The organism is Sphingomonas sp. UYAg733 (assembly GCF_054057355.1).
This window is the reverse complement of the sequence record NZ_JBSRZE010000003.1, coordinates 113,085-226,079: the sequence shown is the minus strand read 5'-3', so window position 1 is coordinate 226,079 and position 112,995 is coordinate 113,085. Positions and strand designations below refer to the sequence as shown.

Sequence of the window (112,995 nt, the reverse complement as noted above, 5' to 3'; positions counted from 1 at the left end):
AGAACCTCAAGGGCGTGATCGAGAATTACTTGGCGGCAGTGTTCAACGAACCGCGCGTCGTCGGCATCTCGTTCAGCGGCAAGCTGCACTAAGGCCCGACCGACCGTCTTTAGACGGTCTTGGAGGCCCGCGATGCCATCTGGCGTCGCGGGCCTTTTCGTGCTTCGGGAAGTTCTGGAAAGTTTCGTTCGCGTCACGATCGATCGATGTTATCGTTACCCGGTGGAAATGTGGTGATCGGAAGTTGCTGATGAGCATCAATCTGAATTTCATCAATCGGTCGAGCGACACGAACAATTCGTCGGTGGTCATCTTCGGCCAGGTCGTGACGACCAATCTCGACGAGCCGGTCGCCGCGCTGAAGGTGATCGACCTTCGCGACGTTGGTGACGGTCACGCCTTCACGATCCCGGCGGAAAGCAATGACAGTCCGCTCGATTTGATCTGGGTCGGCGCCGCTGTCGCTCCGGACGAAACCTGTTCGCCGGCCGGTGATATCACCGTGGAGGAGGCAACGCCCTTGTCTCTCGCCGGTGTGGCCAGCGCGAGCATCGTGATGACCGGCGGAGACGGCGCGCCGCTGGCGTTTGCCCTGACAGATGTGGTGACGGCCGGAATCTAACTCCCGGGCTCGCTTTATGCGGAATCACCCATGGAAGGGGGCATTCCACTCAAATCGCAACAGCCTAGCTCCCGGCGGCATCCAGACGATCGCGCTGGTCCTTGGTCAACGCCAACGCCATTGAGCCGAGCAATTCCTCGACCTGCGCAACGCTCGTCGCGCTCGCGATCGGGGCGGTGACACCGGGCTGTGCGGCGAGCCAGGCGAGCGCGATCTGCGCAAGTGAGGCACCGGTCTCGGCGGCGACCGCATCCATTGCGGTAAGTACGGCGAGGCCCTTGCCCTTGAGCATATCCGTCATCCGGCCGCCGCGCACGCTTTTGCCGAGATCGGCCTCGCTGCGATATTTGCCGGTCAGGAAACCCGAGGCGAGGCCGTAATAGGGCACCGCGCCGATATTGTGGGTGACGCAATAGTCCTGCAACTCGCCCTCGAAAGCGTGGCGGCTGGCCAGATTATATTCGGGCTGCAGCACCTGATAATGCGGTACGCCCGCCGCGAGTGCCGCCTCATTGGCCGATTTCAGCCGCGCGGCATGGAAGTTCGACGCACCCAGAGCGTTGATCTTGCCCGCTTCGGCCAGCTTGGCGAACGCCGCCATTACCTCGTCCTGGGCAACGGCGTCATCGTCCTGATGCGCGAAATAAAGGTCGATGCGCTCGACGCCGAGACGCCGGAGCGACGCGTCGCACGCCGCGGCAATGCGCGCGGGCGCGAGCTTCACGCCGCCCTCGCCCGGCAACATGCCGACCTTGGTCGCGATCTGTACGTTGTCGCGCTTGCCGCTCGCCTTGAGCCACTCGCCGATCATTGTTTCGGATTCACCGCCCTGGTGGCCGGGCACCCAGGCCGAATAGACATCGGCGGTGTCGATCATCGTGCCGCCGCCGGCGACAAAGGCGTCCAGCACCGCAAAGCTCGCGGTCTTGTCGGCGGTCCAGCCGAAGACATTGCCGCCCAGCACCAGTGGAGCGATGTGGATATCGGTTGCGCCCAGCCGGCGAAGAATGGGCTGGCGAAGATCGGTCATTGTGGTTGAGCCTCGTTTTCGCCGTCGATTTCGACGTTTATGGCATTGGCGTCGACGCTGTTCGCGTCGAGCATCGCGGCGGCATCGTTCAATGCCTGGGCCTCACCCGAAGTGACGGCGCCGGGCGTGTCGGGCGCGCCACCACACGCGGAAAGCAGGAGAAGGGCACCTAGACCCAGTGGTTTGAGCCCGGACATCTGCACCTTCTCCTGTTCGTTTCCAGCGTGTTGGAGGCCTGCGCGCGCAGGCGCCAACGACCCTTATTTCGACTTAGTCTTCGATCGCGTTGCCGGCATCCTTGAGTGCGGCACCCGTCGCATCGGCTGCGCCATCGGCGGCGTTGCCGATCGCGGCACCGCTATTGTCCATGGTCGCTTCGGCCGAACCGAACGCACGGTCGGCGGCGGCATCGGTGTCATTGACGGCTTCGCCCATCGTCGCATTGGCATCGGCGGCGATCTGGTCGGCGGCCTGAGCGGTTTCGTTCTGCGCCGCGGGCGTGCAGGCGGCAAGCGCGGCGGCGGAAAGGGCGGCAGTGATGGCAACGATCTTCTTCATGTGGCGATTCCCGTCTTGTTGATAGGCTAGTCGATAGGATGGGGAAGCTAGCGGAGGGCAAGGGCCGCTTCAATACGTACGGCGAAGCGTATGTTTCCACCAGTGCGGCACATGCTGCGTTGACCTGATATAAAGATATCTTTATATGTTGTATCGACATGACGATCGCACTCGACATCTTCCGCGCCCTTGCCGACACCACGCGGCTGCGCATCCTCGCGTTGCTGCGCTCGATGGAGCTGTCGGTCGGTGAACTGGCGCAGGTGCTCGGCCAGAGTCAGCCCCGCGTCAGCCGCCATGTGAAGATCTTGTGCGACGCGGGGCTGGCGGAGCGGCGCAAGGAGGGCAGCTGGGTATTTGTCGGGGTCGGCGCGGAGGCGCGGGTCACGCCAGTGCTCGCCGCGCTCGACGGCTGGGCCGCGATCGAGCCCGATCATTGGGCGGTGGCCGACGTCGCGCGGCTCGCGGCGGTACGCGCTGATCGCGCCGCCTCGGCGGCGGCCTGGTTCGAGAATAATGCCGGACAATGGGACGCGATCCGCTCGCTCCATATCGCCGAGAGTGAGGTCGAGGCGGCGATGTCGGCGGTGCTCGGGGACGCGCCGATCGGTCAGTTGATCGATATCGGCACCGGCACCGGGCGCATGCTCGAACTGTTCGCGGGGCGTGCCAGGGCTGCGCTTGGGATCGATCGCAGTTCGGAAATGCTGCGGTTGGCGCGGGCGAAGCTGTCCGAGCGTGGGCTGGCCAATGCCGAGCTGCGCCAGGCGGATCTCTATGCGCTGCCGCTCGGTGACGGCGCGGCCGATGCGGCGATCATCCATCATGTCTTGCATTTCGCGCAGCAGCCGGGGGCGGCGATCGCTGAGGCGGCGCGTGTGCTGGCGCCGGGCGGTCGATTGCTGATCGCTGATTTCGCGGCGCATGATCGCGAGGAATTGCGCGCCAAGGATGCGCATACAAGGCTCGGCTTTTCAGACGAGCAGATCGCCGCCTGGTTCGATGCGAGCGGCCTTGCGATGGCGCGGACCGAGACGCTCGAGGGCGGTGAGTTGACGGTGAAATTATGGCTCGGCCGCAAAGTGGCTAAGTCCAAACAGGTTCCGGTACACGAGGTGAAGGCGGCATGACGATTTCCATCAATCAGCTGGAAGAGGCGCGCCGCGCGCTGGAAGCGCCACTGTTCGCCGATGTCGCGGGCGATGCCGAAATATCATTCGAATTCTTCCCGCCCAAGACCGAGAAGATGGAAGAAACGCTGTGGGACGCGATCAAGACGCTTGAGCCGCTTGGGGCGCGGTTCGTCTCGGTCACCTATGGCGCCGGCGGTTCGACGCGTGAGCGCACCCATGCGACGGTTGCGAGGATCCAGCGCGAAACTTCGTTGGCCGCGGCGGCGCACCTGACCTGCGTCGAAGCGACCAAGGAAGAGATCAACGAGGTCGCCGAGCAATATTGGGCGGCAGGTGTTCGCCATATCGTCGCGCTGCGCGGCGATCCGCCGGTCGCAGGTACGAAGTTCGCATCGCCGCCGGGTGGTTATGAGAATGCTGCCGCGCTGGTTGCCGGGTTGAAAAAACTTCACCCGTTCGAGGTGTCGGTCGCGGCCTATCCGGAGTGCCATCCGGATTCGGGGAGCATCGATGTCGATCTGGAGAATCTGAAGCGCAAGCTCGACGCTGGCGCGAACCGCGCGATCACGCAATTCTTCTTCTCGCCCGAGGCTTATTTCCGTTTCCGCGACCGCGTCGCGGCGGCCGGCATCACGGCCGAGATCGTGCCCGGCATCCTGCCGGTGTCGAACGTCGCGCAGACGCGCAAGTTCGCCGCGATGTGCAATGCGGAAATCCCCGACTGGATGGGACGGCTGTTCGAGGGGCTCGACGACCATCCCGCCGCACGCCAGCTCGTCGCGGCGACGATCGCCGCCGAGATGTGCCGCAAACTCTATGCCGGCGACGTGCGCGGCTTTCATTTCTACACGCTCAACCGCGCCGAATTGAGCTTCGCGATCTGCCATTTGCTGGGGATCAGGGCGAAATCCGTTCCATCGACCATCGCCACATCTGCGGCGGCCTGAGGAATTCGATATGAGTGCACGAGAAAAACTGCTGGCCGAGGCCGCCAAGCGCATCCTGATAACCGACGGGGCGTTCGGTACCGAGATCCAGAACTGGAAGCTGAAGGAGGCCGATTATGCCGGCGATCTGGGCCTGTCCAAGGATCAGAAAGGCAATAACGACATCCTCGCGCTGACCAAGTCCGAAGTGCCGGAGAAGATTACGCGCGAATATCTCGATGCCGGGTCGGACATCGTATCGACCAACACCTTCAGCGCGAACCTGATCAGCCAGGCGGATTATGGCGCAGAGCATCTGGTACGCGAAATCAACCTGGCCTCGGCGCAGATCGCGCGGCGGCTGGCCGACGAATACACGGCGAAGGACGGGCGTCCGCGCTTCGTTGCCGGGGCGATCGGGCCGACCAACAAGACGCTGTCGCTGTCGCCCGACGTCAACGATCCGGGGTTCCGCGAGATCGATTTTGATTATCTGAAGGACGTATATCGCCAACAGACCGACGCGCTGATCGAGGGCGGCGCCGACTTCATCCTGATCGAAACGGTGTTCGACACCTTGAATGCCAAAGCGGGAATCATGGCGGTGCTCGAGGCGGCCGAGGCGTTCGGTCGCGACGTCCCGATCATGATGTCGATGACCTTGACCGATCTGTCCGGGCGTAATCTGTCCGGGCATACGGTCGAGGCATTCTGGCACGCGGTACGGCATGCCAAACCAATCACCATCGGGCTCAATTGTTCCTTCGGTGCTGAGCAGTTGCGGCCGCATGTTAAGACACTGTCGCAAATCGCCGATACGTTGATCATGGTTTATCCCAATGCCGGTTTGCCCAACGAGCTTGGCGAATATGATGAGCAGCCGGCGACCACCGCGGGTCTGGTCCGCGAATGGGCGGCGCAGGGGCAAGTCAACATTCTCGGCGGCTGCTGCGGCTCGACTCCTGAGCATATCGCAGCGATCGCCAAGGCAGTCGGCGAACTGCCGCCGCGTGAGTTGCCGGTGCCGCCGGTGGTAACGCGGCTGGCGGGCCTGGAGCCGATGACGATGGCGGCTTGACGTCACAAAACCCTCTCCCCATCGGGGAAAGGGTTGGTAGAGGGGCAGTCACAAGCACCTCTTCGTACGCCCCTCTCCCCGACCCTCTCCCCGATGGGGAGCAGGAGAAAGTATGGAATGACCACCACGTCCACCGCCCAATTCGTCAATATCGGCGAGCGCACCAACATCACCGGTTCGGCGCGTTTCAAGAAGCTGATCATGGCGGACGATTATGCCGCTGCCGTCGAAGTCGCGCGGCAGCAGGTGGAATCGGGTGCGCAGGTGCTCGACGTCAACATGGACGAGGGGTTGCTCGATTCCGAAAAGGCGATGACCACTTTCCTCAAGCTGATCGCTGCCGAACCGGACATTGCGCGTATCCCGTTCATGATCGACAGTTCGAAATGGTCGGTGATCGAGGCCGGGCTGAAATGCGTCTCGGGCAAACCAATCGTCAATTCGATCAGTATGAAAGAGGGCGAAGCTCAGTTTTTATCTCAAGCACGTAAAGTCATGTCTTACGGTGCCGCCGTGGTCGTGATGGCGTTCGACGAGGTCGGTCAGGCCGACACCAAGGAGCGCAAGGTAGAGATTTGCGGCCGCGCCTATGACCTGTTGGTCGGAATCGGTTTCCCGCCCGAGGACATTATCTTCGACCCCAATATCTTTGCCGTCGCAACCGGGATCGACGAACATCGCCGCTACGCGATCGACTTCATCGAGGCATGCCGGGAGATCAAGATCCGCTGCCCGCACTGCCATATCTCGGGCGGCCTTTCGAATCTCTCGTTCAGCTTCCGCGGCAATGAACCGGTGCGCCGCGCGATGCACAGCGTGTTCCTTTATCACGCGATCCCCGCCGGGCTCGACATGGCGATCGTCAATGCCGGGCAACTCGATATTTACGACGATATCGACGCGGAACTGCGCGAGGCGTGCGAAGACGTGGTCTATGACCGCCGTGACGACGCGACCGACCGGTTGATCGCGCTCGCCGAACGCTATCGCGGCACCGATGCGGTGGCGGAAAAGGCGGCGGCGGAATGGCGCAGCCTCGATGTCAACAAGCGGCTCGAATATGCTCTGGTCAAGGGCATCGACCTGCACGTCGTCGAAGACACCGAAGAAGCGCGGCTCGGTTTCGCCCGCCCGATCGAGGTGATCGAGGGACCGCTGATGGACGGCATGAACGTCGTCGGCGACCTGTTCGGATCGGGCAAGATGTTCCTGCCGCAAGTGGTGAAATCCGCCCGCGTGATGAAGAAGGCGGTCGCGCATCTGCTGCCCTTTATCGAAGCGGCGAAAGAGCCCGGCGCACGCGGCAAGGGCAAGATCATCATGGCCACCGTCAAGGGCGACGTGCATGATATCGGCAAGAACATCGTCGGCGTGGTCCTGCAGTGCAACGGCTTCGACGTGGTCGATATGGGCGTGATGGTGGCCTGGTCGGATATCCTGAAAGCCGCAAACGAGAACGACGCCGACATGATCGGCCTGTCGGGGCTGATCACGCCGTCATTGGACGAGATGGTCACCGTCGCCGAGGAGATGAAGCGCGCCGGCATGAAGATGCCGCTGCTGATCGGCGGCGCGACGACGTCCAAGGTCCATACCGCGCTGCGCATCGCCCCGGCCTATGACGGCCCGGTGGTGCATGTGCTCGACGCCAGCCGCGCGGTCGGCGTCGCCTCGACCCTGGTCAGCGATACGCAGAAGGATGGCTTCGTCCAGCGCACGGCGGACGAATATGAAGCGGTTCGCGTCGCGCGCGCCAATAAGGGGCAGAGCGCGCTGATCCCCATCGCGGCGGCGCGCGCCAACGCCTTCCCGACTGACATGGCGCTAAAACCGGGTGCGCCGGCTCAGCCGGGCTTGCACGTGTTTCCCGACTGGGATCTCGATGATCTGCGCGAGGTGATCGATTGGACGCCGTTCTTCCGCGCCTGGGAATTGGCGGGAAATTACCCCGCGATCCTGCAGGATTCGGTGGTTGGCGAAAGCGCACGGTCGTTGTTCGAGGACGCGAATGCGATGCTCGACAAGATTATCGCGGAGAAATGGTTGACCGCCAAGGGCGTCGCCGGACTATGGCCGTGTCGCAAGGAGGTCGACGATGTAATCATCGAGGCTGACGAGGAGGTGCGCATGCCCTTCCTCCGCCAGCAGATCGCCAAGCGCGAAGGCCGGCCCAATATGTGCCTGGCCGATTTCATCGATCCGGCGGGTGACTGGATCGGCGGCTTCGCGGTGACCACCGGGCACGGCATCGAACCGCATCTCGCGCGCTTCAAGGCGGACAATGACGATTATTCCGACATCCTGTTGAAGGCGCTCGCCGACCGCCTCGCGGAGGCCTTTGCCGAGCGGTTGCATCAGCATGTCCGCAAGACCTTATGGGGTTACGCCGAGGGTGAGCAGCTGACCAACGAGGCACTGATCCGTGAACAATATCGCGGTATCCGCCCCGCGCCGGGTTATCCCGCATGTCCCGACCATAGCGAAAAGCCGATGCTGTTCGACCTGCTCGGCGCGACCGATGCGACCGGGATCGTACTGACGGAGAGTTTCGCGATGATGCCGACCGCGGCGGTCTCCGGCTTCTATTTCGGGCATCCGCAGGCAGAGTATTTCGGCGTCGCCCGCATCGGCTCGGACCAGGTTGCCGACTATGCGGTACGGCGTGGTGCGAATTTGTCGACGGTGCAACGCTGGCTTCGGCCCAATCTGGATTGATCGTCGTCAGATCGAACCAGGCCGTTCGTTCGCAGGCAGTTGACAAGGTGCTTGCGAAGGGCAGGAAAGAGCATAATCTCCAAAGAAAATTGGAGAGTATGCGATGGGAACGCTGAATGTACCCGAAGGCTCGGGTGACGAGAGCCTGATCATCCTGCAAAGCCTGCTTTGCCTGTTGCGTGAGAAGAACCTGCTGACCCGCGCGGACATAGAGGAATTGTGCGACCGGGTCTCGACCCGCGCCAAACAGGCTGAATGCGCGCCTTTCCCGTGCAGCGAGCAAACCGCTAACGTGGCGGCGATCGAGATGGCCCGGATCGGCGGTTATATCGGCACGCGTTACGGCGGCAAGCATCGCCGGGGTGTGTGAGCGAGACGTGTATTGATGCTGGGCTCGCATAACGCTTCCGGCCGTTACGGTTAACCCTCAATTCGCCTTCCTTTCCCCGACTCTGCAGGGCATTCCTCCGCCAAAGGAGCCGCTCCATGCGTCGCATACTCCCGCTGATCGCCCTCGCGCTGACCGTGCCCGCCGCCGCGCAGCAAGCGCGTGCGCCGTTCGTCATCCAGGAAACCGGGCAAGGCTTCGCCAATATCGATGATGCGGTGCAGTCGGTGCGGATGGGCACGGCGACGATCCTGATCGCGCCCGGTACCTATCGTCAGTGCACCGTGCAGGCTGGCGGCCGGATCACCTTCAAGGCGGTGCGGCCCGGCACGGCGATCTTCGAAGGCACGTCGTGCGAGGGCAAGGCGGCGTTCGTGTTGCGCGGCCAGGAATCGATCGTCGACGGACTGGTGTTCCGCGGCATCCGTGTCGACGACGGCAACGGCTCGGGCATCCGCACCGAGATAGGCAACCTCACCGTGCGCAACTCGATGTTTCTCGATAGTCAGGAGGGCATCCTTGGCGGTGAGCCAACCAACCAGAAGATACTTATCGACCGTTCGACCTTTTCCGGGCTCGGCCAGTGCGACGAGACGGCCGATTGCAGCCACGCGATCTACCTCGCCAATCAGGGGTCGGTGACGATCACTAATTCGCGCTTCGAACGCGGCACTGGCGGGCATTACGTCAAGCTGCGCGTGCCCAACGTGTCGATCACCGACAACAGCTTCGACGACACCGCCGGCAAGAAGACCAATTACATGATCGACCTGCCGGAGGGCGGCACCGGCCTGATTTCGCGCAACACCTTCGTTCAGGGGCGCAACAAGGAGAATTGGACCGGCTTCATCGTCGTCGCGGCGGAGGCGCGGAAATACCGGTCAGCCGGTCTCAGGGTCGAGGGCAACGATGCTTCGCTCGCACCAGGCGAGACGCGCTCACCGGCGTTCGTGGCGGACTACAGCCATGAGCGCCTCGCGATCGGTGCCAATCGCCTCGGCGCGGGGGTCAGAGCGTTCGAGACACGCTGAGCTTTACAACCATGGCCGCTCGGGGCCGGGCACCGGCGAATACATGTTCAGATACTGGGCGAGGCGCGGGCGGCTCGAGCGATTGGGACTGGCGCCGTGCGGCAGGTCTTCGCGCCAGATGACCAGGTCGCCCGCACTGGCCGGCACCGTCACCGCTTCGGCTGACAGGTCGACCTGGCGCGGATTGAGACCGCCCAGCCCATCGATCCAGGCGCCAATGCGGCGATGGAAACCCGGCACGAGCTGCAGCGCGCCCTGATCGGCGGCGGTGTCGGTCAGATAGAGAATGCCCTGCGTGCCGAACGGCATCGGCTGGGCCAGGCTGGCGTCCCAGTGCAGATGAGGGCCGGGAAAGCGATAATCCGGCCGCTCGGGCGGATTGAAGCTCATCCGGTCGGTCGTCATCCACAGGTCGGTCGTGCCCCAGAGTTGCGCAAAAGCCTTCAGGATGCGCGGCGACCGGCGGATCGCGGCCTGGGCCGGGTGCTGGAAATGCTGGATCATGATGCCGTTCTCGCGCGGCCCACTATACCAGCTGTCCGGATCGCCGGCTTGCCCGCCAACCTGCTGCCACAGCACATCCGCGGCCGCCGCTGCCTCGGCGGCGGTGATCGCGTTGCGCAAGACGATCACACCGTTGTCTTCCCAAACGGTCAGATCGGCTTCATCGAACACTGGCGGCGCGGCATCGATCGCGGCAAGCCGCTCACTCGCCGCAGGCGGCGGCGCAATGCCGTCCACCTCAGCGTTGTAACGCGCCACCGTGATCGGATCGGGCAGCCCCCCGATCTCGACGACCCAGTCAACGAAGCCGTTATAATCGGGCCGCTGGCTGCCGACATGCGTCATCACCTGCTCGATCCCAAGACCAAGCGTATCGAGCAGCATCCGCCACTGCTTGTAGGGCAGGGATTCGGCCGACCGCCCGGTCAGCGATGCCCAATAGGTTGGGAGGCCGCGAACATGGTCGAGCGAGGTGGTCGTGGCGGGTGCGGTGCTCAACGGCAGGGGCCGCCCTGGGTGCCGAGGTCCAGGCATTTGCCATCGACACCGGGCATGGGCAGCCCGATCGTCTTGGCCAGCGTCGGGGCGATATCGACCGTCTCGATACTGCCCGGATGTTCGAACCCGGTCATGCCCTTGCGCCAGAACAGGACCGGCACGCGACGGTCATAATCATAGGGGCTGCCATGTGTCGCGACATAACCGGTGCCGGGCACGGGAATCGCGGTGACGCGCGACTTCAGGAATACCACCAAATCGCCCGACCGTGCCGGATCATAGGACGCGCGCGCTTTCTGGATCAACGTCCATTGTTCGGGCGGGCCCTTGGGCATCGGCGTCGCCGCGATCTGCTTGCCGGTCAGCACGGCGGCGACCTGGGGCATCGCCTTGTAGCGTGCGATCGTCTCTGCCAGCACGGTCTTGCGCTGGTCGGCGGTCAGGGCGGTCGAGATCCAGATATCGCCATTGGGAATGTCGCCGAACAGCAATGGGGTGGTGATGCCCAGCTTCTCGCCGATCGACTTGCCCATCACCGCGGGGGCAAGCGCGACGTCGACGCGCTGCGCTTCGGGGATGCCCTGGGTGATCTCGCGTTCGGGCAGGTCGTTGCCGCCATGGTCGGCGGTCAGCACGACCTCATAATCGACGCCGGTCCGGTCGAGTATGTCGAACAACCCGCCAAGCGTCGCGTCGAGATTGGCAAGCTGAATGCACATCTCCGCGCCATCGGTGCCGAAGCTGTGTCCGACATAATCGGTCGCCGACGCGCCGATCGAGATGATGTCGACGGCCGGCCCTTGGCCGAGCTTCATGTCCTGGATCAGACCGGCGGCAAGCGCGATGACCGCGGCATCATAGGCGGGCGAGGCGCGAAAGGCGCGGGTGTCGCCGGCCGCGCGGTCGAAATGCCAGGTGCCGACCGTCTTGTCGCCGCCGATCGAGACGGCCTTGTCGCGTATCGCGCACCATGCTGGCATCTCCAGCGCCGGCTGCGCCGTGGCGACCAGCGCTGTCGTCGCCGCATTCGCCCGAGTCACCACGGCGGGCTCAGTGCGGCCGGCATAGGATACGAAGGACTTGCCGTCCCACCACCAGAGTTCGTCGACATTATGCCCGCCCATCATCACCGCGGCGCGGTCCTTGCCCGAGACGGAGACGACGCGGGTGCGCGGATCGGCCGCCTTCATGCGCTCGCCCAGGGTCGGGACCTTCAGATGTTTGGCGGAAACGGTGTAATTGGACGCGCTGCTGCCGGGCACGCTCTCGTCCTCGGCGCAATAGACCGACTTGCCCGCGCGCGGCGTCGCCTGATCGGTCCAGTTATTGGCGATGATCCCGGTATTGGCGGGGCGATAACCGGTCAGGATGGTCGAATGGCCGGGGCATGTCTCGGTCGCGGCATGGCTCTGATAGCCGGCGGGGAAGACCGCACCCTTGAGCAGTCGGGCGAAACCATCCGTAAAATAGGCGCGATTCTTGGCAAGCAGGTCGGCCGAGAATTGATCGACCGAGATCGCGACGATCAGCTTCGGCGCATCCTTTGGCGGCACCATTTTTACCGGCGCGACCACTGGCGCATCGGCTGGAGCGGCAACCGCCGGCGCCTGTTGCGCACAGACCGGTGTAGCGACGATAAGGGCTGCGGCGAGAGCGAAGATCGACGCCGTGGTCTGCATAGAGATTCCTTTTTCGGTCCGGTGCATATTACTGCGCCGCGCTGTATGGGCGAGCTCTGGATTTGCGGCAAGGACGCTCAATGCGCGGTATATATTGCTTGATCGTGACGTTATTGATGGAGTTGGGACTCGCGCTGCTGGCGACCCCCGCTTTGGCGCAGCTGCCGGATCCCAACGCGGCGGGACCGCATCTCGCGATCAGGCTGGTTGCGGAAAGCGAACGTCCGGCGGCGGGACGCGAGGTGACGCTCGCGCTCGATACGCGTCCGCAACCCGGGTGGCATGGCTATTGGCTCAATCCAGGCGATGCCGGCTTTCCGGCAAAGCTCGACTGGACCTTGCCCGCCGGGGTGACGGCGAGCGCGCCGGCCTATCCGGTTCCGGGCACGCTGCTGATCGCCGGCCTGATGAATTATGTGTTCGAAAAACCCTATGCGCCGCTGGTGACGCTGAAATTGCCGGCCGGTCTGGCGGCGGGGACCAAGCTCCCGGTTCGGCTGAAGACGGCCTATCTCGTCTGCACCGCCGAAATCTGCGTGCCGGAGACGGCTGAGCTTGCGGTCGATCTGACGATCGGTGACGGCCTCGTCACGCCCGGCGCGCGCGCGACCTTCGACGCCTGGCGGCGCGCCATCCCCAAGCCGCTCGATGCCAGGGCGACATGGCAGGTGTCCAGCGGCGTCGCGACCATCGCAATACCATATCCGGCGAATGCACCGCTGGCCGACGCCTATTTCTTCCCGGTGACCACTCAGTTGATCGATTATGCCGCGCCGCAGGCGGTGACGCGCGACGGCGACCGGATCCTGATCGCGACCAAGGGCAAGGCGGGTGGGCAACTGGCCGGCGTGTTACGCATCGGCGATGGTCGCGGCCTGGCGGTCACGGCTGAACCGGGCATTGTGACAGTCGCGGCGAAGGGCGACGACGGGATATTGGCGGCGACGTTGCTCGCGTTCGGCGGCGCGTTGCTCGGCGGCCTGCTGCTCAACGTCATGCCATGTGTCTTCCCGATACTCAGCCTCAAGGCGCTCAGCCTGGCGCGCGGGCATCTGGACGAGCGCGCGGCGCGGCGCGAGGCGCTCGCCTACACGGCGGGCGTCGTCGCGGTCTGCGTCGCGCTGGGCGGTGCGATCCTCGCGCTCCGCGCCGGGGGCAGCGCGGTCGGCTGGGCCTTCCAGTTGCAGGACCCGCGCATGATCCTGCTGCTCCTGCTGCTGACCGTGGCAATCGCGCTCAACCTTGCCGGGCTGTTCGAGATTCCGACACCGACCTTTATTGGCAATGCCGGCGGAGTCGGCGGCGCCTTTGCGACCGGAGCGCTGGCGGCATTCATCGCCACGCCGTGCACCGGACCGTTCATGGGCGTCGCACTGGGCGCGGCGCTGATCCTGCCCTGGCCCGCCGCACTGGCGGTGTTCGCCGGACTTGGGCTGGGGCTGGCATTGCCGTTTCTCTTGCTCGGCTTCGTGCCCGCCCTGCGCAAGCTGTTGCCCAAACCCGGCGCATGGATGGAGACATTCCGGCATGTCCTCAGTGTGCCGATGTGGCTTACCGCGATCGCGCTTGCCTGGGTGCTTGGGCGACAAGCCGGAGTTAACGGCATGACGCTCGGCCTTGTCGCGGCGCTCGGCATCGCCGTCGTTTTGTGGATCGCCGGGCGACGGCAGGTGCGCGGGCTGGCGTTTGGCATCGCCTGGGTGGGTGCGTTGCTGGCAATTGCCGGCGCGTCGATCGCCTTTGTCGAACGTTCGACCGCAGCGCCGGTCCAGGCGGCGGGAACTGAGCCGTTCAGCGAAGCGCGACTGGCCGCGCTCCGCACGGAAGGTCGCCCGGTTTTCGCCTATTTCACCGCCGACTGGTGCCTGACGTGCAAGGTCAACGAGGCGGCGGCGATCGATGTGGCGTCGACCAAGGCGGCCTTCGCCAAGGGCAAAGTCGCGGTGCTGGTCGGCGACTGGACCGATGGCGATCCGGTGCTTGGCCGGTTTATCGAACAGCATAATCGCGCCGGCGTGCCGCTCTATCTCTATTACGCCCCCGGCGCGACCGAGCCGCAAATACTCCCACAGGTGCTGACGCCAGGTTTGCTTAGCGGGCTGATCGAGTAGCGGAAAGCCGCTTTTCCACGCTCGGTTAAAATCCCTTGTGCGCCGCAGCAATTCGTCGCAGCATGGAACTTGTCAGTGCTGGGGGGGCTTTACTAATTCGATGGGGAAACGACACGCGTTCGACGAGGTCATGGGGCAGGGGGGCGGCACGACGCCCCGCGCCGAACTCGCCGCGCTCGGTCGCTGGATCGAAGAAACCCCCGCTGGCGAATTACGCCGTCGCCAGCAAAGCGCGGAAGCAACTTTCCGTCAGCTTGGCATTACCTTCGCGGTTTACGGCGATAGTGATGCGAGCGAACGCATCATCCCGTTCGACATCGTGCCGCGCATCTTCCTCGCCAACGAATGGGCGCGGCTGTCCGAAGGGCTGATCCAGCGGGTCGAAGCGATCAATGCGTTTCTAGAAGACATTTATGGCGCACGGAAAATCCTCGATGCCGGCGTACTCCCGTCAGACCTGATCTTCGGAAATCCGCAATTCCGCCCCGAGATCGCCGGCATCCGGCCACCGCATGGCATCTGGGCGCATATCTGTGGCATCGACCTGGTGCGCACCGGGCCGGAGGAGTTCTTCGTGCTCGAGGACAATGCGCGGACCCCGTCGGGCGTGAGCTATATGCTGGAGAATCGCGAAGCGATGCTGCGGCTTTGCCCCGAACTGTTCCGCGAATTCCGCGTCGCGGCGGTTGACAGCTATCCCGACCGCTTGCTGGAAACGATGAAATCGGTCGCCCCCAACGGCATCGCCGCGCCGGTATGCGTGGTGCTGACGCCGGGTCACTACAACTCCGCATATTACGAACACAGCTTTCTTGCGGATACGATGGGCGTCGAACTGGTCGAATCGGCCGATCTGGTGGTCGACGACGATATCGTATGGATGCGCACCATCGCCGGACGGGTGAAGGTCGATGTGATCTATCGTCGGATCGACGACGACTATCTCGATCCGCTGGTGTTCAATCCGGATTCGATGCTCGGCGTACCCGGCCTGATCTCGGCCTATTCGGCAGGCAATGTCGCGCTGATCAACGCACCGGGCAACGGCATCGCCGATGACAAGGCGATTTACAGCTATATGCCTGAGATCGTGAAATTTTACTCTGGCGGAGAGCCCAAGCTGCCCAATGTCGAGACCTGGCGCTGCCGCGAGCCGCAGGCGCTGAAATATGTCCTCGACAATCTCAAGGACGTGGTGGTGAAGCTGGTCGACGGCTCGGGCGGTTATGGCATGCTGGTCGGGCCGACCGCGACCAGGCAGGAGATCGAGGATTTTCGCGCCGCGCTGATCGCCGAGCCGCATCGCTACATCGCGCAACCCACATTGGCGTTGTCGACTGTTCCAACCTTGTGCGACGCTGGCCTCGCGCCGCGCCATGTCGATTTCCGGCCGTTCGTGTTGAAGGGATCGAAGACCGTTCAAGTGGTCCCCGGCGGGCTGACTCGTGTGGCGCTGAAGGAAGGGTCGCTGGTCGTGAACTCCTCGCAGGGCGGCGGGACCAAGGACAGCTTCGTGCTGATGGACGGCGGCAATACGCAGATTCAGTCGCAGATCCAGACCGTGGACGGAATGACTCAGGCGCAGAGCCAATGAGTGCGGTCGCCACTTCACTATTCCCCGGTATGGGGAGGATCTAGTCATGCTCTCACGTACCGCCTCCTCGCTTTACTGGCTTGGGCGCTATATCGAACGCGCGGATTTCATCGCCCGGCTGGTCGAGGCCACGGTGCGGCTCGATGTGCTGTCGCCGCGTCCCGCGGGCGAAGCGGCGTGGGCCAGTGCGCTGGCCGTGACCGAGACCGACACCGCGTTCAAGGCGACGGGCGAGACCGTCACTCAACTGCATGTTGCGCGTTTCCTGACGCTCGATGAAGCTCATTCCGGATCGATCGTCCGCTGTCTCGATAGGGCGCGCAACAATGCCAAGGCGGTGCGCACCGCATTGACCCGCGAAGCCTGGACCGCGATCAACCGCGCCTGGCTGATGTTCCATGGCCGGTCGAGTCCGGGCGGGGCAATGGCGACGCTCAACCTTGTCGAAGCGGTCAAAACCGAGGCGCGTGGGTTCGAGGGCGCGATTCACCGCATGCTGCGCAACCAGACGACGTGGTTCATCCGGCTCGGCCAGGCGGTCGAACGTGCCGATAACACCGCGCGGTTGCTCGACGTGAAATATCATCTGCTGCTGCCCGAGGGCGAGCAGGTTGGCGGCGTCGTGGACCGCGATCAATGGACCACCATTTTGCAAACCGTCTCGGCGGTCACGGCTTATCGCTGGCTTTATTCCGAGGGGTTGAAACCCGCGAATGTGATCGACCTGCTGATATCGCGCGCCGAATTGCCGCGTTCGCTTGCCGCGTCGGCGGAAGAGACGCTGGAGATACTCAATCTGCTTGCCAAGCGCACCGGCTTGCACGGTGAGGCTGACCGGATGGCGCGAATGCGTCAGGCGCGGCTGGCGAAGACGCGATCGGGCGAGGTGATCGCCAATGGCCTTCACCAATATCTCCAGGCGTTCAACGCGGAGAACGACCTGCTCCATGAGGCCATCGGCCGGCAGTTCAAATTCGGATGAGGCTGACCGTCGATCATCGCACGACGTATCGCTTCTCGGTGGCGCAGGGGCGCCTCACCCAACTCCTTCGCCTGACGCCGGCCGGGACCGACGGTCAGGCTGTTGCAAATTGGGGTATCCATGTCGATTGCGACGCGCGGATGCGCCACGGTCGCGACGGTTTCGGTAACCGCACGACGATGCTTTACGTCGATGGGCCGATCGAGAGCATCGAGATCGAGGTATCGGGCGAGGTGCTGACCAACGGCAGCGGCGGCATATTGCATGGGACGCTCGAACCGCTGCCACCGGCGGTGTTCTTGCGCGCAACGCCGTTGACCGAGGGCGGTGAGGCATTGGCGGCATTCGCTCGCGGCGCGATGGGTGAGAAGACCGATCCGGTCGAGCGTCTGCACTTGTTGAATGGGGCGCTCCACCGCCGTTTCCAACTCGATCGCGAGCGGCCGGTTTCGGGGCGGAGTGCGGCGGAAGCATTCGACCTGCAGACCGCGACATCGCGCGACCTGGCGCAGATGTACATCGCGGCCGCGCGCGCGCTGGAAATGCCGGCGCGGTATGTCTCGGGCTATAGCGCGGCTGGTTTCGGTGGCGACAGGCTCCCCGCGCCGCATGGGTGGGCCGAAGCCTATGTCGACAGGCTGGGCTGGGTTGCGTTCGACCCCTGTACCGGGCTGTCGGCTGATGAGGCTTATGTGCGGGTCGCCGTTGCGCTCGATTCAGCTGGCGCCGCGCCGATCGCTGGTTCGCGATTGGGCGAGGGCTGTGAGGAACTGGACGTCGACGTAACGGTGGGTAGCGCGCAATAGCGTCATCGCCAGACTATTCCGCGCAGTTTACCTTCCGTTCGCCCCGAGCCTGTCGAAGGGCAGGCTTCCACGATTGGAACTTCGCTTATGGCGTGGAGGCTTCGACAGGCTCAGCCTGAACGGTTTTCGTAACGCCACTGCGCGCTAGGCCAATTCGCCTTCGAGCGCCGCCTGGGTCATCGCCGATACGGCGACCGGTTCGTCGACCAGCAGCGTCCAGCCCGATGGGCCAAGCACTTCGAGCGGGCGATAGCGCGTCTTGTACTCCATCCGCGCCGACCCTTTTACCCAATAACCAAGATAGACGTTGGGCAGGGCGGCCGACCGCGCGCGCAGGATATGGTCGATGATGATGAAATTGCCGAGGCCGGGGCGCTCGGTGAGGTCGGCATCGAAAAAGCTGTAGATCATCGACAGGCCATCGGCCTGCTGGTCGGTCAGGCATGCGCCGATCAGCTTGCCCTGCTGACCATTTTTCGCGGGCTCGCGATATTCGACGATGAAGCTGTCGACCGGCGAATGTTCGACCATGTCGGCATAGTCGCCCTCGTCCATGCCCGCCATGCCGCCGCCGGGGTGGCGTGACGCGAGGTAGCGGCGGAGCAACTGGAATTGTTCGTCGGTCGCCCAGGGGCGGCAGGCAGTGACCTCGATATCGCCGTGCCGCCGGATCAGCTTGCGCTGCGTGGCATTGGGTTCGAACTCAGGCGCGACGACGCGGACCGAGACGCAGGCGGTGCAACTGGCGCAACTCGGTCGATAGGCGACCGACTGGCTGCGGCGGAAACCGATCCGGCCGAGCGCGTCGTTGAGTTCGCCGGCATGCGGGCCATTGAGCTCGGTAAACACCTTCCGTTCCTGGCGCCCGGGCAAATAGGGGCAAGGTGACGGGCTGGTCACAAAGAAACGTGGGAAACGAAATGGCGCAGTCACCGCCTGTATGCCCTTTTTCCTGCCGCGCAGATGCCCGGTTCGGGGGCGTTATGAATCGTGCGCGTCGTGATGAAAAGCGGCTTTACCATGAATGAAGGTTAACGCTTTGCGCGTGACATAGAAAGTGTCACATTCATGCGAGCGCGTAACGGGCCGCGCTCGGCTTAGCGCATTCACCGAACAGGAGAAAGCGGTGCGCCCGCGACTGGTCGCATGCCAGATTCGCTTGGGCGAATATCCTCCCACGATCGAGGGACGCAGGCCCCGCCAGGCGGCTTTACCAAGGCAGTGAACAATCACGGAGCCGAGCAATGATCTATCTTATTGCCATCCTCGCAATAGCTGCCCCAACGAGCCACGTTCCGCGCAGCCTCCCGCCGTCATCGGTCGGCTTCATCCAGGTCGGGTGCAGCGGCGGTGTGGCCGGACGAATGGAAAGCATGCGTATCGGCACCGACGGGACGATCGAACGCATGGGTTGGAACCGCAAGGCGTCGGGCAAGACCGACCCGGACGAGGTCAAGGCGTTGTGGCGGCGGCTCGATGCGATCAAGTTCGACACACTCGCTTCGCTAACGAGAGGGCGGCCGATCCCCGACGGGATCAATTGCGGCATCAGCCGCTTTGGTGGCGGCGCGCCCAATCATCACGTCGATTTTCCGCAGCAAGGCATGCGCGATCCATCGACGTCGGCCCAGCGCGAAGCCCGCTCGGTGCTCAGCGCAGCGATGAAGATCGGCAACAGGGTGAGTCTCAACCCGCAACCGATCCCACCCAAGGAATCGATCAAGCGGCAATAATATTCAGCGAGACGCCTTGATCGCCCGCAGTTTGAAGCCGGTGATCTTTGTCCCGTAGCGGCACTCGAACGAACGCCGCTGCTTGCCGTCGTCGGCCGTCCCCCAAACGACGATCTTGCTCGGGCTGGATTGCTGAACGTCGATGATATGCACTGTGCCATATTGTGACGCCTGTGCGCCGCAGGCCTGTCTTGCCGTCGGCGCCAATTGTTCGTTGTTCTGCGGCTCGCCCTGCGCGCCGCGGACCGCCATGCCGACCGCGCTCGTCGCCACGGCGGCGACGCAGCCACCGAGCGGTAGCGCGCTCCCGATCAGCAGCGTCCAGACCAATATACGCGTCATCTTGGCATTGTCCCTGCTGCCGGCACGATGGGCGCCGCATCCGGCACCCTATGATGAGCGGTCGGAGCGCACAATGGTGCGGCAACGGGCGCGCTGGAGTCCCATCGACTTCTGACATGCTCGATGTCCCATATCTCTTGATGTCCCGGTACAGCCCAACTGCGTCTATTGGCGTCAAGTATATGAAATATAACGACTATATTGATTTGGTCGTGAAGCGAAGCCTGAGATACGGGACATTACCGGTGTCCCATATCTCCCGCCGCTCCACCGCCGGCAATGATTCAACCATCGCGCAGGATATGGTCTGGCATTTCTTGCCGGACCTGGACCGGCACGCTCTTTCTCACCGTCGGACAGGATCGCCACGCGCGCAAGGGCCCCGCGCATGCGTCCGATATAATGCTTAAGCGAGTTCGACCGGGCTTGCCTCGTATCCGGCCTCGCGCAGCGCGACCATCAGCCGATCGAGATGCGCGCGGTCGCGCGTCTCGCATTCGATATCGGTAATCAAGCCCTTGGCCGGCAGGGTGGTGAAGACGCGCTGGTGATAGATCTCGATGATGTTGACGCGCTGCTGGTCGAAGATCCGCGCGACGTTGAACAACGCGCCGGGCTGATCCTGCAACCGGATACGCAGGCGCGCGAGCCGGCCCGATCGCGCCAGGTCGCGCAACAGCACATTGGCGAGCAGCCGCGTATCGATATTGCCGCCGCACAGCACGACGCCGACGGTCTTGCCCTTGAAACGCTCGGGATGTTGCAACAGCGCGGCGAGGCCCGCGGCGCCGGCGCCTTCTACCACCGTCTTTTCGATCTGCAGCAACAGGCTGACCGCCTGTTCCAGGCTGCGTTCGCTGACCAGCAGGATGTCGTCGACCAGCATTTTGACCATGCCGCTGGTGATCGCGCCAGGTTCCTTGACCGCGATGCCCTCGGCCAGCGTATCGCCGGCGCAGGGCATGTCGGTGCCGTTGATGCGGTTGTACATCGACGGGAAAAGCTCGGCCTCGACACCGATCACTTCGATCGGCTTTCCCCTGGCCTCGTTGCTGGCTCTCTCGCTCGCGTCGCGCGCAACCACCGCCATGCCGGAGATCAGCCCGCCGCCGCCGATAGGCGTGATGAAGGTGTCGATCGTCGGCACATCCTCGAGCATCTCAAGCGCCACCGTGCCTTGCCCGGCAATGACCCGGACATCGTCGAACGGATGGACGAAGGTGAAACCCTCGCCGGCCTCGAGCTCGCGCGCATGGGCATAGGCGGCGTCGAACGTTTCGCCGAACAACACGACATTGGCGTGATGCCCCTCGGTCTGCGTCACCTTCACCGTCGGGGTGTTGGTCGGCATCACGATCGTCGCGGGAATGCCGAGCCGGTGCGCGTGATAGGCCAGGCCCTGCGCATGGTTGCCGGCGGACGCGGCGATCACGCCCTTGGTCTGCGGGTCGAGCTGCAGCAGCGTGTTGAGAGCTCCGCGTTCCTTGTACGCTGCGGTAAACTGCAGATTCTCGAACTTGAGATAGACCGTCGCGCCGGTCAGGTCGGACAGCGTCTTGCTGATGAAGGTCGGTGTGCGCACGATCGACTCGGCGATCCGCGCATGGGCGGCGCGGACATCGTCGATGGTGACGGGGAGCTGTTCAGCGGCGGACAGAGGATCGGTAGCCATAGGCGAAGGCGCCTAGACCATCTGGCGTGATGAAGGAACACGCCTTATGCGCTGGCGCATGGCTGAAATCGCATTCATCGGAACCGGCGTGATGGGCGCGCCGATGGCGGGGCACCTTGTCACCGCCGGGCACACTGTCACCGTCCATAATCGCTCGCCTGAAAAGGCTGCCGCCTGGGTCGCGCAATATGGCGGCAAATCGGCCGCGACCGCACTCGATGCGATCGATGGCGTCGAGATACTGATCACCTGCGTCGGTAACGATGCCGATCTAGATGCGCTGCTGCTGCACAGCCCCGATGCGATCGCCAGGCTGCGCGGCGGGCTGATCATCGATCACACCACCGTCTCTGCAAATATCTCGCGCCGCATTTGCGATGCCGCCGCCGCGGCCGACGTCGAATTCGTTGATGCTCCCGTTTCGGGCGGGCAGGCAGGGGCTGAGAAGGGCGCTCTGTCGATCATGTGCGGCGCGCGTTCGCCCCAAGCCTTTGCGCGCGCCGAGGCGATCGTTGCCGCCTATGCCGCACGGACGATCCATGTCGGCGGCCCCGGCGCTGGGCAGCAGACCAAGATGGTCAACCAGATCGCCATTGCCGGCGTGCTTCAGGGGCTTTCGGAAGCGCTGCGTTTTGCCCAGGCGAGCGAGCTCGACACCGCCAAGGTGTTCGACGCGATCTCGGGCGGTGCGGCGCAGAGCTGGCAGATGGTCAATCGCTGGCAATCGATGAGCGAGGACCGCTTCGATTTCGGCTTCGCGGTCGACTGGATGCGCAAGGATCTCGGCCTCGCGCTCGACGAGGCGAAGCAGAATGGCGCGGTGCTGCCGGTCGCGGCTTTGGTCGACCAATTCTATGCCGAGGTGCAGAAACTGGGCGGCGCGCGTCAGGACACGAGCTCGCTGGTGAGGAGATTGCCGAAGTGATTGCCCGTGTGACCTATTTCCTGGCGGCGGCGACGATATCGCTGGCGCTTTCCGGCACCCCCGTCCTCGCCGATGCGCTGGTCGATAACGTCAACGGCATCACGATGGACAAGGATGGCAAGGTCATTCAGTTCACCGGCCTGTTGATGACCCCCGACGGCAAGGTCGCCAGGCTGCTAAAACAGGGCGAGAAACGGCCCGAAAAGCTCGACTGGCGTGCCGATATGAAGGGCAAGGTGATGCTGCCCGGCTTCATCGACGCGCACGGTCATGTTATGGATCTCGGCTTCCGCGCGCTCGAACTCGATCTGTCCGAAACAAAGAGTCTCGATGAGGCCAAGGCGAAGATCGCGGCCTATGCGGCGGCGAATACCGATCGCAAATGGATCCTCGGCGGCGGTTGGAACCAGGAAGTCTGGAACCTCGGCCGTTTCCCGACCGCAGCCGAACTCGATGCGGTGGTCAGCGACCGCCCGGTCTGGCTGTCGCGCGCCGATGGCCATGCCAGCTGGGGCAACAGCATGGCGATGAAGCTGGCAGGCGTCACCGCAAAGAGCGTTTCGCCGGCGGGCGGCCGGATCGAAAAGACCGGCCTGCAACCGAACGGCGTGTTCATCGATGCGGCGCAGGCGCTGATCGCGAAGCTTGTGCCGCCGCCTTTGCCGCGCGACCGCAACGGCGCACTGCTCAAGGCACAGGACATCCTGCTCGGCTTCGGCATCACGGCCACCGCCGATATGGGCACCACGCTCGACGATTGGCTGGCCTTGCGCCGGATGGGTGACAAGGGCTCGCTGCGGATCCGCATCATGAGCTATTCTTCGGGGGTCGAGCCCGCAATCCAGATCGCCGGCAACGGTCCGACACCCTGGCTCTATGGCGACCGGCTGCGCATGGTCGGCGTGAAACTCTACGCCGATGGCGCACTCGGCTCGCGTGGCGCGTGGCTGAAGGCGCCCTATGCCGACTCGCCCAGGGAGACCGGGCTGCAATTCATGTCGGAGGACGTGATCCGCAACCTGATGAGCCGCGCGGCGATGGATGGTTTCCAGGTCGCGATCCATGCGATCGGCGACAAGGCCAATGCCCAGGTGCTCGACGCGATCGACGCCATGTCGGACACGTATAAGGGCGATCGACGCTGGCGCGTCGAACATGCGCAGATCGTCGATCCGGTCGATCTGCCGCGCTTCGGCAAGCATGGCATCATCGCCTCGATGCAGCCGGTCCATCAAACCAGCGATCGCGGCATGGTCGAGGCACGGCTGGGCGAAACGCGCCTCGCCGGCGCCTATGCCTGGGCGTCGATGCTGAAGAACGGCGCAGCGCTCACCTTCGGCTCCGACTATCCGGTCGAAAGTCCCGATCCCTTCGCCGGCTGGGCCGCCGCCTTCACGCGCATGGACGCCAGCGGTCAGCCGTTCGGTGGCTGGCGGCCGGAAGAGCGCGTGAGCCGCGAACAGGCGTGGTGGGCATTTACCGGCGGCGCGGCCTATGCCGGCTTTGCCGAGGACAAGTTCGGACGGTTGGGCGTCGGACAGCGCGCGGACTTCATCATCGTCGACCGCGACCCTTTGCTGGCGTCACCGACCGAGCTGCGCGCGACCAAGGTGCAGGAGACGTGGGTAGGCGGCGAGAAGGTGTGGGAGAAAAAGTGAGCGGCGCCCAGGCCAGTGCCTTGCCGGACACAAAAAGGCCGCGGCTCCCCCCGGAGGCCGCGGCCTTTCTCCCCGATACGCGGGAGGTTCCTTACGCGACTTCGGAAACGGGCTCGGCGACCTCATCGGGCTCGCGCAGCACATATCCGCGGCCCCAGACGGTCTCGATATAATTCTCGCCGTCGCAGGCCAGGCTGAGCTTCTTGCGCAGCTTGCAGATGAACACGTCGATAATCTTGAGTTCAGGCTCGTCCATTCCGCCATAAAGGTGGTTGAGGAACATTTCCTTGGTCAGCGTGGTGCCCTTACGCAGCGAAAGCAGCTCGAGCATCGCATATTCCTTGCCGGTCAGATGGACGCGGCTGCCATCGACTTCGACCGTCTTGGCATCGAGATTGACGGCGAGCTTGCCGGTGCGGATGACCGACTGGCTATGACCCTTGGAGCGGCGCACCACAGCGTGGATGCGTGCAGTCAGCTCTTCGCGATGGAAGGGCTTGGTGACGTAATCGTCGGCACCGAAGCCGAAGCTGCGCACCTTGGAATCCATTTCGTTGATACCCGACAGGATCAGCACCGGCGTCTGCACACGGGCGACGCGCAGCTTTTTCAGCACGTCGTAACCATGCATATCGGGCAGATTCAGGTCGAGCAGGATGATATCGTAATCATACAGCTTGCCCAGATCGAGGCCTTCCTCGCCCAGGTCCGTTGTATAGACGTTAAACCCTTCGGTCGTAAGCATGAGCTCGATCGCCTTCGCGGTCGTCGGCTCGTCTTCGATCAGCAACACGCGCATCGGCCGTTCCCCTGTCACTCGCGGTGTTCGATGCCCCCTTCGGCTCGACCCAACCTGCGAACAAACCATTAACCTGATCAGTGATGAAGGTAAAAGGTTAATTTCGCATTAATCGGCTTGAATCCACGAGTCGCGGGGAATCCCTGACCCGTGAATCCACGTACCGCAGGCTTTGCAGGGTTAACCCGCCTGTACGCACAGGTTGCGCAGCCGATCCGAAAGGAATGCGATCAGCGCCTCGACCCGGGCCGGGCGCAGGTTGCTGGGTGGGGTCATCAGGTGCAGCGCGATCGGCGGTCCATGCCAGTCGGTCAGGATCGCCTCCAATGTGCCATCCAACAGGTCAGGTCCGACGATGAAGTCGGGCAGCGTACCAATGCCGAGCCCGGCGCGGAGAGCGGGGAGCAGTGCGTCGCCATTGTTGGAACGCAGCGGTCCGGTCGGCCGGACCGCCGCCTCGCCGGCGTCGGGTCCGGAGAACCGCCAGGGCCCGGTAACATTCGTATAAGCGAAGCAGGGATGTTCGCCGAGCTGCGCCGGGTGGGTCGGGCGACCATGTCTGGCGAGATAGGCCGGCGCCGCGACGATATGCGTCCTGATCGCGCCGAGGCGACGCGCACGTAGCGAACTATCCGGCAGGTCGGCGATGCGTAATGCGATATCGAAACCCTCAGCCACGATATCGATCTTTGCGTCGGACAAATGAAGGTCGATCTCGATCCCGGGATGCGCAATCAGGAATTCCGCGATTGCCGGTGCGACCTTGGCCAGCCCGAGCGTCATCGGCGCGGTCATGCGCACCAGTCCGGTCGGTGCGGTTGCGGCATCGCGTGCGGCTTCTTCCGCCGCATTGGCTTCGGCGAGGATCCGCGCGGCGTGTTCGGACAGGCTTTTGCCGTTCTCGGTCAGCGTCAACCGGCGCGAATTGCGATGGAACAGCGACTGGCCGAGATGCGCCTCCAGTCGGGTGATCGCCTTCGATACCGTCGCCTTGGACAGGCCGATCGCGTCGGCCGCGCCGCTGAACGAGCGGTGATCGACGACACTGGCGAAGATCGCCCAGGCTTCGAGATCTGGTAATCGCATGACTTATCCTCCCCGTGCCGGAGAGGGTGTAAATGATGAAACGATCAGTTTCCAGCGTTTCCATTTACCGCATGATCGAAATCCCTATCTTGGCGGCAACAGAACGAACCAACTGGAGTTTCGACAATGATCGCTACTCACGAAAGAATCGAGCGCCGCAGTTTCGACACCCTCGGCCATGCCGATCACGGCTGGCTCAACGCGCGCCACCATTTCTCCTTCGCCGATTACCACGACCCCAAACGCATGGGCTGGGGCGCGATCCGCGTGTGGAACGATGACGAGATCGCGGCAAACAGCGGTTTCCCGCCGCATCCGCATCGCGATATGGAGATTATCACCTATGTCCGCAGCGGCGCGATCACCCATCAGGATTCGATGGGCAACAAGGGCCGCACTGGCGCGGGCGATGTACAGGTGATGAGCGCCGGCACCGGCGTGCGTCATGCCGAGTTCAATCTGGAAGCCGAAACTACCACTTTGTTCCAGATCTGGATCGAACCGAGCCGCACCGGTGGTGCCCCGAGCTGGGGAGCCAAGCCTTTCCCCAAGGACGGTCGGGACGGCAAATTCGCGGTCCTCGCCAGCGGTTTCGCCGAGGATAAGGACGCGCTGCCCATTCGTGCCGATGCACGGGTGCTCGGCACGACGGTGAAGGCCGGCGAGAGCCTGAGCCATAGCGTGGGTGAGGGGCGTCACGCCTATCTCGTCCCCGCGACCGGGGCGATCGAGATCGATGGCGTACGGTTCAACGCCCGCGATGGTGCCGCGCTCAGCGGCGGCCAGACGGTCGAGATCAAGGCGATCGAGGATGCCGAGATCGTGCTGGTGGACACAGCATAATCCCATCCTTCCCCCGCTTGCGGGGAAGTCGGGGGAGGGCCGGATCATTCCCCCGGATCGGACCCTCCCTCAGCCCCTCCCGATCGCGGGAGGGGGAACCCATCAACCAAAGGCAATTCTCATGACCAAAGTCCTCGTGCTCTATTACTCGTCCTACGGCCATCTCGAGCAGATGGCGGATGCCGTCGCCGATGGCGCGCGTTCGGCCGGCGCCGAAGTCGATATCCGCCGCGTTCCCGAAACCGCGCCGCCCGAGGTCGCTGCCGCGGCAGGTTTCAAGGCGGACATCGCGCATCCGGTGATCGAAGGGATCAGCACGCTGGCCAATTACGATGCGATCGTGATCGGCGCACCGACGCGTTTCGGGCGGATGCCCAGCCAGATGGCCTCGTTCCTCGACCAGGCCGGCGGCCTGTGGATGAGCGGCGCACTGCACGGCAAGGTCGGCGGCGCCTTCACCTCGACCGCGACCCAGCATGGCGGGCAGGAAACCACCCTGTTTTCGATCATCACCAACCTGCTGCACTTCGGCCTGACCATTGTCGGCCTGGACTATGGATTCCAGGGTCAGATGGGCGTCGATAAGGTCAAGGGTGGGTCGCCTTACGGCGCGACGACGATTGCTGACGGCAATGGCAGCCGCCAGCCGAGCGCGACTGAGCTCGATGGCGCGCGTTATCAGGGCAAGCGTATCGCGGAGACAGCGACCAAGCTGGCAGCCTGACGCACCGCCGATATTCGAATACGGTCGGTCAGCTGGGTATCCAGCTGGCCGGCCGCTTCGATTCGGGGCGGTTCAGGATCAGGGTTTTGGTGGCGGTCCCCGGAAAACGCCCGGTGGCGTTTGCGGAGTGGCCGGATTGGGCAGCTGCTGCGGCCATGGTGTCGGCACATCGACAACCGCGGGGTTTGCCGCAAAGGTAGTGCGAGCGCGCGCAAAGATTGCGCGCGCCTGAGCTGCACCGGCCGCGCTGGCAGAGGTACCGACCCAACGCCAGTGCCATGGCTCCCACGTCACGCCTTGTTTGTTGCGCCAGGAAAATGACAGTTCGAAGCCATATTCGCGAGCATGAGCGGTCAGCCAGCGACCGGCTGCGGTCGAGGCGATGCAGGGATCGACATCGAAACAGTTGAGCGCCGGACGGATGCCGAAGTCGATCGTGTAGCCGGTGGAATGCTCGCTAAACCCTGGCGGCGCGACGAATTGCGCCCGCTGGCCCGGCGTCGCAAAGCGTCGGGCCGGTCCGACCTGTCCGCAGAAAACCGCGCGTTGGCGGGAGATGGAGCGGTGACAGGATACGCCGCGCAACTGGTTTGCGACCTCCGGCACCGCGTTAGCGGCGTTAAGCAGGCGGGTGAGATCGACCGCGGCGGCTCGCTGGACCAGGCAGTTCTCGCCGATCCCAAATCCAGGTGGTGCCGCAACCAGATCGAACGGAGACGCGTCGCCATAGGGCAAATGCCCGAGCAAGCGGCCGTCCATGAACGGATAGACGATGTGCCCGGTGCAGATCTCGATCGGCGCGGTGGCGGCGATGGCCGGCAGAACCCAGAGGGCGCAGCCGGCGATACCGGCCGCAGTTTTTTGGAGAAGCCCCATAAGGTGTTTCTCTGGCATGAGCGCGCTTGGAGTGGCAAGGGCCGTGCATGCTCGCAAATCATGTTCTTTTCTTCGACGGCGAAGCGATGGTCATCGACAAGCCCGCCGGCTTGCCGGTCGATCGACCGCGCGACGGCTCGATCAGCCTCGAAAACCATCTCGACAGCCTGAAATTCGGCTTCAAGCGCTGGCCCGTCCCCGTACATCGGCTCGACCGCGATACGTCGGGCTGTCTGCTGCTGTCGCGCAATCCCAAGGCGCATGCGCGGTTCCAACAGGCGTTCGAACAGGGGCTGGTCAAGAAACGCTATCTCGCCGTGCTGGAAGGCGTGCCGGAAGGCGAAAGTGGCTTGATCGATCTCGCGCTGGGCAAGACCAGCACCGCCGAGGATGGCTGGCGTATGCGCGGCGACCCAAACGGCAAAGCGGCGCGCACTGGCTGGCGCTTGCTGGAGGTGAAGGACGGTCGCTCCTTCGTCGAGTTCATGCCCGAAACAGGCCGCACCCATCAGATCCGCGTCCATGCCGCGGAAGTACTCGGCGCGCCGGTGGTCGGCGATCCGATCTACGGCAGCGGTGGTAAGCACAGCTTGCTCCATGCTGCGTCATTGATGGTTCCGCGCGAGGGCAAGGATCCGATCATCGCCGAGGCGCCGTTGCCGGAGCGGTTCGCGGAAGCAGGATTTAGTTTGACGCTGCCTGATCGCTAAAGCGGTCGAGTTCACTCTCGTCGGTAAGCCGCCTGCCGCGCAAACTTCTGTTGCGCTTCCACTGGACCTCTGTCCGTGGGGCCGGACAAGCGAGCGATTGCTTCATTATGTGAAAGAGCGGGTGGCGGTTGGTAACCTGTGTCTGAGGACAGTGCTAACGGCTGGACAATCGGGTTTGAATCAGTGAAAATTTACCGCCCTGAAATCTCCGCTGCCAACATGGAATTTTCCCGCAGTTACGGGAATTGCTGCCAAAAATGCTTTTTTGGGCGTTTTACGGGAATCTGCGGGAAATCCTGCGGGAATTTGGCTGGAACGCTACGGGAATTTTCGGGTGCTTTTAGGCGCAACTGGAATTGACGGGCGGAGGTCATGATCGGCCCGATTGCGGGGCCGCTCGATTCAAATGATTTCTAGAATGGGCGTGCAATCTTGAAGCGCAACATGCTCGGCGGAGAGCAGGTATGGCGACGCCAGAAGAGGAGGTGAATCGCGCCGACTGGTTTGGCGCAAAAGAATATCGCCCTCGCGCTAATCGATTGGTTTGCCCCGCAAGCTCTTCACCGTTGACCGTTTGGTCTTGCCGTCCATTCTCCGCGCCTTGGCTGCCTTGGACGGTTTGGTCGGACGGCGTCTCTTCGGCACGATCGTCGCTTCGCGGATCAGGTCGAACAGCCGCTCGCGCACTTCCTGGCGATTGAGCAATTGTGACCGCGCACCTTCGCTTTTTAGTACAAGCACGCCGTCGCGGGTGAGGCGGCTCCCAGCGAGAATCTCCAGCCGCGCCTTCACCGCCTCGGGCAGGTTGGGCGAATTGCGCACGTCGAAGCGCAGCATGACGGCGGAATCGGTAGTGTTGACCGATTGGCCGCCTGGCCCGGACGACCGGGCGAAGCTTTCTTCCAATTCGTCGCTGTCTATGGCGATCGATCGGGTAACGGGGAGCAGGGGCATCGAACCATCTTTGCGGCAGCGTGAGGCGTTTCCATAGCCGAATTCGGCGGTGTATGTCGCCTCCATGGTCAATCCCGTTCCGACTCCGAAGCCGCTGCGCCGCTACACCAGCCTGCCAGTGCTGCTCGATACCCTGCTCCGGCAGCGCCTCACGCTGGTCAGCTACTCGGCCTGGAAGGATGCCAATGATCGCCGGTCGATGGAGGTGTATCAGGAAACGATGCACTATAGCTTCGTTGGCGCGATCTGCCTGACCGAAGCGCCCGAAACCTTTCATCACTGGCAGGTGTTCGCCGGCGACACCGCCGGGGTGTGCATCCAGTTCGACCGCACGCAGTTTGAACAGATGATCGCCGCGACGCCGCGCTGCCTGTTCGCGCCAATGCGATATGTGAAGATCGACGAGATCGCCAAGATCGACGCGTCGGACATTCACAGCCTGCCGTTTTTGAAACGGCGCGGTTTTATCGACGAGGCTGAGCTCCGCGTGGTCGGGCATTCGATCGAACCAGTGCCCGCGCTGCATATCGATCTGGTTCAGGGCGCCTTGCGGCAGATCACGTTCAGCCCTTTCATGCACCCCGAACTGGTGGCCTCGGCGCGCGCCGTGATCCATGGGATAGCGGGGTGGGAAAAGCTCAAGATCATCCAGTCGCGACTGACCGACAGCGACCGCTGGCAGCGCGCGCTGTCGACATTCCCGAGGCGGCACGGAATCGTTTACGACGATCCCACCTAACCGGATCAGCGGCAGAGATAGCATCTGCCTGACTTGCGGCTTCAACCGGCCGATCTCATCTTTACGAGAAGCGGGTCCGACATGAACCCGCAACAAGGAAATCCGATGTTCGACTTCGCGATCAAGGCCGGTTCAAAGGCGGAACTCTATCACGACCTCCATGCCGCAATCGATGCGCTGACCGCGGACGAAGCGGATGCCGTCGCCAATATGGCCAATGTCGCGGCGGTGATCTGGGAATATCTGCCCGATCTCAACTGGGCCGGCTTTTATCGCGCGATCGACGGCGAACTGGTGCTCGGGCCGTTCCAGGGCAAGGCGGCATGCATCCGCATCGCCATGGGCAAGGGCGTTTGCGGCACGGCGGCGCAGACCCGCGAAACGCAGCTGGTCGAGGATGTGTTCGCGTTTCCCGGCCATATCGCCTGCGATGCGGCGAGCCGGTCCGAGCTGGTCGTCCCGATCATGCACAATGGGCAGCTGTTCGGTGTGCTCGACCTCGACAGCCCGAGCGGGGCGCGTTTCGATGCGGAGGATGCCGCCGGCTGCGAGGCCCTGGTCGGGCTGATTGCATCACGCATCGCGCGATGACCCGTTCCGGGACATTCTGAATTCTGGCGGGAAATCGCCAGAAATGGTAACGCTTTCGTTAAGAATAACCGAAGTCGCGCGGGGGTGCGGCGTCTTGATTGGAGTGTTTACCATGCGAACCCGCACGATTGCCGCATTTGCGTTGATGCTCGGCTCCACCACTGCGTCCGCAGACGCACAGCGACTCGGGTCACAGGGGGGCACGACAACCGGCCCGATGCGGCCATTGCCGGGTCCGAAGGTCGGTGGGCCAGGCACCTATCGTCCGCAGCCGGGCGGCACGACCATGCCACGCCCGGCGCGCTGGAACGGCAATCAGCATGGCGGCGGTCAGCGCTGGGGCGGCCAGAATAATGGTGGGCAGCGTTGGGCTGGACAGCATCGCGGTGGCCAGCGCTGGGGCGCTCAGGTCGGCGGTCGCTGGTATGGCGGCTCGCACGCGCCCGGCGGCTGGAACGCTTATCGCCGTCCGGTGCGTGGCTGGATGTTGCCGCGCTACTGGATCGCACCGACCTTCTTCATCAGCGACTGGTCGTCCTATGGCCTGTCGAGCCCGCCGCGCGGTTACAACTGGACCCGCTATTATGACGACGCGGTGCTGAGGGACGGTCGCGGTCAAGTCTGGGATTCGGTCAGCGGCCTTGATTGGGACCGCTATGACGATCGCGACGACTATGACGATGGTTATGCCGATGGGCCGGACGGCCAGGATGGCGAATATCCTTATCGAGGCGCCGGGGGGAGCGCTGGCGGGGGTTATGTGCAGCAGGACTATCAGTCCGCGCCGCCCCCGCCCTATGGCGCCCGCTATGGCGAGCCGGGCTATGACGAACCGCAGGTCGCCTATGCGCCACCACGCGAAGTCGTGCAGCAGCGCGGCTATTCGAGCGGTTATTCCACGTCGGGCTATTCCGGCAATTATGCCTCGAGCGGTTATGTCAGCGGTGGTTACTGGTATCCGCCGGCCACCACGACGACGGTGACGGTGCAGTCCGCGCCGGTGATCGAGACGACCACGACCTATATCGACGAAGTTACCTATTCGCCGCGCAAGGTCTATCGCGCCAAGAAGAAAGTGTGGCGGCCCAAGGTGCGCCAGTGCCGCTGCCGCTGATCGGTTAGCGCCCGGTTCTGGAAATTGCGAAGACGGGCGAAACGCCGTGCAAGGCTCGGAACTTTGCACGGCGTTTCGCTGTCGGACGTCAGCGCTTGTCGCGCTCGCCAAAGGTGACGAGGCTTTCGTCGCCATTGGCGGATAGCGCCGAGACGCCGATGAAATTATCGTCGACCGGTATTTCCGTAAGTACCATACCCGGTGTCGCGACATCGCGGCTGTTGGCCCAGTCCTGTGTGTCGCTGCGGCGCCAGTGCACGCGATAGCTGGTCGCGCCGGGAACTGCGTCCCATTTCACGCTGGTGTCGCGCGAAAGCGCACCCGACAGGGTGACGCTCGAAGGCGCGGCCGGCGCCGATGCGAGACGGCGGATCGTCGCGACATTGATCGCAGTGACTTTGGCCAGATAGGCGAAATCCATCCGGTCGGGCGTGTCACCGAACCGAACACCCTTTTCAGTGCGCAGGTCCTGATGCTGCGCATCCCAATTCTCGACCGCCGAGGTGAAGCGGATCGCGGGAAAGCCGAGCTTGAGAAACGGCTCATGATCGCCGCCCCGTCCGAAGCGATCCGGGCGCCGCGCGACGAACACGTCGAGACCGGCGGGCAATTTCGCCGCGATACCGTCCACTGCCTTGGCCAGCGCACGCGACGGGCCGTCATCTTCGCCGCCCGATGCGCGGCGCGCAATCTGTGCGGCCAGGTCCTCCGACGCGCGCACGCCTTCGGAGAAGACCCGCACCCGGTCGGCGACGTGCAGTCCGCCTTGGCCCATGCTGTTGCCGACGATGTCGTTGTTGAGCATCGCGGTGACGGTCCATTTTTTCTGCTGTGCTGTCTCAGCGAGCAACTGGCCGCCCCATAGTCCCTGCTCTTCGCCCGAAAGCAGGGCGTAGACGATCGTCGCTTTGAATTTCTGCTTCGACAGGATCCGCGCCGCCTCCAGCACCAATGCGCTGCCCGAGCCATTGTCGTTCGCGCCGGGCGCATCGGCGCTCGCATTCATCGCGTCGGTCACCCGGCTGTCGATATGCGCCGCGACGATCACCATGCGACGCGGCTCCTCGCCCTGCTGGAAACCGAGCACATCGACGACATTGACGCCGGCGGGGGCGCGTGGCCCGACAAAGGTGCGGGCAATATTGGCGACGGTGATGCAGCCACCGCACGCATCGGCGATGCGGCTCAGCTCGCTGCCCGCCCAGCCACGCGCCGCATCGATCCCGCGTCCGGGCTTTTCGGGGTCGGCGGTGGAGAGGGTGTGACGTGTGCCGAAGCCGACCAGTCTGTCGACCGTCGCCTTGAGTCGCGCCGGGTCGGGCGCGTCCTGCGCGGCGGCTGGCATGGCGACGCTGAGAGCGGTCAGGATCAGGGCGGCGGCGGGAATATAATGCATCGCGCCATGGTGGCGGCGCAGGTGATGTGAGGCAAGCGTCAGCTCAATCGGTCGATCGCGTCGCGGTCGAGTGATCCCGGGATGATCATCAACGGAATCGGCAATGCGCCCGCGTCGGTGCCGGCGAAGTGGCTGACCAACGGTCCCGGCGCACCGGTCGCGGCGGCGCCGAGCACCAGTGCAGCGATGTTGGGGTTCTCCGCGATCATCTCGCGGATGATTTTCGGCCCATCGCCCTGTTTGAGCGTGATCGAGGGCTTCAGCCCCGATTCTTCCATCAGCGTGCCGGCTGCGCCCGCGACGAGTGCTTCGGCATGGACGCGTGCTTCTTCTTCGATCGTCGCCTGCACGCCACCCCATTGGACGAACTCGACCGGCGGCAGCAGCGTCAATATCTCGACTCCGCCGCCGGTCTTCACCGCGCGCCGCGCGGCGAAGCGAAGTGCGATCTCCGCCTCCGGGCTTTCGTCGATCACCACCAGATAGACACGCATTTCATCGCTCCCCTGACCATATAGGTGGCGCGATGTTGGGCACTAAGCAAGTGTGCGGTCTTGACCCGGTCGGCATCGGGCGCGAAGGAAACACCCCGCGAAGTTTCGGCCTGAGGACTCCCCAGCTTATGCCTATCGAGATCAAGATGCCTGCCCTGTCGCCGACGATGGAGGAAGGCACGCTCGCCAAATGGCTCGTCAAGGAAGGCGACACGGTCAAGTCGGGCGACCTGATGGCCGAGATCGAGACCGACAAGGCGACGATGGAGTTCGAGGCGGTCGATGAAGGCGTGATCTCGAAGATCCTGATCGCCGAGGGCACCGACAATGTGAAGGTCGGCACGGTTATCGCGACGTTGACCCCTGACGGCGAAGAGGCCGGTGCGCCTGCCGAATCGGCTGCGCCGAAAGCAGAGGCGTCCGCGCCGAAGGGGGATATCAAGGCCGAGCCGGAACCCAAGGCGCCAGAACCCAAGACGACTCCGGAAGCTGCTCCTGCGCCCGCCAAGGCCGATGGCGAACGCGTCAAGGCGAGCCCACTCGCCCGGCGTATCGCGGCAGAGAAGGGTATCGAGCTGTCGGCGCTGAACGGTTCGGGGCCGAACGGCCGGATCGTGAAGGCCGATCTGGAAGGCGCCAAGGCCGGTGCCGCACCTGTTGCCAAGGCTGAGACAGCTGCCGCCTCGACCGCCGAAGCCGCACCCGCGCCAGCCGCCGCCAAACCCGCTGCAATCCCTGACATCCCGCACGAGGCGGCCAAGCTGTCGAACGTGCGCAAGGTCATCGCGCGCCGCCTGACCGAATCGAAGCAGACCGTTCCGCACATCTATCTGACGGTCGATATCCGGCTCGATGCGATGCTCAAGCTGCGCGCCGATCTCAACGCCGCGCTCGAACCGCGGGGCGTCAAGCTGTCGGTCAACGACTTGCTGATCAAGGCGCTCGCCGTGTCGTTGATGCGCGTGCCCAAGTGCAACGTGATGTTCACCGGCGATCAGCTGATCACCTTTGCCCGTGCCGATATATCGGTCGCGGTCAGCGCACCGTCGGGGCTGATCACGCCGATCATCACCCATGCCGATACCAAGGCGGTCTCCGCCATCTCGACCGAGATGAAGGATCTGGCCGGCCGCGCGCGCGAACAGAAGCTCAAGCCCGAGGAATATCAGGGCGGCACCGCCAGCCTGAGCAATATGGGTATGTTCGGCATCAAGCAGTTCGAGGCTGTGATCAATCCACCCCAGGGCATGATCATGGCGATCGGCGCGGGTGAGAAGCGCCCCTATATCATCGACGATGCGCTCGGCATCGCGACGGTGATGTCGGCGACCGGCAGCTTCGATCACCGCGCGATCGACGGCGCGGATGGTGCGGAGTTGATGCAGGCGTTCAAGGCGCTGGTGGAGGCACCGCTTGCCATGGTGGCTTAAATCAATGGCGAGGACGCTGATCGAGCTGTTGCATATCGCGGCGGGTCTTGCCGCGACGGCGCTGATCGCGACGCTCGCGGTATGGGCGGTGCCTGGAGCGGGGCGGACGATCTGGTGGGTTGCCTATGCATCTATGGTGGTGGTGGCATTCATGGGTGTCCGACCATTACGCCTCGCCTGGGCCAGGGACCGGGCCGACGTGCGCAAGCATAACGCACCGCCGGCCGCCGATGAGTGATGGCCCGCCGGCCGGCGCGCCCGCGATCCGCGCGACCGCGATGGCGGCGGACGCGAACCCCTATGGCAAGGTCTTCGTCGGCTGGCTGATGGGCCAAATGGCGCTCGCCGCCGGGTCGGTCGCGTCACGTCATTGTCGGGGTCGCGCACCGGTCGTCGCGGCGGACGGTTTCAGCTTCACAGCCCCGGTGTCGATCGGTGACGAGGTATCGTTTTACGCGACGATCGCGGCGACCGGGCGCACCTCGATGACCGTGGCGGTCGAAGTGTGGCGACGCGGCCGGCATGGCGAAGAGTTCGCCAAAGCCGCCGCCGGCAATTTTACCCTGGTTTCGATGGGGGAGGACGATCGACCTTCCCCGCTAAGTTCAGAAGGAAATACACGTGGCTGACACCTACGACCTGATCATTCTCGGTTCCGGCCCCGGCGGCTATGTCGCGGCGATCCGCGCCGCGCAGCTTGGCCTGAAGACCGCGATCGTCGAGCGCGAGCGGTTGGGCGGTATCTGCCTCAACTGGGGCTGCATCCCGACCAAGGCACTGCTGCGCACGTCGGAAATCTATCACTACATCACACACGCGGCCGATTACGGCCTGAGCGTCGAGAAGCCCGGATTCGACCTGAGCAAGATCGTCGAGCGCAGCCGCAAGGTTGCCGGACAGCTCAACATGGGCGTCAAGGGCCTGATGAAGAAGAACAAGGTGACCGTGATCGAGGGCAGCGGTACGCTCACCGGAAAGGGCAAGTTGTCGGTCAGGCAGGGCGACAAGGTCACCGAGCTCGAAGCGAAGAACATCATCGTCGCGACCGGTGCTCGCGCCCGTGATCTGCCCTTTGCCAAGGCTGATGGTAAGCGTATCTGGACCTATCGCCACGCGATGGTGCCGGAAGAAATGCCGACCAAGTTGCTGGTCATCGGATCGGGCGCGATCGGCGTCGAATTCGCCAGCTTCTACAATGATATGGGCGCCGATGTGACGATCGTGGAAATGCTCCCGCGGGTCGTGCCGGTCGAGGATGAGGAAGTCAGCGCCTTCATGGAAAAGGCGCTGGCCAAGCAGGGTATCAAGATCCTGACCAGCGCCGGGATCGAGAAGCTGGAGAGTGGCGCAAAGGGCGTCGCCGCATCGATCAAGGGTAAGGATGGTAAGGTCGAGACGGCCGAGTTCAGCCATGCGATCGTCGCGATCGGCATCGTGCCCAACACCGAGGAGATCGGGCTTGAGGCACTCGGCGTCGAAACCGACCGCGGCCATATCAAGACCGACGGTTACGGCCGCACCAATGTCGAGGGACTGTTCGCGATCGGCGACGTCACCGGCCCGCCCTGGCTGGCGCACAAGGCGAGCCATGAGGGCGTGGTGTGCGTCGAGGCGATCGCTGGACAGAAGCCGCATCCGTTCGAGACCTGGAATATCCCGGGCTGCACCTATTCGCGCCCGCAAGTCGCGTCGGTCGGCTATACCGAGGCCAAGGCCAAAGAAGCAGGATATGAGGTGAAGGTCGGTAAATTCCCTTTCATCGGCAATGGCAAGGCGATTGCGCTGGGCGAGGCAGAGGGTTTTGTGAAGACCGTGTTCGATGCGAAGACCGGCGAACTGCTCGGCGCGCACATGGTCGGCGCGGAAGTCACCGAATTGATCCAGGGTTATGTCATCGCGCGTCAGCTCGAGACGACCGAGGCCGAATTGATGGAAACGGTGTTCGCGCATCCGACCATTTCGGAAACGATGCACGAAAGCGTGCTTGGCGCTTATGGGCGCATGCTACACATGTAACAGAGGTGGCGGCGCATAGATCGACGCGGTTAAGGGGCAGAACGAGATGTTGAAATATTTGGGTGCGGCAATGCTGGCGCTGGTCTCCGTGCCCGCCACGGCCGAGACGGTGGTCGTCACGGCCGATCGGATGCTCGACGTGATCACCGGCAAGGTGATCGAGCATCCCGCGGTGTTCATCGAGGACGGGCGCATCACCAACATCGCCGATGCGCGGGTCATTCGCTGGGGCGACAAGGTCAGGCATATCGACCTGAGCGGCAAGACGATCCTGCCCGGGCTGATCGACATGCACGTCCATCTGACCTCGCTGGCCGAGATCGGCGGTTATCGCACGCTGCAATATACCGACAGCTTCTGGGGCGCGGTCGGCGTCGCCAATGCGCGCAAGACGCTCGATGCCGGCTTCACCTCGGTGCGCAATGTCGGCTCTTCGGACTTCCAGGATGTCGGCCTTCGCGAAGCGATCGATGGCGGCTGGGTCCAGGGGCCGCGCATCACCACGGCCGCTTATGCGATCGGTGCGACCGGCGGACATTGCGACGACAACAGCCTGCCGCCATCGCTCGACCGCAAGAATGTCTCAGTGGTCAATTCACCGGAGGACGCGCGCGCGAAAGTGCGCTGGCTGCATAAATATGGCGCGCAGGTGATCAAGATCTGCGCCACCGGCGGAGTCTTCTCGCTCGGCGACAGCGTGGGCGGACAGCAGCTCAGCCTGGAAGAGATGAAGGCGATCGCCGACGAGGCGCATATGCTGCACCTGCGCGTCGCGGCGCACGCGCATGGCGACGAAGGGATCAGGGCCGCGATCCTCGCCGGAATCGACACGATCGAGCATTGCAGCCTGGCTTCCGATGAGACGATCAAGCTTGCCGCGCAGCACCACACCTGGTTCGACATGGATATCTATAACGACGATTATATCCTCGCGACCGGCACCAGCAACGGCACCGAGCAGGAAAGCCTCGACAAGGAAAAGGCGATTGGCCTGAAGCAGCGCCAGACCTTCCAGCGCGCGGTCAAGGCCGGCGTGCCGATGTTGTTCGGTACCGATGCCGGCGTCTATCCGCACGGCGATAACGGCAAGCAATTCGCCAAGATGGTCGAATGGGGCATGACGCCGATCCAGGCGATCCGGGCCGCCACGTCCGACGCCGCCGAGGCGCTGGGCAAGACGGCCGATGTCGGCGCGATCGCGGTCGGGCGTTACGGCGATATCGTCGCGGTCGATGGCGATCCGCTGACCGATATACGGCTGCTCGAAAAGCCCAGCGCAGTGATCAAGGGCGGTGAACGGGTCAAATAGCCCGGGCGGCAAATTCCGCGATGAGCGGCTGAAACGCGGCCATCTCCGGCTGGGTTTCGAAACTGTGCACGGCCGGCGTCGTTGCCCAGGAAAGCTTCTCGTTGGTCCAGAATTCGATGAACGGTTCGAACGACGAACGATCGTCAAGCATGGTCGCGCGGATGTTGATGAAGCCCAGGCTCGGTTCCAGCGACGTATACAGCCAGCTTTTGCACCGGTCGCAATGATGATGGTGCACCTGCGGTCCGTGGATGCCGCCGATCACCGCCTCACCCTGCGTCACCGCGAACCCGTCGGCGGGCACCGTGACGGTCAGCGAAAAGGCGCTGCCGGTCATGCGCTGGCATCCCGTGCAATGGCATGCGGACGTCAACAGCGGTGCTTTGGTCACCTGGAATCGTATGTTTCCACAGCGGCAGCCGCCTTCGATCGGCAAAGTCTGGTCGGTCATGTCCGCTCCATTGTTACTGGACTATCATGGTCCGGCATTCGACTATGCTGCCGATCCGGGGAGATAATGACATGACCATCATCGCGATTCTATGGCCAAGCTTTGCGCTGGTCGCGCTGATCTGCATTGTCTGGTTCACCATGTTCCTGCAGCGCCTTGGTCATATCAAGCGCAATCCACCGACCGCGCGCGACTTTGCCGATGGCGAGGCGGCACTGCGCTATTTCCGCCCGGTCGAGGCGCCCGCGAACAATCTCGCCAATCTGTTCGAGATGCCGGTGATGTATTTCGCGCTCGTCCCGCTGCTGATGATCACGCACCAGGCCGGCCATATTCAGGTGATCCTCGCCTGGATCTATGTCGTGCTGCGTGCCGTCCACAGCTTCATTCATATCGGCCCGAAAAAGATTCAGCCGCGTTTCATGGTCTATGTGGCGTCGTGCGCGGTGCTGATGGCGATGTGGATCGGTTTCTTCGTCGATATGCTGGGGGCGGCAAGTACGCTTTCGCGCATCGCCTGACGGCGCGTCAGGCCGCTGCCACGTCGTTGGAACCGACAAGGCGCTGGTCCTCGTTCGGCGCGCTGACCAGGGTCGGCATTGTCGGCGCGGCCCGGTCTAACACACGCGCGCCGGCGTCGGCCGCAACATGCTTCAGGCGACCGTCGATCGACGCGCCATTCTCGATCGAGACCGTTTCATATTCGACATCGCCGATGATCCGCGCGGCGCGCTCGATGGTCAGCTGACGCACCGAAACGGAGCCCTCGATCGTTCCGGCCAGTCGCGCGGTGTCGGCCTTTACCGAACCGACGATATTGCTGTCGGTCCCTTGCACCAGGCTGTTGCAATCGACATCGCCTTCTACCCGGCCGTCGATATGGAGGTCGGCGCTCGCCGTGATATTGCCGGTGACGACGACATCGGGACCTAGGACCGAGAACATGCCGCGCTTGGCGCCCGATGCCTGGAGCTGCGCCGCCGTCGGAAGAGCCGCGCTGGTGTCGCGCGTGCCCTTGTTGCTGTTGAACATCGAATTGAACCCCCGCTTTCGAATCCACGAACCGGGCGTGGACGTAACATGAATTGAGCCCCTTGCCGCAACGAAGATCGTCAGGCCGTACGCGCGATAAGGGGATTGTCGTTCGCCGCCGGTTTTAGCAGTGGACGAGCGAGCTGGACGGTTGCCGCGATCATTGCGAACGCGCCGATCATCGCCGGAGCATCGATACCGCTGAAATGGCCGACGATGCCGAGCGCCGATCCGGTCTGAATCAGCAACGCGATACGCACACTGGCCCGGTCGCGGATGACGAGAGCCATGACCAGGGCGAGAATGTCGGCGAGGAAGAAATAGCGCTCATGCATGCGCGGGAGCATGCCTGCGGTCAGCAATGTGGCCAGCAAGGCTGCGGAGACGATTGTCCTATCGGTCAGCGGCTGGGCCGAAAAGCGGGCGATATAGACGGCGCTTGCGCCGATCGCGCCGGCCAAGGCGAGGCCTTGCAGGGGCAGGCCGTCAAGTGGCAGCGCCTGCAGGATCGCCCAGATATTAGGCGCCTTGAGCGACAGGGCATTATAGGTATCGGCCTGGCGCAGATAGATCGTCGCGAGGTCGGCGACAGGCCAGCCGGCCGCCCAGGCGGGGAGCATCATTGCCGCGGTCGCAAGTGGCGCGATTGGCCAAAGGCGGATCGGCACACGGCGGTTGATCAAAAGGGCGAGGAAGAAGGGCGCGACCAGGAGCGCCTGCACCTTGAAGGCGAGCGCGATACCGCACCAGGCAAGCATCGCGATGTGCCGGCGCTGCAGTGCGGTGGCCAGCGCCATGACGCATGGGGCGGCCCAGAACGCATCGCACTGGCCCATCAGCCCGGCGTTGAGCGCGACGCTGGGTAGGGCGAAGACCAGCGCGGCGGCGCGGTTGGCGTCCGCTACGCCGAGCAGGCGCAGCAGATGGCGCACGGCAAGCGCGAGCGCGGCGGTGCCGAGCAGCGACAGCAGCTTGATGAGCGTTATCGCTGGCAGGACGGCGGCAAACGGCGTGGTCGCTGCCAGCAGATAAAGATAGGGCGGGCTGTAGTTCGAAAAGGGAGTGGAGAAGGAGGCTACGGGTCCGGTTGCGACGATATGGTCGAACCAGGGCAGCAGAAAGCTGGCCATGTCGTTGCCGGTGAGCGGCCAGAGTCCGATCAGAATCAGCGCCGACACGCCCAATGTCGCGGCGACATGGGGCAATTGTGCTGGCTGAGATGCAGGCCGGGACCGGCCGCCGATTGACATAAAAAGCCCTGATTCCAAAGCTGTTTCTGAAGCTGCTGCGCCATCTGGCACGGGCCGTGTTGAAAGCGCGTTAATGGCTTCGCTTAAATCTTACCGCCGACGTTTTTCGGCTTCGCTTCGGCTCGTCGGCACGTTAGGCTCGGCTCGTCTCGAAAACGGGCAAGCCGGTTGAGCGCCGGAACGACTGAGGGGTTGCGGTGACAGAAGCAAAAAGGATGGCCCCGAGAATCGGGGTGTTTCAGAAAATCGCCTGCAGATTTGGGCACCATCATCGCGATGGCAATAATGTGCGGCGTGTTCAAAAGATGTGGCGCAGCGTGTGCATCGGATGCGGCGCGAGCATGGTAAAGACGGAGGATGGCTGGGTGCGGCGGATCGACCTGCCGGGGGCGGATATTTCGGCCAAGGCGGGCGAACACGGGCTCTGACCGGATCGGGTCGCTTTCCCGGACTTGTTCGGCCGCTTCGGTTGCGCGGGGCCTTGCACTGTGTTGATGTGCTGCAAGCAAAATACCGGAGGTGATGGATGGCGACAGCTCCCGCGGTTGATCGGCCGACGATACCGTCGCCGCCAGGGCTGCCGGTCGTCGGACATCTTCATCAGATCGCCCGGTCGGGCCTGATCGGTTATCTGCTGCGCGTCAGCCGCGAATTTCCGGGCGGTATCTTCAAGCTGAAATTCGGCAGTCGCGTCGGCCTGTTCGTCACCAGCCCCGATCTGGTCGCGGAACTGTGCGACGAAACCCGCTTCCGCAAGATGCCCGGGCCGGGCCTGCGCGTGGTGCGCAAATTCGCCGGCGACGGACTGTTCACCGCATTCAGCGAAGAACCCAATTGGGGCAAGGCGCACCGCATTCTGCTCCCGGCGTTCAGCCAGCGAGCGATGCGTGGTTATTACGACATGATGATCGAGGTCGCCGATCAGATGGTCGCGAAATGGAGCCGGTTGTCGGGCACCGATGTGCTGGTTGCCGACGACATGACGCGCTTCACGCTGGATTCGATCGCGATCGCCGGATTCGGGCATCGTTTCGACAGTTTCGAGAAGGAGGAACTCGACAGCTTCCTCGAAGCGCTGGCGCGGGTGCTCGGCGAATCGCTCAACATGATCACGCGGATGCCGATCCAGCAGCGCTTCGCCAAAAAGGCCGAACGGCAGTATGAATCCGACATTGCCGAGATGAACGCGCTGGTCGACGGTATCATCGCCGAACGACGCAGGAACCCGAACGACGGTAAGGATCTGCTCAACCTGATGGTCAGCGCGATCGACCCGGAAACGGGTGAGGGGCTGGACGATATCAACATCCGTTATCAGGTGCTGACCTTCCTGATCGCCGGGCATGAGACGACATCGGGCCTGCTGACCTTTTCGCAGCATCTGTTGCTGCGTCATCCACATGTGCTGGCGCAGGCCTATGCCGAGGTCGACCGCGTTCTGCCGGGCGACAAGCGTCCCGATTACAGCGATATCGCCAGGCTGGATGTGATCGAGCGTATCCTTAAGGAAGCGATGCGGCTCTGGCCGACTGCGCCCGCCTTCACGCTCGCGCCGTATGAGGATGAGGTGATCGGCGGCCATTATCCGGTGCGCAAGGATCGCCCGATCAACGTCTTCTCGCCCGGACTGCACCGCGACCCCCGCGTATGGGAGGATCCGGACGAGTTCGACATCGACCGCTGGCTGCCGGAGGCCGAAGCGACGCGGCACCCGCACGCCTACAAACCGTTCGGCAATGGTGAGCGCGCGTGCATCGGGCGGCAGTTCGCAATGGTCGAGGCGAAGATGGCACTTGCCATGATCCTGCAGAAATTCGCGATCAGTGATCCGCACAATTATCGCCTGCGCATCAAGGAGACGCTGTCGATCAAGCCCGACGAATTCTACATGCGGGTGCGTCTGCGCCAGCCGCATGAGCGGATCGCGGCGGCGCCTGAGCCGGTGGTGGCGAATGAAGATGCGCCGGTCGCGGCGGTATCGGGCTCGGGTCAGCGTTTCGCGGTGATCTATGGATCGAGCCTGGGCACCGCACGCGATATCGCCGACGAAATAGCCGAGCGTGCCAATCTGGACGGGTTCGAGACGGTCGTCCGGTCGATGGACGAGAGCTTCAAGGGCGGATCGGAACCCGAGGACAAGGTGATCGTCGTGGTCACCGCGACCTATAATGGCCGCGCCCCGGACAGCGCGGTCGAGGTCGAGCGCGGGCTCGATGCCGGCGCGTTCGATGGGGCCGATTGGTCAGGCGCGCGCTTTGCCGTGCTCGGCATCGGCAATTCGCAATGGCCCAATTACCAGAATTTTCCCAAGCGTGTTGACGCCGCGATCGAGGCGGCCGGTGCGACGCGGTTGCTGCCACGCGCGGAAGCCGATGGGCAGGGCGATTTCGATGGGGCGGTCGCCGGCTTCGTGCGCGACTTGTGGAAGGCATTGGGCAGCGAGACTGCGCCGAGCGAGGTGACATCGACCCTGTCGCTGCAGGTCGTCGATACGTCCGAGGTGCGTGCCCAGGCATTGCCCGAACACGCCCAGCGGCTGGAGATCGTCGCCAATGACGAGATGATCCTGCCCGCCGATGGCCTGTGGGATTTCGCCAAGGAGCCGCCCCGGCCCTCGACTCGCTTCATCCGCATTCGCCTGCCCGAGGGGCAGCATTATCATAGCGGCGATCATATCGCGGTCTATGCGCGCAACCATCCCGAACTGGTCACGCGCGCGATCGAGCGGCTCGGGCTGGCCGGTGCAGCGCAGCTGCGGGTTGACGGGCAGGGTGGGCGGTTCAAGCACCTCCCGCTCGGCCAGACCGTGACGGTACGGCAGCTGTTGACCGATTTCGTCGAACTGTCCGATCCGTTGCCCAGGCGCGCGCTTGGCGTGATCGCGACGCAAACGCGCTGCCCCAATACCAAGCGCGAGCTGGCGCAGGTCGAGGAAAATTACGAGGCGGAAGTCGCGGGCAAAAGGCTGACCCTGCTCGACCTGCTCGATCAACATCCGGCCGCCGAACTGTCGCTCGACAGCCTGGTCGAGCTATCGGCGGCAATCGCCCCGCGCTTCTATTCGATCGCGTCAAGCCCGCTGGTCGATCCGCACGTCGCCGACCTGATCGTCGGCACGATGGCGGCCCCGGCCTGGTCGGGGCTTGGCGAGCATCGCGGTTTCGCCAGTGGCTATATGCAAAACGTCGGGGCGGGCGATCATGTGTTCGGTTATGTCCGGCGTCCCAATCCGCCTTTCGCGCCGCCCGTCGATCCGACCGTTCCGATGATCCTGATCGGTCCCGGCACCGGCTTCGCGCCGCTGCGCGGCTTCATCCAGGAACGCAGCAGCCAGAAAGCGGCCGGCGAAGAGGTCGCGCAAAGCCTGTTGTTCTTCGGCTGCCGCCATCCCGACCATGACTGGTTCTGCCGCGATGAGGTCGAGGCCTGGGCAAAGGAAGGCGTGATCGATCCCTATCTCGCTTTCTCCGCGGTTGAGAGCCATCCGTGGAAGTTCGTACAGGACGCATTGTGGGCGGAACAGGAGCGCGTCTGGGCGGCGATCCAGGCCGGCGCGCATATCTATCTGTGCGGTGACGGGCGCTTCATGGCGCCGGCGGTGCGCGACACGTTGATCCACATCCAGATGCAGCAGGTCGGCGACGAACATGCGCAAGGATCGGAATGGCTTGAGACTTTGATTGAGGACGGGCGTTTCCACCAGGACGTGTTCGGGTTCGGCAAGTAAAATAATCCTCCCCGGCACGGGGAGGGGGGCCATTCGCTTCTTCGGCGAATGGTGGAGGGGGTGAGCCAGACAGAGTGACGCCTGCGGCCCGCCTCCTCCACCATGCTTCGCATGGTCCCCCTTCCCGTGCCGGGGAGGAACCAGGGGAGAGAGTGATGCTGCAACTGTCGGGCCAGGACGCCTCGTTCGTCTATCTGGAAACGCCGCATACGCCGATGCATATCGGCTCGGTCGGCATCTACGACCCGTCGACCGCACCGGGCGGGTTCGTCCGGTTCAAGGATGTACTGAGCTTCATCGAGAGCCGGCTGGGCGGCGCGCGCAGTTTCCGCCAGCGGCTGGTGCGGGTGCCGTTCGACCTCGATCATCCTTACTGGATCGAGGACCCGGAATTCGACATCGAATTCCATGTCCGCCACATCGCACTGCCAAAGCCGGGCGATTGGCGGCAGTTATGCATCCAGGTCGCGCGGCTGCATTCGCGGCCGATGGACCTCAACAAGCCGCTTTGGGAATTCACCATCGTCGAGGGCCTCGACAATGTCGAAGGCTTGCCGCCGGGCTGTTTCGCACTCGTTTCCAAGGTCCATCACGCCGCGATCGACGGCATGTCGGGGGTCGAGATGTCGGCCGCGGTGCATGACCTCGACGCCAGCATGAAGCCACCGGAAAAGGCCGATGATTGGCGGCCCGAGAATATGCCCAATGTCGCCGACCTGCTGACGCGCAGTTATTTCAATTCGCTGCGCCAGCCGATGCGCGTGATGGAGACGATCGGCCGGTCGCTGCCCGGCATGGCCAAGCTTGCTGCGACGGTGAGCAAAGGCGATGTCAGCATCGCCAACACGAAGATGGCGCCGAAGACTCGCTTCAACGGCAAGGTGTCGGCGCACCGGGTGTGGGATGCGGTGCCGTTCAAGCTTGCCGATATCCGTGCGATGAAGGAGGCAGTCGCCGATGCGACGGTCAATGACGTGATCCTGGCGATCGTCGGCGGCGGCCTGCGGCACTATCTCGACGACAAGGGCGAGCTGCCCAAGGAGTCGCTGACCGCGATGGCGCCGATTTCGGTCCGTGGTGAGGGCGAGAAGGCGGCGCTCGGCAACCTCGTCTCGGCGATGGTCATCCCGCTCGGCACGCATATCGCCGACCCGTTGGAGCGGCTGCAATATGTCCATGACCAGGCGGTCAATTCCAAGGCGATGACCAATGCGGTCGGCGCACGCACGCTGGCCGATTACAGCCAGCTGATTCCGTCCGGTCTCGCCGGGCTGGCAGCGCGGCTCTACACGCGGGTCGGGGCAGCCAACACGCATGCGCCGGTGTTCAACACGGTCGTCACCAATGTCCCGGGCAGCCGCGTGCCAATGTATTTCTGCGGCGCGCGCATGGTCGGAATGTACGGCACGGCGCCGGTGTTCGATTCGATGGGATTGATCAACCCGGTCTATTCATATGGCGATACGATCGCGATCTCGTTCACATGCGACCGCGAAATGATGCCCGATCCGCAGAATTACGCGGCGGCGCTCAGGTCTTCGTTCGAGGCGTTGAAGGCGGCGACAACGGGTGCCCCTGCGGCAAACCCAAGGCCGTAAAATCGGCCCCAGCGGCGAAGCCCAAATACGCGGCGAAGCCCAAATACGCGGCGAAGCCCAAGACTGCAGCCAAGTCCAAAGTTGCGCCAGCGAAATCCGCTACCCCCAGGGAACCCGCGGTCAAGCAGGCCGCTACAAGCCGGAAACCGGCAGTCCGCAAGCAAGGAGCAAAATGATGGCCGACAAGAAAAGCACCACCGACAAGGGTGTTGGTGAAAAGGTTCGGGATACGATCAACGAACGCGTGATCGATCCGGCGAAAAAGGCCGGCGAGGCAATGCAGTCATCAGGCAAGAAATTTGCCGAGGGCAGCTCGGCGGTCGGCATGAAGATGCTCGACCAGGCCGAGGCGAACACGCGTGAGGCATTTGCCGCGATGCGCGCCGCGGCGAGCGCCAAGGATCTGTCTGAGGTGATGAAGATCCAGGGCGATTTCCTGCGCGATCAGGGCAGCCGCAGCATGGGCCAGGCGCGCGAGATCGGCGACCTGATCATGCAGTTCGGCAAGGATGCGGTCGGGCCGCTGCGCGGCAAGGATTGAGCATTTCGTTCCAGGACGGTCGATCGGCCGCGCATTCCGTGCGAGCGCCGGATCACGAAGACTGGCAAGGTGGTGCACTATGACTGTTTAAAGGCCGGGACTGCCTGAAGGCCGGCAATTTGAACAAGCAGGCGGGCAAATAGGCCCGCCGGGTTGAACTCGATCGAGCGGGGAGGCGTACGTGGCCTTCCCGCATGCCGCGTCATTTGCTCTGGCGGCTGCCCATGCCTTGGACAAGCTCGGGGCGAGCGGAACCCCGGTCTGATTTTACGCATAGTTTAATAAGTCAAGTATTTGATATATAATGATATTATGTAATGCGCCTCGTCGATCCAGCGGCGGTAAGACATGACACATACCGGTGTGACATATCTCCTGCCGCCAACCCATGAGCCTGCCGCCAGCGACGATTCAACCACCGCCCGGGACCCTGTATGTCATCACTTGCCGGGTCTATATCGGCACGCTCTTTCTCAGTGTCGAAACAGCATTGCCACTGAGCGACGAGCGCAAAACGCTGAACACCACCAGAGCCGCTATCACCGCGTCTGATATAACACTCGGGGCGCGAGGTGCAGGTCGGCCCTAAGCGTGCCCGGCGAACGGATAGACCAGAGCACGAAGTCCGCTCCGCTCGAACGGACGCCAGTCGCCATCCGCTTGCGCTAGCCGGTCGGCGATGGCGTAGAGCACCGCCGGGTTGACGCCCAGGCCGCAATGGCTGCCATGGACCTGGATATTGTCGGTCTGCGCATCGCGCGGTTCGATGCAATTCTGCCACGCGACCACGCCGTCCTCGCGCGTGAAGATTGAGGTCGAGGGTACCGGCGGCGGTGCCTCGCTTTCGCGCATCTGCGACTGCGCATCTTCGCTATCGACATGATGTCCGGTCAGTATTTGATAGGCACGCCAGGCGTTGGTCGCGCGTGGTGAGCCGGTAAAGGGCGAACCGAGCGTGATGACCTGTCGCACGGTTTCAGGCGCTCGTCGTGAGAGCTGGCGCGCCATCACGCCGCCCAGGCTCCAGCCGACGATGCTGACCTTTTGCCCGGTCAGTTGGTGAACCGCCTTCAGCCGGGCCACGAGCTTCTCGCCTTCGCGGCCGATCGCCTTGGGGCCAAGGTTACGCCCGAGCTCCCAGGCATGCGCTTCATAACCCAGACCAGTCAGAAAATTGCGCAACACCGCAGTCGACATATCGGAGGTCACGAAGCCCGGCAGAACCAGCACCGGGTGCCCGTCGCCGCGCGGCGCGGTGGCAAGGATCGGCGCGGCAAGGCCGAGCGAACCGAATTCGGCCAACGCCCGGGGCAGCTCGGTCAATGCAAGCAGCGCGGACGGCGCGCGGATCGCTTCGCCATTATGTGCCTGACTTGCCATCAAATTCCTTTCCGAAACTCCGGTCTAAATGCGCCAGACGCCAATATTGTTCATTCCTCCAGGCCGAAGGCCCGGTGCTGTGCCGCGACGCGCGCGATGTCGTGGCTGAGAATGGCGAGATCGTGCGGGTTGCCGGCGCGGTCTCGGACATGGTCGCGCAGCAGCGCCTCGGCACGAAAACCGAGGCTTTCGAACAGCATCACCGACCCGATCTGGTCGGGGGTCATCTGCGCCGTAAGCTTCTCGACACCGCGCTCCAGTGCGACGCTATAGATCGCCTCGAGCAAGTCGCGGCCGAGCCCGACGCCACGTTTGCCCGGTGAGACGAGCAAGCGGATTTCGCCGACATGCGCGCTCCAGCCGAGCGGATCGCGCACCAATGCGGCGGTGCCGACAAACTTGCCGCCATCCTCCGCGACCAGGCTGTCGATCCAGCCTTCCTCGATTGCCGCGATCCAGGCTTCGACCACGCGCGGATGCTTCAGATCGCGACCGAGGAACAGCAAGTCGTGCTCCGGCAGGGTTTCGGCAAAGGCGAGCATGGCGTCGCGATCGGCCGCCGCGAACCGGCGGATATGATGGCTCATGTCGATCGCTCCCCCAGCCAGTCGATCAGTTTTGGCCATAGCCGCTTGATCGCATTGCCCCCGGCGACAAGGCTGACATGCCCGCCCTTCATTGTCACCTGTTCCTTGTCGGTGGATCCGACCTTTTCGATCAGCGGCGCTGACGCGGCGGAGGGGACGATGTGATCATGCTCCGCCGTCACGTGCAGGAACGGCGCGGTGATCGCGGACAGGTCGATCGGGCGCCCGGCGACCTCCATCGTGCCGTGGTGGAGCTGATTGTCCCACATCAGTTTCTTGGTCGTCTCGCGGAAATATTCGCCCGCCAGCGGTAACGTGTCGCTCGCCCAGCGATCGAACATACGGAATGATTTGACGAATTCGTCGTTCCACAGATTGTCGAGCAGCCGGATATTGCCGGCGATGCGTGCACCCGGGCGCAGCATGTCGAACGCGGTGTAGAGATAGTCCGCCGGGCAATTGCCGAACGTGTCGACCAGCTTGTCGACATCGAAGAAGCGCTTGTCGGCCCAGGCCTGGAACATCTCCATCTTGGAGAAATCGACGGGTGTGGTGAAGCACACCAGATTCTTCATCGGCGCCGGATTCCTGGAAGAAATTGGCGGATTGAGCGCTGCCCACAGGATCGAGAGCACACCACCGAAGCAATAACCGACCAGGCTGAAATCCTCCTCGCCCGTCTCCTGTTGGACGCGAGCGATCGCGGTGGGGATGAAGTCGAGCACATAATCGGCCAGCGTCAGCGTCTTCTCGTCCCGGCGCGGCGGCGTCCAGTCGAGCATGAACACGTCGTATCCGGCCTTGAGCAGATATTCGACCAGACTCTGCCCCGGCACCATGTCGAAGATATAACCGCGATTGGTCGTCGCCATGACCAGCAGCAGCGGCACACGATAGACCTCGTCCGACATCGGACGATAATGATACAGGTTCATCGTGCCGCGCTGGATCAGCAGGTCCTTGGGACTGGCGCCGAGCGTCGGCCCCGAGGAGGAGAAATATTCCAGGCCTTTGAAATTGCGCTGCAAGGCGCGGTCGAACGCGGTACGGGCCTGGTCGAACAGGTCGGGGGCTGCGGCGTCGCTCAAATCAGCCGGCAGCCATCGGGCTCGTCACCCCCGCGAACGCGGGGGTCTCGCTGCCGTGCCCCGCAGCCAGCAGAAGAAGCGGGATCCCCGCTTTCGCAGGGGCAACGGGAAGGGAGCGAAACCTCACCCTTTGGCCGGAGGCTTGCGAGTCCGTTTGGGCTTGGGGCGCCCCGGTGGCGATATTCCCGCCTGCGCCATCAGCAGCGCTTCGATTCGTCCCACCGTTTCCTCGACGCCGCGAAGGCGTGCGGAGAGATCCTCGACCTCGCTACGGCTCGGCATATTCGCCGCAGCGAGTGCCTTGTCCATCATCTGATGGGCAGCGGACTGCGCCTTCATCGATGCCGTGCTGGCACCTTGCATGACGCGCGAGAACTCGCCCGACTTCATCATCTCGCCGCCGAATTGATTGGCCATCGTTTCCCACTGGCCGAGCATTTCGCGCATGAAGGCGGACGGATCGGGCGTGGAAGGCAGTGCCATGGCCGTATCCTTCACCCGCCGCGCGCCGCCGTCAAGCGAGCTTGCTGCGCCTCATCCGCGCAGCATCAGCCCGCGGGGTGCAGCATTTGCCGGAACCGGCCCGCTCGCCGTAGCGTCAAGCTGCGCATCGCCGCCGAGCGTGCGATAGAGATCGACCAGATTGGTCGCGCCGACCAGCTGCGTCGCGACCAATGAACGCCGCGCGGAATAGAGCGAACGCTGCGCATCGAGGCTTTGCAGGAAGGTGTCGATTCCGCCGCGATAGCGCGCGTCGGACAGACGGTAATTGTCGGACGCCGCCGCCGAAAGCGATTGCGCCGCGCGGGTTTGCGCGGCGATCGTGCCGCGCCGCGCGAGCGCATCGGCGACTTCACGGAACGCGGTCTGGATCGATTTCTCGTAGGTCGCAAGCGCGGCGTCGCGCCGCGCCTTGGACTGTTCGACACCGGCACGCCCGGCACCGGCGCGGAAGATCGGATAGCTGACGCTCGGCGCGGCCGAATAGTTGAACGCACCGCCGGTGAAGAGACCGCCCAGCGCGTTGCTGGCGAACCCGAACAGCGCGGTCAGGGCGATGCGTGGGAACAGCTCAGCCCGCGCCGCGCCGATCTCGGCATTGGTCGCGCGCAGCTCATATTCGGCCTGGAGCACATCGGGGCGGCGCAGCAATATGCCGGAATCGAGCCCCGCCGGCAGCTCGGCCAAGGTCTTCGAAGCATCCTCGATCGACGTCGGCAAGAGCGACGAGTCGATCGGCGCACCGACCAGCAATTGCAGCGCATTGATATCCTGCGCGAGCGCAGTGGTTTGCTGGGCCAGATCGGACTGGGCCTGGGCCAGGACGAGTTGTGCCTGGCTGAGATCGGTACGCGGCGCGACGCCGCCGTCGAGCCGCGCCTTGGTGAGCTTGACGCTGCGTTCGGCGCTGACCGCTGTGTCACGTGCGACCTTGAGCAGGCTCTGGTCGGCCGCATATGTCAGCCATGCGGTCGCGATGTCGCCGACCAGCGTCAGTCGCGTCGCACGCGCCGCCGCCTCGGTCGCGAAATAGCGGTTCTGCGCCGCCGTGGTGAGCGATCGGATGCGACCGAACAAATCGATCTCGAACGATGTGATCCCGATATCGGCGCTGTAATTGGTCCGCGCGCCGCCGGTGACCGCGCTGCCGCCATTGCTGGTCCGGCCGGTACCGCTATCGGCACGCGTGACGCTGGCGCCAGCATCGACCTGGGGCAGCAGGTCGGCGCGCTGGATGCGATATTGCGCGCGCCCCGCGACGATGTTGGCGGCGGCGACGCGCAGGTCGCGATTGTTGGTCAGTGCCTCCTCGATAATGCGCTGCAGCCGGGTATCGCGGAAGATCTCGTGGTACGACACGCTCGGCAGCGTCGCCTCGCTTTGCTTCAGATACGCGTCGCCGACTGGCCAGGACGGGGGCACGGGAAGGGTGGGGCGCGCATAGTCGGGGGCCATGCTCGCGCAACCGCTCAACGCGGCCGAAGCGAGCAGCAGAATGACCGTGCGTTTCATGCCGTCGCCTCCGGCTTTGGGCTTTCGGGCGGCGAATCATGCGGCTCATGGTGAAGTTTCTTCAGCACGTCGCGGGTGCCGCGGCGCACCAGCACGAAGAACAGCGGGATATAGAAAATCGCCAGGATCGTCGCGGTCAGCATGCCGCCGACCACTGCTGTGCCGATCGCAACGCGGCTGTTCGCGCCGGCACCAGTCGAAATCGCCAGCGGCAGGACGCCGAAGATGAAGGCGAGGCTGGTCATCAGGATTGGGCGCAGGCGCAAGCGCGCGGCCTCGATCGCGGCATCGATGATGCGTTTGCCCTTCTTCTCCGCCTGTTCGGCGAACTCGACGATCAGGATCGCGTTCTTCGCGGCAAGGCCCATCGTGGTCAGCAGGCCGATCTGCAGATATACGTCATTCTCCAACCCACGCAGCGTGACCGCGAACACTGCACCGACCAGACCAAGCGGAATGACGAGCAGCACTGCAACCGGGATCGACCAGCTCTCGTACAGCGCGGCCAGGCACAGGAACACGACGAGCAACGAAATGGCGTAGAGGAAAGGCGCCTGGCCCGATGACAGCCGCTCCTGGAAGGACAAGCCCGACCAGGCGACAGAGGTGCCGGGCAGCTGTGCCGCAAACTGCGCCATCTTGTTCATCGCGTCACCCGAGCTCTTGCCCGGTGCGGCCTGGCCCTGAATCTCGAACGCGGGCACGCCCTGGAAACGCAGCAGCGACGACGGTGCGGTCGACCAGGAAATGGTCGAAAAGGCCGAGAAGGGCGCCATCTGGCCATCGGCCGAGCGCACATACCATTGCGCGATATCGTCCGGGCTGTGGCGATATGGCGCATCGCCCTGGACATAGACGCGCTTGACCCGGCCACGATCGTTGAAATCATTGACGTAGCGGCCGCCCCAGGCGGTCGCCAGCGTCGCATTGACGTCGGCCTGGCTCAGGCCGAGCGCGCTTAGCTTCTGCTGATCGATCTCGATCTTGAGCGTCGGCTGGTCTTCAAGGTCGCTTGGGCGGACCGCTGCGAGGTCTGGGTCAGCGCGCGCGGCGGCGAGCAGCTTGTCGCGCGCCGCCTTGAAATCGGCGCGGGTCAGGCCGCCGCTATTCTGCAATTCCATGGTGAAGCCGGCCGATTGGCCGAGGCCGCGCACCGCCGCCGGCACCGTCACGAAGATATCGGCGTCGCGCAGCCCGCCCAGAGCCTTGGACGCGCGCTGCGTGATCGCCTGCGCGCTGTTCTGACTTCCCTTGCGGTCGGCCCAGTCGCTGAGTGCAAGGTAGCCGCGCCCGGTATTCTGCCCGCTCGCGCCGCCGCCGCCGCCGCCGGCATTGGTGAACAGCACGCTGACATTGGCCTTTTCCTGGGTGAGTAAATATTGCTCGACCTGCTTTTGAACCGCGACCGTCCGGCCTTGGGTCGCGCCCGGCGGTAGGTTGAACTGGACTTGGGCGGCGCCCTGATCTTCGCTCGGCAGGAAGCCAGTCGGCAAGCGCACGAACAGCAATGCGAGCAGCGTAACCACTCCAGCATAGATCAGCAGGAAGATCAGCTTGCGATCGACCACTTTCGCCACGCTGTTGGTGTAGCGATCGGTCATCTTCTCGAAATTTCGGTTGAACCAGTCGCGCGCGTCCTGGGTCTGTTGCGCGAACCAGCTGTCGCCCTGCTTCTCTTCACTGCGCCGTTTCAGCAATGTCGCGGTCAGCGCGGGGGTCAGGACGAGCGCGACGACCACCGACAGGATCATCGCCGATACGATGGTGACCGAGAACTGGCGATAGATCACGCCGGTCGACCCGCCGAAGAACGCCATCGGCAGGAACACCGCCGACAGCACCAACGCGATTGCGATCAGCGCGACGGTGATCTCGTTCATCGACTCGATCGTTGCGTCGCGCGGCGACATGTCGGGATTCTCGTCCATCAGTCGCTCGACATTTTCGACCACAACGATCGCGTCATCGACCAGCAGGCCGATCGCCAGGACCAGGCCGAACAATGTCAGCGTGTTGATCGAAAAACCCGCGAGCGAGAAGACGGCGAATGTGCCGAGCAGCACGACCGGCACGGCGATCGTCGGGATCAGCGTCGCGCGCCAATTCTGCAGGAACACGAACATGACGATAACGACAAGGATGATCGCCTCAACCAGCGTCTTGACCACTTCCTCGACCGACAATTTGATGAACGCGGTCGAATCCTGAGGAAAGGCATAGACATAGCCATCGGGCATCGACTTTGCCGCATGCTCGATCTCGGCCTTGACCAGTTCGGCGGTCGACAGTGCATCGGCACCGGGGGCAAGCGACACCGCAATGCCCGCACCGGGATGGCCGTTGACCCGACTGACTGCCGCATAGCTCTCGGCGCCCAGCTCGACTCGAGCGATGTCGGACAGACGCACGATCGACCCGTCGCGCGCCGTCTTGACGATGATGTTGGCGAACTGCTCTGGCGTCTGCAGGCGCGACTGGGCGGTGACGGTCGCGTTGAGCATTTGCGTCGCGGGCATCGGCTGGCCGCCGACTTCACCCGCCGCGATTTCGGTATTCTGCGCGGTGATCGCGTTGATCGCGTCGCTCGGCATCAGCGAATAGGCGGCGAGGCGGTCGGGCCGCAGCCACACCCGCATCGCATATTGAGCGCCGAACACGTTGGTGTCGCCGACCCCAGGAATGCGGCCAAGCCGGTCCTGGAAATTGGCGATCAGATAATCCGACACGTCCTGATTGGTGACTCGGTCGGTCTGGTCGTAGATCGCCACCAGCAGCAGGAAATCGGGATTGGATTTGGTAACCGTCAGACCCTGTTGCTGGACCTGTTGCGGCAACCGGCTGATCGCCTGCTGCACCTTGTTCTGCACCTGGACCTGGGCGATGTCGGGGTCGATCCCCTTTTTAAAGGTCGCAGTGATCGTCACCTGGCCGCGCGAACTGCTGTTCGAACTGAAATAGAGCAGGCCGTCGATTCCGGTAAGCTGTTGTTCGATCACCTGCGTGACGCTGTTCTCCAGCGTTTCCGCCGATGCGCCGGGATAGCTCGCGCGGATGTTGACATTGGGTGGCGCCACGTCGGGGAATTGCTCGATCGGCAGCGTGTAGATGGCACCCAAGCCGCCGAGCATGATGATGATCGCGATGACCCAGGCGAAAATCGGCCGGTCGATGAAAATACGTGAGATCACCGGTGGGTCAGCCCTTGGTCTGCGCGGCGGAAGCGCCAGATTTTGTCGGCGCCTGCAGTTTCTGCGGTGATCCGGCGGGCACCGGTTTGACCGGCTGTCCGGCCTTGGCCTTGGCGGTGCCCTCGACAATCACCTTGTCGCCGGTGCTCAGCCCGGCGGTCACGACCCAATTCGCTCCGATAACACGTTCGGCTTTCACCTTGCGCTCGACCGCCTTGTTGTCGGGGCCGATCACCAACACCGTCGTATTGCCCTTGGGATCACGCTTCACGCCGGCCTGAGGAATGAGGAATGCGTTGGTATCGACCGACTGAGCGAAGGTCGCGCGCGTGAACATGCCCGGCAGCAGCAGCCCTTGTGGATTGGGAAAGCGTGCGCGGAGCGTGACGGTGCCAGTGCTTTCGTTGACCACCACTTCGGAGAATTCGACCGTGCCGGTCTGTCCATAGTCGCTGCCGTCTTCCAGCTTCAACCGGACTATGGCCTGCGCCGGGACGGCGCCGCCGCTAGCAAGCGCGCGCCGCAGGGTTAGCAGGTCGGCGCTGGATTGCTGAATATCGACGAAGATCGGGTCGAGCCGCTGGATCGTGGCGAGCGGATCGGCCTGGCTCGCCGTGACCAATGCGCCCTCGGTGAACAATGAACGGCCGATGCGCCCGGTGATCGGCGCGGGCACGTTGGTGAAGCGCAGGTTGATCCGTGCGGTGTCGAGCTGAGCCCGGTTTTGCGCGACCATGGCGGCAGCCTGACGCGCCTGAGCGGCTGCGTCGGTATAGTCCTGCTTGGCGACGGCCTCGATCTCTGCGAGCGGGCGGAACCGGTCGGCCTTGACCTTGGTGGCTTCGGCATTGGCCTGGGCACTGACCAGATTGGCGCGCGCCTCGTTGGTCGCCGCGACATAAAGGCTCGGATCGATCTGATAGAGCGTCTGGCCCTGACGCACGATCGAGCCCTCGGTAAATAGACGGCGGCGTACGATGCCGGAAACCTGCGGGCGAACCTCCGCGCTTTGATAGGCGGTGACACGACCGCCCAGTTCGGTGGAGAGTGGTACGCTTGACGGCTGTGCGACGACATAGCCGACCTCCGGTGTTCCCTGAGCGCCGCGGCGCCCGCCCTTTTCCTGCGCGCCGCCACCGCCGCACGCGGTGAGCGTGAGGGCGAGAGTCGCTGCTATCGATATTCGAGCCGGCGTAAAGTGACGCAATCTATGTCCTACCCATCGCTGAAAACGACCGACGACGCGCGATCGCATCCTGCGTTATCGCGGTCAAACCCACCAAAGCACTGCCGGTTGTTGATATCGATCGTTAATCGCGGAATGCGACAATTTGCGACAATTTTTTAGCGCAGCAACTTCATCAATGCCGCGTCGAGCGCGGACAGAAAACGCGACCGATCGGTCTTGGCGAACGGCGCGGGGCCGCCGATCGCATCGCCGACGGCACCGGCGCGAAGGTCGGCCATGATTGCGCGAGTCGCGACCGCCGCGCCGATCGAATTGGCGGTGAATGGCTTGCCGGTCGGGCCGAGCACAGTGGCACCGGCTTTTACGCAGCGATCGGCGAGCAAGATATCGGCGGTAATCACCACCGATTTCATACCGGCGCGCTCAGCGATCCAATCGTCCGCCGCGTCGAACCCGTCACTGACTACGACGCGCTCGATCAGCGGATGGTCCGGTACCCGGAAATGGCTGTTGGCGACGATCGTGACCGGCACCTCGAGCCGCCAGGCGACCTTGTAGATCTCATCCTTGACCGGACACGCATCGCCATCGACCAGGATGCGGACGGGATGGGTCATATTTCAAACGTCCTTCCGCCGAAAAGTGAGCACTTCCCCGATGGTCGCCGGGGCCTGGTCGGGATGTCAGATATAAGCGCGGCAGCCGTTTCCAACTGTGCCTCAGCTGAGCCTGTTCTTTGCCGAGCAAGCAGCCAGATGGTCAGGATTAGCGGCGAACCTCAGCGCTTACCGCTGCCGGTCATTCGTACGGCGAAAGGGCTTGGGCTTGTGCCGCGCGGTCGGTGGGCCGCTGGGTCGCGCGCTTGGCGTCAGGCGCGGACGGCGCTCTGCCTCACGCGGCTCACCCTGGACGCTCTCGATATTGATGCCGCCTTCGTCCCCCGCCTCGGCGCCAGCTGTGCGCAGGACCGAGGCATTGAACCGTGCCGCGACCGCGCGCGGAATCTGAAACAGCGTTTCGTTGGCAGAGATGCGGATTGCGCCGATCTCGGTCTTGGTGATGTGGCCGCGGCGGCAGATCAGCGGTAGCAACCAGCGCGGATCGGCATTCTGGCGGCGGCCGATGTCCATGCGGAACCAGACGATATCCTCGAAGCCGGGGCGATGACCGTCCTGGCGCGGCGCGGGGTCGTTGCCGCCCTGGCCGAGCAATTCCTCGGCCGCCGGCATACGCGCGCGGTGCAGTCGCACCAGCGCCGCGGCGATATCTTCCGCACTACGCGTTTCGAGCAGCTTGGCGCCCAGCGCGCGATCGTCGTCGTCGACCTCGACCGGCTCGAGCAGCGTGACGAGCAACCGCTCATGGTCCTTGGCGCTGATATCCTCGAGCGTTGGCGGGTTGATCCACTCGGCGTTGATCCGCGCACCTTTAAGCATCGATTCGACGCGGCGACGGCGCGGATAGGGCACGATCAGCACCGCGGTGCCCTTCTTGCCCGCACGGCCGGTGCGGCCCGAGCGATGCTGCAAGGTTTCGGCATCGCGCGGCAGTTCGACATGAATGACCAGGCTGAGCGTCGGCAGATCGATACCACGTGCGGCGACGTCGGTCGCGACGCAGACCCGCGCGCGCTGGTCGCGCAGCGCCTGTAGCGCGGCATTGCGCTCATTCTGGCTATGTTCGCCCGACAATGCGACCGCACTGAAGCCGCGCTCGATCAACCCGGCGTGGAGATGGCGGACATTGTCGCGCGTCGCGCAGAACAGCATCGCGGTTTCGGCTTCATGGAAGCGCAGCAGATTGACCACGACATTCTCGATATCGGCGGGCGCACAGCTCACCGCCTGATAAGTGATGTCGCCATGACCGCGATCTTCGCCCACGGTTGAGATACGCACCGCATCACGTTGATAACGCTTGGCAAGTGCCGCGATCGGCTTGGGGATGGTGGCCGAAAACATCATCGTGCGGCGCTCGTTCGGCGTGCCATCGAGAATCTGTTCGAGATCTTCGCGGAAACCCATGTCGAGCATCTCGTCGGCCTCGTCGAGGATCGCGACGCGCAGCTTGCTCAGGTCGAGTGCGCCGCGTTCGAGATGGTCGCGCAAACGGCCCGGCGTACCGACCACGATGTGCGCGCCGTGATTGAGCGCGCGGCGTTCTTTCGATGCGTCCATGCCGCCGACACAGGTGACGATGCGACCGCCGGTATTGGCGTAGAGCCACATCAGCTCGCGGCTGACCTGCAACGCCAGTTCGCGCGTCGGCGCGATGACCAGGGCTAGCGGCCCCTCTTGCGGCAGGCGGCCATCCTCTTCGAGCAGCTGCGCCGCCATGGCGAGGCCGAAAGCGACGGTCTTGCCGGAGCCGGTCTGCGCGGACACGAGCAAGTCGCGGCCAAGCGCTTCGGGTTCGAGCACGCCGGCCTGAACCGGCGTAGGGGCGGCGTAGCCGCGTGCGGTGAGCGCTTCGGACAGAAGCGGAGGAAGATTGGAAAAGGGCATGAGTCTCTCAAAATAGAATGGCTGCGCCGCCACCACGGCAAGGCGTAACCTGTTGGTCTGCGGTCAAATAGACTGTGCCGCGGCCCATCCGCTCGCCCATGCCCATTGGAAGTTATAGCCGCCCAGCCACCCGGTGACGTCGACCGCTTCGCCGATCGCATACAGGTTTTGTAGGCGTTTGGCTTGCATTGTTTGCGATGACAGCTCCGCGGTGCTGATTCCGCCTGCCGTGACCTCGGCCTTGGCATAGCCTTCGGTGCCGTTCGGGGCGAAGCGCCAGTCGGCCAGCCGCTGCTCCGCTTCGGTCAGTTTGCGGTCGGTCATCGCGGATAATTCGCCGCTCAGCGTGAGCCGGTCGGCGAGCGTTTCGGCCAGCCGGGCGGGCAGGGCACTCGCCAATGTGCTCGCAAACGCCGCACGCGGACGGGCGCGCTTTGCGTCGATCAGCCAGCCGGCCTTGTGCCCGGGCAGGAAATCGATGCCGACTTGCTCGCCCGAGCGCCAATAGCTGGAGATCTGCAGGATGGCGGGGCCGGACAGGCCCTTGTGCGTGAACAGTGCCGCCTCGTGAAAGGCGGTCTTGCCGCATTTGGCAATCACATCCGTGGCGACGCCGGACAGTGAACGGAACAGGGTCTCGTCACCGCCGAGAGTCAGTGGAACAAGAGCGGGGCGCGGCTCGACGATTTTGAGCCCGAAACGCCGTGCCACATCATACGCGAAGCTGGTCGCGCCCATTTTCGGGATCGACGGCCCGCCGGTTGCGAGCACGAGCGAAGAAGCGAAAAGCTCGCAGCCGCCGATCGTCACGCGGAACATGCCGCCGGCATGGTCGATCGCGGTGACGGCATGACCGAGCGACAGCTCGACATGGCCGATCTCGCATTCGTCGAGCAGCATCGCCACGATCTGTTTCGCGGAGCCATCGCAGAATAATTGGCCAAGCGTCTTTTCGTGCCAGGCGATGCCATAGCGGTCGACCAATGCGATGAAATCGGCTGCGGTGTAGCGGCTCAGCGCCGACTTGGCGAAATGCGGGTTGGCAGAGAGGTAGCGGTCCGGGGCGGTGTGCACATTGGTGAAATTGCACCGGCCGCCGCCGGAGATGAGGATTTTCTTGCCTACCTCATCGGCGTGATCGACCAGCAGCACGCGCCGTCCACGTTGCCCGGCGGTCGCGGCGCACATCAGGCCGGCAGCGCCGGCGCCAAGGATGATTGCGTCGTAAGGGGCCGTCACGCTCGCCGCCCGTCATTCCCGCGAAAGCGGGAATCCCGCTTCTCCTTCTTTAGCGCCAAGGGCGAAGGCAGCGGGATCCCCGTTTTCGCGGGGATAACAGCAAACAATGAAGTCATTCTCAGCGCAGCTTCGCGATATTCAGCGCGTCTTCCTTTGCGCGCTCCTTCACCGATTCCTCGGTTCGGGTCAGCGCCTTGGCGATCGCCTTCAGGCCCATGCCCTTCTTGGCGAGCGTGTGTAGCTTCTGGATCTCGTCCTGTTTCCAGGGCTGGCGGTGGCGTTCGAACTTTTCGGCCATCAATCGTCTCCGCCCACTTCCTCGATCGCCGCGCTATCGAGAATTTCGATCGCCTCGGCAACGCCGTTGAAATCGACGCGCTCGCCGATCTCGCCGCCGACCAGCGCCTGGGCAAGAGGCGCCGCGAAGCCGATGCGTCCCTCGGCCGGGTTGGCCTCGTCGCCACCGACGATCTCGACGACGCGCTGCTTGCCGGCCATTCGAATCGTCACGCGCGATCCGATGCCGATTTCTCCATCGGCGGGCGGCGGTGCGACCTCGGCGGTGGTTTGACGAGTATGCCAATAGCGCAACTCGCGCTTCAATACCGCCAGTTCCGGTTCCATCGCGGCGTCGACCGCGGTCTCCAGCTCGACCACTTTCGCGTCGATCAGCTTAAGGCCGCGCGGCGTAACGATGTTCGCTCCCGGTGCGATCGGGATTTCGAATTTGGGTTCCAGATGTTCCTCGTCGCTCTCGCGACGAAATGCGACGCTCATGTCACTCTCCTCAATCTTCTCCCATGAAACATTCGCAGCCTGTCCGCCACCACTTGGGGCACGGCGTTTGTCATGCTAGGGGCGCGCCCATGCTGAATATCAACGGTATCACGGTGCGCCTGGGCGGGCGGACGATTCTCGACCGCGCGACTGCCGCGCTGCCGCCGAAGAGCCGTGTCGGGCTCATCGGCCGCAATGGCGCGGGCAAATCCACGCTGATGAAAGTCATGATCGGCCAGCTCGAGCCCGATGACGGCGAGATCGAGATGCCGCGCAAGACGCGTATCGGTTATATCGCGCAGGAAGCGCCGTCGGGCGTCACGACGCCGATCGAGGCGGTGCTCGCCGCCGATACCGAACGCGCGGCGTTGCTTGCCGAAAGCGAGACGTGCGAGGATGCCGACCGGCTTGGCGAAGTCTATGAACGGCTGATGGCGATCGACGCCTATACCGCCGATGCGCGCGCCGCGACGATCCTGGTCGGCCTCGGCTTCGATGAGGAAATGCAGAATCGCCCGCTCGACAGTTATTCGGGCGGCTGGAAGATGCGCGTTGCGCTTGCCTCGCTGCTGTTCTCCGAACCCGACCTGCTGCTGCTCGACGAGCCCTCGAACCATCTCGATCTCGAAGCGACCTTGTGGCTGGAGAGCTTCTTGAAAAGCTATCCGGCGATGATGGTCGTGATCAGCCACGAACGCGACCTGCTCAACAATGTCGTCGACACCATCCTCCATCTCGAGGGCGGCAAGGTGACGATGTACACCGGCGGTTATGATTCGTTCGAGCGCCAGCGTGCCGAACGGATCGCACAGCTTGCTGCGGCCAAGGCCAGCCAGGATGCGCAGCGCGCCAAGCTGCAGGATTATGTCGCGCGCAATTCGGCGCGCGCCTCGACCGCCAAACAGGCTCAGTCGCGCGCGAAAATGCTCGCCAAGATGCAGCCGATCGCCTCGCTCGCCGAGGATCCGACGCTGACCTTCGATTTCCCCAGTCCCGACGAACTCAAACCGCCGCTGGTGACGCTCGACATGGCGTCTGTCGGTTATACCGAGGACAAGCCGATCCTGCGCCGGCTCAACCTGCGGCTCGATCCGGACGATCGGATCGCGCTGCTTGGCCGCAACGGCAACGGCAAGACCACGCTCGCCCGCCTGCTCGCCGCGCAGCTCGCGCCGATGGAGGGCGGCATGACCGCCTCGGGCAAGATGCGCGTCGGTTATTTCACCCAGTATCAGGTCGAGGAACTCGACGGCGACGATACGCCGCTCGAACATATGACCCGCATGATGGGGGGCAAGACACCCGCCGCGGTGCGCGCGCAGCTCGGCCGCTTCGGTTTTTCGGGACAGAAAGCGACGACCAAGGTCGGCAAGCTGTCGGGTGGCGAACGCGCCCGGCTGGCACTCGCGCTGATCACCCGCGAAGCGCCGCACATGCTGATCCTCGACGAGCCGACCAACCATCTCGACGTCGATGCGCGTGAGGCCTTGGTCCAGGCGCTCAACGCCTATGAAGGCGCGGTGGTGGTGGTCAGCCATGATCGCCACATGATCGAACTGACCGCGGACCGGCTGGTGCTGGTCGATAACGGCACCGCGACCGAATTCGCCGGCAGCCTCGACGATTATACCGACCTGATCCTGGGCAAGAACCAGCCCAGGCAGGACGGCGGTGCCAAAACGACCAAGAAGGACAAGAAGGGCGCGGCGCAGGACCGCGAAAAGGCCCAGGCGTTGCGCAAGGCCGCGCAGGACGCCGAAGCCGTGACGGTGAAGTTGACGGCCGAGCAGAGCGCGCTCGACAAGGCGATGTTCGATCCGTCGACCGCCGAGCCTGCGCTGTCCAGGCTGCCGATGAGCGAATTGATGAAACGCCGCGCCGAAATTGCCGAGAAACTGGAGGCGGCTGAGGTAAAGTGGCTCGAGGCGAGCGAAGCGCTGGAACAGGCTGCCGCCTGATCTTCAGCGGAACGGGCGCGCGTACGGAGGCGATTGCGCCACGGCGTCAAATTGGCCACATATGTCATGGCTGATCGGGGCCGGGGGCCAGCGTGTCATCGGGGGGAGTACGCGTGTTCTTTTATACCGTTTCCGGACTGTCGGTTGCGAGCTCGCTGGTGCTGCCCGGGCTGATCGCGGCGCCTGAGCTCCCCGGCATCACCCCCGATGTGGTCATTCGCCAAGGCGATGTTCCCGCCACGCTGGAGGACGCGGAATCGCTCGGCCCCACCTGGCAAGTCGCGCCGGGGCGTTTCCTGCTCGAAGTCCCCGGTATCATCCGCATGTTGTTGATCGAGGGGCGTGAGATCGTCTTCGCCACCGCCGATGATATCGCGCCGGAAGAAGCGGCGGTGTTCGTCAGCGGTACCGGCTTCGGTATCCTGCTGCATCAGCGCGAGCGCATCGTGCTCCACGCCAGCGCGGTCCGGGTGCGCGACAGCGCGGTGTTGTTCTGCGGACAATCCGGCGCCGGCAAATCGACCCTTGCCGCAGCTTTGTCCGATGCCGGTTATGATCTGGTCACCGATGATTTCTGCGGTATTTCGATGGACGCAAGCGGATTGCCCTGGGTCCAGCCCGACGGGCGCCAGCTCAAACTGTGGCAGAATTCGATCGACAAGCTCGACATGGCCGAACGCCGTGCCGCGCCGGTGCGCAAGGTGCTCGAGAAATTCTATGTCGAACCGCGTGCCGCGTCGATCGTCGCGCTGCCGCTCGCCGCGATCTATGTGCTGCGTGAGGCGCGGCCGCCGGCGATGCCGGGGATTCTGCGTCCCAATATCGTCGACGGCGCGCTGATGGTCCGCGGCAATGCCTATCGCCCGGCGATGGTGCGGCGGATGAAGCAGCAAGCGCTCTATTTCCAGGCTGCTGCATCGATCAGCCAGCGGGCGGGGGTGTTCACGCTGACCCGCGAGCTCAACTTCGCCAAATTCCCCGCCGTGATCGGCTGGCTCGAGGCGCATTGGCGCGAACTGGGCCTGCTGGAGCGCGCGGCTTGAGGAAGACCTACTGGCTCGCCTCCTATCCGAAATCGGGCAACACCTGGTTCCGGATGCTGGTCGCCAATCTACGCCGCGACACGCCGGTCGATATAAACGACATCCCGGAACGCAGCGGCATCGCCAGCGCGCGGGCCTGGTTCGATTCGATTCTGATGTTCCCGTCGTCGCTGCTCACACATGAGGAGTGCGACGGGCTCCGCCCGATGGTGTACGAAGCGCTGGCACAGGAAATCCACGAAGACGACCCGGAGGAGGTCGAGACGATGATCGGTCACACCCGCTTCGTTAAGACGCACGATTCCTACACTTACAATCCCGACGGCAGTGCCTTGATGGCGGGTCTCAAAGGTGCGGACGGCGCGATCCTGATCGTGCGCGACCCGCGTGACGTCGCGCCCTCGCTCGCCAATCACAATCGCACCAGCATCGACGATGCGATCGACTTCATGGCCGATGCCGGTTCGGCATTTTGCGGTCATCGCGACCGCCAGCCCAATCAGCTGCGCCAGCAACTGGCGGGATGGAGCGGTTTCATCCAGGCATGGCTGACACAGGCCGACATTCCGGTGCATCTGGTGCGTTACGAGGATATGCATGCCGACACCGGCGGCATGTTGCGAACCGCGCTCGCTTTTGCCGGCATCGACGCGACCGCTGACGAGGCCGCCCGCGCGGCCGGCTTTGCCGAGTTCGGCGAATTGAAGAAACAGGAAGAGGCACGCGGCTTTCGCGAAGCACCGCGACCCAAACCAGGTGCCGGTCCCGGCAGCTTCTTCCGTCGCGGGGTTTCGGGCGGGTGGCGTGATGAGCTAAGTACCGAACAGGTCGCGCGGATCGAACGCGACCACGGCCCGATGATGGCGCGGCTCGGTTATGCGTCGGCAAAGGACGGGGCGTCGGCAAAGGACGGGGCGCCGGCACAGGATATGACCGAAAGGATGGCGGGTTGATCGAACGACGGGGTGACTGGCTCAGCGCGCGCGTGGGCGATGAGATCATGATGATGAGCGCTGAGAAGGGCAATTATCTCGGCGTCAACGAGGTCGGCGCACGCATCTGGGAATTGATCGAGATGCCCATCGATATCGATGCGGTCTGCGCGGCGTTGCAGCGCGAGTTCGTGATTGAGCCCGGTACCTGCCGTACCGAGGTCGAGGCGTTCCTCGAACAGATGGAAAAACATGGCGCGGTTGCGGTCACTCACTCGTAAGATCCGCACGCTCGGCGGCGTCGGCCATCATCGGCGTGCGCTGGTGATCGAGGCTGCGGCGAGCATGTTGTCCGCGCGCGTGCGGCTGTTGCTGTTCCCCTTCGGCAAGATCGCCAAGACGCTTGGTGCGTTCGTGCCGCCGACCGATCCGCGCGTCGCGGCTCATGGCGAGGGTGCGACGCCCGGTCAGATGAAACTCGCCCGCGATATCGGTTGGGCGGTGCGTGCTTCGGCGCCATTCATGCCGTTCCGCTCGGTGTGCCTGCAACAGGCGATGGCCGCGCAGACGATGCTGCGGCGGCGCGGGATCGTCACTGTCATGCATTTCGGCGCCGGCCGCGGTGACGAGAAGCCAATCGATGCGCATGCCTGGCTCGATGCGGCGGGGGTCAAGGTGACTGGTTATCCGGTCGCGCCCAACCTCGCCGAAATCGGCTGTTTCGTCTGACATCCACCCGCTTCGGCTGCTCGGCGGAATGGGAGAAACTCGCCGCGCGGCACCGTCATGTCGAATTTTGGGCCTTCCTTTATTCGGATCGCGCGGTCCTCATGACGCTCGATATCTGCGCACTGCCCGGAGCCCAAGGCGGTGTCTGGCATGTCGGAAGGAATCTTCTCTATTGCAAACTCGCCGCCGCCCTATCGGCCCCGACGCCCGGGTGGCAGGGCATCCTGATCCGGCTGGTCGGCAAGCGCAGCCGCAGCGGCCCATGGCCGCCGCCCGCACTGGGCCAAACGACACACGCCGACTGCCAGCGACCTGTCCGCGCTCTATTCGATGGCTTACCGTTCGCGCCGTCCGGCGGCAGGTCGACCCCGCCGGCAAATTCGCCAATACGCATCTGACCGCGCTGTTCGGCACCAACCTGCCCGCGCACCGGCTTTGAGGATCACAGCATTGACCGACCTTAGGCTCCACCAGCATCTGATCAATCGGCCCGGTTCGCGCGCTGAGTTGAACACGCCGGTCCTGATCGTCGATCGCGACGCGCTCGACCGCAATATCGCGCTGATGGCCGATTTCGCCAGGGGCAAGGGACTGGGCCTGCGGCCGCATGCCAAGACGCATAAGAGCCTCGACATCGCCCGCCGCCAGGTCGCGGCGGGCGCGTCGGGTGTTTGCTGCGCCAAACTCGGCGAGGCCGAGGCGCTGACCGAGAGCGGCGAAATCCAGGATGTGCTGATCACCTCGCCGGTGGTGTCGGCGCCGGCGATCGCCCGCCTCGCCGCCTTGCACGCGCGGATAAGCGGCCTGATGGTCGTCGTCGATCATCCTGACAATGTCCGCGCACTGGCCGCTTCGGTTTCCGCCGATCACCCGCTCGGCGTGATGATCGACGTCGACCCCGGCATCCATCGCACCGGCGTCGCCTCGCTCGAAGCCGCGCTGTCGCTCGCCCGCGACATTGACGCGCAACCGTCGCTCAGCTTTCACGGCCTGCAATATTATTGCGGCGTGCAGCAGCATATCGAATCCTATGCCGATCGACGGACCGCGATCGCGGACCGCACCGCCTATCTGTCGGGTATCATCGCCGCACTGGAAGCTGCGGGCATGCCGCCCGCGATCGTCAGTGGCGGCGGCACGGGCACGCACCGCATCGACGCCGAACTCGGCGTGTTCACCGAACTTCAGGTCGGCTCCTATGTCTTCATGGATCGCCAATATGCCGAATGCGATCTCGCCGGTGATGGGGGGCAGCCGTTCGAAACCTCCCTGTTCGTCGATGCACGCATTGTCTGTGCCAACACGCCCGGCATGATCACGATCGACGCGGGCTTCAAGGCGTTCGCCACCGATGGCGGTGTGCCGGTGGTCAAGAACGGCGCACCGGCGGGGGCTACCTATCACTTCATGGGCGACGAACATGGCGCCATCTTTCCCTCGGGCGAGGGGCGCGTCATCGCCGAGATGATCAGCCTGCAGGTTCCCCACTGCGATCCGACGGTCAATCTTTACGACGCCTATCATGTCGTGCGCGGCGATATGCTGATCGATATCTGGCCGGTCACGGCGCGCGGGCGCTCGCGCTAGCCTCGTCGGCGTCAGCCTTTCCATTCACGCCAATAGAGTTGCGGTAAGGAACAGCGCCCTATTGATCCTTGGCTTTTTCGTAACTGTCGAGCGCGGCCTGATCCTCCTTCATGACCAATTCGCAGGCGAGCAGCGTCTTGCCGGGCAGCGAGGGGCTCTCGCGCGCGACGATCGACACGATTCCGGCATCGGGCAATGGCTGTTCCGCCGCCGGCAAGGCCCGGGTATAGCCCTTGCTCGATGAGCCAAGCAGCGAAGAACGCTCCGGCTCGAGCTGATAGCGCTTGGACAGCGCGTCGGCTTGCAGCCCCTCGACCAGCACGCCGACTGCCGTGCCAGCGAACACCACTTCCTTGCTGCTGAACCCATCCTGCCCGATCTCGTCGGGCATTTTGTAAACATAGGCGGTCAGCAGCGACGTGTCGGGTTTGGTGATCTTCTCGGCGGCTTCGTACAGCGTAGTGGCGGAGCCGGTCGTGTAAGGAGGTTTGCACAGCGCGGCGTCGTAGAACGGCCCCGCCGACGCGGCCGTGCCATGGAATAATCCCGCCAGGGCAATGGCGACGAGGGAGCTGCGAGCCATCGATATTCCTTCTAGCTGGAGCGTCATTTTCGAATCGCGATCAGGATGTCATGGCCCGGGGCGGGTCGAGATGACCGACGTGACTTCGCCGATCAGGGTCAACCGTCGGAAGCCATATGTTGTCGCCGCTGACATTTGCATCGACATGTATGATGTGTCAATATTGCGTGTGGCAAAACCGAGCTATCATCATGGTGATCTGGCCAATGCGCTCGTTGTCGCGGCAACCGCGATCGTCGAGCAGGATGGCCCGGAGGCGATCTCGCTGCGCGCGCTGGCGGAGCGGCTCGGCGTCTCGCGTGCCGCGCCCTATCGCCACTTCGCCGATCGCGACGCGCTGCTCGCGACAGTAGCGGCATGCGGGTTCGAGGACCTTGTGACGGCCTATGAGAATGCCTTGGCGGGGGCCGAAACCGGCGACGCAGCGCTACGACAGGGGTGGCGCATCTATCTCGACTTTGCCGAACAGCGCCCGGGCCTGTTCCAGCTGATGTTCGGCAGCGACCTGCTCGGTCGCGCGTCACCGCCGCCGGTGATGATCCCGCCGGCCAACCGCGCCTATGAACTGATCTGGGAGGCGATGCGCCGGGCCTATCCGGACCTTGGCGAGGAAGCGATAAAGGCGCGCACCATCACCGCCTGGTCGACGATCTACGGCTTCACAGCGCTCGATCGCGCGCGCCGCTGGAAACCGTTCATGACCAGATCGCTCGACCGCAGAGAGATTATCGATGCACTGATCGACGCCGCGACGATCGTGACGGCAACCGACGGCATAAAAAAACTTTAGCCTTTACGGCCTGAGCAACGGGACCTGCGCCAGCCGGCAAGTCCGAATTGGCCTCATCTCCGGTGTTCGCCCTCAGCCAATCGGCTTATATCGATCCGGCAACGACTCTCGGATGGTTGCGCGGATGGGGAGGCTGGCAATGTCCAATGTCTATGCCGGGCTCGGCGATGCCGGGCGCAAGCTTTATCTCTACAAGGCCGATCGCAAGACCAAGGTTCGGCAGATTCTCTGGGGTGACTGGCTGACTGTCGAGGGGGAGGAGCCCGACGGCTGGCTCAGGATCCAATGGTCCCCCAAATCCAATCCGCAGACGCTCTACATTCCCAAAGCCGATACCGTCGAACAGCGTCCGCTCGAGATCGTTTTTCTCGATGTCGGCCAGGGCGACGGCGCCGTTCTGATCACGCCGGAAACCGGTACGAAGGAAGGTGTGATCGTCATCGATGCCGGGGAGGGCGACAATATGGAGCGCTTCCTCAACGGTCGTTTCAAAGCCTATCGCGGTTTCAACTTCGATTCCGCCGTTATCACGCATCCCGACAGCGATCATTATCGCGGTTTCGGCGCGATCTTCGCCAATCCCAGGATCGGCTTCAAGACGATCTGGCAGAATGGACTTTTGGAACGGCCGATGGCGGGGACCTGGGCCAAGCTCGGATCCTTTGCCAAGGATCCGGTGAGCAAGATCGTCTATCAGACCGAGCTTGCCGAAACGGATGCCGACGTCCGTGCGCTGCTTCCCGATCGCGGGCTCAACGCAAAATATGGCTACCCCACGGTGATGCAGGCCGCGATCGATAATTCCAAGGTCGGGCAGATCGCGATGCTGTCCACCGAACATGGCCAGATCGAAGACGAACGCAGCTATATGCCGGGTTATGCGCCGTCGGACGGACGGGGTTATGCGATCGAGGTGCTTGGACCCGCGGTGGAGCGCGACGCCGCGGGCAAGGCGCGTTTGCGGCGGATCGGCAGCTCTTACGGCGAGACCAAGAATGGCCATTCCGTGTTGTTGCGGCTGACCTATGACCGGTTCAGCATTTTTTTCGGGGGGGATCTCAACGAACCCGCCGAGCGCTATTTGCTGACCCATTATGCCGGGCTTGCCGCGTTTCCGCCGGCCGGCGGGGCGGACTATCGCATGATGGTGGGCAAGGTCGCCCAGCGCTTCCGGTCGGACGTGATGAAGGTCTGCCACCACGGCTCGGAAAAAGTGACGGATGCCTTTCTTGAGGCGGTCAATCCGGCGTGCTTCATCATCTCATCGGGCGATGCGGAGGGGCATGTCCATCCTCGCCCCGACCTGCTCGGTCGCCTCGGGCGTGCCGGGCGCGGCGCGTCACCCGTGCTCCTGTCCACCGAGTTGCAACGTTCGACCCGTGAAAAGGCGGATAAGGCGCTAATCGACAAGATCGGACGCGCGGTGGCGCAGCTTGCCGCCGCTCCGTCTCCGGCGATTGTCGATGCGATCAACGCAGATCTTGCGACGCTGTCGAAGAGCAATGTCGATGTTTATGGCGCGATCTATCTCAAGACCGACGGCAAACGGCTTATCACCGCGTTCAAGATCGAGGCGCAGAGCGAAACCGACAAATGGTTCTATTATGAATATGCTTTCACTCCGGGCGGTGAACTGGTGCTGATCGACTGAGCCTCACCAGCATACAGACTATCAACCGACCGGGTGAAAAAGCGGGTAGGCGCGCCCGAACGGACGACGCCTACCCGCGAAAAACCCCCTAGCGCGGGTTCTTCTTCTTGTGCTTCTTCTCGGTCGTCGGATCGGTGGCGGCCGAAGAATCGTTTGCTGGCGCCATCGCATCGGCGGGCTGGCCAGCCTGTGGGTCGGCCGGCGCGGTCTGCGTCGTTGCCGGATCGGCCGATGGTGCCGGCGTCATGGCGGGATCCGCAGGGGCTGGGGCTGGGGCGGTTGGGGTGGTCTGCTCGGGCGTCGTTGGCGCCGGCGTCGTCTGAGCATAGGCCGCGACCGGCAAGGCTGCAGCCGCGATCAGAATAAATGCTGGAATCTTCATAGGTAAACTGTCCGCTCGCAAGCCGGCAGAACGCGCCGGCAAGCAACCATTAGAGGATTGCGAACCGCGCTTATAGTCGGACGGGATCGGCCCAACGTGCTTTACGGTCCGATTGATGATGAACCGTGTCATGTCTCCGTTGGAACGTGCGAGTCATGATCACTTCTTCCAGAGTATCCCCGCGATCTTCACACTATTCCGGGCTTATTGCCCAGGATCATCGGCCGATTCCATCGTTGATGGCGACATCCATTGACGCCAGACGAGCAGCAGCGCCGCCATTATCACGGGGCCGACGAACAGCCCGACCAGGCCGAGCTGCGCCAAACCGCCAAATGCACCGATCATCGCCAGCAGAAACGGCAGCTTGACCGCGCTGCCGATCACCGATGGCTGGACGACATTGTCGCCGACCGTCATCACCACCACGCCGAACGCAAAGAGCAAACCGCCGGCAAGGAAATCGCCATTGCCGATCAGGATCAGGCTGGCCAGGCCGAACGCTGCCCAGGCGCCGAACGGCACCAGCGCCAGAACTATTGTGAAGGTCGCGAAGAGCAGCGGCTGGGGCACGCCGGCCACGCCATAGCCGATGCCGATGATCGTTCCTTCCAGAACCGAAACGAGAACCGTGCCGTTCACGGTCGCTCGTACTGCGCCGATCATGCGCTCGAGAAACGCGCCGCCGAAACCGCCGAACATCCTGACCGAAACCTCGCGCGCGTGGGCGGCGATCTCCCGCCCGCGCGCCAATAGCGTCGCCAGCGCCAGCAACGTGACCAGGAACAGCGCCGATTCCTTGGCAACCTCGCCGCCGATCGATCGCGTCCAGCCGAGTACCGATGACGCGGTGAGCGTGCCTAACAGCGCGTTCGACCCTTGCGGATTGGCGACATGCTGCTGCCACCAGCCATTCAGCCGATCACCGACCAGCGGGATGCCGGCCAGCCAGGCGGGTGCGGCGATCCCGCTTTGTTGCGCATGCTTCAGCCATTCGAGCGCGCCCTGGCTTTCCTGCGCCAGCGTGACCGCGGCCAGCGAAAGCGGCAGAATGACCAGCAACGCGGTCGCGAGCGTGAAGAGTGCTGCGACCAGTCCCGGGCGGCCAGGCATGCGCCGCAGCGCCTTCTCGAAAAGCGGCCATTCGGCAATCGCCAGCACCGCTGCCCAGGCAATCGGCGTCAGGAATTCCGACGCGATCCAGCAAGAGAGCAGGACGATGGCGAGCGTCAGATAGAGCTGGCGCGTTCGCACCCGATCGGGCTCGGCAACGTATTGGACGCCGGCCTGCTGACCGGGCTTGGCCATCGCGTCGCTTTCGGGCTCAATCGGCATTGGTGCTCGATGCGAATATTTCAAACCACATGTCGACGCTCCGGCGGACGATCCGCCCGATACCCGTCTCTTCCTTCTGGAAAAATTGGGCAAGTCTTGGGCTATGCAAGGCCTTTGCCATTGACAGAAAGAATTGCCTCAGCCGGGCATTCTTCCGAAGGGCAGCAGTTTTCGCGCCAGCGCGGCGGCGGTCTTGCCGTCATTGGCGCGCAGGGCGGGCAGGATCGCGATGGCGCTGCGTTTCATAACGATATCGAGCGAGGTGAGCGTGGTGGCGCGGGCGGCGGCTTCGGCCAATTTGCGCGCTTCGACGACATTGCCGCTGTTGGATCGTATCCGCATCATCGCCGCCAGCCCCAGGAAGAACGCTCCCTGGTTGCTTAGCGCAACGGCGCGGGCGAGTGCCGCTTCACCTGTCTGCGCCTTGGCGCCCAGCATCGTCCGGGCCATGAAGCCGCCCAACTGGTCGATGGCATCGAGATGCCAGCCGGCGATGACCATCTGTGCTTCGGCATCTCGCGGATAACGCGCCGCCAGCGCTTCGAATATAGCCAGCGACGTGCGGGCGTCGGACCGGCTGCGCGTGAGCTTGGCGCGGTAACCGATGGCAACGCCGCGCTGAAGCGTCGCTTCATGGTCGCCGGGACGCTCGGCCAAAAGCCGGTCCGACATGGCGATCGCGCGACCGATCAGAACCAGCGCCTTGGCTTTGTCGGTGGTTTGAAAGGCCGCGGTGGTCAGCAGCTCGCGCGGGGTGTTGGCCATGGCGGGGACGGCTGCCACGGCGAATGTCACCGCCGCGCCAGTAATCATTGGGCGCCATATGGCCATGGTGATCGGCATGCGGGTTCCTCGATAGTCCGTTGGTTGTGATCGCCCGATGACGGGAGGCGTCGGCGCAACGATGACCGACAGCTTGAACCTGACTAGCCGCTATCGTCGCCAAAGGCGATGCTCGGACGTCTCAGCTGCCCGGTCCCTGATATATGGGGTAGCGGCGCCGCGAGCGCCCTCGCCAAACAGGGCTTATCTGGGCGAGATATGCTCTCATTGGCCTTGAACGTAGCTTTGGCTCGATTCAGTTGCTTGTCTGCCATCATTATGTCTGCGCTCCGGTGCGGAAGTTTGCACGTCACCGCAAAAGCCAATCCGCCGAAAAATTTGCATCGAGCAGACCCGGAATCGAGCAGGCCATGACCTCCACCATCTATTCCCGATATTCCCGCAGCACTTCCGTAAAATACCCGTGCGGGCTCGCCGCTTTTCCCGCAGTTTTTCCCGCAGCTTCCCGCAGGAACCCCAAAAAAGCATTTTCCCGCAGCAATACCCGCAACTGCGGGAATTCGGATGGCAGCGGGGCACCAAGGCGCTGTGGCGCGGAACGGAACAATTCCACCGATTCAATCCCGTCTGACCAACCGTTACTTCATTCAAACGGCACTATAAAAACGCCGCTCGCTCTTTCACATAATGAAAATCAGACCGACCATTTGCCTATGCCGGATGGGGTGGCGACGGGAACGGCGTTACGACACCAGCCGCCTCTCCCGCGACCGACACCAACATGATCCGCATCGAGCGCAGCGCGATCCGCATGGTCATGGCGAGGTCATGTTGAAATTGTCCGGCCAGCGGTTCAACACCGTCATCTTCCAGCATGTCGAGTAGATGAATTTCGTCGGGCGTGAAGGCGGCATCCGATGGGCCGCCCGCCTGAAAACGTCGCCCGAACCGCGCCTCGAACAGGGTCATGACGCTGTCGAGTACCGGCGCCAGCAGGCCGGCGCCCAATGTTTCGAGGCGCTCGTACAGGCTGAACTGGACCGGGTCACCGGTATCGCGCGCGATGCGCCAGCTCCTTGCGCCTTCGATGATGGTCCAGACGGCGGAGGGGGCGGGCGCGAAACGCATGGGGGTGCCTTCTTGACTTTCCCCTTAGGCTGGCTCGCTTTTGCGACTTATTCGCAGACGATAGGCCGGCTCTGTTACACCCGCAAGACAGAAATGGCGCGTTCGATCGTCTCGTGCACGACGCAGCATCCTCATAATTCTGCCAAAAAAGCGGATCGCGAGAAAAATATATCGCGACCGGCTTTTGTCGAAAGTCGCCATTGTTCGGTCGCCCCCGAAGTGAAAGAAGTGTGATAATTGGGGGAGGTAAGGCGGCAGTTTATGGAAAATGACACTTCGCAAGGAGCCGCGCGCGCCCGACGGCATGTGGTGGTCGTAGGCGGCGGGTTCGGAGGCCTCCAGGTCGTTGAGCACCTCAAAGGCGTCGGGGTCGCCATCACCTTGGTCGACCAGCGGAATTATCATCTTTTCCAGCCGCTTTTGTATCAGGTCGCTACCGCCTCACTGACCGCATCGGAAATAGCGTGGCCGATCCGCGCGATGGTTCATAACCGCCCCGATGTATCGACCGTGCTCGGAACGGCAGTCGGCGTGGACATGAATGGCCGGCGGCTCCTGTTGGGCGACGGCAGCGCCATTTCGTACGATATTCTCGTTCTGGCTACCGGGGCACGCCACGGCTATTTCGGACATGATGATTGGGAGCCTTTCGCCCCAGGTCTAAAGACAATCGAGGATGCTACGCGGATGCGCAGCCAAATCCTCCTGGCGTTCGAACAGGCAGAGCGCGAGAGCGATTTGGACCGTCGCGCGGCGCTGTTGACCTTCGTCGTCATCGGTGCCGGGCCGACTGGTGTCGAACTCGCAGGGACGATTGCGGACCTCGCACGCGACACGCTGCCACCGGATTTCCGCGCGATCGACACGCATATGGCTCGCGTCGTTCTGATTGAAGCCGGACCCCAGGTCCTGCCGGGCTATGCAGAGGATCTCTCGAGCTATGCTCGCCGCGCCTTAGAGCAACTCGGCGTCGAGGTGGTCCTCGGCCACGCTGTGACGGAGGTCACTGCCGGAGGTGTCAAATTCGGTGACCAGCACATTACCGCTTCAACGATTATATGGGCGGCGGGAGTTCGCGCTTCGCCGGCGGCCTTGTGGCTCGGCGTTCCCGCTGATGGCAATGGCCGTATTCTGGTCGAGCCCGATTTGTCTATTCCCGGACACCCGGAAATCTTTGCGGTCGGCGACACAATTTCAGTCGCAGCCTTAGACGGAAAACCCGTTCCCGGCATCGCCCCGGCCGCCAAGCAAGGAGGACGCTATGTGGCGAGCGTTATTCGCAGCCGGCTCGACGATAAATCTGCGCCAGCCCCGTTCCGGTACCATCACGACGGTAGCCTGGCGCAGATCGGCAAGCGCAGAGCGGTTGCCGATTTCGGCTGGATCAAGCTTCGCGGCCCGACCGCCTGGTGGCTGTGGGGTATAGCGCACATCTATTTCCTCGTCGGCGTTCGGGCACGTCTGGGCGTGGCCTTGAACTGGCTCTGGATCCATTTTCGCAATCAGCGCAGCGCGCGGCTGATCACGCATTCCCCGCTACAGCTTGATAAGATGGGGTCAGATCATGCCAACGAATGATAGTCCGTCCCGCGAGCCGGGAATGTCGACAACACGCGTCGGCGTAATCGTCGGCAGCCTCAGGCAGGCCTCTTATTCACGTCGCCTCGCCCGGGCTCTCATCGACCGAGCGCCGGCCGACTGGGCATGTACGATCATCGAGATAGCGGACCTCCCGCTGTATAATCAGGACCTCGAAATTGAAGCTCCGCGACAATGGACCCGGTTTCGCGAGGAGATCGGTGGCTGCGATGCCATGCTATTTGTCACGCCAGAATATAACCGCTCAATTCCTGGAGCACTCAAGAACGCGACCGACATAGGTTCGCGTCCCACGAGCGAGAATAAGTTTGAAGGCTTGCCCGCCGCAATCGTCACGGTCACTCCTTTTTCCGGCGGCGGGGCAGCAGCCAATCACGCGCTACGCCAGTCATTTGTCTTCCTCAACCTGGCTGTGATGCAGCAGCCCGAAGCTTATATAAGTCATGTCGACGATCTGGTTGACGACCAGGGGAGGGTGTCGAACGAAGAGGGAGACAAGTTGCTCCGTCGATTTATGGCTGGGTTCTCCCGGTGGGTCGAAAGGGTCGGGTTCGGCAGAGCCCAACCGCTCGACCAGTTTTTGAGCCTGAGAAAAGCCGCCTTTGAAGCCTATATCAAAGGCGACGCGGCACCCCTCGTTCGGATGGAGACGGCCGCCCCGGCGACTTTTTTTCCAGCAAACGGGGGACTCGTGGAAGGTGCAGAAGCGATAACTCAGGTACTTCGGAATGGTGCAGAGGTGTTCTGGCCGGGTTGCGAAGGGAATATAGAGGTGGCTGGATCTGGATCGAGCGGTGGCCTCGCCTGGTGGAGCTGCATTCACCGGATGACGGGGAACCCAACAGGAGAAACCCCACCTTCGTTGAAAGCCTTGCGCATCACCGAGGTTTTCCGGGAGGAGCATGATGGATGGAAAGTCGTTCATCGGCATGAAGATTTAGCCGGGCCAATGACCTGAAGGCAAAATGACGACGATCCATCACAAATTTCTGGTGGGTTCGACAAATTTCGACCGCGAGAGTTGGAAAACAGGCCATTCGGCCGGCTTATGTGAGAACGTCGACGATATGCGGGCAAGGCAGTTCAGAACATACCGTTTCGGATCGCGCCGCCGTCGGGGACGGCCTGGATGACGTCCCAGTGCTCCACGACCTTGCCTTCTTCGAGTCGAAAAAAATCGGCGAGTGCCAAGCCCGGCTCGCCCGGCTTCAGGACCAGGTTTGCGTGGGTAATCACGAAATCGCCTTCCGCAAAGATGCGCTTGATGTCCAGACTGACTTGCGGGTTTGCGGTGCGAAGGTCGTGCACGAAGGCGATGAAGGCGTCAGGACCGTCATTGGCTTTCGGGTTATGCTGGATGTACCAAGGGCCCATATAGCGTTCGACCGCCAGTTCAGGCTGGCCGCCAAACGCTGTCTCATAGTAAGCGCGCACCGTCGCCTTGTTGGTTTCGAGGTCTGACATATCGTCACTCCGATCATCGATGGGCTGTCGTCACACGTCTTTGTCATGCGGGCTCGAGACGGAGCCGTTGGCGCTGATCGCCCCGATCTGCCGGATGAAAGGCGTCAGCTTATCCATACTATGTCGGCGGACGATCTCCAATCAGATGCCAAAAGTGTCGCGCCTGCCCCGATTAAATATGGGGCGAAATGTGGGAGCGATTCCTACCACCAGATCAATAAGCGTAGAATTCCAGCGATTCTGGCTTGACGATGGTGACCCCTACGAGAGTAGAACTTTATTCTCAAGCAACATCAGGGCGTCCCTAAGCCCTCTGTAAAATCAGCGATTTGTCTTGTAGCGTGTTCGCGGTCGGTCGCCCTGATTTGCCTGAATTCCCATCAAAATGTGGGAACGATTGTGGGATCATTTCAGGCAGGGAACAGAACCGATGACCCTTTCGGCATTGAAAGTGAAAAACGCCAAGCCCGGCCGTCATGTCGATGGCCGGGGCCTGTGTCTGCTGGTCAAGGACAGCGGTGCGAGAACGTGGGTGCTGCGGATGCAGCGCCAAGGCAGGCGCCGCGACTATGGCTTGGGTTCCGCTCTGGACGTGTCGCTGGCGGAGGCGCGCGACGCGGCAGCGGCACTGCGCCGCCAGGTGCGCGAGGGCGTCGATCCTGTCGCCGAGCGGCGTAAGTCGCGCAAGGTCGTGCCGAGCTTCGAGATGGCGGCGCGGGCCTGCTACGACGCGATGAAGGAGGGATGGAAGAACCAGCGTCATGCGAGTTGGATATCCAGCCTTGAGAACCATGTCTTTCCGCTGATCGGCACCAAGCCTGTGGACGAGGTGGACAGCGCGTGCGTGGTGGAAGTGCTGTCGCCCGTCTGGCTCGATATTGCCGATACCGCGCGGCGCATATTGCAGCGCATCGGCGCGGTGCTGGACTTCGCGCACATCAAGGGTTGGCGTGCCGAGGAAACCTCGCTTCGCTCCGTCCGCAAGGGTTTGCCGCGTCAGGTGGACAAAGGCGGGCATCTCGAAGCCATGCCCTATGCCGATGTGCCTGCACTGATGGCGAAGCTTGCAGCAGCGTCGCCGACCACCGGGCGGGACGCGCTGCGCTTCACGATCTACAACGCGGTGCGCTCCAACGAGACGCGCTTTGCAGTCTGGACGGAGTTCGACCTGGATAAGGGTATCTGGACCATTCCGGGCGAGCGGATGAAGGCGGGCGAAACCCATGTCGTTCCCCTGTCGCCGCCCGCCGTGGCGCTGCTGCGCAAACGGTGGAAGGAGCGCGCCAGCGACACCGGCCTCGTCTTCTCCGCCGATGGCGAAAAGCCGATCAGCGACATGACCATGACCAAGTTGCTGCGGGATGACGGGATCAAGGGCGTGACCGTCCACGGCTTCCGTTCCGCTTTCACCGACTGGTCATCGGAGAGAACGCGTTTCCCTAAGGAGGTCGCCGACAAGGCGCTGGCGCACAAGCTGCCCAACAAGGTCGAGGCGGCCTATCGTCGGACGGACTTCTTCGAGAAGCGGCGCAGCCTCATGGCGCGCTGGGCAGAGTATCTGGATCGGGTGCCCATGAAGGCAAGCAAGGACGCCGGCCCCACGGCGTCCGAGCCTATGCCGCTCCGCGTTGCCGCCTGACGAGATCGTGCAGGCTGGCGGTGGTGATGCGGGTCGACTTGCCGAGCTTCACCGTGTCGACTTCGCCGGCCGCGATCAGCTCATAGAGCTTGGTGCGGCCGACACCGATCATGCGGGCAGCGTCATTGACGCGCACGCAGATCGGATCGGGAGAGGGCGGGGCCGTCATTGCCCCGGGTTCCCGGCGCGATCTTCGCGGTAGGCTACCGGATTGGATATCCAGCGATTGACGGCGGACTCGTGCCAGCCAGCGCCGTGGACGCTGATCCGCACCTTATCGGGAAAGGTGCCGTCGGCCATCTTGCGATAGAGCGTCGAGCGGGAAAGGCCGGTGCGGTCGAGAACGGTTTTCAAACGAATGATACGATCGGGGTTGTTCATGGGGCAGTCTCCCAAACGATGGTGTTGCACGCTCCCCAGCGACGATCATTGGATGCCTGTTCGCCCCAGACAAGAGCCGTTCCGGGGCACCTCGGACCGAGCGCATGATTTTTGGCGGGGGCTGGCGGCGTCTGGCGGCGCGCGGCGGCGAATAGCGGACACTGGCGTAGGGAAATCGCGAGAACGATTGCCGCAGTTTTTTTCTCACTGTGTCCCAGCCTCAGGCGATCAGTGCCTTTCGGGTCGCATTTGCTTGCGACTGGGAGTCCGGCTCAGGTCGAATCGTTCGCGGCGTTCGCTCCAATCAGTGGAGGTCCGCCCGCCAGACATCAGGCTGCGTCAAACCTTTCCACGCGGCAAGAGGGGAGGCAATGAAGTGCCGGTTTGCGCATCTTATGGAGCCACGCGCCACGAACGCGGCCTCTCGGGACAAGCGAACCGAACGATCCGCACACGATTCGCCCATCATGCCGGGACGGAACACAGGCGAGATCAGCCTGGGCTACCAGCCTTAGCTTGACCGGATGGATTGCTCGTCCAGCTTTTCCAGCCGCTCGACTTCACGTTCAAGTACCTCGCGGATGAATGCGGCCCTGCGCTGCCGCCCGACTAGCTTGTCGATGCGCGTGCCGAGACCCTCCGGCAGGCGAATGTTGGTCGATTTTACGTTGAGCGGCGGTCGTCCCATGCCCGCGTCGTAACCAAGCATGAGGTGCGTTCAATCGGAAGCCGAATAAGCGGTGCCGGTTATTGATTATTTCCTGCCATTAAAGCTATAAGCGGTGCCGCTTATTGTTCTTGGGGCGTTATGCACCGCCTTCGAGAAAGCAGACGAGGAAGGCCGGCCCATGACCGCACGCAATCTCTCACCCGATGATTCGTCGATTGCTTCTCGAACATCACGCCGCGCCTTGTTGCGGGCGCTGACCGCGACACCGGTTGCGGTTTCCGTTGTGACCTCGCCCTGGGGTGAGGCATTGGCGACGCTTCATCGGGAGCATGACGACGAACCGGCGGCGCCTTGCCGAAGCAGGGCAGGGCGCAGGCTCAGCCGCGTGCGCTACCACAGGGCGGAGAGCTTTTTCGAGACGCTGGAAGCGGGCATCCTGACGCGCAAGAGAGAAGTTCTCTATCATTCCGGCATCGTCGCCCAACTGGCCTTGAGCGCGCATCTTCTGGACATCGGCTTTGAGGATCGGTGGTGTGCACGGCACATCGGCCTGCGCGTGGCCAAGTCGTTGGCATACGCCAACGCGACGGGGTTGGGCCATGATTGCCCCGACATGGCGCGGCTGGCGGGGGCCCTCACGCCCTACTGGAAATGGAATCAGCCGCGCTTTCCCGAAGAGCCTGAACAGGATGATGGCGGATTCACGGCCAACCAGATACGCCCGCTGCTACGCGCGTTGCTGGACCATGTGCATCGCGTCACCGGGCATCCTCGTCCGCGCGGGTGGCGGCGATGATCGACACCCATGCCCTTCGGCGCGCTTTTGATGCGCTTCCGGAGCGCACGCGCAAGGTATTCTGGCTTCATCGTGTGGATGACCTTTCTTATGCGCAGATCGCGGCGCTGCTCGGCATCACCATTGAGGAAGTGCAGACGGAAGTCGCAAATGCGCTGTGCGGCATGGACCGCCTGCTCAGGGACGCCACGCTAATAGACCGCGAGCCAACGGCGGCAGACCATGGGAACCGATCACGAGGCTTTCGCCGCTGCTGGAGGAGGTGGTGGTGGCCGCGCCATTGGTCAGCGCTATGCCCTTGCGTCCGGTAGTCCGATGTGAAGACGTCTGTTAACAGCGGCTCGCGCCGCCCGGAGGATACCGGGCGGCTTAGGCAGGATCAGGCTGACTTGGCAGTACGCGGCGTGCGCTTTGGCTTTGTCGCAGGGGCAGGGGCTGCCGCCGCTTTTGCCTGCCGGCCTTTCTGGCCGAGTCCGATACGGTGAGCCATCGCCCGGCGTACTTCCGAATAGCTTTCAGCGACCATCGGATAATCGGCCTTCAGATTGTAGCGCTGGCGGTATTGTTCCGGCGTCAGACCGTTGGTCGACAAATGTCGGCGCAAGGTCTTGTAGGGTTTGCCGTCGATCAGCGAGATAATATGATCCTTTGAGGCGAGCGATTTGCGTACCGTGACGGCCGGCGTAAATTCTTCCGGCGCTGCATCTTCTTCGCCCGCTGCCGGTGCTGACGATCCAGCCGAAAGCTCGGTTACGGTTGCATGCATTGTACGCAGGAACGCAGGCACGTCTTCGGCGGCAACCCGGTTGTTCTGATTGCCGAGCCAGGCGATCGTGAGTTCGGTGGCAAGCTCGACCGCGTTCAAGGTGGTTTCTTCCGACATGAGTATTTCCTGCTTCGTTGGCATACGGGCGAGCATCTGCTCCGCTCTCGGACGTGCACCTTTAATGGATGTTTCGCGTGTGTCGATGTTCAGGCTTGTAGCCTACCCTGATAGTCATGCGATGACGTGGACGAGATCGAAAGGCATGAACGGACCAATGGATATTGAGGAACGCCCGCGCGGCACATCGAATCGCAGGATCGCACTTCTGATCGACGCCGATAATGTGTCGCACAGCAAGATCGCGGCAATTTTGGCAGAGCTCTCCAAATACGGCACGGCCAACATTCGCCGCGCCTATGGCGATTGGGCGAGCTCGGGCCTCAAGAACTGGAAGGACAAACTACACGATTTCGCGATCCGGCCCATTCAGCAATTCAGCTATTCGACGGGCAAGAATGCGACCGACATTGCGCTGGTGATCGACGCGATGGAATTGCTCTACACGCAGAAGCCCGATGCCTTCTGCCTCGCATCGAGCGACGCGGATTTCACTCCGTTGGTGATGCAACTGAAAGCCAATGGGCATGAAGTTTACGGCTTCGGGGAACGCAAGACGCCCGCGCCATTCGTCAATGCCTGCACGACCTTCCTCTTTCTCGATAGCCTGGACGATCCGGCGCAGGCCATGACCTCAGTTGAACCAGCGGAAAAGCCCGAGGCCAAGCCGAAGTCCGCTGCCAAGGCAAAAGCGTCCGGTGATACGAAAACGGCCAAACCCTTGGCACAGGATGCCGCGCTTGTGACTGTCTTGCGCGGCGCTGTGGAAGCCTCCGCGCATGAGGACGGATGGGCTGCCATGTCGGCAGCGGGCGGCGCCGCCAAACGCCAAGCCCCGATCGATCCGCGTAACTACGGCGTGAAGAACTTTCCAGCCCTCTTTGCCGCCACCGGCCTGTTCGAGATCGTGAAGACGGAAAATGGCCAGAGTTATGTTGCCGACAAGCACAACATCGACCGGACGCCGCAACCGAACCGATAAGCCGGGGATCAGTCGTCCGCCGTTTCTTTTTCGGCTTCGAATGCGCGTTTGCCTTTGCGCTGCCAGAGGGCGAGGGCGTTAGCGCGTTCATCACCGCGCAGCTTGTCCGCCACCGTGAGGAACGCGCCGTAGAGCGTGGCGCGATCATCATCGGTCAGATCTTCCAGCCCCGCCTTCACGACCAGGCCGCCCAGTTCGATCAGATGCCGCGTTCGCTCGCGCCGTTTCACGACCCATTCGCGCATGTCGGTTCGCGCCTTTCGTGCCTCAAGCCGATGCCGCGCCGCCGTCGAGCGGTAGAGTGCCGCTCGGCTGGTGTTTAGTTCCTGGCGCAGGCTTTCGTGCCTTGCCTTGAAAGAACGCCGCGCCCCGCTTGCGCCAGCCCTCCTTTGTCGCGGCATCCTTCATGACGATGGCATCAAGCAGTACTCCGGCGAGAAGATCGGCGTCGAGCGTATCGGCACCCGTCGCTGCTACCAGTTCGCCAAGCTGACGCACCCGGCGCTCCTTGAGTTGCCGCGCTTTGTCGGCAAGGGCTTTGAGTTCTGAATCGAAGTCACGGGGTTTGCGCATCGAAAGTCTCCATTGAGAGATGATGCGACCATGATAATAGAGGGCAGGGCGTAATGCTGTAGAGTCGCCGGGACAGTCTGGTATTGCCCGGTCCCTCACAGGAATTTTTCGTGTGAGGGCGCGCTTATACGTCGTGCCGACGTGCGCTCAGAAGTGTAGTTGGTATGTCGCTATGGCGATCTACCGTTTCAGCGTGAAGGTCATCAGCCGCGCCAGCGGGCGCAGTGCCGTGGCGGCTGCTGCGTATCGTTCGGCCGACCGGCTGCATGATGAGCGCCTCAATCGCGACCATGACTTCACCAACAAATCGGGCGTCGTGCACAGCGAAGTGCTGCTGCCCGAAAATGCGCCCGATGAATGGCACGACCGCGAACGCCTGTGGAATGATGTCGAGGCGTTCGAGAAGCGCAAGGACGCGCAGCTATCTCGCGAGGTGGAGTTCGCCATTCCCCGCGAGATGACGCAGCCGCAGGGCATCGAGCTTGCCCGCGATTTCGCGCAGGCGGAGTTTGTCGATCGCGGCATGGTCGCCGACCTCAATGTGCATTGGGACATCGGTGCGGACGGTCTCGCCAAACCCCATGCCCATGTCATGCTCACCATGCGCGAGGTGGGCGAAGACGGGTTCGGCGCGAAGGTGCGCGACTGGAACCGCACCGAACTTGTCGAGCATTGGCGTGAGCGATGGGCAGATCACGTCAATGAGCGCCTTGCCGAACTCGATATCGACGCGCGCATCGATCACCGCAGCCTTGAGCGCCAAGGTATCGACCTTGAGCCGCAGGACAAGATTGGTCCCGCCGCGCAGCGCATGGGCGAGCGCGGACTCGTATCCGAGCGAATAGAAGACCATCAGGATATCGCGCGGCGTAACGGCGAACGGATCATCGCGGAACCACGCGTCGCGCTGGACGCGATCACGCACCAACAGGCGACGTTCACCAATCGCGACCTTGCGATGTTCGTCCACCGTCACAGCGACGGCAAGGAGCAGTTCGACGCGTCGATGAGCGCGGTGCGCAGCTCGCCCGACACGATCGCATTGGGACAGGACGGGCGTGGGGAAGATCGGTTTACCAGCCGCGAAATGATCGAGACGGAACGTCGGCTTGAGCAGGCGGCCGATCGGTTGGCGTTGCAATCGGGACATGGTCTCCCGGCGGCGGTCCGGGAGGGAAGAATGGCCGCCGCCGGGAGTGACGGGCTGGTGCTCGGGAAAGAGCAGCAGGCCGTGCTGGAGCGCATAACAGGACGAAGCGGGCTTGCAATCGTCATAGGCTATGCCGGCACCGGCAAATCCGCCATGCTGAGCATCGCGCGCGGTGAGTGGGAAGCGGCGGGCCTCAATGTGCGCGGCGCCGCCCTGTCGGGCATCGCCGCCGAGGGGCTGGAAAACGGCTCCGGTATCGGGTCGCGGACCATCGCCAGCATGGAGCATGGTTGGGCGCTGGGACGCGATTTGCTCACCGCCCGCGATGTGCTGGTGATCGACGAAGCGGGCATGGTCGGTACGCGCCAGATGGAGCGTGTGTTGTCCCACGCCGCCGAGGCCGGGGCCAAGGTCATTCTTGTAGGTGACCCGCAACAATTGCAATCGATCGAAGCGGGCGCGGCGTTCCGGTCGATCCATGAGCGTCATGGCGGTGCCGAGATCACCGAGGTTCGTCGCCAGCGCGAGGACTGGCAGCGCGACGCCACACGCCATCTGGCCATCGGCAGGACCGGCGAGGCGGTCCGCGACTATGGCGAGCACGGTATGGTCCATCCGGCCGCGACACGCGATGACGCGCGCGGCGAACTTGTCGATCGCTGGGACCGTCAGCGGCAGGCCAACCCGAACGACACGCGCATCATCCTCACCCACACCAATGCCGAGGTGCGCGACCTCAACGACGCGGCGCGGGGCCGCATGCGTGACGCAGGCGCGCTGGGCGACGATGTGCGGGTGAAGGTCGAGCGCGGCGAGCGGCATTTCGCGTGCGGAGACCGCGTGATGTTCCTGCGCAACGAGCGCGGCCTTGGCGTGAAGAACGGCACACTAGGCACCATCGAACAAATCAGCCCGCAGAGCATGGCCGTCCGCATCGATGACGGACGATCGGTCGCGTTCGATACGAAGGATTATGCCCACGTGGATCATGGCTACGCCGCCACGATCCACAAGGCTCAAGGCATGACCGTGGACCGGGCGCATGTCCTCGCGACGCCGGGCATGGACGCCCATGGAAGCTATGTCGCTCTTTCCCGGCACCGGGATGGCGTCGAGCTTCATTATGGCCGCGACGACTTCGCCGATCAGTCCCGGCTCGTCCGCACCCTATCGCGCGAACGCTCCAAGGACATGGCGAGCGATTACGAACGAGTCGATCCGGCGCAGGCGTTCGCGGAGCGGCGCGGGATCACATTCCGCGAACGCGTTGCCGAGATCGTCCGCGTGGGGGCAGAGAAGGCGCGGGGGATCTTCGACAGTTTCAAGCCGAAGATCCCTGCGCCGCGCGAACAGGACATGTTCGCAGATTTCCGACCCGAGCGGCAGGAAGCGGCAAAGCACGAGCCGACGCGCGCTGGTGGACAGCGTGGCGCGGTCGAGCGCTATGCAAGGGCGCTCGATGAGATCACGCTGACGCGCGAGTCGGGCTTGGCCGCCATGCCGCACCAGCGCGACGCGCTGGAGCGCGCCAGAGAGGCGTTGGACGCCATCCGGCCCCATGCCTCAACCGACCTTCGCGCGGCCTTCCAGCACAGCCCTGAGCTTGTCCGCGAGGCGGCAGAGGGTCGCGGCCAGGCAGCAATGCGCGCGATGCAGCTTGAGGCTGAAATCCGCACCGATCCCTTTCAACGTGCCGACAAGTTCGTGGAAGGGTGGCAGCAGTTGCAGCGCCACCGCGAGGATTTGCAGCGCGACGGGGATTTCCGGGGCGCGCGCAAGGTCGGCGATCAGATGGCGGGCATGGCGAAGAGCCTCGAGCGCGACGCGCAGATGGAATCGCTGCTGCGCCCCCGACGCCATGAATTCGGGATCGATGCCGACATGGGCCGCAACCTGTCCCGCGACCTCGTGGACCATGTGTCCTTCGAACAGACCCGCAGCCTTGGAATGAGCCGATAGGAGGAAGAAATGCCCGATGAGCAATCCTTGTTGAACGCGCCGGAACCCGAAAGCGAAACTGCCGCGCAGGCGTTCGCGCGCCTAGACGGCCGGATCGCCCTGATGTCCCGCGCGGTCGAGCACCTGGCCGCCGAACGGGCGAGCATCGACATTCCGGACTACAGCGCCACGCTGGGCCAGATGAACATTCGGCTAGCCGCTATCGCGCAAGGGCTGGCCGGCATCGCCGAGAAACCCGCGATGCTGTTGACCCCGGAAGGCCTGGCGATGCGAATGGACGCGGCGGCGGAGAAATCCCGGCGCACCGACAGCGCGACGCTTCGCGAAGCACGGGAAGACCATCAGGAAGCCGCGAGGATCATCCGTGACCTTGTCGGTGTGCTTCGCGATAAGCATGAGCAGCTCAAGCACCTTCTATGGGCCGCAGGTGGCGGCGTCCTGGCCGGGTGCCTGTTGTGGTCGTTCCTTCCCGGTGTGGTGGCACGTACGCTGCCCCAGCGCTGGCATATGCCCGAGCGTTTGGCGCGGCATATGGTTGGCGAGCCGACCTTATGGGAGGCGGGAACCCGGATCATGCGCGCGGACAGCCCGACCGCTTGGCAGGCCATCGCAGATGCTGCCGAAATGCGTCGCGACAATCGCGAGACCATCGACACCTGCGAACAGGCCGCGAGCAAGGCGAAGCGCCCCGTGCGATGCACGATTACGTTAGGGCGATAAGACGATGCGATCGCTTGGCACAGGCCTGCCGGGATCGACGGCTGTTATTTGCCGCCATGCTGAAATAGCGTTCTATGCGGAATGCTCGGCGTCAGGGGGCACAGATTGCAATGCACCGTACGCACGGGTGCTGCTCAAAAATTTCACAATATCAACGATTTGCAAGTGTTCTTAAAAACCGTCAGGGCACATTTTGAATCGCTTTTGTCCGCAGATCAACCCCTAACTTCATGAACGGGTTCGATAATTGAACTCTATCATCGGCGGGAGAAAGCATAAATCCCAGCCTCAAATATGGAAGGCTCCCGCGTCGCAGCAAAGCTCCTCGGAGCAGCGAGCATGTCAGCCAGCGGCTCGATCAGGGCATCCGCAATCGTCCTCAATCGCGAGGACATGTCGCTCACTGCCATGCTCGCCCAGCCATCGTCCTGCACCAAGAACGATCCATCTTGGCTCTTTTTCAGGGCGTTAATGGACCTAAGTTGTCTAGTTTGTTCGCGCGGCGGCCCGTAAGACGCGCGTCAGCCTCTCCGTTCGCTCAGCCAGTCCGAGCAAGCAGGTGCGACCAGAATACTCGACGCCTACCGGTGACAGTGCCGGAAATTATACTATGTACCTGGAGTTCCGATGCGACCCGCGTTTGCCTCTCTGACGATCCTTGCTGCAGCGTTGCCGGCCACCGTTGCCGCGCAACCGCAAATCCCGCAGGTTGTACCGCTGACGGCCACGGCCCCGGACGGCACGGTGCTGAGTGGAGAGATCGATCTTCCCTCGGGCAGGGCGCCGCGATCGGTCGTACTGCTCGTCCCAGGTACTGGTGGGTTCGACCGCAACGTCAAATTCGGCATGTCCGGTACGCCGGACGATCTAATCTTTCAGCGACTGGCGCAGGCCCTTACAGACGCTGGCCTTGCCGTGATCCGCTTCGACGAGCGCGGCCGCAGTTGCGGGGAGGGGGCAGGGCCACCGGGACCGACGGGTTGTTCCAATCCCGGTCTGATGGGGGGCATCACGCCGGAAACCAAGGCCGGAGACCTTGTCGCGATCGCAACAGCGGCAATGCGCGCGAGGGAGCTCAAGAACGTCTGCCTGACGGTATTCGCTCATTCAGAAGGAATGCTCACGGTCGCGCGCGCTGTGGAAAGCGGTTCGCTGCAGCCTGCTGGCATCGTCGGAATGGGCGCGCTCTTGGACAGCCCGGCGTCTTCGATTTGGTGGCAGATGGTACATCGCTACGCCGATACGATGAAGTCCATGGATGCCGATAAGGATGGCGTCGTCACGAACGACGAAATCGCCGCCGGTTGGCGGAAGTCGCCGCTGGGAATATACCCTGCACAACCCGGCTCCCTCAACCCGACTGGACGCCGCACCATTGCCGAGCTGGATGCAGCCGCGCAAAAGGCCGCCGGCGACTATGCGAAAGTTCGCGCCGATGCGTTAGCACACAAGGACGGCGACCCTTATGGGCCGCCAGGTCAGCCGGTCGCTTCCTATCGCTGGTGGAAGCAATGGTTCACCGACTGGCAGCCAGTCGCTGCGCGACTGGCTGCGTTCGACGGGCCAATGACCCTGTTGTACGGCTCGATCGATTCTCAGGCGCCGGCTGTGCCGCAAATCGCTGCTGCCCAAGATTATCTCATCCACGCGCGTCTCAACACCTTGGTGTTGCCCGACCTTGGACATACCCTTGGGACTCATCCGCTGCTTGGTCCGGTTGACGCGTCCGCCCTTGAGCAGATCGTGCAGGCCACCTTGAATACTGCCGGTGCATGCGAAAAGTCTGGTAGCACGAAGGAGAAGCCAAGCTCGTGACCGCGCTGTTGCTTGAGCACGTAACCAAATCGTTCGGCACCAATGTCGCGGTATCAGATCTTTCCTTTTCGGTGAACGAAGGGGAGGTGTTCGGGTTTCTAGGCGGTAACGGGGCGGGCAAGACCACCTCGCTTCGAATGGTCCTGGACATCATCCGACCGTCTTCCGGACGACTGACTGTCCTAGGAAAACCACCCGGCCGCGAGAACCGCGCGGACCTCGGTTTCCTGCCTGAGGAGAGGGGCCTCTATCGGTCCATGTCCGCTCTCGACACGGTGACGTATTTCGGCAGGCTCAAGAGCATGAGCGCCAGCGCCGCCCGCAGCGAGGCGCGCGCCATTCTCGACCGTTTCGGGCTCGATTCATCTTCGAAAATAGGTGTCGACAAACTCTCCAAGGGCATGGCCCAAAAGGTCCAGATCGCGACGGCAATCGTGAACCGTCCGCGCCTGCTCATGCTGGACGAGCCTTTCTCCGGGCTCGATCCCATCAATCAGGAACTGTTGGAGCAGGTCATTCTCGACATGTCGCGGGCCGGCGCCACGGTGATCTTCTCCACGCATATCATGCAGCATGCCGAGCGCCTGTGCGATCGCCTCGTGCTTCTGGATCGTGGCCACAAGGTCTTCGAAGGCACGCAGGCAGAGGCTCGCGGGCGGATGCCGGTGCGGCTAACCTTGACGTCGCGCGATACGCCTGCGGTTTTGGCGGACGTGGCAGGCGCGGAACCTGAGGGGCCTGCCCTGGACGGGTGGACAGACTGGGTCGTCGTTCTGGCACCCGGCGTCGAGCCGGGAGCCGTGCTCGAGGAATGTACTGCGCGCGGTTTTGCGCTCAGGCGGTTTGAGCACCATCGGCCTAGTCTCCACGACGTGTTCATCCAGCTCGTTCGCCCCGGCGACGCGCGGCAATGATCGCACGGATTCTCCTCGTCGCATTGCGTGAGTTCCGCCAGATCGCGGCTGCGCGCAGTTTCTGGATCACCCTGTTGATTCTGCCAGCTGCCCTGGCTGTCGGCCCCTATGTCTCCCGCCTGTTCGACAAGCCCGGCGCAAACAGAATCATGCTGATCGGCTCGGACCAAGTGACGGAAGCTCTTCGACAGCGGTTCGCGCTGGAGGAGCAGCGCCGGCAGCTGCTCGCGCTTTCGCGGTATTCGGAACGATTCGATCTTGATCATACCGTGCCGGGCGCCGTCTGGGGTCGACACCGGCAGTGGTACAGTGACGCCGAGGTTCAGCATTTTGTGCGAGACGGCGGCGCCAACGGGGCCATTGCTGCGATGAAGCGGACAGCGCCGGCCGGGGTGCCCGATTTCGATATGCCCCTGCCGCGCATCGAAGTTGTCGCGACGCCCGCGACGGTGACGGCAACAGGGTCGGCGCAGCTCGACGTGGCGTTGCGACCCTATTTCGAACCCGCTTCCGGCGACCGTGACAAGGCTCTGGATTACGCCGTCTACGTCCCGGCTGATTTCGGGCGCCCCGGGGCGGTCGTCGGATTGTGGTCCGACGGGCAGCCCGACGCGGATCTCATGGCCACGGTCCAATCAGTCCTGTCGCGCGAGTTGCGGCTTCGGTTCCTGCAGGCGGCGGGGGTCGATGCCAAAACGGTGTCGATTGCGACTGACCAGTCGCCAGCCATCCGCGTGACGATGTCCCGCGCCTTGCACGGGCGCGAACGGATGGCGATCAGTTCGATATTGCCGCTTGCGGCAGCCTATCTGCTGCTCACCTCTCTCATGTTGTCCGGCTCCTGGATGCTCCAGGGGCTGGTGGAGGAACGGTCCAACAAGCTGCTGGAAACCGTGTTGGCGTGTATCAGCCCCCAAGAGCTCCTGTTCGGGAAGTTGCTCGGCACGGTCGCCCTCGGGTTGACGATGGTGGCGACCTGGGTAGCGTGCGCGGTGGCGGCCGCGTTCCTTACCCACGGCGTTGCCGCTGACACCATCCGTGCCGCACTTGCTCCGCTGGCATCGATCCAGGCCGCCCTCGCGATGGGCTATTTCTTTATCGCCGGCTATCTCATGGTCTCGATCATCTTCCTGACGATTGGCGCGATGAGCGATTCCATCCGGGACGCGCAGAGCTATCTTGCCCCGATCATCCTGGTCATCGTCCTGCCATTCAGCCTGCTGGTCCGCGCCATCATCGCCAATACCGGAGGACCCGCGATCAGCCTGATGACATGGATTCCGATATATGCGCCGTTCACCATGCTTGCGCGGATCGGGGTGGGGGTGCCGGTGTGGGAATTGTGGGGCTCGGCTTTGCTCCTCGCTGGCTTCATCGCGATCGAGTTCTGGCTTCTGGGCAAGGTATTTCGCGCGAGCCTGCTGCGTACTGGCCAGAGACCAGGGCTGAAGGCGATCGGTGAAATGATCATGTCCAGAAGCGGCGACTGACGCGGCGGGCAGCGCGCGCGCCAGAACGGCTACGAGGCAGCAGGCTAGGTTTGGGGAGCGTCGCGATTCAGCGGCGCAAAGGGGGATTTGGTTGAAATATCTGATGACCAACGGCTGCCAACGTCAGTCGGCGCGACGGGCCTAGGATCGGGCTGTGTCACTATTCCGGCCGGAAGCCCTGAAAGCACGCGAAGACCATTTGCACGGCGCGATCAATATTGCCGTGCCGATGTCGTGGCAGGCGATCGGGTACCTGATCCTGATTATCGTGGTCTGCGCTGCGGTCTTCCTGTCGCTTGCGACCTATTCACGAACCGAAACCGTGCCCGGCGAGGTCGTAACGGACAAGGGTGTGGCGTCGATAACGCCCACGCGGAGCGGCGTCATCGCCGGCATAACGGTGGCGGAGGGGCAATCCGTGAACCGGGGCGATGCTCTGGTGGCGGTTCGAGCCGAAGAGGATTTATCTTCGGGCAGCACGGCACCAGCGGATGTGCTCAACGCCCTTCGCGACGAGGATCGGAGCCTGTCGGCTCAGAGTATGGCGACTGGGTCTGCGGCAGCGGCCCAGCTCGACCAGATCAAGGTTCAGCAGCGCGGCCTCGCTGATGAAATCGGCACGCTTCGACATCAAATCAGCTTGCAACACAGTCTCATTGCATCGGCTCAGAGCGAACTGGAAAGGGTGCGGCCGATAGCCAGCCGCGGCTTTATCAGTGGACACGATGTGCGCCAGCGAGAGGAAGCCGTCATGCTGCGCCAGCAGCAACTTTCCCAACTCCAGCAAACTCTCTCTACCAAACTCTCGGCCCTTTCCGAGACATCCCGCCAGTTTCAGCAGGTGAGCGCGCAGGCGACTGCGCAAGCGTCGTCCATTGCTTCTTCGCGAGCCGCCGTGGCGCAACAGACTGCGACCACTGGTGCGACCCGTGGCTATGTCCTGCGGTCGCCGATCAAGGGCACCGTGACCTCGTTGACCGCCCGGATCGGTCAGTTGGCGACCGTCCAGGCACCGCTTCTTGCCATCATTCCCAGCGACGCCAAGCTGAGGGTTGATCTCTACGTGCCCACCAGCGCGATCGGATTCCTGACGGCGGGTCAGGACGTGCGTCTTGCCATCGATGCTTTTCCGTATCAGCGCTTCGGCACCGTCGTCGGACGCGTCACGAGTGTGGCGCGATTTACCGTCAACCGTCCCGGGCCGTCCGGAACCGTGATCCCGGTCTATCTGGTGACTGCCGAACTCGCCCAGGACAGCGTGACGGCCTATGGCAGGCAGGAGATGTTGAGGCCCGGCATGACCCTCACGGCTCGCGTCGTCACCGCGAAACAGTCACTTCTCGAAACCCTCTTCGATCCCCTTTTTGCCGTGAGCCGTCGATGAGCAAGATGCTTGATCTCGCGATGTTCTCCCGCTCGCACATGCGGCTGGTACGGCAGACGGAAGCAGCGGAATGTGGTCTGGCGAGCCTGGCCATGATCGCCGCCTTTCACGGGCTCGACATCGACCTGCAAACGCTGCGTCAGCGTTTCGCGACGTCATTGCGCGGGGTAACGCTCAAGACGCTGATGGGGGTTGCCGATCGCATCAATCTGACCCCGCGAGCCGTGCAACTCCCGCTTGAGAAGCTGGCAGATCTGCATCTGCCGGCGATCCTCCACTGGGATCTGAATCACTTCGTGGTCGTGGAGCGCGTCAAATCCGGCAAGGCGCTGATCCATAACCCTGACGGTCGCAGCGGATGGTACACGCTGGACCAGTTGTCGCCCCACTTCACCGGCATCGCGCTCGAGTTGAGGCCCAGCGCCACTTTTACCGGCGGAACCGAGCGCCGGACACTGCGCCTCTCCCAGCTTTGGCATCGCATGACCGGGCTCAAACGAGCGATGGTCCAGACCGCGCTGCTGAGTCTGGTGATGCAGGCCTATATCATCGCGCTGCCCTATTACATGCAGGTGGCGATCGACACGGCTTTGCCAGCTCTTGATCGCGACCTGCTCACCGTGCTTGCTCTCGGCTTCGGTCTGTTCGCCGCCATCAATGCCGGTGCGTCGTTGCTGCGCTCATTCGTGCTCCTGTCGGCGGGTTCGTCTCTCGGCTTCGGGGTCGCGTCGAACATTGCCCGAAGGCTTTTCCGGCTGCCGGTAGACTGGTTCGAAAAGCGGAGTGTGGGGGATGTCCTCTCCCGCTTCCAGTCGATCATACCGATCCAGAAGCTTCTCACGGAAGGCGCGGTGGGGGCACTGCTGGACGGTTCTCTCGCGATCGTGACTCTCGTGATGATGTTCTTCTACAGCCCGTTGCTGGCGTGCATCAGTCTGGTGGCGCTTGGCGTCTACGCGATCGTCCGGCTGGTCTCATTCCCCTATCAGCGCGAAGCGCAGGAGGAGAGCATTGTCACCCGAGGCAAGGAACAGTCGATCCTTATCGAGACCCTGCGGGGCATGACAACGCTTCGCCTGTTCGGCCGCGAAACCATGAGACATGTGCAGTGGCAATCGCGGCTCACAGACTCGGTGAACGCCGACATCCGCGTGAACCGTGTCGGAATCTGGCAGGATGTCGCCAAGACCTTGCTGTTCGGTGTGGAGAACGTTGTCTCGATATGGCTGGCCATCCGCTTCGTGATCGACGGCGGTTTCAGTGTGGGGATGGTGTTTGCCTACATGTCGTTCAAGACCCAGTTCATGGACAAGGCGACAGCACTGATCAATCAGTCCATCGCCTTCCGCATGATCGGCCTTCACCTCGAACGCCTTTCGGATATCGCCCTATCGACGGAGGACAGCAGCTTTGGCGCCAGCGCCAATGTGGAGACGAAGCTCAAGGGCCATGTCGACCTCAAGAATGTCACCTACCGCTACAGCCCGTCCGATCCACTCGTACTGGATGGCGTCAGTCTCAGCGTACAGCCAGGGGAGCACATCGCAATTACCGGTCCGTCCGGTGGCGGGAAATCGACCCTGGTGAAGCTCTTGCTCGGCCTCCTGGAGCCCTATTCCGGAGAGATACTGTTCGATGGCCTTCCGCTCGACCGATTCGGTCACCGAAGCTATCGCGAACAGGTCTCGGCCGTCCTGCAGGACGACAGCCTCTTCAGCGGGTCGCTCGCGGACAACATCGCGTTGTTTGATGAAGCCAGCGACCGGGCGCAAATTGTCCAGGCGGCCACAGATGCCTCGATCCATGAGGACATCATGCAGATGCCGATGGGCTATGAGACTCTGGTAGGGGACATGGGCTCGACGCTCTCGGGTGGGCAGAAACAGCGCATTCTTCTCGCGCGAGCGCTGTACCGGCGGCCGAGCCTCCTGATCATGGACGAAGGAACCGCCCATCTGGACAAGGTTCACGAGGCGGCGGTCAACCGCGCCATCGCGGCAGCGGGCATTACCCGGATTATCATCGCCCACCGCGCCGAGACGCTCGCAAATGCGGAAAAGATCTACGCGCTGATTGGGGGCAGGTTGATCCTCATACCGCCCCGTTCGCACCCTGAAGTGGCACCCGGCGCCGAAGAGTGAGGCCATCCCCGGATTCTAACGCGGACTTAACTTGCTGATCAGCCGGATAGCCGGAGCCAGCCACGGGGATGACATCTGGTTGCAGCCGATGCCCGGTCAGCGCTGAGCCGACTATCCTCTCAATATGCGGTCGAGTCCGAGACCGGGATTGATGCAAGGGCCGGCGCCTTCGCGGAGCGACTCTTGCGGGCAGCCGTCGCCCGCAATCCCTTTGCGAGCAGATGAAACAAGACACATTCATGCGCCCGCCCATTGTCCGGAAATATTCGATTTGCGGCCATATGTAGCAGGCTTTCGGCAAGCCTCGGATCGGCTCTCAACCTTGGCGGAAGTTGCTGCGCCACGATTGCCGCGACCTGCTCGTTGCGTTTCGTCAGCACCTCCCGATAGTCGCCGGGCACCTCGTGAGGCGTCAGGAACATACCGTCGATGCTGTCCTTGTAGCGACGGTACGTGTCGTTCAACCACTGCTTCTTGGTGCGATCGATTTGGAATTCGGCAGCATATCCCTCCGCAAGGCGATCGAAGAGCTGGTGCTTGGTCTCGACGTCGAAGCCCAGAGCGTCGGCCAGGCCGTTCAGACTGTGCAATGCGAAGCGCCAGCGGCTGCCCTCCCGGTCGTGCCCGGTGCGTATCGTGCGCAATGCCTCGGCGACCGCGAGGCTGTCCGCCGTGAATATCGCCTCGCACGCGGGCATCCCGTCCGCGCCGCCGTAACGGTCATATTCAGGGAAGTAGGTGGCGTATTCGAGATTATGGACGACCCCGTCGCGGATATAAGGCTCGAGCGCGTTTTCCAGTGCGTTCCGCATTTCCCCCGACCGTGCCGGAGTTTCTCCGCCGAGACGCAGCCGCAGATGCGATCCATTCTCCGCGTAGCGGATGAAGAAGCAGGTGTTCCAGCCGAGCTCCTTTGCTTCGAGTGCGATCATGGGCACCAGCTCGGCCGCCAGCCGGTCAATCAGTTCAAGCCCGCCGTACAGCTTCGCGTACACATAGGATTGCCCAGGAAAATGGGCTTGCGTCGAACCTGATGCGGCGAACCGGCCCGCGGCCTGCTTGCGTGCGGGAATGTCGGCTGGATGTCGCCGGAAATAGGGGATCAGGACTTCGTGCTTGAAGGACGCGCCCTTCGGGTCGCGCACGCACTGCTCGTCGTCAAACGACTCCTCCAGATTCATCCCCCGGCTGCGAGCGCGACGACACTCTTCGGCGAAGATTTGCTGGTCGCGATCCGCCGTGAGATCGAGATCGATGAAATTGTCCGCACGCTTGCTTCGTACGTGACGTGGCAGGCGATGATGCGCGCATAGCGCGCTGAGAGCTTTGGACAGGTCGGTCTGCTTTATATCCTTGAGGAAAGCCTCAAGATCCTTCGGCGCCAGAAGCCAGCGCGCGCGCGCCAGCAGCAACCGACCGCTGCACACCCGAGGCAGATAGGGAAGGCCCTGCAGGAGACTCGGCCAGGCAAACCCCGCAACGGGTTCGAACTGCCGTTCGAGTGCACCCATGAACTGATAAAGCGGCAGGCTGGTTGGGTGTGCATAATTATGCGCCGTGGTCAGCCGCGGAATAATCTCCTTTCCGAGCGATTCGCTGTGCAGAAACACCTTATCGTTGCGCACCGATACAAGCAGATCGGACACCGGTATCTGGCGATGCGGCGCTGCTCCCGAACGCCCCATGTACGGAATCTCGTATTGACGAAGCACGGGCCGCAGCACGACGTTCCCGACACGACCTTCAGGCAGATGCGCAAATTCGGCCACGATCGCATGGTCGTGCTCGCCCTCGAAAGCATCGATCTGCTGCCGGGTCGCGGTCGTCATCTCGGGCGACCCTACGCAGAAGCGCGAAAGTAATCGGGCACCCGACGGGCCATGGATCGCGCCGACTTCAAAGCGATAGTCACCGCGGGTGATAGCCCCGGCATCATTCGCATGAAACAATCCGAGCAGCCCGAAGCTGGATGGGAAATCCAGTGTTTCGTCGTTCACTGATTCGAGGTCGGCATCCGTAATCTCGATCGCATCGTGGTTCGCGCGCAGGGCTTCCTGAAATTTTGACGTGAGCAGGCGATCGACCGGGCGGGGCGTAGCGGCGCCGGCAGTCGCCGACGCGTAGGGAAATCCGCCAAGAAGGGGTTGAGGAAACTTCGATCTGCCGCCGAAGCTCACCCCATAATCATCGTCAAGCGCCAGCAGCAATGGCACCGCCCGGTCGCCGAACCGGGCTGTAAAACTCCGCGCAAAATCGCTCAGATTACGCGGCGGCGATATCAGCAGTCCCCGGCGTTTCCACAGTTCGGCGCCGATCTCATCGACGCAGGCACGTGATAACATGGGTGTTTCGCCGGTCTTGTGCAGATCGACATGGACCAAGCGCGCGCGGTCGGCTGTCTGGCCGTTTTCGGCCAGCAGCCCGGCCACGTCCTGATAGGCTTCGATGTTGGCCACGCTGTTCGGGGATATGGTTTCGAGCCGGTCCGCCGCCGACTGAAGCGCGGCGAGGCCTACGCTTTCGAGGGGGCTGGCCACCAGCTCTTCGAGAACTTCTTCTCCGCGCTCGTCGCCGGTGACGTACACATCCGGCAACATTCGGAGCAGCTGACTGCGCGCTAAAGTGCGAAGAAATTCGAGGCTTTGTTGTGGCCGCGCGCCAAGTGCCAATGCCAGTTCGGCCGCAAGGTCATCAAGGCTCCGCTTCTTGCCCGCGAGCAGGGCAAAGAGGGCGTCGACCGCAACAGTGCGCCTGATGCGGTCAAGTCGATAGGCAAGGGTGCCTCCGTCGAGGCTGCCCGACACGAATCGAACGCCGTCCGGCGCGATCCATGCGGAGCTGTTGAGCACAACCGTGCATGTGCCGTTCAAGGCTTGTGCGGCGAGAATTGCCTTCTTCGCCTCGTCTACCCGCTGCTGAACAATCCCCTGGTCGAGCCTGCAGAAGCGCTGGGCTTGCGCCATTTCACCAACCACCAGCTCGGTGGACTCGCCGACCACACCCATGGTGACTCCGGCCATCACCCCGAAGGGCGTTGCCCGGGTGCCCATCCTCAGCAGATAGCGCGTCGCGGCCAACTGAGCTTCGCGGCCAGGCACGCCCGCGTCGGCACCGAAGCACTGATCGTAGAGGCTCGCGGAACTGAGATATATTCCTTCGCGGACCAGCGGGTCTTCCAGATGTGCGGCAAGGCTTTCCTCGTCCTCTGAGCGAGTCTCTCGCAGCGCGAGTACGGTGTCGAAAGAACGCGCCGGAGTTCGCAAGAGGAAGAATTCGCCCGACCGTAGGGGTGTTGGACTTGCCATGTCGACCACAAATTGTCCTCGGTATATGGGCGCCGAAAGGTGTGCGCCGAAGAAGTCAGTCCACTAATCCATAGTGATCGGGTCCAATCCGGATCGAATATATCTGCGAGGACCTAACGACAGGACAGTCGAGGCGTAAGTTCTCATCCGCGCCCGTGCGTAAAAATTGGTGAGCATTGCGCGGCTGCTTCAACGTCAAAAATACACCGTGACTTGCAAAAGGCCCCGCCGATCACGGCGAGGCCCCCCGCTTAGCCGAACGTAACCGTCGTTACGGTCACGATCGTCCACTCGGTCCCCGGGACGGCAGTCATGGTCATCGTTACAGACCAAGTGTTGGGATCGGCCGCCAGGCCACCGGAAACGAGATTCGTCTGATCCGGAGTGAGTTCGCGGATGGTGTCGACTTCAACATTGAAAATATCCGACTCGTTCATTTCTATTCCCTTTCTTGCGTGAACTATTAACACGCGAGGATAGCAATGCGTCTGAATGACGTTTGGAATCAAGGAGAACTAGGTCTAAAATAGTTCTATTTCAATAGGACATGCCGAGCCCTATAAATCCACTGGTACTTAAATCGCGGCGCGCGTTACCAACGCTAGACTCAAGTAAGTCAACCTATTTTCGATTATTAATAAGGGGGAGATCTTTAAGGTGGCGTCGGTGTGGGCATCATCTTCATGAAAAACACGGAGACTGGGTCGTTAGAAAAATACGGCAAACTCAAGTCGAAAATCTCAAACGCCTAGTCGCGCCTAAAACAATCATTCTCAGGAATAGAACTAGTCCGCGAATTTTCGCTGTCGCAGATACGGCCCACACTACCGTGATAATCTCGATGTAAACCGAAATATCCCAGGCAATAACCAAGTCCAGCGGTGCGGCGAGTAACAGCGCTTGCAGGAATATTACAAGGACCACGATGTAAATCAGATGGCGAAAACCGAGCTTCTCGGGAAGATGCTTTGATAGCTCGGCGGCAGCGCTGTCGATGATGATTGCAAGGCCCGAGTCTGGAAAAATCCTGGATGCGACAATCAGCGCGATAGACACGCTCGCCAGTACACACACCTCCACTCCGGAACTCCGATCATGCCCTCGATCAAGGAGTTAGCCGAATACGCGGTCGAGTATCAACGGGTTAATATGCGTTCCATCCGAAGTGGAGACATCTCTTGTGGCGACCTTGAGAGATCGGGCCGCGCCCACGAAAATTCGAGCATCTCCTGTCGCTGCGTTGCGTGCTTGATGACCGGACTCCCACAATGTGGCAGTCTCGCGCCCTATGACTGCCGGCACCTCTCTCAGGTCGGCGGCGCCCCTCCCGCAATGTCGGCCGCCCGCTGATCTTTCAGCCGATAGAGGATCATGAAAAGGCCGCGCCAGCCGACTTCAACGAGCTGGCCAACGACTTGAGTCGCCGGACCTAGCGTCGCGCGATCCGCGTCCTGCATCTGCTTCTCAAGTGCTTCCAAGGCGCTGAGAGTGGCGAATTCGTCGCCCTTCGGCGTGTCCTGGACAGCTTTCAAAGCACGGGTCAAGTCGTCGTCGAACTGCACATCGCATCGGCCGAGCGCCTTGGCGGCGGCTCGGAGCGCCTTGATTACCTCTTCGATCGATGTCGGACTGGAGACGAACTGGAAACGGTTGAGTTCCTCGACCAGAGGTTCGATCGCAGCGATTGCTTCCTCAGGTGATCCGGATGCCCTGCCGAGCCTCTCCGAAATTTCGGCGTAGCGCTCACTATTGGCGATAAAACGCTCCGCCAAGCCGGATTGCTCAGCCAGCTTGCCGCCGGTCAAGATGGTCGCCAGACAGAGTTGGAATATCTCCAGGCCATAAGTCATGACGGACCCGGAGCGGTGGGTTGGCTGGCCCTTTTGCGTCGGCTTGGCGGAATAAAACCACCAGTCTCGCACACGACCTTCGTGCGCCACCTGGGACCGCGCAGCGTAGAACTGGACTGCCCAATCCTTGACCCGCGCCGTTCGGCCCAACAGGAGGGAAATGCTATCCGAAAGGCGGTCAGTCTTGTCGCTGGAGGGGAGTTCAAGGAGCACCTCAAATGCGACGGCGAGGGACAGCAGACTCTTGTCAGGATCGGCGTAGCGATCGTTAGCGTCGTTGTACCAGCCGAGCGCTATGAAGATTCGCTCGCCGAAGGGCGTGATTGGGCGGTGAAGCAGTTCCAGGAGGAGGGCGCGAGATCGGCCCTCGCCGCGGTGTCCTCCAATATCACTATAGAGATCCTGCGCGATATTCAGGGGAGTGTAGGTGTGCCCCCCATAGAGGCGCGACCCTTTTGCCAACCAGACCGGTCGCCGATTGTAAGTACCCTCGTATCCCGGCGTATGCCAGAATTCGTCCGCCACAAAGCCTTCCGGCGCGGGCGGCAGGATCGTTCCGTGATCGGGGCGGACCAGAAAGGTGCTGACATTAGCCGGTTGTATTACTGCCATGCTGGCGAACTCGAAGGGCATGAAGGCATCCCCAAAAGTTGGATGCGCCCCTGAATATAGATAGCCGACCACCGCCCGTACTCGGTCGAGACGTTCGATAACTGGCCCTGGCCGAAACACGCCCAACGGCTCGGTGATGGCGTATGAGGCCTGAGCGATGCGCACGTCGTCTCGGGCGTAGAGCATCGCCGCCAACTCGCTGACCGCTGCCGCTTGGTCGTCGGGCAGACCAGAGAGATCGGTGGTTGAGCTGAAAGTGTACTCGCCTATGCGGATTGGGTTGGAGGTCTTGAGGCAGGGAAAAATGGCGATCCCGAATTCGGCGACGATGGCTGGCAACCTGAACTTGGTCATGGATAGGCAATCCCTTTTTCAACTCGGAACCGGTGCCGGTGGAGTTTTTCAAGACCTCGTGATTGAGCGGTTCCAGCCCAGCCGCCGGAGTGAGCATGAGCGTGTTATCTCTCCGCGCTGCTAAGGTATTTGATCACGGAGAAGTTGTGGAAAGGTGGTCTCAATTCTGGCGGACGCAGCCAATATGACAGATCGCGCAATATCACCCTTTTCGCTTCTTAGCAGAGACATCCATTTTGACGGAAAGTAGCGACTCAGCATTCCGAGGATGAAAGACTCAATATATATCCGATGGATGTCGACGATATTATCTCCATTCGCGAATGGTCGAATGATCCAGCCAACATTCTTTTCTTGGTCGACCGCCAGCGGAGCAAGCTTTTTCAAATCCTCGCCGATACCTGCGATTTCAATGCACAGCGATGGCAGCTGCGGGACGCGCGGATTTGGCATGACACCAGATTTTGCTGTTTCTGGAAAGTCATAGTGCTCGATCGCGCGCGCTATATCGCTCCCGGCGATTGGCGTGAAATGAATTCGGAGACAGTTGGCTAGGGCAACGACCGTACCAAAATCCGTATTTCCCCAGCCGCTATTCGCGATCTCGAATTCGTGAGCGAGATCTTTCTCTCTTGAGAGCAAATCCGAGAGTGAAATTTGTGAGCCGTCGTGAAGAAATTTAATGTCCCCAAAATCGTTCTTGAATCCGCCGGCACAATTATTCTGGTCAAGCCACGTATAGGACTGGCCATTTCCCAAGGCCGCGACAAACTCGGGAAACGTGCCCTTGGAACACTGCACTCGCAGATCAAGCACTTCAGAGATTCCGGCGTGGAGCGTTTTTGCCCAATCTATTGTCATGAGCCCGTGGGCAGGTGTAAGGCTTTCTTCGCGTTTCCTGCTGTCTTTAAGGAGCGTGACGCCTCTCGCAAGCGAAGCGACGCCATAGTAAAGTAGCAGAGGTTTTACGGCATCTGACGCGGTTGAGGCGGACGTAAAATATTCTCTACCTTGCGTGAAGCATGACCCGATTTCATGCGCTCGTTGTGCGTTAAGCGCGCGGCCGTGTTGTTTGAGGTAGTATCTAGCAAGATAGTCCCGGCTTTCGAACCTCTGGAGAGGCTCCCACAGTTTGCGGTCCAAATGGCCTCCCCAACAAATGTTCCTATGCCCTCGTGGCGACCCCGCCGCTGGTTGCCCGCTCAGTCTATCCACTTGGGTTACGCATGTCGCGCGGCGGTAATCTGCATCGTAGTAACTGAAGAGTCGTGCGTCCACCCTGGCGGGTGGCCGAGCTCTGTTCCGCTTCGCTCCACCGAGCCACCTTCGGTGTCTCGTCCCAGTGGGTTCGGCCTGTGCCGTTTTCGCTTGAGACATTTCGGTCTAGGGACTGCGAGGCCTCTATTCCGAGCGCCGATCCGGAACAACGATGACGCTCGACGGCTTCCTTACATTTCTCGCTCTCTTGATCGGCGCCCTGACGATCGTGCCCCCCGTACGGCGCCTTCAGCTTCAGGTTGCGATGGGCAGCTTTCTGCTTTCGTCAATCGTTGGCACGCTAGCCGTTCTGTATTTCGAGTTTTTCGATTTGGTTGCACCATATTGCCCGGCAGTCCTGGGACCGGTGTGCTCCATTATTGAGGTTTCGTCGGTCACGTCTTCTGGACCACAAAGGGCGGCGTTCGCTGTCGTCTTTGTCTGGCTGGTCATTGGCCTAGTTGGCGCGGCGTGGCCACGCGTCCATGTGCGTGCCATGCCCACGATTGAGCGTCTCGTGACGAAGCTCGCCGAGACTCACCGGTTCTCTGAACTCGTGGATTTCATAGAGCCGGGTCTCGCCAAGATTGACGAGACAGCCCGTCGGCAGCGCCCGTTCCAGCGGCGCTACGATCGCATCGCGCCGGCGGCAGCCAATGCCCAATTGGACAAGTGGATCAACTCTCTGCTCGCCAGAGAAGCGTCTCTGTTCGAAAACGCAGAGGCGCCGCGCGAGAGTTGGCCGGACCGGGCAAAGGCAAAGTTTAAGAACGGCATTGTTTGGTTCGTCAAAGGGAACCTACCGTCAGGTGCGCGCGAGCAGGCGGCGGCCGAAGGGATTTTGCGCACGTTGCTCTCAAAGCGCGAGATCATTGAGTATATCGCTGAATTTCGGCCGGCGTTCGGAGCGCGGCTGCTTCATTTCGAGTCTTATGAAGTCGACGGTTTCTCCGAGAGGTTCCTCGAACAGCTGATCGCCCGTCCAGGCAGCGCACTATACGAAGAAATTCGGGGAAACGGGAACCTCGCGAACTGTGGGTATGACATCCCGTCACACAACGCCGTGCTGCATTCGGTTTTGGACGATGCTACCGTTGCGCAGCGTCTTGAGGTTTACCGGCCGCTTGGTGAATATGTCCTGGCGCAGCTCAATCCGGTGAATAGCCCGGAATATTGCCGCTCGCTCAACGCAGCCTACGATCATCATTGGAATGAACGCGGGCGCTGGCGCGACCCTACTTATGTGACGATTCGATTCTTCGACATCATGGTACAGGCCGCCGCTTGCCAGAACGTGGATTGGCACATGTGGCTTTATTACATGCCTCACTTCATCGACAACCTTGAAGCGCTCTACGACGACAGCGGCGAACGCGTCGATAAAACGGATGAATGGCCGACCCGCGCGGCTCAACTCATCTATTGGGTTTTCGACGCGATGCGTGATTGGGTTCGCGTGGCCACGAAAGTGCCGACCGATAGCCGCCATCGTCTCCCTGACAATGATCGTGTCGACCATGAGAATGGCAATATTCCAAAGTCAGCGGCACTCGCGATGGGCATGTGCCTCAAGACTGTTATGCTGTCCGCGCGCATCGGCGACCGGTTCAAACAATCCATTCTTGAACTGGCCTTGGGCACAGTGCGCGACATGTCGCCGGACGGTGACATGGCCCGCTTGCGGAGGGTGACACTCAAGTCGATAGCGCAGGGCGGTATTTCGGGTGGCGGCGAACGCTATGAAGCGATTTTGCGAGATTTCTATCGAGGTATCGACAAGCCCTGGCATCACGACTTCGACGATTTCGAGATCTTGATTGGTTATCCGGAACCGGAGCAGGAAGCGCCGGCATTTCAGGATGACGGGCTATCGGCGGCGACACGGCCGCCACGACGTGGATGGGTTCAACAAATACTTGGCATTTTTGGATTTAGCTAAAGAGTTGATTGGCGCCTCGTCGCATGGGGCGCTTGGCGTGCGGCGGTGACATCGAGCTTTGCGCCTGACTCTAGCAGCATCTGCGGACACATACGTACAAGCAGAGCTAGGTTCACAGCGTCCCTCCCTTACGGGCGGTCGCGCTCTATTCCGCTTCGCTCCACCGAGCCACCTTCGGTGTCTCGTCCCTTCGGGCGACGATCGCTGACGCGGGGCCGGCGGCTCGCCGGCCATGCGGGACGCGAGGGCAAATGAGCGCGCACTGGCGGACTTCCGCGAAGCCGCCAGGGGTCGCAGGTCCTTTTGTTTTCCGCGTGGCACACTCGATCCGGCTGGAGGGCGCGGCGACGGCTGGCCCCAGGCCCGCGTGCACGTCGCCGCGACGGCCAGCCGGATTCGAGGGTGCTTCTCTGTGGGCTCCGCCGGAGCCGGGCAGCGCTTGAGCTGCGAAGGGCTGTGGACATCGCGCAGGCGCGATGGCGTTGGCCTCCGGCGTCTGAATAGCGGGGTGGGCGTCGCTGCCCTCTAGTCCCGCCGCGGCAAGCCGCAAACCGGGCAGAGCCCGGCTCCTCCTCTTCGTTCCGGTCCTTCGGATGCAGCTCGCCGCTCAAGCGTGACTGCCGGTCCGCTCCTGCCGCCCATCCCGCCATTCCGGCGCCGGTTGCGGTGGTTTTGAAAGGAGCGAGAAGATGAGCAATTCCGATCATGCGCAGCGCCCGGCCAACAGCCTCTATGCCGAGGTGACGGACCGGATCATCGCGGAGCTTGAGGCGGGGCGGCTTCCTTGGGTGCGGCCATGGGATACAGGCTTTGGCGGGGCGGGGCTGCCTTGCAACGCCGGGACGGGCCGCCGCTATTCCGGCATCAATGTCCTGATCCTTTGGCATGCGCTTGCCGAACGGGGCTTCGGCTCGCAGCGCTGGATTACCTACAGGCAGGCGCAGGACCTTGGCGGCTATGTCCGCAAGGGCGAGCGAGGCACTACCGTTTTCTATGCCGATCGCTTCACGCCACGGAACAGCGACAGCGCGCAATTGCCATTGGAGGGCGAGGAGCAGCGACAAATTGCCTTTCTCAAGCGCTTTACCGTGTTCAATCTCGAGCAGTGCGACGGGGTATCGCGGCCCATCGCAGCCGAGCCGAGCCAGGCATTGCCGGAGCGCGAACTGATCCCGCAGGCCGAGGCGCTGATTGCCGCGAGCGGGGCGGACTTCCGGATCGGGGGCGACGAGGCATATTATGTGCCGTCGCTCGATTATATTCAGGTCCCGCCGCAGCAGGCCTATCGCGAGCAGATTAACTGGTATCGCACCGTGCTGCACGAGCTTGGGCACTGGACCGCGCACACGTCGCGTCTTGGCCGTCTTGAGAACGACTACCTCAAGGGCTTGCCCTACGCCCGCGAGGAACTGGTCGCGGAGATGTGCTGCGCATTTGTCTGTGCCGAACTGGGGATCATGCCGACAGTTCGCCATTCGGATTATATCGCGACATGGCTGGACGTGCTCAAGGATGACAGCCGCGCGATTTTCCGTGCCGCCTCGCAGGCGAGCAAGGCGGCCGACTATCTGCTCGCCTTCCGCCGGGATGTCAGCGAAGGGAAGGGGGCGGGGCATTGAAGCGGCGCTGGCCTTCTCCCGCCTAGATCGCGCGCCTTTGGGTCGAGCAAGGCCGAGCGGTGAAGGACAGTTCTACAATCGCCGAAAGTCCGCGAGTGGCTTGCTGCTGGCCGAAAAGCGTCTCGTTAGGATCCGAATCATACCAGCACGCACCATACAAAATGTGGGAACGCCTGTGGTAGCAAATGGACTAGGTTTGCAATTTGCCACGCAAAATCAACGCGATAAAGCGCTTGATTGGTGACCCCTACGGGAATCGAACCCGTGCTTCAGCCGTGAAAGGGCCGCGTCCTAACCGCTAGACGAAGGGGCCGTACCCGCGAGCGGGATGAGCAGGTGACGCGCCTAGGGAAATGGCGCGGTCGGGTCAAGGCACTGTATCGTCATATCTACGATGACACACCGCCTGAAGCTTGTTGCCGTCGGGATCGCGGACATAGGCGCCGTAATAATGGGCGTGATAGTGCGGCCTCAGGCCCGGCGCTCCCTCGTCGCTGCCGCCGTTCGCCAGTGCCGCCGCGTGAAACGCATCGACCGCTGCCCGGTCGGGCGCCAGGAATGCCGCATGTGGCCCATTGCCAGGATTCGCCGCGCCGCCATCGAACGGCTTGCCGACGAAAAGCTTCTGCCCCGCCAGGTCGCCGAACACGAGCCTGCCGTCGAGCTTGAAAGGCTGGCCGATGCCAAGCGCCGCCATGACCGGCTCGTAGAATGCACGCGCGCGATCATTGTTGGCACTGCCCAATGTAATATGGCTGAACATCTTCGCCCCTCTTCAGTCCGCCCAGGCGGCATCGTCGAGATGAAGTTCGGCCGCCGGCTTCGCGCCCCAATCGTCGATCCGCGCCCGCCCGGCGAGCCATAGCTTGCGGTGCGGCGGCGCGCCGAGCAACGCTATGCCCAGCGCCGTGTCGGCCTGACGGAACGCGACGGCCTTGATCGTGCGGCCATCATCGCCCGCGACGACCGCTCGGACATGGCCGTTGCCGACAATGTCAGCCTTGATGATGCGCACCGGCCCGGCGACCACGCGCGGCTGCGGCCAGCCCATGCCATAGGGTCCGCCAAGGTCCATAGCCTCGACCAGCGCCGGGGTGATACCGCCCGGGGCAAGCAGCGCATCGAGCAGCAGCGCGCGGTCGCCGATTGATCGCGCAACACCCTCGGCGAGGCGTGATTCGAGAAAGGCGGCGAACGCATCGAGCTGGTCCGCGTCGATGGTCAGACCCGCCGCCATGGCATGACCACCGCCGGCGACGAGCAGCCCCGAATCCTTGGCCGACAGCACCGCGGCGCCGAGGTCGACGCCCGAGATCGATCGGCCCGATCCCTTACCGACGCCGTGTTCGTCAATCGCGATGACGATGGCGGGGCGGCCGTATTTTTCCTTCAACCGCCCCGCCACGATCCCGATCACGCCGGGGTGCCAGCCATGGCCCGCCACGACGATCACCGCATGATTGCTTTTGGTCACCGCCAAAGCCTCGGCACCTTCCTGCACCAAAGCCTCGATCGCGCGGCGTTCCTCGTTGAGCCGGTCGAGTTCGGCGGCGATATCGGCCGCTTCCTGCGGATCGCGCGTGGTCAGCAGGCGCACGCCGAGATCGGATTTGCCGACGCGTCCACCGGCATTGATCCGCGGCCCCAGCGCGAAACCAAGATCGGTCGCGGTCGGCGCACGCGTCAGGCGCGAGGCGGAGATCAGCGCGTTGAGGCCGATATTGCGGCGCTGCGCCATCACCTTCAGGCCCTGCGCAACGAACGCACGATTGAGGCCCTTCAATTGCGCGACATCGGCGACCGTGCCGAGTGCGACGATATCGAGCAGGTCGAGCAGGCGCGGCGGCTCGCGTCCGTCAAAATACCCGCGACCTTTCAGCGTGCGGATCAGCGCCGCGCCGAGCAGGAAGGCGACGCCGACCGCCGCAAGGTGCCCATGCGCCGCGCCCTCGGTCTCATCGAGTCGATTGGGGTTCACCAGTGCATGGGCATGGGGCAAGGCAAGCGCGCATTTGTGATGGTCGACGACGATCACATCGACTTCGGCGATCCGCGCCATCTCAAGCGCCTCGAACGCCTGCGCGCCGCAATCGACCGTAACGATCAGGCTTGCGCCCTCCGCCTTCAGCCGAACCAGCGCCGCGCCCGACGGTCCATATCCCTCCATCAGCCGGTCGGGGATATAGGCCTTTGCCTCCAGCCCGAGATCGCGCAGCAACAGGATCATCAGCGCTGCCGAGGTCGCGCCGTCGACATCGTAATCGCCGAAGATCGTCACCGCCTCACCCGATTGCACAGCATCGGCCAGTCGTTCGGCCGCCTTATCCATGTCGTGGAAGATCGACGGGTCCGGCATGAAACCACGAATGCTCGGGCTCCGATGCGCCTCCAGTTCCTCGCGCGGGCAACCGCGAGCCAGCAGCAATTGCGTCACCAGATCGTCAGGCGCAAAACCAGGATCGCGCGTGTCGGTCTCCAGCGCACGCCAGCGCCATGGTTGGCCGAGGATCGATGAAGTGATGTTGAGGACGGTGGTCATCGGGTCAGAAAGCGTTGGAAAGCTGCATGAAGACATCATGGCATAGTTGAGCGGCCGTGGCACGGCGCGTTCTTCGACGTCTACTCTAGCGCCAACCCCGGATCACGCGCTCCAACCCGGATACGACGCGCGCAAGCCGCTGGTAATCGACCTTGTCGGGCGCGTCGGCAGGGCTGTGGTAATGCGGGTAGCGGAACGGCGCTGTGTCGGTGACCATCAGCGCCGGGATGCCGACCTGGCCGAACGACCAGTGATCCGACCAGTCGATCCCCTGGATGAAGGCTGGCGCGGTACCGCCGACGCTCGGGAATTTCGCGCTGTCGCGGAACGACCCGACCGTCTTGCGCAGGAAAGACCTCGACGATGTCGTGCCGACAAAGGCGACGAAATCGCCTTTGCTCGGATAGAGCGTGTCGAGCGGGAAAGGGTAATGCTGGCTATGTTCGCGGTCGCTGTAGAAACCCATCGTCTCCAGCGACATCATGCCGATCACACGCTCGCCCGATTGCTTCAGGCGTTTGGCATAGACCAGGCTGCCCATCAGCGGCGTCTTGAAATAGGGCGGCTCCTCATTGACGAACAGCACCAGCCTGAGGCGGTGGCGCGCCTTGCCGCGCAAATCGGCCAGGCGTCGCGCCAGTTCGATCACGCCCGCCGTGCCCGATCCATTGTCGTTCGCGCCCGGCGCCATGCCGGCGCTGTCGTAATGCGCGCCGATCACGATCGTCCCGGCATCGCGGCTTGCCGGATCGATCACCACCTCGATGTTGCGCACGACCTGACCGTCGGCGGCAAAGCGCTGGCGTCGGATCTTGTATCCCAGTGCCGCCAGAACGCCCTCGATATGGGCGGCGAATTGTTCGAGTTCTTCGGGATGTTCGATATTGTGCGGGGTGCTGGCGATCGCTTCGATATCGCCCTTCAGGCGCACCGCCATCGCGCTTTCCTCAGCATTAAGGGGTGGCAGCGGACCAGCATAAGATCGGCCGGGAACCGCGGTCATCCACTTCATCGCAAGAACCGGGGTGGAGAACATCGCGACGACGAGGCACAGTGCCAGTATCTTGACTCCACGCTCGCTGAGATTGCCGATCCACTCCAGAAACAATGCCCATTGCCTTTCCGACCGGCGAAGCCTTTCGTCTGCCCGTAATTCGTGATTATCTCCAGTCATTCCTCCCCTCTGAAAGTCCCTCATCATGCGCATCTTTAAGCCGCTGACGGTCGTCGCCTTGCTCGCCGCAACTTCCTTGTCCGCTGTTGGATATAGCCAAACCGCGCCGATGACGCCGGACAGGGTCGCCGCCTATGACCCGATCCGCGAACAGGCCGATTATGTGCGCAAGGAAGTGATGATTCCGATGCGTGACGGGGTGAAGCTGTTCACCGTCATCGTCATGCGCAAGGGCACCAAAGGCGGCCCGATCCTGCTCAGCCGTACGCCCTATAATGCCGGCAAGGCGACGATGCGAAACCGGAGCCAGAAGATCGAGGAGATATTGCCGATCTCCGACGCCGAGTTCGTCGATGACAACTATATCCGCGTCTATCAGGACGTGCGCGGGCTTGACGGGTCGGAGGGCGATTACGTCATGACCCGCCCGCTGTCGGGGCCGCTCAACGACACCAGGATCGACCATTCGACCGACGCCTATGACACGATCGACTGGCTGGTGAAGAACGTACCCGAATCGAACGGTAAGGTCGGCATCACCGGCTCCTCCTATCTCGGTTTCACGTCGCTGATGGCGCTGATCAACCCGCACCCGGCGCTGAAGGCTGCGGTGCCGCAAAGCCCGATGGTCGATGGCTGGATCGGCGACGACTGGTTCCACAACGGCGCGTTCCGCATGCCCAATTTCGCCTATATCCTCGGCCAGACCGCGAAGAAGGGCGGCGGCGCCGTGCCGTACGGTGCTGGCGACGAATATGATGTGTTCCTGAATGCGGGCTCGGCCGGTGATTTTGCCAAGGCTTACGGCCTCGACACGCTGCCTTATTCGAAAAAGCTGATGGAGCATCCCGCCTATGACCAATATTGGCAGGACCAGGCGGTCGACAAGCTGCTCGCCAGGCGCAAGCTGACCGTGCCGACCATGCTCGTCGTCGGGCAATGGGATCAGGAGGACAGCTACGGCGCGCCGGCGGTCTACAAGGCGCTCGAGCCGCAGGACAACAAGAACGACATGGTCACCTTGGTGATCGGCCCATGGCGGCATTCGGGCGTCAATTACGACGGGTCGAAGCTTGGCGATATCGATTTTGCCGGCGACACCGGCCTGCAGTTCCGCCGCGATACCATGAAGCCGTTCCTCGACCGCTATCTCAAGGACGGAGCGCCTGCGGTAAAGACGCCATCGTCGCTGACCTATGCCACCGGCATCGACAAATGGGAGGCACGCGCCGCCTGGCCGGCCGGCAAGGCGACTCCGCTCTATCTGCAGGGCAGCTTTGGCCTGTCCTGGGATAAACCGGCGACGGCCGGCGGTGACGATTATGTTTCCGATCCCGCCCGCCCTGTGCCCTATCTGCCGCGCCCCGTGCTACCCAACAAGGACGACGCATGGCGCACCTGGCTGGTCAAGGACCAGCGCTTCGTCGCGGGCCGCACCGATGTGCTCGAATACACCACCACCGCGCTCGACAAGGATGTGCATATCGCTGGTCAGCCGATGGTCGACCTGTTCGCTGCGACTTCGGGCAGCGACAGCGATTGGGTGGTCAAGCTGATCGACGTCTATCCGCAGGAACTGACCAGCCAGCCCAAAATGGCCGGGTTCGAACTGCCGATCGGGATCGAGATTTATCGCGGGCGCTATGTCCATGGTTTCGCGACTCCCGCCGCGCTGACGCCGGGCAAGGTCGAGAATTACAAGTTCGGCCTGCCCAACGTGAACCATGTGTTCAAGAAGGGGCACCGCATCATGGTGCAGGTCCAGTCGAGCCTGTTCCCGCTCTACGACCGCAACCCGCAGACTTATGTGCCCAACATCTTCTGGGCCAAGCCGGGCGACTATAAGCCCGCGACCCAGACGGTTGTCCATGCGCCCGGTCAGGCGAGCGCGGTGTGGCTGCCGGTGGTCGATTGACGGTCATCATTGCCCTTCCTTGCGGGGAGGGATTGGCTTGCGGGTCGGGGCTAACCCTTCAGCCACGCACCTTCGCGGAACCATTTCGTGACGATGTACTTGGTCCCGCGCACCACCGGCATGCCTTCGTGCAGAGTCTTGTCGTTGGGGCTGCCATCAGGGGCCATGTTATTCCAGGCGAGCAGCAGCCCGCGCTTCGGCGCGACGCGGATACCGGCCTGCGGGAACCACGTCGCGCCACCTTCCTCGACATCGTTGAGGTAGATCATCGCTGTCCAGGTGCGCTGTCCGCCGCTCGACTGCATCGCCTGCCAATAGCTTTCGCTGTGGTGGAAATAATCGTGATGCGCGCGGAACTGCTGGCCGGGTGCATAACGCTGGCCCTGCATCGTCTCGCCATGGCTCGGGTCGATGCCAAGCAGACTGGCGATCGCCTCGTCGGTCGGGCGAACATCGGGCGACCAGCGATCCATGTCGCAACTCTCGCTGGTGCGAAAACCGTCATCCGCGCGGTCCGACAACAGAGTCGATGGGCGGCGATTGGTGTCGATCAGCTTGACCAGCTTGCCGCACTGCAGGGGGTTGAGGAAATCGGTGTGATAATAGATTTGCGCGGTGTCGATATTTGCGTGCTTCACGGCCGGATTGGCGTCAAGCCGGCGAGCGACGGTGGTCCCGGCGAGCTGGCGCACCGGCGAGGTCAGGGCGGTTTTCTTGCTGAATATACTCACGGCGGGGCAATTTGCCGACCCTCGCCGAAAAGGCAAGACCCGCCGGATTTCTCCGACGGGTCTGCCCCGACGAAACGAGTTAGATTTACCAGAAGATATCGTACACCGTGTCGATCACTTCGCCGGTATAGATATCGACCAGCAGCGCGTCGTTGTAATAGCGCACCCAGCGATACTCGCCATATGCGTCCGGCAGGCCGTAATAGCTCGCATCGTCCAGCCAGTAATTCTGGTTGAACAGGATCGAGCTCAGCGTGAACCCGATCGAGAAGCGGCGATAACCGGAGTTCCAGCCATGGGGCGCATAATAACGCGGCAGGTGATAGGAGTTGCGGTCGCGCGCGCGGCGATCGTTCCAGTTGTAGCGGCCGTCCCGGCGCCAATCGCGATTCCACGCGCGGCGGTCGTTATAGTCGCGGCCACCCCGGCCGTTATAGCCGCCGCGATTGTCGCGCCAATTGCCATGGCCGTTCCGGGCATCGCTACCGCCGCGATCGCCACGCCAGTTGCCGTTACGACCGTCATTGTCGCCGCGACCATCATGGCCGCCACGATTGCCGCGCCAGTTGCCGTCATTGCCACCGCGACCGTCGCCGCGCACGTCCGGGC

At 62.9% G+C, this 112,995-nt stretch carries 108 protein-coding genes and 1 tRNA gene (2 of these 109 running past the window's edge); 56 read left to right on the top strand and 53 right to left on the bottom strand.

Features of this window, described 5'->3' with window-relative positions:
* Positions 1-92, top strand: partial view of a TonB-dependent receptor gene (locus ACVWZA_RS08480; RefSeq protein ID WP_457310756.1) — the end only. 2,260 nt of this gene lie to the left of the window's left edge; only the last 92 of its 2,352 coding nucleotides appear in the window; its start codon lies beyond the left edge, outside the window; its stop codon occupies positions 90-92.
* Between the two features lie 158 nt (positions 93-250).
* Positions 251-622 carry a hypothetical protein gene (locus ACVWZA_RS08475; RefSeq protein ID WP_457310755.1) on the top strand — a complete coding sequence of 124 codons (372 nt, stop codon included), beginning with the start codon at positions 251-253 and terminating at the stop codon, positions 620-622.
* A gap of 64 nt (positions 623-686) precedes the next feature.
* Here the strand turns inward: ACVWZA_RS08475 and ACVWZA_RS08470 are convergent, their stop codons facing one another.
* The 3 genes from ACVWZA_RS08470 to ACVWZA_RS08460 form a co-directional block, all read right to left on the bottom strand.
* A complete protein-coding gene (locus tag ACVWZA_RS08470) occupies positions 687-1,652 on the bottom strand; it encodes an aldo/keto reductase (RefSeq protein ID WP_457310754.1) in 966 nt (321 codons plus the stop codon).
* A complete protein-coding gene (locus ACVWZA_RS08465; protein WP_457310753.1) occupies positions 1,649-1,849 on the bottom strand; it encodes a hypothetical protein in 201 nt (66 codons plus the stop codon). Before ACVWZA_RS08465 ends, ACVWZA_RS08470 begins: the two co-directional genes overlap by 4 nt.
* A gap of 73 nt (positions 1,850-1,922) precedes the next feature.
* Positions 1,923-2,210 (bottom strand): hypothetical protein, encoded by a 288-nt coding sequence (locus ACVWZA_RS08460; RefSeq protein WP_457310752.1) that lies wholly within the window; start codon positions 2,208-2,210, stop codon positions 1,923-1,925.
* Between the two features lie 158 nt (positions 2,211-2,368).
* Between ACVWZA_RS08460 and ACVWZA_RS08455 the strand changes: the two genes are divergently transcribed.
* The 6 genes from ACVWZA_RS08455 to ACVWZA_RS08430 all read left to right on the top strand — a co-directional run bounded on the left by ACVWZA_RS08455 (position 2,369) and on the right by ACVWZA_RS08430 (position 9,481).
* Entirely contained in the window at positions 2,369-3,340 is a 972-nt protein-coding gene (locus tag ACVWZA_RS08455; protein ID WP_457310751.1) for an ArsR/SmtB family transcription factor, read from the top strand.
* Complete coding sequence (gene metF, locus ACVWZA_RS08450) at positions 3,337-4,290, top strand: methylenetetrahydrofolate reductase (protein WP_457310750.1); 954 nt, start codon at positions 3,337-3,339, stop codon at positions 4,288-4,290. Before ACVWZA_RS08455 ends, metF begins: the two co-directional genes overlap by 4 nt.
* 10 nt (positions 4,291-4,300) lie before the next feature.
* Positions 4,301-5,347, top strand: a complete 1,047-nt coding sequence (locus ACVWZA_RS08445; RefSeq protein WP_457310749.1) for a homocysteine S-methyltransferase family protein — start codon at positions 4,301-4,303, stop codon at positions 5,345-5,347.
* 117 nt (positions 5,348-5,464) lie between these two features.
* Positions 5,465-8,062: a methionine synthase gene (gene metH, locus ACVWZA_RS08440; protein ID WP_457310748.1), complete on the top strand. Its 2,598-nt coding sequence runs from the start codon at positions 5,465-5,467 to the stop codon at positions 8,060-8,062.
* A 103-nt stretch (positions 8,063-8,165) separates the two neighbouring features.
* Complete coding sequence (locus ACVWZA_RS08435; RefSeq protein WP_457310747.1) at positions 8,166-8,432, top strand: hypothetical protein; 267 nt, start codon at positions 8,166-8,168, stop codon at positions 8,430-8,432.
* A 116-nt stretch (positions 8,433-8,548) separates the two neighbouring features.
* Complete coding sequence (locus tag ACVWZA_RS08430; protein WP_457310746.1) at positions 8,549-9,481, top strand: right-handed parallel beta-helix repeat-containing protein; 933 nt, start codon at positions 8,549-8,551, stop codon at positions 9,479-9,481.
* Between the two features lie 3 nt (positions 9,482-9,484).
* On the opposite strand, the gene ACVWZA_RS08425 is transcribed toward ACVWZA_RS08430, so the two are convergent.
* Both ACVWZA_RS08425 and ACVWZA_RS08420 read right to left on the bottom strand, forming a co-directional pair.
* Entirely contained in the window at positions 9,485-10,483 is a 999-nt protein-coding gene (locus tag ACVWZA_RS08425; protein ID WP_457310745.1) for a phytanoyl-CoA dioxygenase family protein, read from the bottom strand.
* On the bottom strand, positions 10,480-12,162 hold the full coding sequence (locus ACVWZA_RS08420) for an alkaline phosphatase family protein (RefSeq protein WP_457310744.1): 1,683 nt from the start codon (positions 12,160-12,162) through the stop codon (positions 10,480-10,482). Before ACVWZA_RS08420 ends, ACVWZA_RS08425 begins: the two co-directional genes overlap by 4 nt.
* Before the next feature lie 80 nt (positions 12,163-12,242).
* Between ACVWZA_RS08420 and ACVWZA_RS08415 the strand changes: the two genes are divergently transcribed.
* The 4 genes from ACVWZA_RS08415 (at position 12,243) to ACVWZA_RS08400 (ending at position 17,655) form a co-directional block, all read left to right on the top strand.
* Positions 12,243-14,273 (top strand): protein-disulfide reductase DsbD family protein, encoded by a 2,031-nt coding sequence (locus tag ACVWZA_RS08415; RefSeq protein ID WP_457310743.1) that lies wholly within the window; start codon positions 12,243-12,245, stop codon positions 14,271-14,273.
* A gap of 100 nt (positions 14,274-14,373) precedes the next feature.
* The gene (locus tag ACVWZA_RS08410) at positions 14,374-15,867 is read left to right on the top strand and encodes a circularly permuted type 2 ATP-grasp protein (RefSeq protein WP_457310742.1); all 1,494 of its coding nucleotides are present in this window, start codon (positions 14,374-14,376) and stop codon (positions 15,865-15,867) included.
* Positions 15,868-15,913: 46 nt separating this feature from the next.
* A complete protein-coding gene (locus ACVWZA_RS08405; protein ID WP_457310741.1) occupies positions 15,914-16,849 on the top strand; it encodes an alpha-E domain-containing protein in 936 nt (311 codons plus the stop codon).
* Entirely contained in the window at positions 16,846-17,655 is an 810-nt protein-coding gene (locus ACVWZA_RS08400; RefSeq protein ID WP_457310740.1) for a transglutaminase family protein, read from the top strand. Before ACVWZA_RS08405 ends, ACVWZA_RS08400 begins: the two co-directional genes overlap by 4 nt.
* A 144-nt stretch (positions 17,656-17,799) precedes the next feature.
* On the opposite strand, the gene ACVWZA_RS08395 is transcribed toward ACVWZA_RS08400, so the two are convergent.
* Positions 17,800-18,588 (bottom strand): arginyltransferase, encoded by a 789-nt coding sequence (locus tag ACVWZA_RS08395; RefSeq protein ID WP_457310739.1) that lies wholly within the window; start codon positions 18,586-18,588, stop codon positions 17,800-17,802.
* A gap of 311 nt (positions 18,589-18,899) precedes the next feature.
* On the opposite strand from ACVWZA_RS08395, the gene ACVWZA_RS08390 reads away from it, so the two are divergent.
* A complete protein-coding gene (locus ACVWZA_RS08390; RefSeq protein WP_457310738.1) occupies positions 18,900-19,388 on the top strand; it encodes a hypothetical protein in 489 nt (162 codons plus the stop codon).
* A gap of 3 nt (positions 19,389-19,391) precedes the next feature.
* Here ACVWZA_RS08390 and ACVWZA_RS08385 read toward each other — a convergent pair whose 3' ends face one another.
* Both ACVWZA_RS08385 and ACVWZA_RS08380 read right to left on the bottom strand, forming a co-directional pair.
* Positions 19,392-19,730, bottom strand: coding sequence for a hypothetical protein (locus ACVWZA_RS08385; RefSeq protein WP_457310737.1), 339 nt, complete (start codon positions 19,728-19,730; stop codon positions 19,392-19,394).
* 406 nt (positions 19,731-20,136) lie between these two features.
* Positions 20,137-21,402, bottom strand: a complete 1,266-nt coding sequence (locus ACVWZA_RS08380; protein WP_457310736.1) for a threonine ammonia-lyase — start codon at positions 21,400-21,402, stop codon at positions 20,137-20,139.
* Between the two features lie 58 nt (positions 21,403-21,460).
* Here ACVWZA_RS08380 and ACVWZA_RS08375 point away from each other — a divergent pair, with 58 nt between their 5' ends.
* Together ACVWZA_RS08375 and ACVWZA_RS08370 are read left to right on the top strand one after the other, a co-directional pair.
* Complete coding sequence (locus tag ACVWZA_RS08375) at positions 21,461-22,327, top strand: NAD(P)-dependent oxidoreductase (protein WP_457310735.1); 867 nt, start codon at positions 21,461-21,463, stop codon at positions 22,325-22,327.
* Complete coding sequence (locus tag ACVWZA_RS08370; RefSeq protein WP_457310734.1) at positions 22,324-23,985, top strand: amidohydrolase; 1,662 nt, start codon at positions 22,324-22,326, stop codon at positions 23,983-23,985. Before ACVWZA_RS08375 ends, ACVWZA_RS08370 begins: the two co-directional genes overlap by 4 nt.
* A 91-nt stretch (positions 23,986-24,076) precedes the next feature.
* On the opposite strand, the gene ctrA is transcribed toward ACVWZA_RS08370, so the two are convergent.
* Positions 24,077-24,784, bottom strand: a complete 708-nt coding sequence (gene ctrA, locus ACVWZA_RS08365) for a response regulator transcription factor CtrA (protein ID WP_457310733.1) — start codon at positions 24,782-24,784, stop codon at positions 24,077-24,079.
* A gap of 180 nt (positions 24,785-24,964) precedes the next feature.
* Positions 24,965-25,870 carry a LysR substrate-binding domain-containing protein gene (locus ACVWZA_RS08360; RefSeq protein WP_457310732.1) on the bottom strand — a complete coding sequence of 302 codons (906 nt, stop codon included), beginning with the start codon at positions 25,868-25,870 and terminating at the stop codon, positions 24,965-24,967.
* A 126-nt stretch (positions 25,871-25,996) separates the two neighbouring features.
* On the opposite strand from ACVWZA_RS08360, the gene ACVWZA_RS08355 reads away from it, so the two are divergent.
* Together ACVWZA_RS08355 and wrbA are read left to right on the top strand one after the other, a co-directional pair.
* Complete coding sequence (locus tag ACVWZA_RS08355) at positions 25,997-26,713, top strand: pirin family protein (RefSeq protein ID WP_457310731.1); 717 nt, start codon at positions 25,997-25,999, stop codon at positions 26,711-26,713.
* A gap of 121 nt (positions 26,714-26,834) precedes the next feature.
* Complete coding sequence (gene wrbA / locus ACVWZA_RS08350) at positions 26,835-27,437, top strand: NAD(P)H:quinone oxidoreductase (RefSeq protein ID WP_457310730.1); 603 nt, start codon at positions 26,835-26,837, stop codon at positions 27,435-27,437.
* 78 nt (positions 27,438-27,515) lie between these two features.
* Here wrbA and ACVWZA_RS08345 read toward each other — a convergent pair whose 3' ends face one another.
* Positions 27,516-28,313 carry a M15 family metallopeptidase gene (locus ACVWZA_RS08345; RefSeq protein WP_457310729.1) on the bottom strand — a complete coding sequence of 266 codons (798 nt, stop codon included), beginning with the start codon at positions 28,311-28,313 and terminating at the stop codon, positions 27,516-27,518.
* 47 nt (positions 28,314-28,360) lie between these two features.
* On the opposite strand from ACVWZA_RS08345, the gene ACVWZA_RS08340 reads away from it, so the two are divergent.
* On the top strand, positions 28,361-29,023 hold the full coding sequence (locus tag ACVWZA_RS08340) for an RluA family pseudouridine synthase (RefSeq protein ID WP_457310728.1): 663 nt from the start codon (positions 28,361-28,363) through the stop codon (positions 29,021-29,023).
* A 531-nt stretch (positions 29,024-29,554) separates the two neighbouring features.
* Here the strand turns inward: ACVWZA_RS08340 and arfB are convergent.
* A complete protein-coding gene (gene arfB / locus ACVWZA_RS08335) occupies positions 29,555-29,977 on the bottom strand; it encodes an alternative ribosome rescue aminoacyl-tRNA hydrolase ArfB (protein WP_457310727.1) in 423 nt (140 codons plus the stop codon).
* Positions 29,978-30,041: 64 nt separating this feature from the next.
* Here arfB and ACVWZA_RS08330 point away from each other — a divergent pair, with 64 nt between their 5' ends.
* From ACVWZA_RS08330 to ACVWZA_RS08320, 3 genes are all read left to right on the top strand, one after another.
* Positions 30,042-30,716, top strand: coding sequence for a hypothetical protein (locus ACVWZA_RS08330; RefSeq protein WP_457310726.1), 675 nt, complete (start codon positions 30,042-30,044; stop codon positions 30,714-30,716).
* A 105-nt stretch (positions 30,717-30,821) separates the two neighbouring features.
* Positions 30,822-31,307 (top strand): GAF domain-containing protein, encoded by a 486-nt coding sequence (locus ACVWZA_RS08325; RefSeq protein WP_457310725.1) that lies wholly within the window; start codon positions 30,822-30,824, stop codon positions 31,305-31,307.
* 112 nt (positions 31,308-31,419) lie between these two features.
* Positions 31,420-32,421, top strand: coding sequence for an RcnB family protein (locus tag ACVWZA_RS08320; protein ID WP_457310724.1), 1,002 nt, complete (start codon positions 31,420-31,422; stop codon positions 32,419-32,421).
* A gap of 88 nt (positions 32,422-32,509) precedes the next feature.
* On the opposite strand, the gene ACVWZA_RS08315 is transcribed toward ACVWZA_RS08320, so the two are convergent.
* Together ACVWZA_RS08315 and ACVWZA_RS08310 are read right to left on the bottom strand one after the other, a co-directional pair.
* Positions 32,510-33,817: a M28 family peptidase gene (locus ACVWZA_RS08315; protein WP_457310723.1), complete on the bottom strand. Its 1,308-nt coding sequence runs from the start codon at positions 33,815-33,817 to the stop codon at positions 32,510-32,512.
* Between the two features lie 38 nt (positions 33,818-33,855).
* Complete coding sequence (locus ACVWZA_RS08310; RefSeq protein WP_457310722.1) at positions 33,856-34,311, bottom strand: universal stress protein; 456 nt, start codon at positions 34,309-34,311, stop codon at positions 33,856-33,858.
* A gap of 128 nt (positions 34,312-34,439) precedes the next feature.
* On the opposite strand from ACVWZA_RS08310, the gene ACVWZA_RS08305 reads away from it, so the two are divergent.
* Genes ACVWZA_RS08305 through ACVWZA_RS08285 form a run of 5 tightly spaced genes read left to right on the top strand, consistent with a single transcriptional unit; the run spans position 34,440 to position 39,066 of the window.
* Positions 34,440-35,741 (top strand): pyruvate dehydrogenase complex dihydrolipoamide acetyltransferase, encoded by a 1,302-nt coding sequence (locus ACVWZA_RS08305; protein ID WP_457310721.1) that lies wholly within the window; start codon positions 34,440-34,442, stop codon positions 35,739-35,741.
* A 4-nt stretch (positions 35,742-35,745) separates the two neighbouring features.
* Entirely contained in the window at positions 35,746-35,979 is a 234-nt protein-coding gene (locus ACVWZA_RS08300; RefSeq protein WP_457310720.1) for a hypothetical protein, read from the top strand.
* The gene (locus ACVWZA_RS08295) at positions 35,972-36,370 is read left to right on the top strand and encodes an acyl-CoA thioesterase (RefSeq protein WP_457310719.1); all 399 of its coding nucleotides are present in this window, start codon (positions 35,972-35,974) and stop codon (positions 36,368-36,370) included. Before ACVWZA_RS08300 ends, ACVWZA_RS08295 begins: the two co-directional genes overlap by 8 nt.
* Positions 36,363-37,757 carry a dihydrolipoyl dehydrogenase gene (gene lpdA / locus ACVWZA_RS08290; RefSeq protein ID WP_457310718.1) on the top strand — a complete coding sequence of 465 codons (1,395 nt, stop codon included), beginning with the start codon at positions 36,363-36,365 and terminating at the stop codon, positions 37,755-37,757. The genes ACVWZA_RS08295 and lpdA overlap by 8 nt, the downstream gene beginning before the upstream one ends.
* Positions 37,758-37,803: 46 nt before the next feature.
* Positions 37,804-39,066 (top strand): Xaa-Pro dipeptidase, encoded by a 1,263-nt coding sequence (locus tag ACVWZA_RS08285; RefSeq protein WP_457310717.1) that lies wholly within the window; start codon positions 37,804-37,806, stop codon positions 39,064-39,066.
* Here the strand turns inward: ACVWZA_RS08285 and ACVWZA_RS08280 are convergent.
* Entirely contained in the window at positions 39,059-39,457 is a 399-nt protein-coding gene (locus ACVWZA_RS08280; protein WP_457310871.1) for a GFA family protein, read from the bottom strand. The two genes, ACVWZA_RS08285 and ACVWZA_RS08280, sit on opposite strands and share 8 nt — an antisense overlap.
* On the opposite strand from ACVWZA_RS08280, the gene ACVWZA_RS08275 reads away from it, so the two are divergent.
* Together ACVWZA_RS08275 and ACVWZA_RS08270 are read left to right on the top strand one after the other, a co-directional pair.
* The gene (locus ACVWZA_RS08275; protein ID WP_457310879.1) at positions 39,402-39,584 is read left to right on the top strand and encodes a hypothetical protein; all 183 of its coding nucleotides are present in this window, start codon (positions 39,402-39,404) and stop codon (positions 39,582-39,584) included. The two genes, ACVWZA_RS08280 and ACVWZA_RS08275, sit on opposite strands and share 56 nt — an antisense overlap.
* A 4-nt stretch (positions 39,585-39,588) precedes the next feature.
* Complete coding sequence (locus tag ACVWZA_RS08270; protein WP_457310716.1) at positions 39,589-40,038, top strand: MAPEG family protein; 450 nt, start codon at positions 39,589-39,591, stop codon at positions 40,036-40,038.
* A 7-nt stretch (positions 40,039-40,045) separates the two neighbouring features.
* Here the strand turns inward: ACVWZA_RS08270 and ACVWZA_RS08265 are convergent, their stop codons facing one another.
* Both ACVWZA_RS08265 and ACVWZA_RS08260 read right to left on the bottom strand, forming a co-directional pair.
* The gene (locus tag ACVWZA_RS08265; RefSeq protein WP_457310715.1) at positions 40,046-40,549 is read right to left on the bottom strand and encodes a bactofilin family protein; all 504 of its coding nucleotides are present in this window, start codon (positions 40,547-40,549) and stop codon (positions 40,046-40,048) included.
* A gap of 80 nt (positions 40,550-40,629) precedes the next feature.
* On the bottom strand, positions 40,630-41,754 hold the full coding sequence (locus ACVWZA_RS08260) for a hypothetical protein (protein WP_457310714.1): 1,125 nt from the start codon (positions 41,752-41,754) through the stop codon (positions 40,630-40,632).
* A gap of 332 nt (positions 41,755-42,086) precedes the next feature.
* Here ACVWZA_RS08260 and ACVWZA_RS08255 point away from each other — a divergent pair, with 332 nt between their 5' ends.
* From ACVWZA_RS08255 to ACVWZA_RS08240, 4 genes are all read left to right on the top strand, one after another.
* Positions 42,087-42,227 carry a hypothetical protein gene (locus tag ACVWZA_RS08255; protein WP_457310713.1) on the top strand — a complete coding sequence of 47 codons (141 nt, stop codon included), beginning with the start codon at positions 42,087-42,089 and terminating at the stop codon, positions 42,225-42,227.
* Positions 42,228-42,325: 98 nt separating this feature from the next.
* Entirely contained in the window at positions 42,326-45,526 is a 3,201-nt protein-coding gene (locus ACVWZA_RS08250; RefSeq protein WP_457310712.1) for a bifunctional cytochrome P450/NADPH--P450 reductase, read from the top strand.
* Positions 45,527-45,681: 155 nt separating this feature from the next.
* A complete protein-coding gene (locus tag ACVWZA_RS08245; protein WP_457310711.1) occupies positions 45,682-47,124 on the top strand; it encodes a WS/DGAT/MGAT family O-acyltransferase in 1,443 nt (480 codons plus the stop codon).
* A 175-nt stretch (positions 47,125-47,299) separates the two neighbouring features.
* On the top strand, positions 47,300-47,665 hold the full coding sequence (locus ACVWZA_RS08240) for a phasin family protein (protein ID WP_457310710.1): 366 nt from the start codon (positions 47,300-47,302) through the stop codon (positions 47,663-47,665).
* A 585-nt stretch (positions 47,666-48,250) separates the two neighbouring features.
* Here ACVWZA_RS08240 and ACVWZA_RS08235 read toward each other — a convergent pair.
* The 12 genes from ACVWZA_RS08235 to ACVWZA_RS08180 all read right to left on the bottom strand — a co-directional run bounded on the left by ACVWZA_RS08235 (position 48,251) and on the right by ACVWZA_RS08180 (position 61,630).
* Positions 48,251-49,045 (bottom strand): esterase/lipase family protein, encoded by a 795-nt coding sequence (locus ACVWZA_RS08235; protein WP_457310709.1) that lies wholly within the window; start codon positions 49,043-49,045, stop codon positions 48,251-48,253.
* Positions 49,046-49,095: 50 nt separating this feature from the next.
* Positions 49,096-49,632 carry an N-acetyltransferase family protein gene (locus tag ACVWZA_RS08230; protein WP_457310708.1) on the bottom strand — a complete coding sequence of 179 codons (537 nt, stop codon included), beginning with the start codon at positions 49,630-49,632 and terminating at the stop codon, positions 49,096-49,098.
* On the bottom strand, positions 49,629-50,720 hold the full coding sequence (locus tag ACVWZA_RS08225; protein WP_457310707.1) for an alpha/beta fold hydrolase: 1,092 nt from the start codon (positions 50,718-50,720) through the stop codon (positions 49,629-49,631). The genes ACVWZA_RS08230 and ACVWZA_RS08225 overlap by 4 nt, the downstream gene beginning before the upstream one ends.
* 123 nt (positions 50,721-50,843) lie before the next feature.
* The gene (locus ACVWZA_RS08220; protein WP_457310706.1) at positions 50,844-51,203 is read right to left on the bottom strand and encodes a poly(R)-hydroxyalkanoic acid synthase subunit PhaE; all 360 of its coding nucleotides are present in this window, start codon (positions 51,201-51,203) and stop codon (positions 50,844-50,846) included.
* A gap of 51 nt (positions 51,204-51,254) precedes the next feature.
* Positions 51,255-52,733: an efflux transporter outer membrane subunit gene (locus ACVWZA_RS08215; protein WP_457310705.1), complete on the bottom strand. Its 1,479-nt coding sequence runs from the start codon at positions 52,731-52,733 to the stop codon at positions 51,255-51,257.
* Positions 52,730-55,921, bottom strand: coding sequence for an efflux RND transporter permease subunit (locus tag ACVWZA_RS08210; RefSeq protein ID WP_457310704.1), 3,192 nt, complete (start codon positions 55,919-55,921; stop codon positions 52,730-52,732). The genes ACVWZA_RS08215 and ACVWZA_RS08210 overlap by 4 nt, the downstream gene beginning before the upstream one ends.
* A gap of 7 nt (positions 55,922-55,928) precedes the next feature.
* Entirely contained in the window at positions 55,929-57,128 is a 1,200-nt protein-coding gene (locus ACVWZA_RS08205; RefSeq protein ID WP_457310703.1) for an efflux RND transporter periplasmic adaptor subunit, read from the bottom strand.
* A 137-nt stretch (positions 57,129-57,265) separates the two neighbouring features.
* On the bottom strand, positions 57,266-57,727 hold the full coding sequence (locus ACVWZA_RS08200; RefSeq protein WP_457310702.1) for a YaiI/YqxD family protein: 462 nt from the start codon (positions 57,725-57,727) through the stop codon (positions 57,266-57,268).
* Positions 57,728-57,895: 168 nt separating this feature from the next.
* The gene (locus tag ACVWZA_RS08195) at positions 57,896-59,614 is read right to left on the bottom strand and encodes a DEAD/DEAH box helicase (protein WP_457310701.1); all 1,719 of its coding nucleotides are present in this window, start codon (positions 59,612-59,614) and stop codon (positions 57,896-57,898) included.
* 63 nt (positions 59,615-59,677) lie between these two features.
* Positions 59,678-60,853, bottom strand: coding sequence for an NAD(P)/FAD-dependent oxidoreductase (locus tag ACVWZA_RS08190; RefSeq protein ID WP_457310700.1), 1,176 nt, complete (start codon positions 60,851-60,853; stop codon positions 59,678-59,680).
* Between the two features lie 118 nt (positions 60,854-60,971).
* Positions 60,972-61,151, bottom strand: coding sequence for a hypothetical protein (locus ACVWZA_RS08185; RefSeq protein ID WP_457310699.1), 180 nt, complete (start codon positions 61,149-61,151; stop codon positions 60,972-60,974).
* Positions 61,151-61,630: a GreA/GreB family elongation factor gene (locus ACVWZA_RS08180; protein ID WP_457310698.1), complete on the bottom strand. Its 480-nt coding sequence runs from the start codon at positions 61,628-61,630 to the stop codon at positions 61,151-61,153. Before ACVWZA_RS08180 ends, ACVWZA_RS08185 begins: the two co-directional genes overlap by 1 nt.
* An 89-nt stretch (positions 61,631-61,719) precedes the next feature.
* On the opposite strand from ACVWZA_RS08180, the gene ACVWZA_RS08175 reads away from it, so the two are divergent.
* The 6 genes from ACVWZA_RS08175 to ACVWZA_RS08150 all read left to right on the top strand — a co-directional run bounded on the left by ACVWZA_RS08175 (position 61,720) and on the right by ACVWZA_RS08150 (position 67,879).
* The gene (locus ACVWZA_RS08175; RefSeq protein ID WP_457310697.1) at positions 61,720-63,588 is read left to right on the top strand and encodes an ABC-F family ATP-binding cassette domain-containing protein; all 1,869 of its coding nucleotides are present in this window, start codon (positions 61,720-61,722) and stop codon (positions 63,586-63,588) included.
* 113 nt (positions 63,589-63,701) lie between these two features.
* Positions 63,702-64,631 carry a hypothetical protein gene (locus ACVWZA_RS08170; protein WP_457310696.1) on the top strand — a complete coding sequence of 310 codons (930 nt, stop codon included), beginning with the start codon at positions 63,702-63,704 and terminating at the stop codon, positions 64,629-64,631.
* Entirely contained in the window at positions 64,628-65,584 is a 957-nt protein-coding gene (locus ACVWZA_RS08165) for a sulfotransferase domain-containing protein (RefSeq protein WP_457310695.1), read from the top strand. Before ACVWZA_RS08170 ends, ACVWZA_RS08165 begins: the two co-directional genes overlap by 4 nt.
* Positions 65,581-65,844: a PqqD family peptide modification chaperone gene (locus tag ACVWZA_RS08160; protein WP_457310694.1), complete on the top strand. Its 264-nt coding sequence runs from the start codon at positions 65,581-65,583 to the stop codon at positions 65,842-65,844. Before ACVWZA_RS08165 ends, ACVWZA_RS08160 begins: the two co-directional genes overlap by 4 nt.
* Positions 65,816-66,292: a lasso peptide biosynthesis B2 protein gene (locus tag ACVWZA_RS08155; RefSeq protein WP_457310693.1), complete on the top strand. Its 477-nt coding sequence runs from the start codon at positions 65,816-65,818 to the stop codon at positions 66,290-66,292. Before ACVWZA_RS08160 ends, ACVWZA_RS08155 begins: the two co-directional genes overlap by 29 nt.
* 450 nt (positions 66,293-66,742) lie before the next feature.
* A complete protein-coding gene (locus tag ACVWZA_RS08150) occupies positions 66,743-67,879 on the top strand; it encodes a DSD1 family PLP-dependent enzyme (protein WP_457310692.1) in 1,137 nt (378 codons plus the stop codon).
* Between the two features lie 58 nt (positions 67,880-67,937).
* Here the strand turns inward: ACVWZA_RS08150 and ACVWZA_RS08145 are convergent, their stop codons facing one another.
* Positions 67,938-68,462, bottom strand: coding sequence for a hypothetical protein (locus tag ACVWZA_RS08145; RefSeq protein WP_457310691.1), 525 nt, complete (start codon positions 68,460-68,462; stop codon positions 67,938-67,940).
* A 70-nt stretch (positions 68,463-68,532) separates the two neighbouring features.
* On the opposite strand from ACVWZA_RS08145, the gene ACVWZA_RS08140 reads away from it, so the two are divergent.
* Positions 68,533-69,252: a TetR/AcrR family transcriptional regulator gene (locus ACVWZA_RS08140; protein WP_457310690.1), complete on the top strand. Its 720-nt coding sequence runs from the start codon at positions 68,533-68,535 to the stop codon at positions 69,250-69,252.
* 139 nt (positions 69,253-69,391) lie between these two features.
* Positions 69,392-70,903, top strand: a complete 1,512-nt coding sequence (locus ACVWZA_RS08135; RefSeq protein ID WP_457310689.1) for a ComEC/Rec2 family competence protein — start codon at positions 69,392-69,394, stop codon at positions 70,901-70,903.
* Between the two features lie 88 nt (positions 70,904-70,991).
* On the opposite strand, the gene ACVWZA_RS08130 is transcribed toward ACVWZA_RS08135, so the two are convergent.
* The 5 genes from ACVWZA_RS08130 to ACVWZA_RS08110 form a co-directional block, all read right to left on the bottom strand.
* The gene (locus ACVWZA_RS08130) at positions 70,992-71,285 is read right to left on the bottom strand and encodes a hypothetical protein (RefSeq protein ID WP_457310688.1); all 294 of its coding nucleotides are present in this window, start codon (positions 71,283-71,285) and stop codon (positions 70,992-70,994) included.
* A gap of 204 nt (positions 71,286-71,489) precedes the next feature.
* On the bottom strand, positions 71,490-72,620 hold the full coding sequence (locus ACVWZA_RS08125; protein WP_457310687.1) for an AI-2E family transporter: 1,131 nt from the start codon (positions 72,618-72,620) through the stop codon (positions 71,490-71,492).
* Between the two features lie 138 nt (positions 72,621-72,758).
* Positions 72,759-73,463 (bottom strand): hypothetical protein, encoded by a 705-nt coding sequence (locus ACVWZA_RS08120; protein WP_457310686.1) that lies wholly within the window; start codon positions 73,461-73,463, stop codon positions 72,759-72,761.
* Between the two features lie 364 nt (positions 73,464-73,827).
* The gene (locus tag ACVWZA_RS08115; RefSeq protein WP_457310685.1) at positions 73,828-74,016 is read right to left on the bottom strand and encodes a hypothetical protein; all 189 of its coding nucleotides are present in this window, start codon (positions 74,014-74,016) and stop codon (positions 73,828-73,830) included.
* 98 nt (positions 74,017-74,114) lie between these two features.
* Positions 74,115-74,531 carry a hypothetical protein gene (locus ACVWZA_RS08110; protein ID WP_457310684.1) on the bottom strand — a complete coding sequence of 139 codons (417 nt, stop codon included), beginning with the start codon at positions 74,529-74,531 and terminating at the stop codon, positions 74,115-74,117.
* Between the two features lie 261 nt (positions 74,532-74,792).
* Here ACVWZA_RS08110 and ACVWZA_RS08105 point away from each other — a divergent pair, with 261 nt between their 5' ends.
* The gene (locus tag ACVWZA_RS08105; protein WP_457310683.1) at positions 74,793-76,109 is read left to right on the top strand and encodes an NAD(P)/FAD-dependent oxidoreductase; all 1,317 of its coding nucleotides are present in this window, start codon (positions 74,793-74,795) and stop codon (positions 76,107-76,109) included.
* 22 nt (positions 76,110-76,131) lie between these two features.
* On the top strand, positions 76,132-77,088 hold the full coding sequence (locus ACVWZA_RS08100; RefSeq protein ID WP_457310682.1) for an NAD(P)H-dependent oxidoreductase: 957 nt from the start codon (positions 76,132-76,134) through the stop codon (positions 77,086-77,088).
* A 125-nt stretch (positions 77,089-77,213) separates the two neighbouring features.
* On the opposite strand, the gene ACVWZA_RS08095 is transcribed toward ACVWZA_RS08100, so the two are convergent.
* A complete protein-coding gene (locus ACVWZA_RS08095; RefSeq protein ID WP_457310681.1) occupies positions 77,214-77,594 on the bottom strand; it encodes a nuclear transport factor 2 family protein in 381 nt (126 codons plus the stop codon).
* Between the two features lie 430 nt (positions 77,595-78,024).
* On the opposite strand from ACVWZA_RS08095, the gene ACVWZA_RS08090 reads away from it, so the two are divergent.
* Positions 78,025-79,233, top strand: a complete 1,209-nt coding sequence (locus tag ACVWZA_RS08090; RefSeq protein WP_457310680.1) for a tyrosine-type recombinase/integrase — start codon at positions 78,025-78,027, stop codon at positions 79,231-79,233.
* Here the strand turns inward: ACVWZA_RS08090 and ACVWZA_RS08085 are convergent.
* The 3 genes from ACVWZA_RS08085 to ACVWZA_RS08075 form a co-directional block, all read right to left on the bottom strand.
* Complete coding sequence (locus tag ACVWZA_RS08085; protein WP_457310679.1) at positions 79,208-79,402, bottom strand: helix-turn-helix domain-containing protein; 195 nt, start codon at positions 79,400-79,402, stop codon at positions 79,208-79,210. The genes ACVWZA_RS08090 and ACVWZA_RS08085 overlap by 26 nt on opposite strands.
* Positions 79,399-79,614 carry a helix-turn-helix transcriptional regulator gene (locus ACVWZA_RS08080; protein WP_457310678.1) on the bottom strand — a complete coding sequence of 72 codons (216 nt, stop codon included), beginning with the start codon at positions 79,612-79,614 and terminating at the stop codon, positions 79,399-79,401. The genes ACVWZA_RS08085 and ACVWZA_RS08080 overlap by 4 nt, the downstream gene beginning before the upstream one ends.
* A gap of 511 nt (positions 79,615-80,125) precedes the next feature.
* A complete protein-coding gene (locus tag ACVWZA_RS08075; protein WP_457310677.1) occupies positions 80,126-80,323 on the bottom strand; it encodes a hypothetical protein in 198 nt (65 codons plus the stop codon).
* Positions 80,324-80,462: 139 nt separating this feature from the next.
* Between ACVWZA_RS08075 and ACVWZA_RS08070 the strand changes: the two genes are divergently transcribed.
* Both ACVWZA_RS08070 and ACVWZA_RS08065 read left to right on the top strand, forming a co-directional pair.
* Positions 80,463-81,080 (top strand): hypothetical protein, encoded by a 618-nt coding sequence (locus tag ACVWZA_RS08070; protein WP_457310676.1) that lies wholly within the window; start codon positions 80,463-80,465, stop codon positions 81,078-81,080.
* Complete coding sequence (locus ACVWZA_RS08065; RefSeq protein ID WP_457310675.1) at positions 81,077-81,391, top strand: sigma-70 region 4 domain-containing protein; 315 nt, start codon at positions 81,077-81,079, stop codon at positions 81,389-81,391. Before ACVWZA_RS08070 ends, ACVWZA_RS08065 begins: the two co-directional genes overlap by 4 nt.
* Before the next feature lie 68 nt (positions 81,392-81,459).
* On the opposite strand, the gene ACVWZA_RS08060 is transcribed toward ACVWZA_RS08065, so the two are convergent.
* Positions 81,460-81,999: a MucR family transcriptional regulator gene (locus tag ACVWZA_RS08060; protein WP_457310674.1), complete on the bottom strand. Its 540-nt coding sequence runs from the start codon at positions 81,997-81,999 to the stop codon at positions 81,460-81,462.
* Between the two features lie 121 nt (positions 82,000-82,120).
* Here ACVWZA_RS08060 and ACVWZA_RS08055 point away from each other — a divergent pair, with 121 nt between their 5' ends.
* A complete protein-coding gene (locus ACVWZA_RS08055) occupies positions 82,121-82,945 on the top strand; it encodes an NYN domain-containing protein (protein WP_457310870.1) in 825 nt (274 codons plus the stop codon).
* Positions 82,946-82,953: 8 nt separating this feature from the next.
* Here ACVWZA_RS08055 and ACVWZA_RS08050 read toward each other — a convergent pair whose 3' ends face one another.
* Positions 82,954-83,190, bottom strand: coding sequence for a conjugal transfer protein TraD (locus tag ACVWZA_RS08050; protein WP_457310673.1), 237 nt, complete (start codon positions 83,188-83,190; stop codon positions 82,954-82,956).
* Positions 83,191-83,212: 22 nt separating this feature from the next.
* Positions 83,213-83,518 carry a conjugal transfer protein TraD gene (locus ACVWZA_RS08045; RefSeq protein ID WP_457310672.1) on the bottom strand — a complete coding sequence of 102 codons (306 nt, stop codon included), beginning with the start codon at positions 83,516-83,518 and terminating at the stop codon, positions 83,213-83,215.
* Between the two features lie 172 nt (positions 83,519-83,690).
* Between ACVWZA_RS08045 and traA the strand changes: the two genes are divergently transcribed.
* The 7 genes from traA to ACVWZA_RS08010 all read left to right on the top strand — a co-directional run bounded on the left by traA (position 83,691) and on the right by ACVWZA_RS08010 (position 95,091).
* Positions 83,691-86,627, top strand: coding sequence for a Ti-type conjugative transfer relaxase TraA (gene traA / locus ACVWZA_RS08040; RefSeq protein WP_457310671.1), 2,937 nt, complete (start codon positions 83,691-83,693; stop codon positions 86,625-86,627).
* Between the two features lie 9 nt (positions 86,628-86,636).
* Entirely contained in the window at positions 86,637-87,347 is a 711-nt protein-coding gene (locus tag ACVWZA_RS08035; RefSeq protein ID WP_457310670.1) for a DUF6118 family protein, read from the top strand.
* A 627-nt stretch (positions 87,348-87,974) separates the two neighbouring features.
* Positions 87,975-89,162: an alpha/beta hydrolase gene (locus ACVWZA_RS08030; protein ID WP_457310669.1), complete on the top strand. Its 1,188-nt coding sequence runs from the start codon at positions 87,975-87,977 to the stop codon at positions 89,160-89,162.
* Complete coding sequence (locus ACVWZA_RS08025) at positions 89,159-90,076, top strand: ABC transporter ATP-binding protein (RefSeq protein WP_457310668.1); 918 nt, start codon at positions 89,159-89,161, stop codon at positions 90,074-90,076. The genes ACVWZA_RS08030 and ACVWZA_RS08025 overlap by 4 nt, the downstream gene beginning before the upstream one ends.
* Positions 90,073-91,566 carry an ABC transporter permease gene (locus tag ACVWZA_RS08020; RefSeq protein WP_457310667.1) on the top strand — a complete coding sequence of 498 codons (1,494 nt, stop codon included), beginning with the start codon at positions 90,073-90,075 and terminating at the stop codon, positions 91,564-91,566. Before ACVWZA_RS08025 ends, ACVWZA_RS08020 begins: the two co-directional genes overlap by 4 nt.
* A 154-nt stretch (positions 91,567-91,720) precedes the next feature.
* Positions 91,721-92,950: an HlyD family secretion protein gene (locus ACVWZA_RS08015; protein WP_457310666.1), complete on the top strand. Its 1,230-nt coding sequence runs from the start codon at positions 91,721-91,723 to the stop codon at positions 92,948-92,950.
* The gene (locus ACVWZA_RS08010; RefSeq protein WP_457310665.1) at positions 92,947-95,091 is read left to right on the top strand and encodes a peptidase domain-containing ABC transporter; all 2,145 of its coding nucleotides are present in this window, start codon (positions 92,947-92,949) and stop codon (positions 95,089-95,091) included. Before ACVWZA_RS08015 ends, ACVWZA_RS08010 begins: the two co-directional genes overlap by 4 nt.
* A gap of 119 nt (positions 95,092-95,210) precedes the next feature.
* On the opposite strand, the gene ACVWZA_RS08005 is transcribed toward ACVWZA_RS08010, so the two are convergent.
* The 5 genes from ACVWZA_RS08005 to ACVWZA_RS07985 all read right to left on the bottom strand — a co-directional run bounded on the left by ACVWZA_RS08005 (position 95,211) and on the right by ACVWZA_RS07985 (position 102,355).
* Complete coding sequence (locus tag ACVWZA_RS08005) at positions 95,211-98,396, bottom strand: lantibiotic dehydratase (RefSeq protein ID WP_457310869.1); 3,186 nt, start codon at positions 98,394-98,396, stop codon at positions 95,211-95,213.
* Positions 98,397-98,647: 251 nt separating this feature from the next.
* Positions 98,648-98,833 (bottom strand): hypothetical protein, encoded by a 186-nt coding sequence (locus ACVWZA_RS08000; RefSeq protein ID WP_457310664.1) that lies wholly within the window; start codon positions 98,831-98,833, stop codon positions 98,648-98,650.
* Between the two features lie 289 nt (positions 98,834-99,122).
* Positions 99,123-99,452: a hypothetical protein gene (locus tag ACVWZA_RS07995; protein ID WP_457310663.1), complete on the bottom strand. Its 330-nt coding sequence runs from the start codon at positions 99,450-99,452 to the stop codon at positions 99,123-99,125.
* A 251-nt stretch (positions 99,453-99,703) separates the two neighbouring features.
* Positions 99,704-101,212 (bottom strand): hypothetical protein, encoded by a 1,509-nt coding sequence (locus tag ACVWZA_RS07990; RefSeq protein ID WP_457310662.1) that lies wholly within the window; start codon positions 101,210-101,212, stop codon positions 99,704-99,706.
* 120 nt (positions 101,213-101,332) lie between these two features.
* The gene (locus tag ACVWZA_RS07985) at positions 101,333-102,355 is read right to left on the bottom strand and encodes a YaaC family protein (protein WP_457310661.1); all 1,023 of its coding nucleotides are present in this window, start codon (positions 102,353-102,355) and stop codon (positions 101,333-101,335) included.
* A 286-nt stretch (positions 102,356-102,641) separates the two neighbouring features.
* Between ACVWZA_RS07985 and ACVWZA_RS07980 the strand changes: the two genes are divergently transcribed.
* On the top strand, positions 102,642-104,408 hold the full coding sequence (locus ACVWZA_RS07980; protein ID WP_457310660.1) for a hypothetical protein: 1,767 nt from the start codon (positions 102,642-102,644) through the stop codon (positions 104,406-104,408).
* A gap of 689 nt (positions 104,409-105,097) precedes the next feature.
* A complete protein-coding gene (locus ACVWZA_RS07975) occupies positions 105,098-106,027 on the top strand; it encodes an ArdC family protein (protein WP_457310659.1) in 930 nt (309 codons plus the stop codon).
* A gap of 238 nt (positions 106,028-106,265) precedes the next feature.
* Here ACVWZA_RS07975 and ACVWZA_RS07970 read toward each other — a convergent pair.
* The 4 genes from ACVWZA_RS07970 to ACVWZA_RS07955 all read right to left on the bottom strand — a co-directional run bounded on the left by ACVWZA_RS07970 (position 106,266) and on the right by ACVWZA_RS07955 (position 109,674).
* Positions 106,266-106,340: transfer RNA gene (locus ACVWZA_RS07970), tRNA-Glu, on the bottom strand.
* Positions 106,341-106,394: 54 nt separating this feature from the next.
* Positions 106,395-106,790 (bottom strand): VOC family protein, encoded by a 396-nt coding sequence (locus ACVWZA_RS07965; RefSeq protein ID WP_457310658.1) that lies wholly within the window; start codon positions 106,788-106,790, stop codon positions 106,395-106,397.
* A 12-nt stretch (positions 106,791-106,802) separates the two neighbouring features.
* Entirely contained in the window at positions 106,803-108,566 is a 1,764-nt protein-coding gene (gene recJ, locus ACVWZA_RS07960; protein WP_457310657.1) for a single-stranded-DNA-specific exonuclease RecJ, read from the bottom strand.
* A gap of 85 nt (positions 108,567-108,651) precedes the next feature.
* A complete protein-coding gene (locus ACVWZA_RS07955) occupies positions 108,652-109,674 on the bottom strand; it encodes a M28 family peptidase (RefSeq protein WP_457310656.1) in 1,023 nt (340 codons plus the stop codon).
* A 91-nt stretch (positions 109,675-109,765) separates the two neighbouring features.
* On the opposite strand from ACVWZA_RS07955, the gene ACVWZA_RS07950 reads away from it, so the two are divergent.
* On the top strand, positions 109,766-111,655 hold the full coding sequence (locus tag ACVWZA_RS07950; RefSeq protein ID WP_457310655.1) for a CocE/NonD family hydrolase: 1,890 nt from the start codon (positions 109,766-109,768) through the stop codon (positions 111,653-111,655).
* A gap of 50 nt (positions 111,656-111,705) precedes the next feature.
* Here ACVWZA_RS07950 and ACVWZA_RS07945 read toward each other — a convergent pair whose 3' ends face one another.
* Together ACVWZA_RS07945 and ACVWZA_RS07940 are read right to left on the bottom strand one after the other, a co-directional pair.
* Positions 111,706-112,386, bottom strand: coding sequence for a prolyl hydroxylase family protein (locus ACVWZA_RS07945; protein WP_457310654.1), 681 nt, complete (start codon positions 112,384-112,386; stop codon positions 111,706-111,708).
* Positions 112,387-112,471: 85 nt separating this feature from the next.
* Positions 112,472-112,995, bottom strand: partial view of an RcnB family protein gene (locus ACVWZA_RS07940; RefSeq protein ID WP_457310653.1) — the 3' portion only. Its footprint extends 487 nt past the window's final position; the window shows 524 of its 1,011 coding nt (coding positions 488-1,011); its start codon lies beyond the right edge, outside the window; its stop codon occupies positions 112,472-112,474.

What these genes read in the sequence shown, in the direction of transcription:
- ACVWZA_RS08475 (WP_457310755.1), top strand. Translation starts at nt 251, where the DNA reads ATGAGCATCAATCTGAATTTCATCAATCGGTCGAGCGACACGAACAAT.
- ACVWZA_RS08470 (WP_457310754.1), bottom strand. Translation starts at nt 1,652, where the DNA reads ATGACCGATCTTCGCCAGCCCATTCTTCGCCGGCTGGGCGCAACCGAT.
- ACVWZA_RS08465 (WP_457310753.1), bottom strand. Translation starts at nt 1,849, where the DNA reads ATGTCCGGGCTCAAACCACTGGGTCTAGGTGCCCTTCTCCTGCTTTCC.
- ACVWZA_RS08460 (WP_457310752.1), bottom strand. Translation starts at nt 2,210, where the DNA reads ATGAAGAAGATCGTTGCCATCACTGCCGCCCTTTCCGCCGCCGCGCTT.
- ACVWZA_RS08455 (WP_457310751.1), top strand. Translation starts at nt 2,369, where the DNA reads ATGACGATCGCACTCGACATCTTCCGCGCCCTTGCCGACACCACGCGG.
- metF (WP_457310750.1), top strand. Translation starts at nt 3,337, where the DNA reads ATGACGATTTCCATCAATCAGCTGGAAGAGGCGCGCCGCGCGCTGGAA.
- ACVWZA_RS08445 (WP_457310749.1), top strand. Translation starts at nt 4,301, where the DNA reads ATGAGTGCACGAGAAAAACTGCTGGCCGAGGCCGCCAAGCGCATCCTG.
- metH (WP_457310748.1), top strand. Translation starts at nt 5,465, where the DNA reads ATGACCACCACGTCCACCGCCCAATTCGTCAATATCGGCGAGCGCACC.
- ACVWZA_RS08435 (WP_457310747.1), top strand. Translation starts at nt 8,166, where the DNA reads ATGGGAACGCTGAATGTACCCGAAGGCTCGGGTGACGAGAGCCTGATC.
- ACVWZA_RS08430 (WP_457310746.1), top strand. Translation starts at nt 8,549, where the DNA reads ATGCGTCGCATACTCCCGCTGATCGCCCTCGCGCTGACCGTGCCCGCC.
- ACVWZA_RS08420 (WP_457310744.1), bottom strand. Translation starts at nt 12,162, where the DNA reads ATGCAGACCACGGCGTCGATCTTCGCTCTCGCCGCAGCCCTTATCGTC.
- ACVWZA_RS08415 (WP_457310743.1), top strand. Translation starts at nt 12,243, where the DNA reads ATGCGCGGTATATATTGCTTGATCGTGACGTTATTGATGGAGTTGGGA.
- ACVWZA_RS08410 (WP_457310742.1), top strand. Translation starts at nt 14,374, where the DNA reads ATGGGGAAACGACACGCGTTCGACGAGGTCATGGGGCAGGGGGGCGGC.
- ACVWZA_RS08405 (WP_457310741.1), top strand. Translation starts at nt 15,914, where the DNA reads ATGCTCTCACGTACCGCCTCCTCGCTTTACTGGCTTGGGCGCTATATC.
- ACVWZA_RS08400 (WP_457310740.1), top strand. Translation starts at nt 16,846, where the DNA reads ATGAGGCTGACCGTCGATCATCGCACGACGTATCGCTTCTCGGTGGCG.
- ACVWZA_RS08390 (WP_457310738.1), top strand. Translation starts at nt 18,900, where the DNA reads ATGATCTATCTTATTGCCATCCTCGCAATAGCTGCCCCAACGAGCCAC.
- ACVWZA_RS08385 (WP_457310737.1), bottom strand. Translation starts at nt 19,730, where the DNA reads ATGACGCGTATATTGGTCTGGACGCTGCTGATCGGGAGCGCGCTACCG.
- ACVWZA_RS08380 (WP_457310736.1), bottom strand. Translation starts at nt 21,402, where the DNA reads ATGGCTACCGATCCTCTGTCCGCCGCTGAACAGCTCCCCGTCACCATC.
- ACVWZA_RS08375 (WP_457310735.1), top strand. Translation starts at nt 21,461, where the DNA reads ATGGCTGAAATCGCATTCATCGGAACCGGCGTGATGGGCGCGCCGATG.
- ctrA (WP_457310733.1), bottom strand. Translation starts at nt 24,784, where the DNA reads ATGCGCGTGTTGCTGATCGAAGACGAGCCGACGACCGCGAAGGCGATC.
- ACVWZA_RS08360 (WP_457310732.1), bottom strand. Translation starts at nt 25,870, where the DNA reads ATGCGATTACCAGATCTCGAAGCCTGGGCGATCTTCGCCAGTGTCGTC.
- ACVWZA_RS08355 (WP_457310731.1), top strand. Translation starts at nt 25,997, where the DNA reads ATGATCGCTACTCACGAAAGAATCGAGCGCCGCAGTTTCGACACCCTC.
- wrbA (WP_457310730.1), top strand. Translation starts at nt 26,835, where the DNA reads ATGACCAAAGTCCTCGTGCTCTATTACTCGTCCTACGGCCATCTCGAG.
- ACVWZA_RS08345 (WP_457310729.1), bottom strand. Translation starts at nt 28,313, where the DNA reads ATGGGGCTTCTCCAAAAAACTGCGGCCGGTATCGCCGGCTGCGCCCTC.
- ACVWZA_RS08340 (WP_457310728.1), top strand. Translation starts at nt 28,361, where the DNA reads ATGCTCGCAAATCATGTTCTTTTCTTCGACGGCGAAGCGATGGTCATC.
- arfB (WP_457310727.1), bottom strand. Translation starts at nt 29,977, where the DNA reads ATGCCCCTGCTCCCCGTTACCCGATCGATCGCCATAGACAGCGACGAA.
- ACVWZA_RS08330 (WP_457310726.1), top strand. Translation starts at nt 30,042, where the DNA reads ATGGTCAATCCCGTTCCGACTCCGAAGCCGCTGCGCCGCTACACCAGC.
- ACVWZA_RS08325 (WP_457310725.1), top strand. Translation starts at nt 30,822, where the DNA reads ATGTTCGACTTCGCGATCAAGGCCGGTTCAAAGGCGGAACTCTATCAC.
- ACVWZA_RS08320 (WP_457310724.1), top strand. Translation starts at nt 31,420, where the DNA reads ATGCGAACCCGCACGATTGCCGCATTTGCGTTGATGCTCGGCTCCACC.
- ACVWZA_RS08315 (WP_457310723.1), bottom strand. Translation starts at nt 33,817, where the DNA reads ATGCATTATATTCCCGCCGCCGCCCTGATCCTGACCGCTCTCAGCGTC.
- ACVWZA_RS08310 (WP_457310722.1), bottom strand. Translation starts at nt 34,311, where the DNA reads ATGCGTGTCTATCTGGTGGTGATCGACGAAAGCCCGGAGGCGGAGATC.
- ACVWZA_RS08305 (WP_457310721.1), top strand. Translation starts at nt 34,440, where the DNA reads ATGCCTATCGAGATCAAGATGCCTGCCCTGTCGCCGACGATGGAGGAA.
- ACVWZA_RS08300 (WP_457310720.1), top strand. Translation starts at nt 35,746, where the DNA reads ATGGCGAGGACGCTGATCGAGCTGTTGCATATCGCGGCGGGTCTTGCC.
- ACVWZA_RS08295 (WP_457310719.1), top strand. Translation starts at nt 35,972, where the DNA reads ATGAGTGATGGCCCGCCGGCCGGCGCGCCCGCGATCCGCGCGACCGCG.
- ACVWZA_RS08285 (WP_457310717.1), top strand. Translation starts at nt 37,804, where the DNA reads ATGTTGAAATATTTGGGTGCGGCAATGCTGGCGCTGGTCTCCGTGCCC.
- ACVWZA_RS08275 (WP_457310879.1), top strand. Translation starts at nt 39,402, where the DNA reads ATGCGCTGGCATCCCGTGCAATGGCATGCGGACGTCAACAGCGGTGCT.
- ACVWZA_RS08270 (WP_457310716.1), top strand. Translation starts at nt 39,589, where the DNA reads ATGACCATCATCGCGATTCTATGGCCAAGCTTTGCGCTGGTCGCGCTG.
- ACVWZA_RS08265 (WP_457310715.1), bottom strand. Translation starts at nt 40,549, where the DNA reads ATGTTCAACAGCAACAAGGGCACGCGCGACACCAGCGCGGCTCTTCCG.
- ACVWZA_RS08250 (WP_457310712.1), top strand. Translation starts at nt 42,326, where the DNA reads ATGGCGACAGCTCCCGCGGTTGATCGGCCGACGATACCGTCGCCGCCA.
- ACVWZA_RS08245 (WP_457310711.1), top strand. Translation starts at nt 45,682, where the DNA reads ATGCTGCAACTGTCGGGCCAGGACGCCTCGTTCGTCTATCTGGAAACG.
- ACVWZA_RS08240 (WP_457310710.1), top strand. Translation starts at nt 47,300, where the DNA reads ATGGCCGACAAGAAAAGCACCACCGACAAGGGTGTTGGTGAAAAGGTT.
- ACVWZA_RS08235 (WP_457310709.1), bottom strand. Translation starts at nt 49,045, where the DNA reads ATGGCAAGTCAGGCACATAATGGCGAAGCGATCCGCGCGCCGTCCGCG.
- ACVWZA_RS08230 (WP_457310708.1), bottom strand. Translation starts at nt 49,632, where the DNA reads ATGAGCCATCATATCCGCCGGTTCGCGGCGGCCGATCGCGACGCCATG.
- ACVWZA_RS08220 (WP_457310706.1), bottom strand. Translation starts at nt 51,203, where the DNA reads ATGGCACTGCCTTCCACGCCCGATCCGTCCGCCTTCATGCGCGAAATG.
- ACVWZA_RS08215 (WP_457310705.1), bottom strand. Translation starts at nt 52,733, where the DNA reads ATGAAACGCACGGTCATTCTGCTGCTCGCTTCGGCCGCGTTGAGCGGT.
- ACVWZA_RS08200 (WP_457310702.1), bottom strand. Translation starts at nt 57,727, where the DNA reads ATGACCCATCCCGTCCGCATCCTGGTCGATGGCGATGCGTGTCCGGTC.
- ACVWZA_RS08195 (WP_457310701.1), bottom strand. Translation starts at nt 59,614, where the DNA reads ATGCCCTTTTCCAATCTTCCTCCGCTTCTGTCCGAAGCGCTCACCGCA.
- ACVWZA_RS08185 (WP_457310699.1), bottom strand. Translation starts at nt 61,151, where the DNA reads ATGGCCGAAAAGTTCGAACGCCACCGCCAGCCCTGGAAACAGGACGAG.
- ACVWZA_RS08180 (WP_457310698.1), bottom strand. Translation starts at nt 61,630, where the DNA reads ATGAGCGTCGCATTTCGTCGCGAGAGCGACGAGGAACATCTGGAACCC.
- ACVWZA_RS08175 (WP_457310697.1), top strand. Translation starts at nt 61,720, where the DNA reads ATGCTGAATATCAACGGTATCACGGTGCGCCTGGGCGGGCGGACGATT.
- ACVWZA_RS08155 (WP_457310693.1), top strand. Translation starts at nt 65,816, where the DNA reads ATGGCGCGGTTGCGGTCACTCACTCGTAAGATCCGCACGCTCGGCGGC.
- ACVWZA_RS08145 (WP_457310691.1), bottom strand. Translation starts at nt 68,462, where the DNA reads ATGGCTCGCAGCTCCCTCGTCGCCATTGCCCTGGCGGGATTATTCCAT.
- ACVWZA_RS08140 (WP_457310690.1), top strand. Translation starts at nt 68,533, where the DNA reads ATGACCGACGTGACTTCGCCGATCAGGGTCAACCGTCGGAAGCCATAT.
- ACVWZA_RS08135 (WP_457310689.1), top strand. Translation starts at nt 69,392, where the DNA reads ATGTCCAATGTCTATGCCGGGCTCGGCGATGCCGGGCGCAAGCTTTAT.
- ACVWZA_RS08130 (WP_457310688.1), bottom strand. Translation starts at nt 71,285, where the DNA reads ATGAAGATTCCAGCATTTATTCTGATCGCGGCTGCAGCCTTGCCGGTC.
- ACVWZA_RS08125 (WP_457310687.1), bottom strand. Translation starts at nt 72,620, where the DNA reads ATGCCGATTGAGCCCGAAAGCGACGCGATGGCCAAGCCCGGTCAGCAG.
- ACVWZA_RS08120 (WP_457310686.1), bottom strand. Translation starts at nt 73,463, where the DNA reads ATGCCGATCACCATGGCCATATGGCGCCCAATGATTACTGGCGCGGCG.
- ACVWZA_RS08110 (WP_457310684.1), bottom strand. Translation starts at nt 74,531, where the DNA reads ATGCGTTTCGCGCCCGCCCCCTCCGCCGTCTGGACCATCATCGAAGGC.
- ACVWZA_RS08105 (WP_457310683.1), top strand. Translation starts at nt 74,793, where the DNA reads ATGGAAAATGACACTTCGCAAGGAGCCGCGCGCGCCCGACGGCATGTG.
- ACVWZA_RS08100 (WP_457310682.1), top strand. Translation starts at nt 76,132, where the DNA reads ATGTCGACAACACGCGTCGGCGTAATCGTCGGCAGCCTCAGGCAGGCC.
- ACVWZA_RS08095 (WP_457310681.1), bottom strand. Translation starts at nt 77,594, where the DNA reads ATGTCAGACCTCGAAACCAACAAGGCGACGGTGCGCGCTTACTATGAG.
- ACVWZA_RS08090 (WP_457310680.1), top strand. Translation starts at nt 78,025, where the DNA reads ATGACCCTTTCGGCATTGAAAGTGAAAAACGCCAAGCCCGGCCGTCAT.
- ACVWZA_RS08085 (WP_457310679.1), bottom strand. Translation starts at nt 79,402, where the DNA reads ATGACGGCCCCGCCCTCTCCCGATCCGATCTGCGTGCGCGTCAATGAC.
- ACVWZA_RS08080 (WP_457310678.1), bottom strand. Translation starts at nt 79,614, where the DNA reads ATGAACAACCCCGATCGTATCATTCGTTTGAAAACCGTTCTCGACCGC.
- ACVWZA_RS08075 (WP_457310677.1), bottom strand. Translation starts at nt 80,323, where the DNA reads ATGCTTGGTTACGACGCGGGCATGGGACGACCGCCGCTCAACGTAAAA.
- ACVWZA_RS08070 (WP_457310676.1), top strand. Translation starts at nt 80,463, where the DNA reads ATGACCGCACGCAATCTCTCACCCGATGATTCGTCGATTGCTTCTCGA.
- ACVWZA_RS08065 (WP_457310675.1), top strand. Translation starts at nt 81,077, where the DNA reads ATGATCGACACCCATGCCCTTCGGCGCGCTTTTGATGCGCTTCCGGAG.
- ACVWZA_RS08060 (WP_457310674.1), bottom strand. Translation starts at nt 81,999, where the DNA reads ATGCTCGCCCGTATGCCAACGAAGCAGGAAATACTCATGTCGGAAGAA.
- ACVWZA_RS08055 (WP_457310870.1), top strand. Translation starts at nt 82,121, where the DNA reads ATGGATATTGAGGAACGCCCGCGCGGCACATCGAATCGCAGGATCGCA.
- ACVWZA_RS08050 (WP_457310673.1), bottom strand. Translation starts at nt 83,190, where the DNA reads ATGCGCGAATGGGTCGTGAAACGGCGCGAGCGAACGCGGCATCTGATC.
- ACVWZA_RS08045 (WP_457310672.1), bottom strand. Translation starts at nt 83,518, where the DNA reads ATGCGCAAACCCCGTGACTTCGATTCAGAACTCAAAGCCCTTGCCGAC.
- traA (WP_457310671.1), top strand. Translation starts at nt 83,691, where the DNA reads ATGGCGATCTACCGTTTCAGCGTGAAGGTCATCAGCCGCGCCAGCGGG.
- ACVWZA_RS08035 (WP_457310670.1), top strand. Translation starts at nt 86,637, where the DNA reads ATGCCCGATGAGCAATCCTTGTTGAACGCGCCGGAACCCGAAAGCGAA.
- ACVWZA_RS08030 (WP_457310669.1), top strand. Translation starts at nt 87,975, where the DNA reads ATGCGACCCGCGTTTGCCTCTCTGACGATCCTTGCTGCAGCGTTGCCG.
- ACVWZA_RS08020 (WP_457310667.1), top strand. Translation starts at nt 90,073, where the DNA reads ATGATCGCACGGATTCTCCTCGTCGCATTGCGTGAGTTCCGCCAGATC.
- ACVWZA_RS08010 (WP_457310665.1), top strand. Translation starts at nt 92,947, where the DNA reads ATGAGCAAGATGCTTGATCTCGCGATGTTCTCCCGCTCGCACATGCGG.
- ACVWZA_RS08005 (WP_457310869.1), bottom strand. Translation starts at nt 98,396, where the DNA reads ATGGCAAGTCCAACACCCCTACGGTCGGGCGAATTCTTCCTCTTGCGA.
- ACVWZA_RS08000 (WP_457310664.1), bottom strand. Translation starts at nt 98,833, where the DNA reads ATGAACGAGTCGGATATTTTCAATGTTGAAGTCGACACCATCCGCGAA.
- ACVWZA_RS07990 (WP_457310662.1), bottom strand. Translation starts at nt 101,212, where the DNA reads ATGACCAAGTTCAGGTTGCCAGCCATCGTCGCCGAATTCGGGATCGCC.
- ACVWZA_RS07980 (WP_457310660.1), top strand. Translation starts at nt 102,642, where the DNA reads ATGACGCTCGACGGCTTCCTTACATTTCTCGCTCTCTTGATCGGCGCC.
- ACVWZA_RS07975 (WP_457310659.1), top strand. Translation starts at nt 105,098, where the DNA reads ATGAGCAATTCCGATCATGCGCAGCGCCCGGCCAACAGCCTCTATGCC.
- ACVWZA_RS07965 (WP_457310658.1), bottom strand. Translation starts at nt 106,790, where the DNA reads ATGTTCAGCCATATTACATTGGGCAGTGCCAACAATGATCGCGCGCGT.
- recJ (WP_457310657.1), bottom strand. Translation starts at nt 108,566, where the DNA reads ATGACCACCGTCCTCAACATCACTTCATCGATCCTCGGCCAACCATGG.
- ACVWZA_RS07950 (WP_457310655.1), top strand. Translation starts at nt 109,766, where the DNA reads ATGCGCATCTTTAAGCCGCTGACGGTCGTCGCCTTGCTCGCCGCAACT.